Consider the following 115,343-nt stretch of genomic DNA (forward strand, 5'->3'; position numbering starts at 1 on the left):
ACGACGGAACTGAGTCCGCTGCAGCGCAGGCTCCTGAGCCTGTTGCGAATGACGGCGGCTTATAACCGCTGACGTGGCGACCGCCGGAAATTCGGAGAAATTGAATGCCGGATGTGCGGAACGTAGGGTAAAGAGAAACCCTGGGGAATCGGGCTTGATTATAGGGCTCGGGAGTGTTGCTCGGCGAGGACGACATCCCGTTACCGAAGGCGCAGGGGACGATGATGAAGTAGCGATCCGGGTCGAGGGCCATGCCCTTTCCGATCAGCCACTCGTTATCCTGAGGCCAGCCGGAGAACCACGTCGGGTAGACGATCACGTTATCCCTGGCCGCATTCAAGATTCCATACGTCTTATAAGCGAGCACGGTGTTACGGAGCGTCGCCCCCCCTTGGAGTACGACGTCGCCCAGCTCGAAGATCTCATAATCCATCGGTCATCGCTCCGCATCGAAGATAGGGCGAAGGGCATCTCGACGACTTGAGAGGAGGGGCGAGGCCCATGGGGAATGGGCGTCCCCCAGGAGCGTGCGCGAGTGTCGACTGACTCAAAGGGACGGTCATCGTCCAGATCGGCCGGGAGAGGGCGTTGCTCCACTCGACCCCGGCGAGATCCACGCACGCGACCAAGGGCCGTGCGCGAAGCCTGTTGAATCGCCCCGAGATGATATTCTCGGGGCGATCGTGGGGCGAACTTATCGCTGGACTCGGGCCGTGCCGCCCTTGGCCAATGCTTCGACCTCTTCCACGCGAGCCATCGAGACGTCGCCGGGGAAGGTCGTCAACAAGGCGCCGTGGGCCCAGCCGAGCCGGAGTGCCTCTTCCGGGGGCCGGCCGGTGATGAGGCCGTAGATCAGGCCGGCGGCGAACCCGTCGCCGCCGCCGATGCGGTCGATGACGTCGAGTTGCAGCGTCGGGCTGACATACCGCTTACCTTCGAGCCACAAGACCGTCGCCCAATCGTGGCGATTGGTCGAATGGACTTCACGCAAGGTCGTCGCGACCATCTTGATGTTCGGGAACTGCTCGACGACGCGGTCGATCAGCCCGAAGAAGGTGTCCGGGTCGAGCTTCGACTTCGTCGTGACCTCGGGGCCGGCGATGCCGAGACCCTTCTGGAGGTCTTCCTCGTTGCCGACCAGGGCGTCGAGGTTGCCGGCGATCTGTCGCATCACCTGCTGGCCCTTCTCGGCGCCACCGACCGACGCCCAGAGCTTGGCGCGATAGTTGAGGTCGAACGACGTGATGGCGCCGGACGCCTTCGCGGCCTGCATCGCCTCGATGATCAGGGGCGACGTCGTCTCGGAGAGCGAGGCGAAGATGCCGCCCGAGTGGAACCACTTGACCCCGCGCCCGAAGATCCCCTTCCAATCGAAGTCGCCGGGCTTGAGCAACGCCCCCGCCTCGTTCGCCCGGTTGTAGAAGACCACAGGCGCCCGGACGCCATGCCCCTGGTCGCTATAGACGGTGGCGATGTTCGGGCCTCGGACGCCGTCGTGGTCGAACCACTTGTAGAACGGCGTGACGCCCGTCTCCTTGACCCTCGCCTGCACCAGTTCGCCGATCGGGTAACGCACCATCGCCGTCGCGACGCCAGTCTTCAGCCCGAAGCAATCCGACAGCCCGGCGGCGACGTTGTACTCGCCCCCCGAGACGTGGATGTCAACGGACCGCGCCTTGCGGAACGGGATCACGCCGGGGTCGAGCCGATGGATCAGGGCCCCCAAGGAGAGGAAATCCAGCTCACACGCGTCGCTCCGCACATTCAAACCGCTCATGAACGTCCCCCGATCCCTCCAGAAATGCCGTCCCCCCGCGGAGGACGACGAGTCTTGGCTACTCCCCCGCCCTTCGATCAGGAACGGGCATCGATCGCGAATCTTTCGCCAGTGCGTCGGTCAAGATTACCGACGGCTGGTCGTCGAACCGAAGTCTCCCCGACCGATCGAGGCCCCTGCCCCGCTCGAGAGGATGCGCGAACAGGCCGTTGACGACGGCTGCCCTCGTTCCATTCCGGAGATCACTCGGACACGTTGACGAAGACCTTCAGGGCCTCTTTGTCTTCGAGCAAGCCCATCATCTGCTTGTATTGGTCCAGGCCGGCGACGGGATGCGTCAGGATCTTCTCCGTGACGCCCGGATAAGTGAGCTCGCCGTGCGACAACGCCTGGAGGCCGAGCTCGAAGTGCTTGCGGTTGCCGTTGACGCTCGAGACGAGCAGCTTGTTCCCGAGGACCCACTCGAGGTTGATCTTGGCCCCGTCGATCGTGACGTCGTGCTTGCCCCCGGTGATGCTCGTCCAGACCAGGGCCCCGTTGTGCGCGAGGATCTCCATCGCCTGGAAGCAAACCGCGGCGTTGCCCGTCGCCTCGAAGATCAGGTCGGGCTTGCCGACCTTTTTCACGAGGTCGGGCAGCGACGTCTCCTTCGTGCTCACATAGGTGGCACCGTATGCCTCGACGATCTCCGACTTCAGATGCGGCCCGGGGCGGGTGGCCAGCGTGAAGACCTCGATGCCGCGGAGCTTGAGCATCATCGTGGCCAGGAGGCCGATCTGCCCTGCGCCAAGGACGAAGGCCCGCTTCGGGTCCCAGACCTGGAGCCGCTGTTGGGCCAGGAACGCCTGCTCGATCGCCTTGGCGCAGACGCTCGCCGGCTCCGAGAGGACGCCCAGGTGCTTCAGGTTCTTGGGGACCTTGACCACGTACTCGGCGTCGTCGACGAAGACCTCGGTGAGGTATCCATGGCAGAGGTTGATCCCCCGCTCATAGTAAACCTCCTCGCTCGTGATGTCGTTGCGGCCGATCTTGTCAAAGATCGAGCCCCCCGGCCGCCGCACGGTACAAGAAACGTAGTCTCCCGGCTTGACCTCGGTGACCTTGTCGCCCACTTCGAGGACCTGCCCGAAGCTCTCGTGCCCGATGACGAGATGCTCACCACCCGGAGGAGCATTGCCGTAGAGCGCCTCGTTGATCTCCCGGTCGGTGGCGTCGACGCCGATCTGGAGCACCTTCACGAGGACCCCACGCCCCTCGGGGATGACGCAGACGTGAGGATGGGGCTGGTCGCCCAACTTCGGGACAGGGACGTCGCGCAGGTGAACGCTGTTCGCTTGACCAGGAAGGACGGCGACGGCTTTCATCGAGGACTCGACTCATCAAAGGGGGCCGGAGATAGGCGCAGGCTCGACACGAAGCGAATCCGCGAATCATCGGATTCTAATCGAACTCGATCCCCCGTGCCACGCACCCCCCGACGACCACGAAAGACTCCCAACCTCCGAAGCCGGCCGGCTCGAAACAACGACGACCCGGCAGGACGTGCCCTGTCTAACGGAGAGAGAATCCGTCCTCGTTCCTTAGACGTCTCTCCGTTTGATAGGGCACTCTTTCCCCACACCGTCCGACCCGAGTTGAACACCGTGAGAAGGGCAGGTGTGCCCCATTTCCCCGAGATCAGCCTACTGCGCCGAGAACTTATAGATCGTGGTTTGCTGGTAAGTCGAGCCTGGCCTCAAGATGACGGACGGGAAGTTGGGATGGTTGACCGAGTCGGGGAAGTGCTGGGCTTCGAGGCAGAAGCCTTGATGCTTGCGGTAGTTCACGCCACCCTTGCCCGTGTACTTCCCGTCGAGAAAGTTCGCGGAGTAGAACTGGACGCCCGGTTCGGTGGTGTACATCTCGAGGACTCGCCCGCTCTTCGGGTCCACCACCCGAGCGGCCAATGCCGGGCCTTCGCCCCCCCGGAGGACGAAGTTATGGTCGTAGCCTCCTGGGTTTCCGGCGATTTCGGCGATATGAGCTCCGATCGGAGTCGGAGACGTGAAGTCGAGCGGCGTCCCCTTCACGGCGCGGAGTTCGCCCGTGGGGATGAACGTCTCGTCGGAGGGGGTGTACTGGTCGGCCGCGATCAGGAGCTCGTGGTCGAGGATCGTGCCCGACTCCGGCCCGGCGAGGTTGAAGTAGCTGTGATTGGTCAGGTTGACCGGCGTGGCCCGGTCGGTGGTCGCCGAGTAGTCGATCCTCAAGGCCCCGTCGGGCGTGACGGTGTAGGTTACGGTCGTCGCGAGGTTGCCGGGATAGCCTTCCTCGCCGTCCGGACTGAGATACGAGAACCTGACGGCCTGTCCCGAGGCATCCGAGACCTCCTGGGGAGTCCAGACGACCTTGTCGAACGCTTTAAGGCCGCCGTGGAGCGAGTTGGGGCCGTTGTTGATGGCCAGGGAATATTCCCGACCGTCGAGCGTGAACCGACCCTTGGCGATCCGGTTGGCGACGCGTCCCGTCATGGCGCCGAAATGGGGATGGCCCGCGAGGTAGCTCGCCAGGTTGTCGAAGCCGAGGACGACATCCGCGAGCGTTCCGTCTCGGTCCGGGGCGTGGATCTCGGTGACGATGGCCCCGTACGACATCACCTTGACCGTGACGTCCCCTCCCGTCAGCTCGAACAACTCGATCGGAACCCCTTCCGCCGTCTCCCCGAAGTGCATCCGCGAACCTCCCGATAGGACTACGCACGTCGCCCCGCAACCCCACGCCACGATCGGGGCGAAAGCCCGGACGCCCCAGGTTATCCCAGGGAAGCGCCGGGAGACAATCCTCAAGCCTCCGAGTACGGACGATCTCAAGTCGGTCGCGACTCCTCCCTCCCAAACGTGGACGAGAACTTCTAGCTCCAAGGGACGCACCACAAAGTTTTTATATTACATTAATATGTTTAATATTGTATTTTACAATTGTTTTCACTCAACAAAACTTGAATTATGGCCTGCTCGACGGTCTCCTTGTTTATCCCGATCCTCACCCTATCGGCGAGGGCTTCATCTTCTTTTAAGGTTCGCCTCCGTAGACTTGGGAGTGCCATAGGACAACTAGAGAGCCCTTGGTACGTTGGGACCTCGATAGACCAGGGAGAGAACGCGATGGGCAAGATCACATTCGTGGTGCCGGTTCTCGGCCTCCTTTGCGGATCGGCACTCGGCGCGGCGCCGAGCGCGTCGGCCGAGGATTGGGGCCAGCAGTCGCAGCCGACGCTGACGCTCGCCATGGCTCGGGACGCGGCGATGGAGAACGCCCTGGCATTCTTCTACGACGAGAAGCCCGACCACAAGGGCCCTCGCGATATGGCTCCGGAAGACAAGAAAGAAAACGAGAAGGAGAAGTCGAAGGCGAAGTCGAAGTCTTCGGACGAGCCGAAGGACAAGCCCAAGGGGGAGGGTGAGACTCGCCGGGGTCGTGGCCCGGGCCGTCGCGGGGAGGGTCGCGAACAACACGCAAAGCAAGACGAGCGGAAGTACGAAGGCACCGCTCGCGGCGAAGGACACAAACACGCCAAGCGAGGGGAGTGGAAGCACGAAGGCCCCGCTCGTGGCGAAGGACGCGAACACGCCAAGAAGGATGAGCGCAAGCACGAAGGCCCTGCTCGTGGCGAAGGACGTGAAAAGGGTAAGACCTTCGTTCACCGAGGGGAAAAGCCGGAAGGTCGGCCTCACCGCTCCGGCTCGGATTCGGATTCCCGTAAAAAAGAAGAGCGCCCCATCCACAGGTCTGCGTTCCACCAAGGGCCGCACGAAGGGTCGAAGGGAGAGTCGCACGGAGGTCGCAAGGCCTCGAACGCGTCTCATCGTCGCCCTCATCGCAGCGAGTCGACCGGTGCTCGGGGCGGCCCGCTCCATAAAGGTAAGAAGCACCACGAGGCCCACGCCCGCAAGACCCATGGCTCCGCTCACCATCACGGCTCCGCTCACCATCACGACTCCGCTCATCATCACGGCGCCAAGGGCGGCGGACGTCATCACGAGGCTCACGCCGACCACCACCGCGGCCACGGCGAGCACCGAGGCCATGGCGATGCCCGCCCGCACAAGGAAAAGGAAGGTCGGGACGGCCACGCCCAGGGCCACCTCGTCCGCAAGGGTAAGTCCTACGAGCAGGACCGCCGCCGCGATTGAGCAGAGCTTTGAGAGGGCCGCGCAACTTGAAAATGCACGGCCCCTCCACTTGAAACATGAAACGTGACGAGGCCGGGGTCTCAAATCTTACGGGTCTCGAACTCCAAGCCACCCGCCTCCCGTCGAGGAAAGCGGGTGGCTTACGTTCGAGATCGACGCTTTACTTGAGAGAAGAGGGGTCGCGGTAAAGCTCAAGGGCCGCCCAGATGTCCCCGCGACGATTGGCGGACGAGATTCCGGCCGCACGGGGCAAGCGTGAGGCTTGCCTCCAAGCTGATACGCCGAGCTCCCTCGGGTCGAGGTTCGGAGGACGGACGAAAATGCGAGTCCTGCTCGTCGAGGATGAAGCCGACCTGGCGAAGGCCGTCTGGCAGGCTTTGGACGAGGACGGCTACTCGGTAGACCTGGCCCGGGACGGCGAAACCGCGCTCTTTCAGGCGAAGTCTGGTCACTACGACGCCGTCTTGCTCGACCTCATGCTCCCGAGACGCGACGGCTGGAGCGTTCTCCGCGAGTTGCGCGAAGCCCAGATCAAGACCCCCGTTCTCGTGTTGACCGCGCGCGATACTCTTTCGGACAAGGTCCGAGGGCTCGACGCCGGGGCCGACGACTATCTCACGAAGCCGTTCGACATCGAAGAACTCCTGGCGAGGCTCCGGGCCTTGATCCGAAGGGCGGCGGGGCAGCCCTCCCCCTCGCTCGAATTCGGCGACGTCGTCGTCGACACCGTGGCCGGCGTCGTCCGCAAAGGAGGGAAGACGATGGACCTCACCGCCAAGGAGTACGCGCTCTTCGAGCTCCTGGCCAGGAACCGAGGCAAGCTCGTCAGCCGAACCATGATCTACGACCACATCTATGCAGGGGACGACGAGACGCTTTCGAACGTCCTCGACGTCTACGTCTCGAACCTGCGGAAGAAGCTCGGGAAGGACTTCATCACCACCCGACGAGGCCAAGGATACATCCTGGATGTTTGATTACGTGCGGAGGAAACCTTAAACCTACAGCCACGGATGAAGCATGGATTGAACACGGATAAATTCTATTTTTTACTCAAATGTTCAAATCAATGAAATTGCACATATTTTATTTTTGTTTTGATTGATCCGTGTTTCATCCGTGTTCAATCCGTGGCTAAAAACCTCCCGGGTTCGATCCCCCTAGCCCGAAACCAATCCGTCGATGTTCAACTCAATTCGCTGGACCCTGCTCTTCTGGTACGGCCTGATCCTGGTCCTCGTGATCGTGGGGTTCGGGGCGACCCTGTACCTCAGTCTCGAGCATGAAACGCGCACGGAGCGAGACACCCGGCTTCGGGAATGGGCGCGAACCGTCGCCCGAGGGTTCGACGACCGCCGTTGGGATGGCGTCAAGCTCGTCCTCCCTCCGACCTATGCGCGAGCCCTCCAAACGTCGGATCCGGAAGGGCCTTACTACATCGTCTGGAACGCCGCGGGGAGGGTGGCCGCCCGCTCCCCGGCGAACCTCGAAATTGAGTTTCCCGAGGCGTTCCGCGTCCCGGCCACGCCCAAGCGGGCCCCTCGCCCGCCGGTAGGGGCTTCCGTCAAGGACGAGGAGGTTGGGCCACATCCTCAGAACGGGAGGTCGAGGCCGACTCCGCCGCGGAGGTCTTGGGGAGCCCGGGGCCACGTCCCGCCTCACGAGCAGGAGGGGCTCAGGAACCCGCTGTCCCGCGACCGAGGGCCTTGCCGAGAGATGATCGTCCGGGGTCCCCAAGGGTCCACCGTCCTGGTGGGCCAGAGCAATGAAGAAGATCGTCGCCGGCTCCGGGTCTTCCTCATCCGGATGCTGGGCGCGAGCGCGGGGGCGTTGGCGCTCGCGATGGTCGGAGGCTGGTTCCTCGCGGAGTGGGCCCTGGCGCCGATCGCCAGGATGAGCGACGCGGCCTCGAGCATCTCGGCGTCGAACCTTTCGAGGCGGATCGACATGGCCAGGACCGAGAGCGAGCTCGGCCGCCTCGCCACGATCCTGAATGAGACCTTCGACCGGCTGGAAGGGGCCTTCGTCCGGCAGGTCCAGTTCACGGCCGACGCGTCGCACGAGTTGAGGACCCCTTTGTCCGTCGTCATCTCGCATTGCGAGCTCGCCCTGAGGAAGTCGAGGACGCCGGAAGAGTACCGGGAGATGTTCGCCACCGCGCTAAAGGCCGCCAAGCGAATGCGAGGCGTGATCGAAGGATTGCTGACCCTCGCCCGCGCCGACTCGACCGCCCCCAACCTCGACCACGGGCCTGTCGACCTTGCCGAAGTCGTCGAGGAGAGCGTCGAGATGCTCCGGCCCCTGGCGTCGAGCTCGAAAGTCGAGATTGAGATCGAGACGGAGCCCGCCGAAGCTTTCGGCGATCACGACCGACTTCGTGAGCTGGTCGTCAACCTGGTCACCAACGCCATCCGGTATAACCGCGAGGACGGGCGCGTCACGGTCCGGCTTCGAAAGGAACCCGAAGGCTTGACCCTGACGGTCGCCGACTCAGGGATCGGGATCCCCGAGGAACACTGGCCCGAGCTCTTCGAACGGTTCTACCGCGTCGACCCCGTGCGTTCGCGGGAGCTGGGGGGGAGCGGACTGGGCCTGTCGATCGCTCGCTGGATCGTCGAGGCCCATGGGGGCACGATCACCTTCACAAGCGTCTTCGGCGAAGGGACGACGTTCACCGTCCACCTCCCGGCGGCGAAGCCCCGTCTCGAGCCCGACGACCAGGAGTCGGCCCCCCTGCCCCAGGCGTCGCCGTCGGCCTGATCGGGGCCGGACAGCGACGCTCGGAAACGTGTCATCAGGCACCCGGCCGGGCATAGGAGAGGGCGATGAGCCCGTACGCGGTCACGAGGTTGGGGTCGCCTTCCATGAAGCGGTCGGAGGCGTTCACCCAGCTCCCATTGGCATTCTGGCGCTTCGCCAGGGCCGCGACGAGCTCGGCACGCCAGTCGTGCGACTTCCCGGAGGCGTCGACGATGGTCGGGGATCCGAGGGCATTCAGGGTCTTTGCGAACGTCTGATAGTAATAGTAGAGCCCACGCTCGCCGAGGCCGGGGTTCTCCTCGAGCCCATAATTCTTGGTGATATATTCATAGGCCGCCTTGACGCGGGGATCGTCCTTGGTGAGGCCCGCGTAGATCATGCTCTTGAGGCCTGCGTAGGTCATCGAGGCGTACGAGCGAAGCCCGCCATTGTCGCCCTTGCCGGCGACGCTGGTGCCCCCGTTGGCCGCGGTGTAGATGAACCCGCCGTCGTTGATCTTGCCCGCCCAGGGCTGGTCGTTGAACTCGCTCTCGAGGTTCTGGCACCTCGAGACGAAGACCAGGGCCTTCTTCAACGCCGGGTCGTCGGCCGGGACGCCGGATTCATGCAGGGCATCGATCATGAACGTCGTGTTCGAGAGGTCGGGCCGGCTGTTCGACCCGCCGTAACCCGCCCCGCCGTAGAAGGCGTCGTGCGGCTCCTTGTTCTCGCCCTCGTCCCACTGCATCGTCTTGAGGAAGTCCTGGCTCCCCTTGATGATGGTGTCGTAGCGGCCCTTCACGTTGGCCTCCTTGAACGCCAACAGCGAGATCGAGGTCGCGTAGTTCGCGTGCGAGGCTTCCGAGAGCCCTCCCTTGGGGCCGATGAACTTCTCGAGGTACGACAGGGCTTTCGCGATGACCGGCTCGTCCGGGGTGACCGTCTTGGAGCGGAGGAGGGACGTCACGACGAGCGCCGTGATCCCCGGCTCCTTACGGTCCGCGGACCAGCTCCCGTCCTCCGCCTGGCGAGGCCTGAGGAACGCAACCGCCCTCGCGGTCAGGCTGGCCGTGTCGGCCCCGAGAACCGGGAGTCCACGCGTCGCCAAGCCAAGGAACCCGGCGGCCTGGAGGCTGCGACCCAGGAAGATACGTCGAGAAATCGGAAGCATCGTCGTCGCCCGTCCTGTTGTTTTCGGAGTTCGGTCGAATCCGAGAGTCGGAGTTCGTTCCACCGCTCGTGGCAAAGTTAATGCCCTGGGATCGGGCACCCCCGATTTCCGAAGGGGACAAACACTTACGGCTTTCGGGTTGATGCGTGGCACGTCGCCAGGAGGACAGAGTTTCGCCTCGCTCGGCGAAGTTTTCGCCACGACACGGTCGGAGTGCTCGAACGACGGAGTGTTCCCCTTGCACTCCGCGTCGATAACCGACTCTGATGGAGTGGTCGACCCGCTTCGGAGTCGCCAGGTCGAGATTGTCACTCGCGTCAAAGTTCGTCAATGGGTTCCATCCGAAACCAGATCCTCTGGCCGCTCGTGACGATCCAGGTCCTTGCCGTGGTGGCGATCACGCTCTCGGCCACGACGATCGCCGCCCGACGCGCCGAGCGCCAGATCATCGACCGGCTTGACGGGGTCGCCAGTGCCTTGGGACATGCGACGTTTCCGTTCAACACCACCGTGCTAACCCGGATGCGAGGGCTGTCGGGGGCCCATTTCGTGGGGTACGACGACCGAGGGAGGATCTCGGCGACGACGCTGGCCAAACCCGAGGAACTGCCGAGTTGGCTGCCGTCCGTCCCCCGGACGTCCCGAGTCCACTCCCTGGGAAGCTCGCCCACGGTCCAGGTGGAGGATGCACGCTACATCGCGGTTCCCCTCCACACCTCCGCGCGTCCGTCGACGCTCCTCGTCCTTTATCCCCAGGCGAGCTGGCACCAGGCCCTCTGGGAAGCCGCCCTTCCCCCGCTCGCGCTCGGCGTGGCGACCCTCGGGTTCATGACCTCGGTGACGGGTTGGATCGCCGAGCGGATCGGGCGTCGAATCCGCACCGTTCAGCAACAGGTCGCCAGGATCGCCGCGGGCGACTTCGACGAGGTCGACGCCCCCGGCGGCCGGGACGAGATCCAGGAGTTGGCGCTTTCGATCAATCAAATGTGCGCCCAATTGCGTGAAATGCAGGGCACCATCCGGCAGGCCGAACGGACCCAGGTGATGGCCCAGCTCGCCGCGGGCCTGGCCCACCAGCTCCGGAACTCGCTCACGGGGGCCCGCATGAGCGTGCAGTTGCACGCGAAGCGCTATCCCCCCCCGGGGAACGACCGGAGCCTCGAGGTCGCGTTGAGGCAGCTCGCGATGACCGAAGAGCAGGTCCGGGGCCTTCTCTCCCTCGGCCGGATCGAACGGAGAGAGCCGACGATCTGCGACCTCTCGGCGCTCGTCGGCGAGGTGCTCCTGCTGGTCGGCCCCACGTGCCATCACGCCAAGGTGACGCTTCGCCCCGACCTCGGCGAACGCCCCTTGCGCGGCCTCGTCGAGGCCTCCAGCCTCCGAGCGGCGGTGCTGAACCTGACGCTCAACGCGATCGAGGCCGCCGGCGTGGGAGGCGAGGTCGGCGTCTCGGCGACCTCGACGGGGGGGGAGGCCATCATCGAGGTCCGAGACAGCGGCGCAGGCCCGCCCCCCGAGTTGGCGGAACGGCTGACCGAGGCGTTCGTAACCAGCAAGCCCGAAGGGGTGGGGCTCGGACTTGCGATCGCCCAACAAGTAGCGGCCGAGCACGGAGGACGGCTATCCTGGAGCCGGGACGCGGGCTGGACCCGCTTCCTCCTGGCCATACCGCAGGGCGTCCCGACGCCGAGAGGGCCCGAATGAGCCGGATCCTGATCGTCGACGACGAAGCGAGCATCTGCTGGGCCTTCCGCGAGTTCCTCGCGGATGAGGGGCACCAGGTCGACGTGGCCGCGTCGGCCGAGGAGGGGCTTGCGGTGGCCGAGGCCGCCCCCCCCGACGCGGTCGTCCTCGACGTCCGCTTGCCCGGCATGGACGGGCTCTCGGCGATGCGGTCGTTTCGCGAACGGATCGGGACGGCCCCGATCGTGGTGATGACGGCCTTCGGCAACCTCGAGACCGCCGTTCGCGCCATGGAAGAAGGCGCGTTCGAATACCTCATCAAGCCCTTCGACCTCGACCAAGCCGCGACGGCGCTGACCCGAGCCCTCGACAAGAAGCGCCCGAAGGACCGCCATGCGTCCCAACCTTCGGGCGAAGAGGCGGGGACCCTCATCGGCCGGTCTCCGGCGATGCAGGAGCTCTTCAAGAAGATCGCGCTCGTCGCGCCCACGGACGTCCCGGTGCTGATCACCGGAGAGAGCGGGACCGGCAAGGAACTTGTCGCCCGCGCGATCCATCGCCACAGCCGGCGGAATCCGGGGCCGTTCCTGCCGATCTGCCTCGCCGCGCTCAGCCCGAATCTCGTCGAAGCGGAGTTGTTCGGTCACCTCCGAGGCTCGTTCACGGGCGCGTCGCAGGACCGCAAGGGACTCCTCGAACTGGCAAGCGGCGGGACCGTGTTGCTCGACGAGATCGGCGACGTCCCGCTCCCCCTCCAGGTGAAGTTGCTCCGCGCGATCGAACACCGCGAAGTGACGCCTGTCGGCGACGCGCGTCCCCGGGTGACCGACATCCGCATCGTCGCCGCAACGAACCGTCCGCTCTCGGAACTCATCGTCGGCGGCCAGTTCCGCGAGGACCTCTTCTTCCGCCTCAGCGTCTTCCAGATCGGGCTCCCTCCCCTCCGCGACCGTCGCGAAGACATCCCGGCGCTGGGCGAGCATTTCCTTCGGCTCTCGCGCCCGAAGGATTCCGACGAGGCCCAGCTCTCGAACGAGGTCATCGAGGCCCTCAAAGCCCGCGTGTGGGCCGGGAACGTGCGCGAACTCCGGAACGTCATCGAACACGCTTCGATCGTCGCCCGAGGGCGTTCGATCCGAGTCGAGCACCTCCCCCCCCCCTCCCCGACGAACATGCAGAACACAGGTCCCCAGGTCGTTCGGGAGATCCAGGGGCACGTCGCCCGTTGGACCGCACAGGAGCTCTCGACGGCCCCATCCGGACCGGACGATCCAACCCTCCACGACCGCTTCCTGGCGTTGACCGAGACTCCGCTGTTGCAGGCTGCACTCCAGCAGAGCCGGGGGAACCGTGCGGCGGCGGCCCAGTTGCTCGGGATCCACCGCGCGACGCTGCGGCAGAAACTTCGAAACTACGGGATCGAGTAGCCGCCGACGCCTACCGCGACCCTCGCCGGGAGACGAAGGCCTCCCCTCACGCCTCGACCGAGGTCGCGGGCCAGGCTAAACTCGTCGCCGACCGCTCGAAATCGGGGCGAGGCCCGCGTTCCGGCAACGAGGCTCGTCCTCTCCCGACCTTCCTCTACGTATCCACGAGGGAATGAACGATGAGCCGACCACCGCAAGGAACGAACCCCGACCAGCCCAACCGCCGCCAGGTCCTCGAGGGGACGGCGGGGGCGGCCGTCCTCGGCCTCTCCGCACTCGGCTCCCAGGCCCAGGCCGAGGCGGCCCCGGCCAAGCGGATCACCAAGGGCCGGATCAAGCAGTCGATCGTCCACTGGTGCTTCGAGAAGTACTGGGACGTGGATACTCTGATCAAGATCGCGAAGCAGCTCGGCTGCTCGAGCATCGAGATTATCGACCCCAAGTACTTCCCCAAGCTCAAGGAAGCCGGCCTCGTCTGCGCGATCGGCGGGATCGACATGAGCCCCGACCCGCCGTTCGTCAAGGGGTTCAACAACCCGAAGTATCGCGAACGGGTCCTCAAGGCCACCCGCGACTCGATCGACGCGTGCGCCGAATACGGATTCAAGAACGTGATCACCTTCACGGGGATGAGCGAGGACATCCCCGACGACGTCGGCGCATCGAATTGCGTCGAAGGCTTCAAGCAGATCGTCGGGCACGCCGAGGCGAAAGGCGTGACCCTCTGCCTCGAGATGCTCAACACGCGTGATCGTTCCCACCCGATGAAGGGACATCCCGGATACCAGGGCAATCACACCGAGTATTGCATCGACATCATCAAGCGCGTGGGTTCTCCGAATCTGAAGTTGCTCTTCGATATCTATCACGTGCAGATCATGGACGGCGACGTCATCCGGCGGATCCACGAGCACAAGGATTACATCGGCCACGTCCACACCGCGGGGAATCCGGGACGAGGCGAGCTCGACGACGCCCAGGAGATCGCCTACAAGCCGATCATGGAAGCCTTGCTGGAAATCGGCTATCGCGGATATGTGGGCCAGGAATTCATCCCGACGCGCGACCCCCTGGCAGGACTGGAGCAGGCGGTGACGCTCTGCGACGTCTGACCTTCGCCTCGAATCACAGCGCATACAACGGCCCGCTCCCTCCTCGGCGAGGAGCGGGCCCATTCTCCCGAGAATCCCCAAACACCGCTTTTCCAAGGATCGACCCACAGCCCGGGTCGGCCGACTCACCCCACCCATCCCGCAGATCCAACCCAACTTTCCCAACGAGATCCGATGGACGGATCCCCATCCCCATTGGACGGGACACCCCGTGAGGGGGACGCCGCCGACCGATTACAGGCCCCCGATTCTCCACCACGAAAGACTCGCCACGGAGACTCATCGAGTGATGAGAGCACGATTTAGGGGCTTGGCCTCATTGTTTCTCGGGCGATCGGCCCTCCTTCATCAGACCGACACCGAATGCCGAATTCAGACTTCTCACAAAAAGTCGGTGATGGTGGGCCGAGTGTTGACGCTGTGTATGTAAAGGTTAGGCAACGCATTCAATCGCGGATGCGAGCTCGCAACGACTTCGGCAGGTTGGGTGATCGTCGTGCCCGTTACGGGTCATTCGTTCATGTTGGGGAGAATTATTCCGAGAGAACCACGAAAGAAAGTGTAGCAGTCTGGCCGGCCCAGGGCACTACTTGCAGAAGAACCAGTAAGCGGAGATGTGAGCGAATGCCGGCGAAACTTACCAACACCACGGTTCGGGATCTCCGGACGCTCTTCCAGATCGGCCCGATCGGCTCTTGCACCGACGCACAGTTGCTGGAACAGTTCCGATCGGAGGGACCCTCCGCTGAAGCCGCGTTCACGGCGTTGGTCACGCGGCACGGACCGATGGTGCTGCGTGTGTGCCGGGGGGTGTTGAATGACGAACACGACGCCCAGGACGCTTTCCAGGCTACGTTCCTGGTGCTCGTGCGGAAGGCCGCATCGGTCCGCAATCGCTCCTCGGTGGCGAGTTGGCTGTATGGGGTCGCCCACCGCGTGTCGTCTCGGGCGAAGGTCAACGCGGCCAGGCGCCGCAGCCTCGAACGCGAGGCCGCCACGATGATCACCGAGCGTCTGAACGACTCGGGCGACGGCTTCGCGGAGGAATTGTTCGCGGAACAATCGGTCCTGGACGACGAGATCCGCCGCCTACCCGAGAAGTATCGTGCGGCGATCGTCCTTTGCTATCTCGAAGGCATGTCCCAGGAACAAGCGGCCCAACAACTCGGGTGGCCGTCGGGCACGGTCCGAGGCCGACTCACCAGGGCACGAGACCTCCTCAGGTCCCGGCTTTCGCGACGCGGGATGGTCGTTCCCGGCGGTGCGTCGGCATTGGGGATCGCCCCCCGGCAGGCGTCCGCGACCGTCGTCCCCGCGGCCCTCGTCGACTCCACGGTCCGCTCGGCGGTCCTCATGGCCGCGGGCAAGCCCACGGCTTTCGCCGCGGCCTCAGGTGGCGTCGCCGGGTTGGTCGAGGCCACGGTCAAGGCGATGTCCTACTCGCGGTTCAAATGGCCCCTCGCCCTGGTCGGCCTCGGGCTCGTGACGACTTCCGGCGCAGGTCTGTCGGCCTATTACGAACAAGGCCCCGCGACTCCTGCGACCGCGAGACGAGACGCCGTCGACTCGCCCATCGCGACGACGACGAAAGCGGCCATCGCGTCGAAGGCCGAGGAACGCCCGATCGTTGAAGGCGTGGCGAAGAATGTCCCCGAACCGGTCCAGGTCCCGTTGCGTGCCACGAACGCCACGGTCTACCCGCTCCGCGGGATCACGATCGACGGAGACCTCCGCGACTGGCCGAAGGATATCAAGCGACACCTGTTAGTGGAATCGAACGGACAAGGGGAAAAGAACCGCGCCCTCGCGGCGGTCGAGGCCGATTCCGCACCCCCGTCGTCGTTCTCGGTCGGCTACGATCCGGAGGCACAGCAGATTTACCTCGCGGTGATCACCCCGGACCGACTCCCGGTCTTCGACCACCGAGATCCCTGGCATACGGACGCGGTCGAAGTCTTCGTCGATGGACTACGCTCCGACCGCCAGATCAAGAAGATGCCCTCGGCCGATTGGAAGACGTCCCTCCACGCCGAGACGATGCCGGACCTGCAATACGCGGCGATCCCCGACCCGGGCCGGGTCTACGGATCCCCGACGACGGCCAATCCGGCCTTGCTCTACGGGGACATTCGCAAGACGACCACGACGATGGCCTGGACTCGAAAAGATGACGTGATCGTTTACGAATGGGCGATCCAGGTCTTCGACCGCTACCCGGATCGGCCCACGAAACTCCAACCCGGGAAGAGGATCGGATTCGACGTGGCGGTCCTCGACCAGAACATCCCGAACACTTCGCCCGCGAATCAATCGCCGGAACATGAGAAGCTCCCGACCTATACTTGCTGGGCCCCCTGGAAGGTCTTCAAAGGATTCGACTCGGGGACGCTCGGAGAATTGGTCCTCGCCCCATCCCCCTCCGCCGGCGCCGACGATCCCTCGTCGGACGCCGCCAAGGCCCTGAAATTGCCCCGACCGATGGGGCAAAACTCGGTCGCACGCCGAGACACGCCGACCGTGAACTGACGACCTGATCGTCCCCACCCGACATCGACCCGGACCGGCCTCGGGCGTCCCGAGGGCGACCACGCCGAGTCCCCGCTTATCGAGAAACGAGCAAAGACATGATCACTTCTTCAATCTCCGTGATGCCGAAGGCCGTCTCCCGCGTGATCAGGCTCGCGTTCGAGGGGGGCGTATGCGTCCTCGCCGGGACCATGCTCTGGTGGATCGCCGCCCAGGTCGGGCCGTCGTCGGCGACGGTGACGGTCCACGTGACCGACCCGAACGTCACCGTGGAGGTCGGCGACGTCACCTTCAAGGTCGGCAGCAACACTTACACCCCCTTCGTCTGCGAGCTCCCGAACGGCGAGCACCGGATTACGATGCGAAGGGGTAACAAGGTCCTGTATACCGACAGCTTCAAAGTCGAAGACGGCGAAGATCGGGTCCTGACCACGTGGCAAATCACGGCCCCGGTCGACATGGCCCAGGCCGAGTTGGCCAGCCATGAGGAATTTCGACCGAACCGATCCATGCCGCTACCTCGTTGAGGTGATGACCCATCGAGGCGCGGCCGATGCCGCGTGCCGTTGGTGGTGGCCTCGAAGTCGACAAGGTCAGAGTGTACGTTGTTTCACGGACCACCGACCCAGGTTGACTTGCACGATCGAATCGGATTTGATCGATCCCGACTCTCGCAGTGCGAACGAAGTCGAGGGAGACCGGCGCATTGGGGAGGGGAGCCGCGAATCATGAAGAGTCCCGAGATCGTCCCGCCGGCCGCGTACACCGCCGCTGCTGCTGCTGCCGCCACCGCAGCGACCGAGCCCAGTGTTGCCGACAGCGAGCGGACGCGTTGGGAAGCGAGGCAAGATCTGGCCTGGCACCGTGCCGAGACTGAGCGTCTCCGAGTGCTCGCCGATTTCCTGGCTCGGCCGATCCACGCCCACGGCGGTTCCGACCCCGACCCCGACATCATCACCGCATACAACCTCGCGGTCGAAGCAGCCCTCCAGGGCATCCGACGTGCCGCCGCCGGCACGGCTTGAACCTCCCCACCGCTCCTCGGGTTCAACGCATCCATCCCGGTGAAGGTGCGACTGAGAGAGGTCCCGTCCCTCGATAGACTGCTATCCCTTCAGCCGGATAGGCGAAGTCCCTAATCGAGGGGCGTCCAGGCTCGATGAGGTCCCACGAACCCATCGTCCCCACCCCGGCCTCCTCAACCAGGCCGACCATCGGAAAGCGGCCCAGTCTCGTGAATGAGACTGGGCCTTCGCTTTTCTAACTCTCTTAATCGGGGCTCAACCTGTCTCCCCCGCGTAGCCCTTCGGCTCGACATCGCCCGCACAAAATCTCCGAGACGTCGTCAAGATTTACCGAAGGAATCTCACGACGTTGCGCGTGACAACCCTGCCGACGATTCGTCTCGCGTGTCGGTGGAGGATGACGTGTCTCGGACGATCAAGAACGTCGCACAATGCGAAACGTCGGGGTCAATCCGGTCATCCGAGGGAGGACGTCATTGGTTGTTGTCGCTCGAGAACACGTCCGATCTCGGATCGATAAACCCCATGCCCGAGGAGTAGGCCACCGATGCCCGGTTTTTAGTCGACAATCCGCAGCGCGATAAGGCTCTCGAATCAAATCGTACGCGAAGGCGCCGAGTCTTGATCGCCAGAACTTGCTGCAAGAGTTTGCCAGACTGCCAGTTAGAAGAAATCCGATCGAAATGAGGCGGGAACCGACCGGCTCTGGCACTCAGTTTGCTTTTGAGTGGGGTGTCAGAAATGAGACGAAAGATGAGAGACGAGACACAACTTTAAAGCAGTCAAGTCTGCATCAACTCATAAATCAACTCGAGCCACCCTCATGGCGACGGATATCCTGGCTTCATGCCTCGATATCTTACCGCCAAGGGGCGAGTGGGTAGCCTCGCACGACCCCTCCCACTCGCCCTTCCCACACGCGGCACCTCAGAATCAAGAGTTCTGAGGTCTGGAATGACCCCGAGCCGGAGTGCGGCTCGGGGTCATTCCTTCGTGAGTGCTTGATAGAATATCAATCCGGTGGCCGCCCCGCAAGGGGGTTGTGTATTTTTAGTGAACGACGCCCTTCCGAGCGGATCATTCTTGCGGTTGCACCACGACATGGCTCCTCCGAATCGGTTCCCTTCGAGCTCGAAGTGAGAGCGTACGGGCCTCAAATCGAAAAAAAATTATACATAATTTCATTTCTGCATGATTTTGATTCGATTCGAGAACTGTTCCAGGCCGAAGTCACCAGGGAATTATGTGGCGGAAGCGCCCGGGTGGCCGAACGGCGTTTCGGTTGGGGTCGCGAGACGGTCGAGAAAGGGATGCAGGAATCCCGTCAAGGGATGCGTTGCCTGGAGAACTTCTCCGCCCGTGGCCAACGGCGGAGCGAAGACAAGGATCCGCGACTGGCGGCCGACATCCGCGCCATCGTCGAACCCCAGACCTACGCCGATCCCGAGCTCAAGTCCTCCCGACGGTACACGAACCTGTCGGCCGCCGAGGTGCGCCGATCCCTGCTCGAGCGGGGCCATGCCGAGGCGGACCTGCCCAGCGAGCGCACGTTGCGCGACATCCTCAATCGGATGAACTACCGATTGAAGCGGATCCAGAAAGGTAAGCCGTTGAAGAAGACCGAGGAGACCGACGCGATCTTCGCGAACGTGAATGCGGTCCGGGCGGGAGTGAAGGACGACCCCGAGACGCTTGAGATCTCGATGGACACGAAGGCGAAGGTGAGCTTGGGAGAATACGCCCGGGGGGGGAAAAACCCAAACCGACGCCCGAGGTGAGGTGGGGGAGGGATGGGACCACGACCCTCCGGCGAAGGAGAAGGTGGTCCCGTTCGGGATTCTGACGGTCGCGACCGGTGCATTGATGCTGGTCATGCGCTCGCGCGAGGCGAGCGACGCTCGGGTGGACGTCTTGCGGCCATGGTGGCCGCGAGTGGGGCGAGGCTACCGGGGGATCAAACGTCCGGTGATCTATCTGGACAACGGACCGAAGAACTCGGGGCGTCGGACGCCGTTCTTGAAGCGGAGGGTCGAGTTCGCGGACTGGTCGGGTTTGGAGATCCGCCTGGTGTACTATCCGCCCTACCACAGCAAGTACAACCCGATCGAGCGTTGCTGGTCATCACTGGAGAGGAAGTGGAACGGGGTGTTGCCGAGGAGCTTGGAGGTGGCCATGCAATGCGCCAGGCGGATGACCTGGAAAGGGCGGCACCCGAAGGTGGAATCTCTCGAGGGATCGTATCCCGATGGTGTTCGGGTGGGCGCGAAGGAAATGAAGGGCTATGAGGCCCGAATGCAGCGATCGGCGAGACTCCCCAAGTACGACGTCACTATTAAACCAAAAGCGAAGGATCGGCAGGTGAAATAATTCCCGACGAACGCCTAATGCCCAGGTAGCGTCCGGCGAGGCTCAGGCCATTCCCCGTCCGCTACCTCGAGTGAGGATTGGGATGGAAACGGTGAGCCCGACCCGCCTTCGTGGTCGCGAGCGTTGAATCGTTCGCGAAAATCCGCGCCGGTTGTCATCGTCCGCGGGCCGCAACAGACCCCGGGGAGCTACCGAGCAACGTAGAGGCCCGGTATCAAATCACCCCGGTGGTCACGTCGTCCAGGCTCATTTTCCCCGAAGACTTGCTATCTTTTCAATGTGTACAAATTCAGATGTTCAAGAGCATCGAGGATCCAAGGGTGGCTCCACGGATTGCGCGACGCGTAGCCGACCGTGAAGACGGACAGGAGGAATGCGGCCAGAGACAGCCGACGCACCCAATGCCGATCCTGCCCCTCCTCGATGCCTTTCGGCAAAAACATCAGCCAGAACGGGATCAGCCAGAACAGCCAGCGCAGCCCCTGGGTCGACCCCCCGTAGTTCCTCGCCTTCGGATTCCAGAGGTAGAAGGCGAACATGGCGACGGTGAGGACCAGGGTCAACGACGCGAGTGCGCGGAGTCGCCCGCGACTGAAGAGGGCCCGCAACGTCCCGTAGATCGAGAACAGATAGAGGGGCGTCAGCGAGAAGACCCCGTGGTGCCCGAACGTCATGTGGAACAGGTAGACGGGGTTGGATTCGGGGTTGCTGTTGAACCAGTCCATCTCGAGGGGCGTGTTCCAGTAACTCCCCTCATACCGGTAACTCTTGGTGCCGAACTCCTCGTAAACCGGCGTGAATTGCCCGAACGCCAGGTATTGCGTCACCAAAAACGCCGCGCACGGCACGATCGCCGCGGGGACGAACGCGACGATCGTCGGCTTCGGGAACCGGATCAGGAGCATCAGGAAGATCAGGATCCCGAAGACGGCGGCGGGGAGTTCGTTGGTGGCGCAGAACGCCGCGAAGAACCCTGCGAGCGCAAACCAATGGCGGCCGCGCTCACCTTCGTCCCAGATCCTCGTCAACGCGTAGATCGTGACGAACGCGCTCGTGGCCGCGATGGTGTGGTTGTTCAAGGTCTGGTCGAAGACGAAGAGGAGCGTCCCCCAGGAGGCCCCCGCCAGGCTCAAGAACCAGGCCCAATCGTTCGAGGCATGGCGGTCGAGGAAGCGGGCGTAGAGGATCAGGAAGATCGTCAGCGGGACGACGTTGAGCAAGACGACGATCGGCTTGAAATAGAGCACATACACCGGCCATTTCACCGGGTCCGGCGGGGTTTCCAGGACGGGCTTGGCCTGCCCTTCCTTCTCGACCCAGCGCGGGAGCCGCTCCTGGTCGATGAACCGATCGAGCGGCACACCGGTCGCAGCCCGGAACGGATAGAGAATCCCCGCGATGATCGTGGGGAGGAGCGGCGGCTTGCTCGAATAGAAATGATCGGCCGGCTCGCCCTCTTTCCAAGAACGGGGGGCAATGGCGTACTCGAACTTGCGGAGGGCGCCGTCCTTGTCCGTCGGGGCCGTCAGCTTGTTCGGCTTGTTGACCTTGTCCTGGGTCTTGCTCTCCCAGGGACATTCGTCGATGACATAGCTCCCACGCTCGAGGAGGCTCCAGATGGTGCACCAGCGCGAGATGTCGTTGGCCGCGACCTGGGTCGGCATCTTCAACGTCAACCCGAGCCCCTGCGCCGTGGCGGCCCCGATGACGATCAGGGCGAAGAACTGTCGCATCTGGGAACGAGCCGGGGTTTCCTCGAAATCGACGCTGGCGTTGCTCATCCTGGGGTCTCCACCTCGTCCGGACGGCCCGTCGTGGTCGTCCCGACTCTTTCGGAGATGCTGAAGGTGTCTTCCGCTCGGATGTTATACGACGTGACAAGCTCGGCGAGGATGCCGAGGCTCAGGAGTTGGGTCCCCACCCCCAGGAGGGTCGCCGAATAGAAGAGGAACGGACGATTGCCGATCGGACGATCCCCCAGCACCCAACCGACGGCGAGGATAAACATCCCCAGCCCTCCCATGACGAAGAGGCCAAGCCCCAAGGCCCCGAGGACGTGGAGGGGACGCTGGCTGAACCGAGTCAAGAACCGGACGGTCAACAGGTCCAGCAATCCTTTGATGAAGCGTGCCACGCCGTACTTGGACGAGCCGAACCGCCTTGCTCGGTGTCGCACCTCGATCTCGCCGACGCGAAACCCTCGGGCGTGGGCGAGCACGGGCACGAAACGATGGAGCTCGCCGTAGATCCCGACCTCGCCCAGGACTTCTCGTCGGTAGGCCTTGAAGCCGCAGTTGTGGTCGTGGAGCCAGCAGCCCGTCATGCTGCTCACCAACCGGTTGAAGATTCGGCTGGGAAAAACCTTGTGCCAGGGGTCGTGCCGGGTCTTCTTCCAACCGCTCACGACGTCGAACCCTTGCTCGAGGCGTTCGAGGAAACGGGGGATCTCGGCCGGGTCGTCCTGGAGGTCGCCGTCGAGCGTCAGGATGACTTCGCCCCGTGCCCGTTCGAAGCCGGCGGTCAGGGCGGCGGCCTTGCCGAAGTTGCGCCGGAAGCGGATCCCTTGCACCCGGGGGTCGATCCCCGCGAGCGTCGTGATGACTTTCCAGGAGCCGTCTCGGCTCCCGTCGTCGATGAGGATGAACTCCGCGGCCCCGATTCCTCTCGAGGCGACGACGGCGTCGAGCTCGGCGTGGAGGGCGGCCAGGCTCTCTTCTTCGTTGTTGACCGGGATCACGACGCTGATCATGAGGCCTCGGCCTTCACGGGATATCGGGGACGAAAGGCGGTAAGGCCCGCGGCGGCGAGCAGCTCACCGAGGACCCAGAGGAGCCTCAACGCGAGCGCGGCGAGGACCGATAGCTCGTCGCCGACGACGGGCTTGAGTGTGGCCATGATGATTCCCTCACGGACTCCGAGGCCCCCGGGGAGCACGGCGACCACGAAACCACCGACGGTCGCGAACGCCACGCTGGCGATGACCATCGGCCAAATTTGAAGGGGGACCGCCCCGGCCGAGAAGGCCCGCAGGACGGCGACCAGGCTCAATCCCAGGAAGAACCATCCGACGACCGACCAGAGCAGTCCTTCGAACAGGAGTTTCCGGGAGAACCGAGGGAGGGCGTCGGGGCCGACCCCCTTCAAGGGGCGGCTCAGAAGCCTGGAGATTCGCGGGAAGACGAGGGGGTCGACCACGGTCAGCATCATCGCCGAGAGGGCCAGACCCGCCACGACCGGCCAGCGTTCGAAGCGGTCGGCGGGCGCGAGGAGAAATCCCACGAACGTGAACATGCTCCCGGCGGCCATCATCACGAGAGTCTCATATAACGTCGCGAACGTGGCCGTCGCCGCCCTCGCCCCGTGCGGGACTACGAGGCCGACCCTCATCACCACGACCATCGCCTTGCCCGGAACATATTTGCCAAGGTGGCTGATCAGGTAGGACCGGAGCGCGGCGAAGACCCCGACAGGCGTCGGGCTCTCGGCCAGGACTCGATGGAAATAGAAGCCGTAGGCACTGAGCCCGACCAGGTAGGAGATCAGCCCAAGCCCGAGCCAAATGGGCTCGACTCGGATTGCTCCGCCGTGCTCATGGAGCTTGGTCCAGGTCTGGACGACGTGGCGCCCGACCGCGAAGAGGACGACCAAGCCTACCAGGGTCTTGAGGGCGAACTTGGTCCGCTTGTTCGCGCGCTGCTTGATCCCTTGAAGGACCTTGCCCGGGAAGGTCATCGTGTCGGCCGAGGACCAACCGGTTCGGATCATCGTGGTGGGGAGGGGGTCGGGGTGACGAAAGGGTCGCCTGGTGGGTGGAAGCTGGAACGCCGCACCCAAAATATCGGCCCGACCGCCATTTCGCAAGGGGGCGCGGACCGCCCATTGCACGAGGCACCGTTACAATCGCGCGTCGACGTGAACCCGATCGCCAAGCGTCCGGGAAGCAGGGCGATCACCCGTTGACGCGAGGTCGAAAACCCCATGCCTCGGCCAAGCCCAAGATTCAATGACTAATATTAAATATAGAGACTGAACATAAAATCAAAATTTAAAACCTAGAGACTTGTTGCGGAGGAAGCCCTTCACTACGGACCCAACTTCGGGGGGGATCAAGCGGCGGGAAGCGAGGTCTCGAGCGGGGGAGACTTCGGCTACCGATCAGGAGTCCGGCCACGAAGAGGGTGCCGTTTCGGGAGACGGACGGGTGATCGAGGGCGTCCCGGCAACGCCCACGGGGGGCGTTGTCGGGCCACGCGCGGAGACTCGACCGATCAGCGGGAGGTTCCCAGGTTCTCGAACAGGTAGAGGCCGCTCTTGCCTGGGCAGAGGAGGTCGACGTCGCCGTCCTTGTCGATGTCGATGGCGGTCAACTGGAGGCCGGTACCCGCGGTTCCCGCGGGGAAGTCCTTCTGGGCGTTTCGCTTGGGCCCTTCGGCGGGGGCATTGGCCGCGGCGACGCCCTGGAAGATGACGTGCTTCGTCCAGGCCTTGGCGTCGGGGTCGAAGCGGTACCAGGCCACGAGCGAGCCGTCAGTCGCGCCCGGCTCGATCTCGTGGGCATAGACGCGCTTGCCGCTGACGAGCTCGTTGGCCTTCCCGTCACCGTCGATGTCGGCCCAGATCAGGGTATGCACCGAGGCGACCGTCTTGTCGATGATCTCCTTGGTCCAGGTCCGCTCGCCGTTCGGCCCCTTGCCCTGCTTCTCCCAGCAAAGGTTGTAGTCGTGACCCATCCCGTAGACGAGGTCCGACAGGCCGTCTCCGTCGATGTCACGCGCGAAGATCTGGATCCCGGTCGCGCCGAGATTCCAGTCGGCATGCCAGGCCCAGGTGTCCGACTTGGGGTCGGAGGGGGCCTCGAACCAGCCCTTGGGGGTCAGGAGATCGACCCGGCCATCGCCGTTGAGGTCGCCGGAGCCGACTCCGTGGCCGGCCGCGTCCTTGCCGAAGTCGTGCTTCTTCCAGGCGGGCGAGGCACCGGCCTTCTCGAGCTCATACCAGACGAGCTGGGTGACCGAGTTCGGGAGCACTTCGGGCTTGCCGTCTCCCGTCAGGTCGACGAGCACGCCGCACTCGCTCGGGCCGGGGACGTCGATCTCGTGATAGGCCCACTCGGCCCCCTTGGTCCCGGGGTTTTCCAGCCAGCCGACGGCCTTGGTGAAGTAGGTGCACGTGACCACGTCGGTCCGCCCGTCGCCGTTGACGTCGAGCGGGAGGGTGGCGAAATCATTCAAGTAGGAGCCGACCCGTTCCACGGTGCGGACCTTCACGGGCGTCCAGTCGGGCGCCTGGTACCACGTATCCCCGGAGAAGAGGTCGAGCTTGCCATCGCCGTCGACGTCGAAGGCGCTCGCGGCCTCGAATTCGCTCTTCCCATTGATCGCGTGCTGCTTCCAGGCAGGGTCCGCCGCGAGGGCCTGCGTTCCCGACGCGAGCAGGAGGCCTGCGGCCAACATCCGAGAGAGTTTCAAGGCTCAATCTCCTAGGCGAGGTCGGGGTATGGGAATGCGCGGAGAGGCCTCGCCTCGCCGCGGGTCATTCGTCATCGGGATCTTCGGGGTCGTCGGCTAAGTCGGGCTCGTCGGGATGGACTTCCCAGCCGAGATCCTTCGAGACCGCCTCGATGACGCGCAACGCGGGGTCGGGGTCGAGGGCGGTCAACTCGAAGTTGATCGCCTCGAGTCGCGGTCCTTCGATCACGGCGTAGCCGCGTAGCCGGAGCGAGGCGATCTCGATCCACGAGGCGCCTACCGACTCTCGGGTCACGACCACGGGGCCGCCGACCTCCGAGAGCCGGGACACCCAGTCCTCGAGCGTCCGTTCCGGGGTATTCCAGTCGGGGATGACCAACAATTCGATCATGAGACTTCCGAGGGCTCGTCGACTCAAACTTTCGGCAGGGTCCAGGGGGCTCGATATTCTTCACGGGCGAGGTAGCGATTCGCCTCGGGATGGTTCGTCACTCGTTCGGCCTTGGCGTCCCAACGGATCTTCTCGCCGGTCCAGAGCGCGATGTTCCCCAGGCTTCCGACCGAGGTCAGGCGATGGCCGTATTCGAACCGACAGGAGCACGGGGTCCGGGTCTTGATCCCCTGGATCCATTCGTTGTGATGACCGATCGAGCGTGGGAGGGTGGGGAGTGGCTCTTTGATCACATTCCCCTTCTCGGGGATGATCTTGTAGGCGTTGTAACCGGCGACGAGCGTCGCTTCGGTCCCCTGGAACATGATCCCCTGAGTCTGGCCCTCAAGCCCGTGCGCATTGGCGTCGGTCTGGCTCCAGACCATGTCGAAGCCCTTCGGCCCTTTGGCGTAGTGGTAGAGGACTTCCAACGTGTCGGGGACCTCGGCGTTGTCGTCGAGGGCATACCGGCCGCCCGTCGCCGTGATCGTCTCGGGTGCCTCGACATCCATCGCCCAGTGGACGAGGTCGACGATGTGGCAGCAGAAGTCGGTGAGGATCCCCCCGCCGTAGTCCCAGAAGTAGCGCCAGTTGAAGGTGAATCGGTTGGGGTTGAACGGACGCTTGGGGGCCGGCCCGAGCCAGAAGTCGTAGTCGCATCCGGGGGGCGGTGCGCAGTCGGCCGGGCTTCCCAGACCTCGACGGTCGGCGGCCATCCAGACCCTGGTCTTGCTGATCGTGCCGAGGGCGCCGGACTGGACGATCTCGACCACCCTGCGGTAGTTCTCGCCCGCATGGATCAGGTTGCCCATCTGGGTGATCCGGCGATGCTTGCTCGCCGCATCAACCATCGCACGCCCCTCGGCGATCCGGAACGCGAGCGGCTTCTCGCAGTAGACGTCCTTCTCGGCCTGACAGGCGAGGATGGTCGGGATGGCGTGCCAGTGGTCGGGGGTCGCCACGACGACGGCGTCGATATCCTTCCGATCGAGGATCTCGCGGAAGTCCTTGTGTGTGGACGGCTTACCATCGGCCAGCGATTTGGCCCGGAGCAGGTGCGTTTCGTAGACGTCGCAGACCGAGGCGATCTGGACGTCGGGCAGACCCTTGAAGATGTTGAGCAGGCCGGTCCCCATGCCGCCCACGCCGATGATCCCGAGGGTCACCTTCTCGTTCGCCGAGACCGGCTTCGACCTCGGTGCCGTCTCATCGGCATCCGCCCGAGTTCGACTCAACGCCCCGGCGGCGATCGCCGAGGCTGCCAGGAAATCACGACGGGTCACGGAGTTCATCGAGAACACTCCTGGGCGAGAAGGTTGCGGAGGGCGTCGATCGGCGAGGCCTCATACCCCGTTGCGTTCGTAACAGACCCGCGAGGGAATCTCAAGCCGCGCGCGACGAAGCCGATCACCGGAGGATGTACGCAACGAGAAGATTCAATCCACCAACAACAGAATGAACATAAATTCGAAAAAATCAAAATCTGCGTTCATCCGCGTCTTTTGTGGATTGATCGGTGTCTTCGACCTTGTCTTCAATATCGAGGGACGCTCGGGTCGACCAGTTGCGACCAGGCGTCGATGCCCCCTTCGAGGTTGGCGATCGACGTCAGGCCGTTTCGGACCAGCCACTCGGCGACCGCCATCGAACGGACGCCATGGTGGCAGTAGACCACGAGCATGGCCCTTTGGCCTTCCTCGTCCAGTTCATCGAACCGGGAGGGGACTTGGCCGATGGGAATGTGGAGGTTGGGGATCGACTCGGGGAGGGAGATCGCGCAATAGGCACGTTCCCTATCCTCGCGGACGTCGAGGACGGCGATCGATTCGCCGCCCTCGAGCCGCTTCTGGAAATCGGCGGGACTGATCCGGACCACCTGAGAGTTAGACACGAGTCGGAGGACTTTCCATGAGGCTCACTTCGCAGCGAGCGGGACGCCGAAATCGCCGAGCAAGTTCCGCCAGGCGCTGTGGATGTGGTTGCCGTTCGTCTGGGTGTTGTTGAACTCGATCAGGAACGTCGGCCCCTGGACCTTGTACGCGTGGGGCTGATTGCGTTCCGCCGGGCCGGTCCAGGAGAACTTGACGTTCTCTTCGCCCGCCTCCTTGATCTCCTTCACCCACTCCTTGTAAACGTCCTCGGGCATGTCTTCCGCGTAGGCGGTGACCAGCGAGCGGAGCATACCGCGTTGTTCGTCGGTCAACCGGGAGTATGCAATCCCCTCGGCGGCCTCCGTGGGGGGCTGCGCGATGTTGGCCGCCCGGATGTCGTTCGGGGCCTTTTCGGCGGTGATGGCGACCTTACGCTGCGCTTCGTCGAGGGCCTGCACCAACCTCAGGGCGCGATCCTCGACGTCGGCCAGGGTCCTGAGCCCTTGGCGCGGCCCCTGGCGGACTTCGGCGGGATTCGCCCCGAAGAAGGCGGGGGTGGCGGAAACGATCTTCCCGCCATCCAGGGTGAAGTTCAGCGAGAGGTGGTGCCCCTCGATACGCCAGCCCCAGCGCCCGGTCTCGCCCGGGGTGCCGAAGATCGTGAAGAAATAGAGCTCGGGGTCACGAACCGGCCCCGATCCCTTCTCGAGGTCGAGGAGGATCTGCTCGAGGCTCATGATGGTGGTCGCCTTGAGATATCCCGAAGCGCCGAGGCCCGTGTGGAGCAGGCCGAAGGCGAGGGATTGCTGGGCGGGGGTCATTTCCTTGATAGGCAGGCCCTTGCGAGGGCGAGGGATGAAGTGCCAGTTCAGGCGTTCGGGCGAACCGAACTCGAAGCTGAGTTTCGCCGTCTGGGACTTGTCGAGGGCGGCCAGCAGACGATTCGCGGCCGTCGACATCCGGTTGGCCGTCTGGTCGACGTAGGCGTTCGCCCATAGGGCCAGGCCGACGACGCCGATCGCCGCCAGCAGCAGACTCGGCTTCATTCCACGCATTTGCGAAGGCTCCCACCACGAATGGTGCACGCGGCGTGCGGGGAGCACGCCCGCGACCGACCCCGGGCCGAAGGCTCGGCCCCCTTTCGTCTTGAATCCGACACATCCTAGACGCTCGAATTCACCCCTGCCAGGAAAATCTTGCTCCGACAAACGTCGGTGTTGTCACGGAACGTGTGGCCCCCGGTATTGCGCATTAACGAATTGATTCCAACGCAGGAATCTTCGACGGATCGCCGACGAACTCTCCAGATCGGGACCCTTCCGCTCCTCGCTGGCCGAGCTCGAGGTGCCGGGCATCGTTTTTGCCGCATTTCGAGGGACGCTATCATCGAACTTATTCGTTTAATATAATTTAGGCGAGGTTTGGGTCCGCACGTACGTTCGAGTCACCGTGAATCAGTGGGGTTGTGGATGGCACTCGAGTTCGCGCCTGGCAAGACGCGCATTGGTTGGATCGGGACCGGGGTCATGGGGACCTCGATGTGCGGCCATCTCATCGACGCCGGATACCAGGCCACGGTCTATAACCGGACCGCGTCCAAGACGAAGGTGCTGACCGACCGAGGGGCCAATCTCGCCAAGACCCCGCGCGAGTTGGCCGAGACCTCGGACGTGATCTTCACGATCGTGGGCTTCCCGCGCGACGTTCGAGAAGTGATCCTTGGGGAGGATGGTACATTGGCCGGGTCGAAGCCCGGTCAAGTGCTCGTCGACATGACGACGAGCGAGCCGGCCCTGGCCCGAGAAATCTTCGAGTCGGCGAAATCGAAAGGGGTCCACGCGGTCGACGCCCCCGTCTCCGGGGGAGATATCGGGGCGCGTGAGGCCCGGCTCTCGATCATGGTCGGCGGCGAACCCGAGACGTACGAGGCCCTCCTCCCCGTCTTCCAGGTGATGGGGAAGACGATCGTCCACCAAGGGGCCGCCGGGGCCGGCCAGCATACGAAGATGGTCAATCAGATCCTGATCGCCACCAACATGATCGGGGTGTGTGAAGCCCTGCTCTACGGCCACAAGGCCGGACTGGACCTGGACGAGGTCCTCAAGAGCGTGGGAAGCGGGGCGGCCGGTTCCTGGAGCCTGAACAACCTCGGGCCGCGGGTGATCGCCGGCAACTTCGAGCCGGGGTTCTTCGTCGAGCACTTCTTGAAGGATATGGGAATCGCCCTATCCGAGTCGAAGCGGATGAATCTGGCGCTGCCCGGCCTGGCCTTGGCCGAGCAGCTTTATCGAGCCGTCGAGGCACAGGGACTCGGGCGGAAGGGCACTCATGCCTTGATGCTCGCCCTGGCCCGACTTTCTCAGGTCGAGTGGAAGCATGCGTCAGCCTGATGCCCTTCACGTCTTACCCTCGACGCCGTTGAGGAGGGGCGTATCCATGAACACGCCCGATCCCGGCGAATCCCTGACTGCGAATCGGCCTCGGATCCTGCTCGTCGAGGACAACGACGCGGCGAGCAAGGGGCTCTCGAGGATTCTCGCCGTCATGGGGTATGACGTCACCGTCGTGACCGATGGCACTTCCGCGCTCGAATCGTTGCGGTCCGCGCCTCCTCCCGACTTCCTCCTGACCGACCTCAGACTCCCCGACCTGGATGGACGCGAAGTGGCCCGTTTCGCCTCGCAACTGGTCCCGAGGCCCCGCGTTGCGCTCATCACCGGGTGGGACATGGACACCACCGTGCAGGACCGGAAGTCGTGGGGGATCAACTGGGTCCTCCTCAAGCCGCTGGATATCTCGGAACTGATGGCGAAGCTGCGGAACCCCGACGGCGACGAGCCGGAGACCCCGGGGCCGACTAATTCGAACTGAGCCAGTGACCGCCGACAGTCATCGACGCGAAGTGTATCCGGGACCGCCTTGAGTGAGTCGGGCACCTCGGTTATCATTTGAAGCTTTCACGACTCACCGTGGTCATCGTTCGGTGGCACGGTCCCGGCAGGTTCGTTGAGGAGAACGCATGGCCAGTCGTCGTCGAGGAAAGGGCCGCCGCAAGGTCGGCCGGAAGAAGCGTCGGATGCGTAGCAGGATCCGGCACCGCAAGAAATAAGGTCGGTGACAGGCCCGCTCCCTCGAGAGTAAAGGCGGGCGGCCGCTTCGCGTCCGAGAAGATCTTCTCGGACTCGACTGGTCCCGCCGGTGCCTCCCCTCTCCGTTCGTCCCGAGCGAGAGGCGACCCACGAAACAAGATCCCCAACGCCGCCCCGGTGGGCTCGACCCCAACGGGGTGTTTTCGTCGGTCACGCCAATACCTTACGGATCGCCAAGCCTTCCACCATTGGCCTAGGACGGCGGTTTGCGTATCATTGTCCGGGGGGATATCTTCAGACTCATCCCGGGGCCTGGGAGCCGGCCATGGATCACCGACCTTCCCTCGATCTTCTCGAGTCGACGCATTTTTTCCCGGGCGTATACCAGATCAAGGCCATCGGAATCGCCGAGAACGGTTTCGCCGACCGCGTGGTCGAAGCCGCCGCGGCCGAGGTTTCGGGGACTTCGGAGTTGGATTACTCCCTCCGGACGACTCCCGGTGGCCGCCACGTGGCAATCACGCTGGATATCACGGTCCAGAATGCCGAACAGGTCCGTGGGATCTATGCCAGGATTCGGGCACTCGAGGGTTTGACGCTCCTCTTCTGATGTCGGCCCGTATGTCGCCGGACCTGCGGATCGGATTGACCACGCCGAGACGCAAGGCATAGAGTATCCCTCCTTGGCCCCGCCGTCGGGGCTCGCCCTCAAACTCGAGGCATTCTCCCAGCGATGATCGAGCCTCCCTCGCCGCCGGAACGGATCGACCTTGCGCGTTGCGACGACAGCCGAGATGCCGTGCATCGGGCCGTAGCCTGCCTGGCACAAGGTGGGATCGTCGCCTTTGCGACCGAGGAGATCCACAGTTTGGCCGCGAGCGCGCTCCAACCCGAGTCGGTCGCGAAGATTCGTGCGACGATCCCCGAAGGAGGACCTTCGGGCCTGACGCTCCTGATCAAAGGGGCGGTGGAAGCCGAGGACTGGTTCCCCAACCTCTCGGGCATCGGTGCCAAGTTGGCCCGCCGGGGCTGGCCGGGGCCCCTGACGCTCCAGTTCCCCGACGCCTCCGAGCAAGGCCTGTCGCACCGGCTTCCTCCGCAGGTTCGGTCGAGCCTTTTCCCCCAAGGTTCGGTGGCGTTGCGATCCCCCTCCCATCCCTTCCTCCGCGAGGTGCTCCGGCTCCACCCTGCCCCGCTCGTCCTGGCGGAAGTCGATCGGCCCGAACCTGGAGTTGAGACGACATCCGGCGCGTTCGCAACGTTGCCGGGCCTGGCCTTGGTCGTCGACGACGGTCCCACGCTCCTCGAGTCGGTTTCGACGGTGGTCCAGGTCGAGGGCGATCGGTGGGAAATCACCCGCGCCGGTGGCTTCGATGAGACCTCGATCCGGCGGATGGCCGGGACGATCCTCCTTTTCGTCTGCACGGGGAATACCTGTCGAAGCCCCATGGCCGAGGCCCTTTTCAAGGTCTTACTCGCCAATCGGCTTGGATGTGACATCGACGAGATCGAGGAGCGAGGATTCGTCGTCTCCTCCGCTGGCATCGCCACTTCGAACGGGATGCCCGCCGCCGGTCACGCGATCGACGTCGTCCGTTCCCGAGGCGGCACGCTCCAGAATCACAGCAGTCGGCAACTCACCCCCGACATGATCCTGCACGCCGACCACATCCTGACGATGACCAACGATCATCTCGACACACTGCTCGACCACATCCCCGAGTGCGCCCCTCGCGCCCGACTCCTCCATCCGGGCGGGGACGACGTCGCCGACCCCGTCGGCTCGGATCGAGAGACCTACCTCCGCACCGCCCGCGCGATCGAGGACTATCTCCAAAGGTTCCTCGACGATCTGAACCTCTAGCGCAATTCCTGGATGTACCGCCCACAAACGCGGGGCAGGAATGCCCCGCCAACCGGCGGTTTGCGGAGTTCGCAGGGTGGGTAGGGCACTCCTTCCCCGCCAAGGTAAGAAGGCAACGGCGCGTCCCCCCTTCGCCAAGCCCGATCGCGACCCAACCGATTGCCGCTCTTCGACCTCCGATCAACGTCTCTCTCCAGCCCTCTCGCGAAGGCGAAGGCCTCGGCTTGGCCCATCAGCAGTTGCTGAGCGGGCGCCGAGACCCCTCGATCCGGATCATCGACTACTTGGGCCCTGGCTCGTTGTGCCCATGCCCTGCGGTGTGGCCATGCGGCTCGCTCAAGGGGGACTTCGTCGCGCGTTTGAGAAGCTTCCGGCCACCGTCGAGCCGTCCGAACAGGTAGTAGAGGCCGGGGATGACCAGGACGCCGATGATCGTGCCGAACAGCATGCCTCCGGCGCCCGTGGTGCCGATCGTCCGGTTCCCGATCGCCCCCGCGCCGGTCGCCACGACCAACGGAAAGAGGCCGGCGATGAAGGCGAAGGAGGTCATCAAGATCGGCCGGAATCGAAGCTGGGCGCCTTCGACGGCCGCCTCGTGGAGTGACACGCCCTGGAGCCGTCGTTGGACCGCGAATTCCACGATCAAGATCGCGTTCTTGCCGAGCAGACCGACCAGCATGACCAGGCCGATCTGGGCGTAGACGTCGTTCGCCAGGCCGAGGGCCCGGAGGCAGAGGAACGAGCCGAAGACCCCGACCGGCAGCGACATGACCACGGCCAGCGGCAGGATGAAGCTCTCGTACTGCCCGACCAGCACCAGATAGACGAAGGTCACGACAATAATAAAGATATAGACCGCCTCATTCCCCTTCCTCGCCTCGTCGTAAGCGAGCCCTGACCAGCCCACGTCGTATCCGCGGGGCAGCGTCTTGGCGCCGACCTCCTTGATCGCCTGGATGGCCTGGCCGGTGCTGTATCCCGGTGCCGGCGCGAGTTGGATGGCGGCAGAGGTATAGAGGTTGTAGCGAGTGATCTCATTCAAGCCTTGCTTCTTGACCAACGTCGTGAACGCCGAGTAGGGGACCATCTCCCCCTTGTCGTTCTTGACGAAGAGGTTGTCCAGGTCCTCCGGATAGCGCCGGAACTCGGATCGGGCCTGGACGAACACCTTGTAGAAGAAGTTGAAACGAATGAAACCTTGTTCCCAGGTGCTTCCGATCAGGATGTTGAGGTTGTCCATCGCGGCCTTGATCGAGACGCCCTTCTGCATCGCGACGTCGTTATTGATGACCACCTCGTACTGCGGATAGTTGGCGGCGTAGAAGGTGAACAGGTTCGCCACTTCCTTCCGCTTTTTCAGGGCGGCCATGAACTTTTCCGTCACCTGCCCGAGCCGCTGGTAATCCGCGGAGAACGTCATATCGAGGACGAGCATCGAGATGCCGCCGGCGGTGCCGAAGCCGGGGACTGCGGGCGGCTCGAAGAACTCGAGCTTGACGTTGCTGATCTTGGTGCTTTTCTGTTCCAGAGTTCGAATAAGTTCTCGCGCGGTCCTTTTCCGGTCGGACCAGTTTTTCAGGTTGATGATGCAGGTGCCCGAGTTCGAACCGCGGCCTTCGGTCAGGACTTCGTAGCCGGCCAACGAGGTCACGGAGGTGACCTCCTTGATCTCTCGGGCGATCTGCTCGAGTTCCTGGGATTTGGCGTTCGTATACTCGAGGGTGGAGCCCGGTGGCGTCTGGAGGACCGCGTAGATAATGCCCTGGTCCTCGCCCGGGATGAAACCCGTCGGGAGATGCGTGTTGACCGAAACGATGCCCGCAGCGAATGCACCGACGATCGCCATGGTCAGGACTCGTCGCGTGGCGATGCGTCGCACGATCGCGGCGTAACCGACCGTGATCTTCTCGATAAGACGGTCGAAAGGCTTCCTCACGAGCGGGATCAGGATGAGCCCGAAGCCCACCGGCCCCCACAACTCGTAAGCCAGATACGTCACCACTCCCAGGGTCAGCAGTCCTCCGAGTGCAATTAGGATCCTGACGCCCAGCCCGCGCGTCCTCCTCGCGGCGGGCGTGGGAGACGCAGTGCCGCCGTCGCTCGGATGAGCCTCATGTCCGGGGTGGGCGTGGGGCTTGAGGATCATCGCACAGAGCACGGGCGTCAGAGTCAGGGCCACCAGTCCCGACAGGATGATGGAGGTGGCCATGGTGATCCCGAACTCGCGATAGAACGTGCCGACCGCGCCGGGGATGAACGTCACGGGGACGAAGACCGACGTCATCACGAGGGTAATTGCGATGATCGCGCCCGAAATCTCTTGCAAGACCTCGAAAGTCGCCGTGTAGGGCGACAAGTGCTTCTGGGCCATCTTGGCATGGACGGCCTCGACCACCACGATCGCGTCGTCGACCACGACCCCGATGGCGAGGACCATCGCGAAGAGTGTGATCAGGTTGATCGAAAGGCCCATCAACCTCAGGACGAAAAACGAGCCGATCAGCGACACCGGGACCGCCAGCGTCGGGATCAGCGTCGACCGCAGGTCACCGAGGAACATGAAGACGACGAGCGACACCAGGATGAACGCCTCGAGGAGCGTGTGCAGCACCTTGTCGATCGACGCGTCCAGGAACTTGGACACGTCATAGGCGAACTCGTAGTCCATCCCCGGAGGGAAGGACTCTTTCTTGATCTGCTCGAGCTCCCCCTTGATCTTCTCGATCACCTCGGAGGCGTTGGACCCAGGCGCCTGTTTCAGGACGAGCGACGCCGCGGGGTGGCCGTTGATGTCGGAGTAGATGTCGAAGAACTGGGGCCCCAGCTCGACCTGGCCGACGTCCTTCAGCCGGAGTATCTCGCCGTCGGGATTCGCCTTCAGGATGATCTGCTCGTATTGACTCGGCTTATTGAATCTACCTATATAAGTTAATACATATTCTTTCGACTGCGACGTCCGGCCCGTCGCCTGGCCGAGTCGCCCGGGTGAGCCGATCATGCTCTGTTCCGACAGCGCCTTCATGACGTCCTCGGACGAGACGTTGTAGGCACGCATGCGGTCGGGGTCGAGCCAGACCCGCATCGCGAAGATGCGGTTGCCCAAGTTCCTCGGGATGCCCATGCCCTTGATGCGCTTGAGCCGGGGCATGACGTAGATGTTGGCGAAGTTGAAGAGATCTTTCTGATCGGCGTTGGGATCCGTGCTGTAAATATTCACATACATCAGCATGCTTGGCACGACCTGGCTGACGAGGATCCCCTCGCGAACGACCAGGGGCGGGAGCTGGAAGAGGACGATATTGACCCGGTTCTGCACGTTCACCACGTTGATATCGGGATTCGTTCCCGGTTCGAAGTAGATGATGATCGCGGCCTCCCCGGCGCTGGTGGCGGAGGAGGTGATGAAGCGCATGTTCTGGACGCCGTTGATGGATTGCTCCAGCGGGATCAAGACCGACTCGACGAGGACGTTGGCGCTGGCGCCGGGGTAGGAGATGGAAACCATCACGGTCGGCGGTGCAATATCCGGGAATTGTGCGATCGGGAGGGTCAAGATGCCCACCGCACCCAGGAAGAGGAGGATGATCGAGATGACGATCGCGAGCGCCGGCCGATCGAGGAATTTCGTGAACATGGCGTGAAACAACCCGTGGTGTTCGTTGTCATAAGGCCCGGGAACGACGGCTACTCCGCGCGGTATTTCTGGTTCGAGATGGCATCCTCGGGCTTGCGGAATTCGTATTCCACCTTCCCACCCTCCTGGACCTCTCGCACCCCTTCCAGGACAATCTTATCCTCCGCCTTGAGGCCCTTGTCGATGACGAAGATATCCTCCAGCTCGTGCGTGATGGTGATCAGTGTCTGGTGGGCGATACCCTTCGCGTCGATCACCCAGACGTAACGCTTGTCGAGAATCTCGAAGGTTGCGCGTTGGGGGATGAGGAGGGCGTTCCTGAACGGCCGGTTGATTTTGATGGTACCGGTCTGCCCGTTGCGCAAGAGGGCCTCCGGGTTCGGGAAATCGGCCCGGAATTTGATGTTCCCGTTCTCGTTGTTGAATTCGGCTTCGATCGCGCCGATGACGCCTTTTTGCGGGAACGTGTCGCCGTTCGCTAACACGAGCTCGATCTTGTCTTCGAGTTGATGCTGCTTACGTCTCGCCATGTATTCGAGGTAATATTTCTCGGGCACGTTGAAATAGACCCACATCACGCTGTTATCGGCCAAAGTCGTGAGGATGTCCCCTTCCCGGATGAGGCTCCCTTCTCGCTGGAGCAGGCGGTCGACGATGCCGCTGAAGGAGGCCTTGACGTCGGTGAAGCTCAGCTCGGCCTTCGCCAACTGCCGCTTGGCGTCGGCCTTCGCCAGCTCCGCCTCGTGAAGCTTCACGTCTTGATCGGAAACGAATTTTTGGCCGAGCAGGCTCTTCGCCTGCTCCCACTTCAACCGCGCGAGCTCGACCTCGGCGACCTCGGCGTCGAGCCTGGCCTTGTAGAGCACGGGGAGGACCTGGAACATGTAATCGCCCTCCTTGACCGCCTGTCCCTCCTGGATCCAGATCTTGTTGAGATACCCCCCTTCCAGGGCGCGCACTTCGATGTGACGCTTCGAGCGGATCTGGCAGACGAACGACTCGGTGATGGTGATGTCCTGGACCTTGGGGCTGGTCACGACGATCACAGCGTGTTCTTCAGTCGTTTCCTCACCCGAGGTGGAGAACGACTCGAACTTGTCGACCACGAAGGTCCTTGCCTCCTTGGATTTCGCGACGACTTTGTCGACCGCGACGTTCAACTTTCGCATGGATTCCGGCGGGAGGAGGTTGACCCCCATCTTCGACAATCCGATGATGCCGCCGACCGCCACTACGGCGACGACTCCGAGGCTAATTGCGGATCGCCGCATGACCACGACCATCGGCTTCATGGGCCCTTCCTCCTCCGGCCGGTTCGCGGCCGGTTGACTACCACGTCTGTCCGGGGCATTTCGGCTTCACCGCTCAACAACTTCAGGACTGCGTCGCTCTTCGGCCGTAACGACCCCGCAATGTGAGGATCTCACGCCCGGATAGGCCATGCAAGGATAGCTTGTGGAGGTCGCGTGGTGAGAGAACGAGACGGCAGGAAACGCTTGCCGAAGCGACCAAGTATTCGGCGAGACTTCAAGTATTCCTCCGTGAATCCCACCGGATGAGCCGACCGATCTCATGCCACCCGTGGGTTGCCAATCCAAGGACGCATTTGCCTGGCCGCCGAAGGATGCCAGGCCTGGAACCCTGCTCTCGACTCGGAACGTGCGACCCTGGAAAGGCTACCCTCTGTTTCGTCGCGACATCGTTCGTCTTCGGACCGGGACAACCGACCGACGACACGAGAACGCGGGATGACGGAAAAGACCCTCGAGAGTCGGCGACTCCCGAGGGTCTTCGTACCTGAAACGATCCCACCATCAAGGTCGACCTTGAAATGTAGGAGAAATGTGCTGGCAACAATGATATTGGCGACCCCCATCGCCGAATCATAATTGATCCTATCAGGAACGCGTTGCAACGCAAGTCGAGGGTTCAAATCGCCCTGAAGGGCCAAGAGTGCCAGCAGCTCGCGTAATCCGTAATCATCATTAATTGGCATTATTGGGTGCCACGTCTGTGTCGAGCGGCCTCGCGCCACTCATTGATGATGAGTTTGCAACCCTCATGCCGGTCACCGTCGGGTCCTCGGATTCTCCAGAAGGCTGGTACGGAAGGATCACGCCGATCTGGCGGGGTCTCGGGGCAGTCACGGCGAAGACGCCTCTACCGTTGAGGTCGATGTCCGAGATCTTCCATCGGAGTTCGCTGACACGATGGGATGGACGAAGCCTTCGGGCAGGCCATGGACCGAGGCAGGGATGACGGCGACGGTCAGGTCGAGATCTCGGAGGAGCTCCGCGACTCTCGGATCGCTCGCGACGGCGGCGCTGAGGACGAGACCTCCCGGCGAGCAGGCTGGAAGCCGAGACGCCACGTTGACGGTGGTCCCGAAGTAGTCGAGGTGGTCGTTGAGGGTCACGACCATCGCCGGGCCTCGATGGACACCGAGTCGAAACACGAGTCCCGCCGTTTTCCGGATCGGAGCGACGGCCGACACCATGTCGAGGGCGGCCTTGACCGCATCCACCGACTCCGAGAAGACCGCGACCATCCCCTCGTAAATCGTTTTGATGAGGGCGCCTCGATGGCTCCGGACGCAATCGTCGAGGATCCGAAAGTGCTCGTGGAGAATCGCGAACGCCTCCGCATCCCCCTTCTCGCCATAGAGCCGCCCGGCCTGGTGGAGTTCGGTCACCACGAGCGTCACCGTCTCCAGATTGATCAGCTGACCCGGCGAGAGTATCTCGCCGGGAAAGAGCGAGCGGAACAATGCGAAGGATGAGGCCCGAGCCGCGGTGAAGGCGTCGTCGCGGGGAGCAAGTCGCTCGATGCGCACGAGGATCTCCCTCCTGCCGTGGTTCTCGAGGGCGATCGTCTGCTGCGCGGGCTTGAGGGACCTGGGGAGTTCCTCCGCGGGAGTCTCGGTGAGTGAGAGGTCGAGGCGATTTACCTTGGCCTCCGCGCCCACCCGAAAGTCGAACGCGAATGCGAGTTGGGGTCCTCGGATCCGGTAGGATCCTTCGCCCAGATTCAGGTCGAGTGCCAGACGCTCCCCGGGCCCGATCCTCGCCTGCGCCACGACGTGCGGCGAGTGGGCCGGCCCTCCGATGCAGAAGGTACCGAGCTCCGCCGCGCGGATCTCGGGATGGGCCCGAAAGATGAGCTCGACCGAGTTGGCGAAGTCGAGCTCGAAATCGAGCTGGCAGGCCGCGCAATTCCCGTGTTCGCGGAGCGCCTGGAGGGTCCCGATGACCTGCGAAGGGATCCGGCAGATCGGGCAGAGGATGTCCCAGAGGAGGATCAACGCCCCTTCGCTCGCACCCCTGAGGCAGGCCGCAACGACCTGGTCAGGGTCGAGGCCGAGCCGACGAGCCAGGGCGAGCGGGCGTATCCTCGCAACGTCCTGCGCCGAGGCCCTCGCGAGGAAATCGCCGAGCCGCTCGGCGACAAGTGGGGCGACACCGTGTCCGACGAGCGACTCGAGGCAACGGGCAAGCCGCTTTCGCCGGTCGTTCGATAGCTCTGGGACGGCTTCGAACGGGTCGACAACCGGGTCGGCCCCCATCTTGCCGGTCAAGGCCGCGTCGATCCGCTGGTACGCCTGCGCGATCGAGCGACGGCCCCGGACTCCGATCTCCACGGCGGCCACCGCCCGGCCGAAAGCCCCATGCGAGGCGATCCGCACGGCATGGGCCAGGGTCGTCCCGCCACCAGCCCTCGGCGTAAGCTCGACGATGCTGATGAACCACTGGAACGGCCCTTCGGTGAACTCGCGGAAGACGCCGAGCCGACGCCCCTCGATCCACTCGAACGGGTATTCCTGCCAGGTTGAGGAGACGCCCGACTTGCGAATGTGGCCGAATCGTCGTGTGGCCCCTCCCTCATCGACATCCAGGGAGAACTCGATCGCCGGTAGGCCGATGGCACGGTTGAAACGCTCCGTGTTCGAGACATGCGGCCAGAGCTGTCGAGGGGTCGCCTCGAGCTCGAACCGGAAGTCGAATCGGCTGAGTTTCCCGGGGTCGACCTCGGGGATCAGGGGATGGATGACCATGCCCGTCGGCTCGCCCCGAAGCAACCGGTCGAGGTCATCGAGCATCTCGAAGGCGTCGGCGTAGCGCTCCTCGGGAACCTTGGCGAGCGCCTTGGCGATGACCTGGCCGACCCCGTCGCTCGCCGAAGTGTTCCACTCCCTCAGCGCCGGGGGACGCGCGTTCTGATGCATCGAGATCAAGCTCAGGGCCGACGCCGCCTCGAACGGAGGTCGACCCGTTAGCAGATGGAAGAGGGTCGCCCCCATTGCGTAGACGTCCGCAGATGGACCGAGCTCCCCCTCGCCCGAGCATTGCTCCGGGGCCATATAAAGAGGCGTCCCGAGGATCGCGCCCGCGTGCGTGACGTTGAGCGAGTCGGTCTCGACGACGTGGCGAGCAAGCCCGAAGTCCGAGAGCTTGACCCGAGGCGCACCCGACCCTTCGTCGTCGCGTCGCGCCTCGGGGTCGATCACCAGGATGTTCTCGGGCTTGACGTCGCGGTGGACGATCCCGCGCAGGTGGGCCGCCCCGAGCCCCCTGGCCACGTCGGCCATGATCGCCAGGGCGACCCGCTCTTCGAGCTTACCGTGCCTAGACAGATAAGAGCCGAGGGTAGTCCCATCAACAAACTCGAGTGCGATGTAATGAATACCCCGGTCTTCGTTCAGCTCGATCAGGTTCGTGACGAACGGATTGTTGACCTCCGCGAGGAGTCGAGCTTCCTTGTAGAAACGCCGCAACGAGTCGGGCCGTTTCGCCCAACGGGAATTCAGGATCTTGATGGCGACGATCGACCGGTCGGCGAGGTCTTCTCCCCGATAGACCGCCCCCATCCCCCCCTCGCCAAGCTTCTCGCGGAGCTGGAACCGACCGACACGCTCGGGGACGGTCGGCCTACTCTCCTCGTCAGGAAACGTCGACCGAGAACCGAAGCTCGCCACGGAGGCCGCCCCTGAGTCCCCGGTCATCCCCAGGGAGTCGGAGGTGATCCCGAACGGATCGACGAGGGCCGCGAGCCGGTCGCAAAACGATCGGGCCGACGGCCGTTCGTCGGGATTCGTGGATCGTGCCTCGGCGATCAAGCGAGATTCGGGCGACGACTCGACGGCCCGACCATCCCATCCCCTGCCGTCTCCGGGACCCGACCGGGAGAGACACCACTCCAGGAGCATCCCGAGGGCGAGGAGGTCGGCGTCCGGCGACCGGGTGGTCGACTCTCCGTTTCCACCAAGCCCCGACCAGTCGATCTTGAGGGCACCTCCACCCGCGACGACGATCGAACCGGGCCCTAGGCGGCCATGCGCCAGGCCGAGCCGGTGGGCCTCGGCGACGCCTCGGGCCACCGACAGGACCGTCGAGAGCGCAGTCGATCGCGAAAGCATGCCGGTCGCGAACGCGGAGGATTCGGCCATCGGCGTCCCCTCGACGTCCTCGAAGACGGCGAAGGCCGGGGTCCGATCGAGCTCGAGCTGAACGACCCGCCGGGCCGTTGGATCGGCGAGCATCGCCGCCCCTCGGAGTCGTTTCGAACGGGTCGCGGCCCGAGGCGAGTCGGCGTCGACGGGGCTGAGAACCCAGATCTCGACGACGGCGCCGGCCGTTGTGTCGACCGCCCGATAACGGACCCCCTCCGGCCCTGCTTCAACCTGTTGTTCAAGCTTATACGTGCCGAACATCGGTTTTCGTTCAATTCATGGGAATCAACCGACAACCTCCGGTCGCCGCCCGAGCATCACGGGCGGTCGCGTCCCACGCTCCTCGCGCGGCCGGGTCGGTTGGCCGTCGCCGACGGGGCAATCAAAACAGAAAGGACATGAGAGACGGGGAACGGGAGCGAATCAAGAGGGGCGGCCGACGGAATCCTTGTCTTCCGTCGACGGGAGGACCTCGACGAGGATGCGGCGGATCCGGGTCGGGTCGGCCCGTTGGACGGTGAGCCGATGATTCCCGACCACGATGCTATCCCCCACCTGGGCAATCCGGCCCAGCACGTCGAGGATCAGGCCCCCCGCAGTCTCCGCATCGGTCTCCGGGATCTCGACCCCGCAGGACTCGGCCAGGACGTCGAGCGGGCAGGCCGCGTCGACCTCGAAGATCCCGTTGCTGAGCGGGACAACCTGCGGCACTTCCCGGTCGAACTCGTCCTGGATCGGACCGACCAACTCCTCGAGGACATTCTCGAGGCTCACCATGCCGACCATGCTCCCGTATTCGTCGAGGAGCATCGCGAGGTGGACGCGATTGCGCTGAAACTCCACGAGCAGGAGGTCGAGCCGCATCGTCTCGGGGAGGAACGGGATCTCTCGGGCCCATTTCCGGAGGTCGGGCCGGCCATTGCTCGCCGCCCCGGCACGGAAGAGATCCTTGACGTGGATCATCCCGATGACGGTCGTGAGGTCGTCGACGCAAAGAGGGTAGCGTGTATGGCCGGCCTGTCGAGCGAGCCGGAGATTGTCCTCGAGGGGGCGCGACAGGCTGAGATAGACGATGTCCGGCCTCGGGACCATGATCCGCCTCGCGGTCTTCTCCTCGAGGTTCAAGACGTTCTCGATGAGGATGCGCTCGTTGCGCGAGAGGTGCCCCCCGGCGACGCTCTCGGCGACGATGTGCCGCAGCTCCTCTTCGGTGTGGGCGACCTCGTCATGATCGGTCTGGCCCAGGCCGAGCATCCAGAGGGTCATGTTGCTGGCGTTGTTCAGCAACCAGATGACCGGGAAGAACGTGAAGTAGAAGGCCATGAGCACCGGCGCGGTCACCAGCGAGGCCGTCTTGGCCGAGCGGATGGCCAGGGTCTTCGGCGCCTGCTCGCCAAGCGCCATGTGCAGGAAGGTGACCACGGTTAGGGCGATGAAAGGGGCGAGGATCGAGAGCGGCCCAGAAACATGCTCGCCGTCGGGGAAGCCGAGATAGGCCAACCCGCGGACGACCCCCGGCTCGACCCACTCGGAGCTCGCCTTCCCAAGCGCGAGACTTGCCACGGTGATCCCGAGCTGCGACGCCGAGAGGTAGGCGTCGAGGCGATCGAGGGCGCGGCTGGTGAGCTTGGCCGCCCAGTTCCCCTCTTCCACCAACTGGTCGATCTGGCTTGTCCGGACCTTGACCAGCGCGAATTCCGCGGCAACGAAGAACCCGTTGACAAACACCAGGCCCGCGATGATCAAGAACTCGGCGAGTCCCATCGAGCATGTTATCCGGTCGGACACGGGCGGCGATGATCTACGAACGAGTCGGATCACCTCGGCGTCGCGAGAGTCGTGAAGCGTCGAAGATTCTAACCGAAAGCGACGAAGGGAATCACGATCGAATTCCCTCCTCCTCGAACGAGTTCCGACGGCGAGGGTGCGACACCCCGTTAAGGATCGGCGAGTGGGACGGTTCTCTTCCCCGAAACCCGAAATGTCCGAGAGGGAGCGGGGTGGCCCGTTGAAATCTGAGCGGGCCTGGTAAAATATTCCGGCACCCTTGACTGGGGCCCAGAACGGCTTTACGATGCAAAGCAAAGAACGAGTGGCCGAACTCGCGTCGGAACGCCCACGACCTGTTCACGAGAGGCGGCGTGGAATGGAGCTTCGGGAGGCGTTGACCCAGATTTCGGAGATCCGGCTCCAACTGGCGCGGACCGAAGTCTTCCGCGGTTACCGGGCGATGCCGGTGGCTTTCTCTGGGGTCCTGGCGATTGCCGGGGCGGGCTTCCAGGCGGCCTGGCTCCGTTCACCGACGGAGGAACTGCCGGCGTACTTGACCCTCTGGGTCGGCGTCGCAGTCCTGAGCGCGTTGGCGGCGGGGGCCGAGATGGTCGTGCGGGCCAGGAATTCGCTCTCGCCGTGGACCCGGGAGATCACCTGGCTGGCGGTCGAACAGTTCGTCCCCTCGTTGATCGCCGGCGGGTTGTTGACGGGGGTGCTCTTCCGTTGTGCACCCGAGACTCTCTGGATGCTACCCGGCCTCTGGCAGGTCCTGTTCAGCCTGGGAGTCTTCGCCTCGAGCCGCCTGCTCCCGAGGGCGACGTTCGTGGTCGCTGTGTTCTACCTCGCTTCCGGACTCGGGACCTTGGTCCTCGCGCGGGGAGATGCGGCCCTGTCCCCCTGGGCGATGGGCTTGCCCTTCGGGGTCGGCCAGTTGCTCGCGGCGGCCGTGCTCTATCGCACGCTGGAGTGTCACGATGACTAAGCCCAACACCGACGAGTCGACCGGACGCTTCGCGTACGAAGGGCTCGAGCGCGTCTTCCACGAGAAGGCGAGGCTCGGGATCATGACCTCCCTCGTCACGAATCCCAAGGGGCTCGTCTTCGCCGACCTCAAAGAGCTCTGCGCCCTGACCGACGGCAACCTCAGCCGACACCTCCAGGTGCTCCACGAGTCGGGCTTCGTCGAAGTCTGGAAGGGCTTCCAAAGGAACCGACCCCAGACCCTCTGCCGGCTCACCGACGAGGGCCGACGCCGATTCCTCGAATACATCACCGTGCTCGAAAACGTCGTGGCCGACGCCCTCTCTGCCGCGAAGGCCCCGCCCGTCCCGGCCAAATCCCTCTCCGAAGGCTGGTCGACCGCGTGACCCAAGGCGGAACACCGCCCACCCACCGCATAGCGTCGGCCCACTTTACTTTGCAATACAAAGCCAAGGATTCTCTCGAGGTAGACCCATGAAAGTCGTCCGTGCCGAAGTGATGGGGATGTGCTTCGGGGTTCGCGACGCCTTGAAGATCATCGACCGCGTCGAGCAGCCAGGCGCCGTGACGATTCACGGGCAGCTCGTCCACAACGATGCGGTCCTCACTCGGCTCCACCAGGACGGATTCGGCATGACCGACGAGTCGAACCGGGGAGGAGTCCCCGAGACCCCGGTCGTGCTCATCACGGCACACGGGGTCAGCGACCGCGAGCGTCGCCGACTCTCCGAGGCGGGCAAGCAGCTCATCGACACGACCTGCCCGCTCGTGACGCGTGCCCACCATGCGGCCGTCAAGCTCCAGGCGGAGGGCTATCACGTCCTGGTCATCGGGCGTCGCGGCCACGTCGAGGTGCAGGGGATCGTCGAGGATCTCGAGAGCTTCGACGTCGTGCAGTCCGAGGCCGAAGTCGTCCGCTACCCGTTCGATCGACTGGGGATCATCTGCCAGACGACCGCCACGTCCAGGGCCGTCGAGCAGGTCCGCGCTGCCGTCGCCTTGAAGAACCCCGACGCGGAGATCCGGTTCGTCGACACGGTCTGCCTCCCGACCAAGGAGCATCAGCGCTCCCTGGAACGGCTCCTCGACCAGGTCGACGCGATGGTGGTCGTCGGCGGGTACAACTCGAATAACACGCGAGAGCTCGTCGCCCTTTGCCACTCGCGAGGAGTACCTGCGCTCCACGTCCAGGGGCCCGATGGCCTCGACGCCGAATGGTTCTCCGGCTACGAGACCGTGGGGCTGACGGCCGGGACCTCCACGCTCGAGGCGACGATCGAAGAGGTGCATCAGGCGATCTTGCGGATGACCGTCGAGGTCGAGGCCTGAGCCTTCAAGAACGCGTCCGCTCCGGAGAATGTCCCTCGACGGTCAGGGGGCGCCGGGAATCGACCTCGCCTTGGGGTCGTCGGGCGGGCGGTCCAGCTTGAGGAACGCGAAGAGGTCGATGAGCTCCCGGGGAGAGAGCTGTTTCTCGAGGTCCTCGGGCATTAGGGAGAGCGGGCTGATCTTCAACTCCTCCAGTTCGGCCCTAGAAATCGTCTCGAGCTTGCCCCCTTGAGTCTTGAGCACGATCCTCGAGGGGTTGTCCTCGACCAGCAGTCCGGTCAGGACTCGGCCGTCGGCCGACGCCACCGTCGTCGCCTGGTACGCGGCGCCGATCACGAGGCTCGGGTCGAAGACGTTCGAGAGCAACTGGTCGTAGGAACCTCGCCCGTTGAGGGTGATCTCCGGGCCGACGTCCTGGCCTTCGCCGTAGATCTTATGGCACTGGGCGCAGACCTTCCGAAAGACCTCGCGGCCGGCGAACTTGTCCCCCTTCTCGGTGCCGATCAGGCGGCGGACCTGGGCGATCACCTCGTCCCGCTTCGGGTCACGCCCCTCCCGGATCGTGCCCCAGCGGGCCTTGGCCTGCGCGGCGAGTTCGGGGTCCTTATTGGTTAACAGCTTCCGGACCTGATTCAGGTTGAGGGCATCCTTGTGGAGCTTCCCCTCATCGATCGCCTTCAGGAGAGCCCGACTCCACGACGTGCGCTGGGTGAGAAGTTCGACGGCCCTCGGCTGGAGTTGCGGGTCGAGCCTCGGGTAGGCCTCGAGGACGACTTCGCCGACCTTCGGATCATCCAGGCGACCGAGCGTCCCGAGTAACTGGCCCCGGAATTCGGCCGAGTTCTCCCGAGGGTTGGTCACGACGTCGGCGACCGGTCCGAGCACGGTCAGGTCCTTGACCGAGACGAGGGCCCCGAGGGCCTCGACCCGTTCGCCTGGCGTTTGCTTCGACGACCCGAAGACGCGCTTGGCCGCCGCGAACCCGCGAGGATCCTCCCAAGATGTCGCGAGTAAAGCCGCCTCGACATAGAGCGGACCGTCTTCGGGTCCTTCGAGAATCCTCCCGACCAGCGGCGAGAGCCCTCGCTTCAACGAATCGAGGCGAGGCCCGGCAATCTGGTCGGTCTGGATTTCCGACGCGAGCGACCGCATCACGTCGTCGGCCACGTCCGGGTCGGCTGCGGCCCCTTCGGCGATATGGCTCAGGAGTGCCACGACTGCGGAGGAGTCGGCTCGGCTCGCGAGGATCCGTTCGACGGCCCTCGGGATGATGGCATTCACCCCGGCGGCACGCTTGCCCGTCGCCCGAGTCGCGAACGCGACGAAGGCCGCCGATCCCTCTTCGAGCAAGGGGTGCAGGTTCTGCCAGACGACGTTCGGGATCAGGGGATCCCCGGCGCTCTCCGAGAGGACCTCCATCAAAATCGGGAGCGGTTCAAGGCCTTCGACTTTCCTCGACGCGATGGCGACCTGCAGCCGGACGTCGGGCGAGGGGTCGGCGGCCATCGCGGCCAACGCCGCTCGAAGGCCGTCGGCCACCCGGTGCTGATTCCCCGACGCCCTAACGCCCCAGGCCCGGAACGTCGGATCGTCGTGGGACAGGAGCGTCTTGAGAAAGCCCTCGTCGAGGGGCCCGCACGAGATGCGGGTCCAGAGAGCGTTCAGCCTCCCCTTCCTCGGTTGAGTGGCGTCGAGAGCCCGCGCCTCGAGCTTCTTGAGGATGCCGAACGAGTGGCGTTCGGCGAGCAGACGCGGGGCGATCTCGCGATCGTAGCCGTTGGGGCTCCCGAGGAGATCGATCAGGCGATCGTCCCCCTCCTTCGACAGGTCGAAGCCGGCGCGGCGGGGAGTCTCCTTGTAGCGGATCCGATAGAGTCTCCCCTTGAGGCGGTCGATCCCGGCGGGGTCTCGGTTGGCGTCCTGGTAGCAGTGGTAACGGTCGTACCAGTCGAGGATGTAGAGGCACCCGTCCGGCCCGGTCTTCTGCACGATGGGCATGAACCAGGCGTCGTTTGCAGAGAGGAAGTCGGGGGTGCCGGCCGCTGCATAAGTCGAGCCCTTCCGAATGAGCGTATCGGCGTTGATGCAGTTGCCGTGGATGTTCCCCATGTAGAGACGGTTACGGTACTCGACGGGGTAGGCGTCGCTATCGTAGTAGTGGATCCCCGCGTAAGCGGCACGTTGGTGCTCGTGCTCGACGATCGAGTCGATCTTCCAGGTAAACGGCGGATAAGGGCCGCCTTGTCGGTGGTAGTACCCGGTCTCGGTCAGGTGCCAAAGGTGATCGATGACGCAGGCGCTGGCGAAGGCATTCCCCTCGGGATCCCAGGCAATGCCCCAAGGGTTGCTTGTCCCCTCGCAGAAGAGCTCGAAGTCCCTCGTCACCGGATGGATCCGGAAGATGGCGCAGGTGAAGTCGAACATCCTGCCACGGTGCGCGATCCGGCTGCGATTGAAGACCCCGTTCCAGCCATAGAGCCAGCCGTCGGGTCCCCAGGTGAGGGAGTTGGGGAGCTCGTGCGTATCGAAACGGCCGAAGCCGGTGACGACCACCTCGCGCGTGTCTGCCTTGCCGTCCCCGTCCGTGTCCTTCAAAAATAGGAGATCGGGCGAGTTGGCGACCCAGACCCCGCCATGCCCGACCGCAATTCCCGAAGGGATGTTCAAACCTTCGGCGAAGGTTGTGAACCGGTCAGCCTTGCCGTCCCCATTTGTATCTTCGAGTACCTTGATGCGATCTCGCCCGACGCCGGGGGCCTTTCTGGGATACTCCAGGCTCTCGGTGATCCAGACGCGTCCCCGCTCGTCGAATGTCATCGCGACAGGGTTAACGATGTCCGGCTCGCTCGCGACGACTTCCACTGCGAAACCTTCGGGGACTTTCATCCTCCGGACCGCTTCCGTCGGTGACAGCGGATCATTGGGAGGCCGGTCCTGCCCGTGCGGAACGAGCTTAGGCCCCTGCCCCATCGCCGAATGCGAGAACAACGCCACCACGATCAGCGCCAACGACCGGAATCGCCGAAACTCGAAACCCGGTCTTTGCTTAAAAACCGGTTTTCTGACGGACCGGGTGCCGACACCCCGCGAGGGGTCTACAAGTTCGAGGGCATCAGCGTCTTGTAGGGTGGGCATCGCCCACCGCACCCCCGAACCACTGCTGGACGATGCCCACCCCTCGAAGGTCGGATTGAGGGAATCCACGACCACCTCTCGGGAGGGAGAGTCGACGTCTAGGGCGTCAGAAACCCGTTCTTTAAGAAGAAAGCGGGTTTCGGGACAGACATTTGCACGTGAAACGCCGATCATCATCGCCCCTCCTGCTCCCGGTGCCGTAACCCTCCCCCAGCATCGAGCCGGGGACGACCGCCGATCGCAGATTTACCAACACCAATAAATCGAGATATCTACAACTAAAAAAGAAGCGACACCTGCCCTTTGAACGCCGCCCATCCCTATCGATGCGAGACGGAGGCTACCGAGAGCCGGATTGAGGACGGGAGCCCCTCGAACGGGGATCGAAAGGCCCCGAGACCTGAGGCGTCACTTCTCCTCGGCCTTCTTCTCGCCTTCGGGAGCCTTTGGCGAATTCGGTACCTTGGCGAGTTCGCCCTGGAAGGCCTCGACCCCGGCCCTGGCGACGAGGGCGTCTTGTTCGCCGGTCCCGCCCCCGACGCCGACCGCGCCGATGACCTGGCCGTCGACGACAAGCGGGATGCCGCCAAAGAGTGTCGTGATCTTCCCGCCGCTGGCTGAGGCCGCATTTTGGAGGCTGAGGTTCAGGTGGGGATCGGGCGAAGCCGTCCCTTTCGGGATCGGGCCGGTCTCCTGGCGGTACGTGGCCGCGCTCGTCGCCTTGGTGATCGCGGTGGCAACGCTCGCCGGACGGGCGCCGTCCATCCTTTCGAATGCAATGAGGTGGCCACCATCATCCACCAGGGCGATATTGACCTTCAGCCCCATCTCGACCGCCTTCTTCTCGGCGGCCACGATGACCGTCCGTGCACCGGCGAGCGTCAGTCGGACCTGATTGCGAACCACAAACGGTGAGCCGTCCGAGGGGTGCGAAAAGCCCCAGTCCTTTTCGGTGACCGCCGGGGTGGCCTGGACCTTCGCGAGGATCCCGACGATGGCCTCGACACCGATTCGAAGACCATTGTCCGCGTCCCCCGTCCGCAGGCCACGAATGAATGCGTCACGAATCTCTCGCTGCGGAACTTCACCCACGGCCGAGCGGGCTTCCTCGGAAACCCGGACCTCGATCTTGTGCTCATCCTTTGCGAGGAGGACATAGACCGCCTTGCCCTTGAATCGCTCGGAGTTTTTCAGGGAGACTTCCTCGATCGATCGGACGCCGAGCGACTCGATCGTCTCGATGTATGTAGGGACACGGCTTTGCTGCTTCGCGTTGAGGAGTTGAGTTTCCGCTTTCTCGACCGCCTGGGCCGAGAACATTCGAGCCCTGTCATGGATGCTCGAGGCCTTGCCGAGACCTTCCTGGGCGCGGGCGTCGGAGTCGACGATCCCGCAAACCGTCGTAATCGCGAGGAGACAAGCGAGGAAACCTGGACTTTCAGATCGTCGGGTGAACATCAAGGAGATTCTCCGATCACGACGAGGGAGAGGGGAAGATGCCGCCCCCCGGGCCTCGCGCCTCGGGGGAGGTCCGGGGCCGTTCAGCGCTTCGGCTGGGCGAACATCCAGTCGATCACGGCCCGCTCGTTGTAGGCGCGATCCCAACTGTTGTGGCCGACGTCGCGATACTCCAGCTCCTTCGGGAACGAGCCGACGATGCGGAGCGTGTCGGCCATCTCCCGGGTGTTCTCGACCGTAGCGAGGCCGTCGGCGTCGCCGACGATCGTCCAGCTCGGCAATGTCTTGAAACCGGCGGCGGTCTCGGGCTTCCCTCGGCCGCAGATCGGCACGACGGCCGCGAAGCGGTCGGGCAAGGCTGCGGCGAGCGACCAGCTCCCGGAACCTCCCATCGAGAGTCCGGTCAGGATCACGCGGTCACGCTCGGCCTTGAAGTTCGAGATGACGTCTTCCAGCGCCGCGAGCGCCGCCTTGGAGTCGTCGGAACCGGCCGACCACGTTTGGCGGGCCTGCGGGAAAACCGCGATCGCCGGGAACAGGCCCGGATTCGCGAGGATCGCCGGTCCGAGCCCCACCTGAGCATTCACCACGCCGTCCTCACCCCGTTCCCCGGAGCCGTGGAGGAAGAGGATCACGGGAAACGACTTCGACCCGTCGTAGCCGGTCGGGAGATAGACCGAGTATTTCCGCTTGGCCCCGCCGAACTCGACCGTACGGAGGTGAAAGCCCGGCGCGTTCGGGTTGTCGACGGAGGGCCTCGGCAATTCCTGGATCCACAGATCCTTGAACTCGACGGTCATCGGCCCGCCGGCGTGGATCTGGAGGGCGATCCGGCCGTCCCGGGCGATCTTGTCGTCGTCTTCCTTGTACTCGACGGACTTCAACCCGTTCAGGAACAGCTCGATCTTCCCGCCCATCGCCCGCACGACGTACTCGTTCCAACGGCCTCGGTTCAGCTTCGCGATCGCCTTGGGGTCGCCCGCGACGAGCACCTTGTTCCGGCGCGACTCGTCGTAGAGGCCGCCCCACCAGCCTTCGCCGATGTCGGCCTGATAGCCTGACATCTCGTGTCCGGGGACCCGGACGCTCCGGAACTGGACGCCGCTATTGCAGCCGTCGCTGCCGTTGATTCGAAACGTGAGCTTCAGGACGAAGTCGCCATAACTCTTCTCGGTGGCGAGGAAGTCGTTGTGGTTGAGCCCGGGCGAGTTCCCGACGATCATCCCGTCCTTCGCCGACCAGAGCGACTTGTCCCCCTCCCAGCCCGTGAGATCCTTGCCATTGAAGATCGGGGCGAAGCCCACGGTCTCGACGAAGGCGGGTTCACCGTTCAGGAGCCTCGCCCAGCGGATGACGGTGGTCGCGTAATAGCTTCCGCCGATGTCGGTCCCGCCCGCTTTGACGCTATAGCTTCCGTCGGAGTGCCGACAGCTCGCGACGAAGCCGAGGAGCTTCGCGAGGTCGGGGGTTTCCTTCATCATGTAGAAGGCTCGCATGACCCGATACGTGGCCTCCAGGTCCGAGTCCCCTTCCCCCTTCGACCAGCCGCCGTCGGCGTGCTGCCCGGCGCGGAGGGTATTCAGCACGGCGTCCTTCTTGTCGAGCTTGACGCCCATCCGGAGCAGGGCCGCCGCGACGCCACCGGTCTCGAACGCCTGGGACGCCCCCTGGCCGCAAAGGCCTTCGGGGCTCCGCATCGCCTCGATCTGCTTGGTCCAGGCCTCGAAGTCCGGCGAAGGCTTGCCGGCCGCCTCCATGCCCGCGATCGCCAGGCGGACCTGTTCGTAGGCTTTTGCGTTCTTGGAGAAGTATTCGATGGCACCTCGGGTATAGGTGTCGGAAGTGATCTTGAGCTCCGCCGCGGCCATCAGGCCCGTCGCCGTCGTCGGCACGTCCGTCGGCCCGCCGGGCTCCTGGGCGAACCCGCCGTCGGAGGCGTCGTAGCACATCTTCACGAACTTGATGCAGGCCAGGACGTCGGGAATCGATCCATGAGTGTTCTTCAAGACGCGGATCGCCGAGGACGTCGCCCCCAAGGTCGACGAGGCCCCCGGCTTGGCGGAAAACCCACCGTCCGAGTTCTGCAATGTCGCCACGAACGCCGCGGTCTTGGCCAGTTCCTCGGTCGACTGCGCCCGGACGCTCGACGCCAACGCGAACACGACCGCCCAGGTGGTCAGGCTCAATACGACCCGCCTCATGGTCACACTCCACGATCCCGAAGGAATTCCACGACGCATCCCAAGCGAGACAGTCTGCCAGGCCGCCGCGCTCTCGGCAACCATCTCGTGCGTCGGGGCGAACTCCATGACCTGCCGGAAGCGCAGGTTCGTCGTCGGGACCGAGGGCCCACGTTCGGGCCCTCGACCTTGTGGTGGATTGAGGTGTCGAGAGGACCTGGAAGTGTCACCCGCCCGCAATTGCCCCCACGATCAGGAACGGTTCGGAACCGTTGGCCACGTCGTCAGGAAGCAAGTCGCCGGGCTCTTCGTGCGAGAGGTCTCGCTGGCAGGCGAAGAATCGCAGGAATGCCCGTCGCTTTCGCGTGGAATGGTCGCGGATCGTCCCGCGCAGCATGGGATAGCGGACTTCGAGGGCGTCGAGGACCGAGTCCTGCGTCACGAGGCCCTGGACGTCGAGCACGACCTCGCCTCTAACGCCGGCCAGGGTCCGCAGGTGGGTCGGCAGCACGACACGGATCATGCGAGGGTTTGGACCTCGACGGAGAGGACGGCCGGGAGGTCGCGGATGATCGCCGACCAGGAGTCGCCGGCGTCCGACGAGGCGTAGACCTGGCCGCCGGTCGTCCCGAAGTAGACGCCGCAATCGTCGAGCGTGTCGACGGCCATGGCGTTGCGGAGAACGTTGACATAGCAGTGACTTTGGGGCAATCCTTCGGACAACGCCTCCCAGTCGTTCCCACCGGAGCGGCTTCGGAAGACGCGGAGCTTACCTTCGGGCGGAAAGTGTTCGGCGTCGCTCTTGATCGGGACGACGTAGATGGTCTCGGGTTCGTGGGCGTGGACATCGATGGCAAATCCGAAGTCGGTGGGGAGGTTCCCGCTGACTTCTTGCCAGGAGTCGCCCGCGTCGTCGCTCCGCATGACGTCCCAGTGCTTCTGCATGAAGAGGACGTTCGGCCTCGACCGATGCATGGCGATCCGGTGGACGCAGTGTCCGACCTCAGCGTCCGGGTCGGGGATGTATTCCGATTTCAAGCCTCGGTTGATCGGTCTCCAGGTCTCCCCGGCGTCGTCGGTGCGGAATGCCCCCGCCGCCGAGATCGCGATGTACATCCGAGAGGGCTGGTCCGGGTCCTGGATGATCGTGTGCAGGCACATCCCGCCCGCCCCCGGTTGCCAGCGAGGGCCGGAGCCGTGTCGTCGCAGGCCCGAAACTTCCTCCCACGATCCGCCGCCATCGGCGGAACGGAACAGTGCCGCGTCCTCAACACCGGCGTAGACCATTTCCGGGTCGACCGGCGATGGCTCGAGATGCCAGACCCGCTTGAACTCCCAGGGGTGGGGCGTCCCGTCGTACCACTGGTGCGTCCCAGGCACCCCGTCGTACGCAAACGCGTTGTTCATCGGCCGCCAGGTCACGCCACCGTCGTCGGAGCGTTGGATGACCTGGCCGAACCATCCGCTCGACTGGGAGGCGTAGAGCCGATCCGGATCGATCGGAGAGCCCTTGACGTGGTAAATCTCCCAACCCGCGAAGAATGGTCCCTGGATATCCCAATCCTCGCGCTTCCCGTCCGCGCTGAGTATGAACGCCCCTTTTCGCGTGCCCACGAGGACCCGGACCCGGCTCATTGGAACCTCCACCGTGATTCGGCAAGGACGCGGCCCATCCCGCAAAGGCCATCGAACCGATACGACTCGTCTCTCTTTCTCGACAAATCGAGCCCGACAACCGCAATCAAACTCGGGGCGAACACCGAGGAGAGTTCCCCCTCCGATTGGGCTCGTCGTTGCTCACCCAATCCTCGGATTCTGGGTTGGCGAGCTTTCGACGCAAGGCTTGTGAGCATTGGCTGATCGGAACGTTCGAGGGACTCACGAACTCGGGAGTGATTGGAGGAGAGGACGGAGGGCCGACCAAAGCTGTTGCTTGATCTGAACGGCGACCGGATTCGACAGGCGTTCGGGGCGACGGTCTCGGGGCTCGCCCGAGGCGAGGGCGCCGATCGTCAGTTCACCGTCGGTGTAGTAGCGGTCCCCACCTCCGTTCCGCCCCAGGACAGTCGAGCCGACGCCGGTGACCTGGAAGACTTGGGTGAGCCATCCTTTATTGCGGAGGTCGGCGAATAGGCCGTCACGCTCCGCGTCGACGTCGGGGCCGATGTGGTGAGTGATCTGGGCCGTCCGATGGCTGATGCCGACGCTCCGGTCGAAGGTCACGGCCCCGATCCAGAGGGGGACGCCGTCGCGACCGAGTTCCTTGGAGTTCCAGAACCGGACGTGATGGCGACGCCGGGCACTGTCTCCGACGGGCTTCTCGAAGGCCAGGTCTTGCCTGCGACCGAAGAGAAAAAGGTCGCTCACCGGGGCGTCGAGGTAGGGGCGATCGAGGAGCACGCTCCTCGCGATGCGAAGGCTCGAGCGGACCGTCACCGGGTCGGCCGGCTCCCAACCCGACCCCAGCATCGCGTTCACGACTTCCGCCTCCGTGCCGATCAGTCCGACGTTGAGCGGGTCGCCAGGGATCCCCTGCTTCGTGGTGGTCGTCTTGGGCGCCGACTCGAGCGCGGGGTGGTGTTCGTAGTGCCGCCAGAGCACGGGAAGAATTACGTAGGCCGCCAGGAGCCAGGCGGCCACCGTGACGGCCAGGACCTTCAGGCTCAGGATCGTGAGTCGTCGTTTTCGAGAAACACCCGGGGATTCCATGGCGAGAGCGAGTCCCTTGATCGTGGTCTTGGGCAACGCATTGGGCCGAAGCCTTCACACCGAGGTAAGACGCCGGCCGCGGGAGACTACGACTTGGCCTTTGCGATCGGGACGATCTTGGCGGCGACGGCCCGCAAGTAATCTCCCGGAGCCAGGATGATTTGCAGACCCCGCATCCCCGCAGAGATCGAGATCACCTCGAACAATTCGATCGTCTCGTCGGCATAAACCGGGTAGACCTTCTTGCAGGCCAGGGCGGTCACCCCTCCTCGAATATAACCGGTGAGGGGCTCGACCTCCTTAAGTGAGACGGGCTCCACCTTCTTGTCCCCGGTCGACTTCGCAATCGCCTTGAGATCGAGTTGGGCATCCCCCGGCACCACCGCCAGGCAGACCCCATGCTTGTCACCGCGAACGACCAAGGTCTTGAACACCTGTTCGGCGGGGAGGCCGACCTTCCTCGCGACGCTCTCCGCGGCGAGATCCTCAGGGTCGACCTCGTACTCCCGCAACTGGTAGAGGATTCCGAGGGTGTCGAGTCGCCGAACGGCGTTGGTCTTCATGAGTGTGGTTCGGGGTCGAGGGTCGTCCAATCCTGAGTTTGTTGCCGATCGGCCCTCGACCGAAGTGATCGGGAGTTGGGCCCGGATCAACGTTCGTACAACTCCAGCGGGAGGCCGTCGGGGTCCGCGAAGAACGTGAAGCGCTTCCCCGTCAACTCGTCGATGCGGACAGGCTCGACGGAAACCCCTCGGCGTTGCAGCTCGTCGACGGCCTCGGCGACATTCGCGACCTCGAACGCAAGGTGACGCAGACCTCGGGCTTCGGGATAGCTCAGTCGCTGGGGCGGATTCTTGAACGAGAAGAGCTCGATCTGGGTCTGGTCGGGGAGCCTCAGGTCAAGTTTATAGGAGTCTCGTTCGCTCCGATAAAGCTCGGAGACGACCTCGAGGCCCAAGGTCTCCGTGTAGAAGGCCTTCGAAGCCCCATAATCCGAACAGATGATCGCAACGTGGTGGGTCCGCAATAGTTTCATGTCGCATCTCCGAAAGCTCACAGAGTCCCCCGGAAGGCGGGATCTCGATTCGACTCGAACTTCGTCGATCCGAACGACCCTCGAGGGATCGACCGCTCGGGATATTGTGGAAGGATCACGAAGGCAGATCCGTACGGAGACGGTTAGACCGGACGCTCCGTTTCGGTCGTCGGTTCGGCCGAGATCTCGGGGACGAAGAGAGGGCGGAGCGTAGCCGGGACGCGGCGAGGGCGATGCGTCTTGGGGTCGAGGGCGACCCAGACGGTGCGAACTCGGGCGATCGAGGCGCCGTCTCCGGGGCGGGCGATCTCCACGAATCGTTCGAACGTGGCGCCGTCGACAGCCCCGACCCAGGTCCTCGCGACGAGTTCGTCGCCGGAGAACGCGGGTTTGAGATAGTCAACCTCGTGGCGACGGACCACCCAGACCAGGGCTTCCACCAACTCGGGGGTTGCGGCGGCATACCAATGGGCCACGGCGGCATCCTGTGCGTATCGAAGATACACGACATTATTGACGTGCCCCATCTGATCGATGTCCTGGGGCGCGACGCGCAAGGTGTGTTCGAAGACGTTCGGCATGCCCGGGACCGGCTCCACCATTTTTGAACTTCGGAAGCATCTCGCGAAACACGGTTCGGGATCGACATGACCGAGGGACGTCGCGAACAACACCGACACCGACTCCGACCAGTCGAGGACGCACTCCACCGACCCTCCCTCGCATCGGACGGCGGACCGATTGTGGTCGAGGTTGGCGGGTTGGGCAAGATCTCATCGCCGCCTTTCTCGGCCCCCCTCGACGCCACGCCCTCGGGTTATACCTGACCTTGAGGATTACTGGACCTCGAACGTGAGGGCAACAAGTCCCCAATTGATCAGTCGCCAAGACCTTCCGGATTTCGACGTCTTTCCTAAGGCGAACGTGGGCGCGTCCCGCAAGAGGTGCACACACGTCCAAACGACGTCGGAACTTCCCCCCCGCGGTTCGGATCAAGTCGTGCTCCATAAACCGAGGGGCGAATCGGACGCGCTCCTCCCCATTCGATTTTGTTTACATAGTTTTACAGATACGTTCAGGACGCGCATCACGCTCGGCCATGCTCCGATCCTGGCAGAATGCGTCGCAGCCCGAGACCCTAAGTCCTGCGGAAAGTAGCGGTCCGTTCGACCTCATCCATGGAGTCATTCAATCCGCTCGATGGTCAATGTGTCCCACGGCTCATTTTATGGAGAGGCGATTCACCGCGTTTCATCAGCATACGCAAGAACGACATTGACAATCGGTTGCTTTATGCTAACAATAGACTAGATGAGGCTGCTTTAGGTCACAGCGCCGTGGCCGCTCCTGCGTCGAAGGGGATGCAACGAGCCGAACCGGGCACGGCGCGGGAAGCCTTAGCGAATCCACGATTAGTCAATCCAACCCAAGAGTCACATGGCAGTCGGGTCGCGTGTCGCGTTCCCTGCTGGCCGGGTGACGGCAACCGGAGGGTGTTCTCGATGGCGACGGCAACCACCAGCGCGAAGTCGACGGCGACGAAGGTGACCAAAGCCCAGAAGGAAGCCGCGGGGAGGCTGAAGTTGGCCCAGCGTGCGGCCACGCTGCTGAAGCAGGTCAGCGACGCCACGCGCCTGCAGGTGATCCTGATGCTGGCCGAAGGCGAGAAGCACGTTGGTGCGCTCAGCGAGAACCTGAATCAGAGCCAACCGGCCGTCAGCCATCACCTCGCCCTGCTCCGCCACGGCGGCATCATCGCCCCCCGCCGCCAGGGCAAGAATAACTTCTACGCCCTGACCGAAGTCGGCGAAGAGCTCGCGAAAGTCGTCAAGACCGTCATCTCCTGACAGTTCCTACCTCCGCGCCATCGGATCGAACAGGCCATCGGGCGAGACGCAAGTCTCGCCCGATGGCCCTTGTTTTTAGCCGACTGCGTCTGCGTCCACCCCGGATTGAGTCCTTCCGACGTGGATTGTCGGTCGAGTTCGCCCTCCGATGAGATCGAGTCACACTTCTGCGATATCTCTAAATTAGAGAGCAAACCGGGTGCGGCGAGGTTGAGTTCGGACGATCCGAAGCGAGGACCACGCCGGAGCAACGAGCCGACACATTATCAGGCACGCGAAGGTCATTCCTTGGATATGTCGAGGGGCGGGGTGAAGTCTTTGACTTTCCGCTCGCACGCCCTCATAACCTACATGGATTGACCGGGACGTTCACCCATCCGGAGGACCTGATGAGATTCCTCGTTGTTGTCGTGCTGGCGGCCTTCTTGTCGATCAATGCCCCCGGTTCCGCCGAGGCGGGCCGGCTCAGCCTCGTGGCAGGCGGTGGCACGGGGGGAGACGGTTCCTCGGCCACGCAGGCCAGGATCACCAGCCCGTTCGGTGTGGAATTCACCGCGGACGGGACGCTGTACTTCGTGGAGATGACCGGCCATCGGCTCCGGAAGATCGACCGCAACGGCAAGGTGACCACCATCGCCGGGTCGGGAGAAGCCGGGGACGGCGGCGACGGAGGCCTCGCGGCCGGGGCCAAAGTTAATGGGATGCACAGCCTCGCGATTACGAGGAATGATGACATCTTCATAGCCGACACCTGGAACAACCGCGTCCGTAAGATCGACGCGCGCACCGGACACATCACGACGGTGGTAGGGACCGGCCGTAAAGGGTTCTCGGGGGACGGCGGGCCGGCGACGAAGGCCGACTTCGGGGGCATCTATTGCCTGGCCCTCGACGAAGACAAGGGGGCGCTCTACCTCGCCGACCTCGACAACCGGCGCATCCGCGTCCTCGACCTCAAGACCGGCATCGTTTCCACCGTGGCGGGGAACGGCAAGAAAGGGATCCCCGAGGACGGCGCCGACGCCCGCTCCGCCCCTCTCGTCGACCCGAGGGCCGTGGCCGTCGATCGCCAGGGACATGTCTATATTCTGGAACGCTCGGGGAATGCCTTGCGTGTCGTCGACCCTTCCGGAAAGATCCGGACGGTCGCCGGGACCGGGAAGCGCGGGAATTCGGGCGACGGCGAGGATGCTCGCAAGGCGACCATGGACGGCCCGAAGCATCTTTGCATCGACCCGCAAGGGAATGTCCTGATCGCCGATACCGAGAATCACCGCATCCGCCTCTATCGCCCATCCGACGGGACCATCCAGGCCATTGCCGGCAACGGGAAGAAGGGGACCGGCGGCCTCGGCGGCCCTCCCACCGAGGCCGAGCTCGCCCAGCCTCACGGGGTGACCATCGGGCCCGGACAGGTCCTTTACATCTCCGACAGCACCAATGACCGGATCCTCAAGATCGTGCCTTGAGGCGCTCTATAGCGGATCACGCACGCGTTGCGCACGTCGGAGGAAAACGGGGACTGGCTCCCGGCAGGATCGGGCTGGGGTTTTCGCGAATGAACATGGAGGCCGGGTGCCTGTCCCGATTTCCCGGGCCGTCGCCGTCCGCTGCCGGCGAAAACGGCGACAGGCACCTGCGCTTCGCTGCGGAGCCAGTCCCCGTTTTCGCCTCCGCTCTCGGGTCACAGACACGCCGTACCGTGTGCAACCCAACCGTTTGCCGCCCTAGTCCCCGGCCTTGAAAGAAGTGGACACCCGGCCGAACGGGCGTGGGGCATGAGTGCCCTGCTCCACGGAGGGATTGCGAACGCAACTCGTTAGCCCGCCGCCGAGATCCTCGATTGACCCTGAGACGACTCCGATCTATGATCCCGCCCGCGCGGGGATTCGTACATCACGGGTCGAAATCCCGTCTCGGGTGGAGGGCGTGCATGGGTCTCGCTGTTGGCCTTCTCTTGGCCGTCCTGGTCGGTGATGCCGCGGTTGCGGGTTCACCCTCGCAGGATGGCACCTCGAACACGTCGAGCCAGGGTAAGGCGCCGTCTGGGCCGCTCGTCTCGTTCGAAGTTCGTTACATGTCGGTATCGAACTCGGAGTGGCGGGGCAAATTCGACACGAGGCTCCGGCCGATCGCTCGAGGGGGCGGTACATCGATCTGGGCGGTCGACCGGGCAACCTTCCAGGATCTATTGGGAACGCTCAAGCAGGAACCCCACTCCAACATTCTCGAGGCGCCGAAGTTCAAGAGCCCGGCGAGCGGGCCCGTGAATATCGCCAACGAGACCCCGATTCGTTACGTGGCCCACCTGAAACGCACCGCGAACGGGCCGATCAATCGCGCGACCTCGCTCAAGTTCGAACCCGAGACGGACGAGGTCCGCGACGGCATCCAGATTCGCATCTCCTCGGGCCGAGTCACCGAGGACGGGCTTCTCGCCCACCTGAATGTCGACGACACTCGATTCGTCACCTTCCACACGACGACCATCTCCGAGTCGTTGCTGTCCCATTCCAAGGATGACTCGAGCTCGGCAAGCCTCCCGATCCTGGAAAAACTTCATATCAACAAGGGTAACAGTCGCCAGACCTTGGGCGGACAGATCAAGATCCCCGAAGTCGTCTCGTGTAAGATCGACCTGGAGCTGTTGATCCCTCGGGACGGATTCCTGCTCATGAGCCCCGGCCCCTGGACCAGCCCGAGCAAGGGTATCGTGCAAGAACGCATGGTCGCACTCAGCTACACGATCGATCCGACGCAGTCGTCGCCGACTGCGCCGACTGCCTCGCAGACGTCTCCTTCGCTCCCACCGCTGCCTTGAGCACATTGGATTCGTCGAATGTCGAGCTCGCGACGTTCTCGACGGACGCGATCAAATTCCTACCTCGGTCCCCGCGACGAGCATTCTCGCCACCGGTGGATCGCGGCATTTCCCCGCCGTCGATAAGTACGGTTCGGAACAAAATTCAAAAAGTTTCCGATTGGATGTGGCCCGTCGGCGTTTCTCCCCCGTAGGAAGGTTGTCCGGGAAACACAAGGCAACACGTGCGAGTCTCGGACATACTCTAGCGGGGAGCACTTCGATGATTCGGTTCCGTGGCTTTTCCTCGAACGCGGCGCGAGTGACGGCCCTGGCGACGGTGATCGGCCTCGCGTCGATCTCCTCGGCTTACGCACGAGGCGGCGGTGGTCATGGCGGTGGCGGCCATGGTGGTGGCCATGTCGGCGGTGGTCATGTCGGAGGCCACTACGGCGGCGGTTATCATCACGGCGGCGCGTACCATCACACCGGCGGCTATTACCATGGTGGCGGTGGCTACTACAACCGCGGCTACGGCGGGTACTACGGAGGCCTCGGGTACGGCCTGGGCTATGGCGGGTACGGATACGGATACGGCGGATCTGGATACAACTCGGGCTACTATGGCTCGTCTTACCCGAGCTATTACTCGAGCGGCTACTCGTCGTATGTCCCGACGACCACGACCCAACCCGCCGCCCCTTACCTGACGGGGCAGTATTACGAACCTGGCGACGGATACCGGTATCCGGTTTACTTCAATCCCGCGACCGGGACGACGATCTACTACCCCGTGAGCCAGTGACGCGACGACCACCCTTCCCGCCGGGTTCCCCCGCACCCGTCGGTGTTGCCCACGCGTCGACCCGCTCGTCTGCCGCCTCTCGAGGCGCGGGCGAGCGGGTCGAGTTCGTTTCCACCCGTCAACCGATTCGGCGGGGAGTTGCGGAGACCCGTCGATCGCTGTCCGTTCGAGACTTCGGGACGAACTCCGAGTGGCATGCGCACCGCCAGTCTTGCTATCATGGTCTCAGGACTAACCCAGGGGAATCCCCGAAGACCGGCAATCGGGCCGGTAGAGAGTGAACATGGCAGCCTATTATTGTTCCGATCCGCATGCATTCCATGCCAACATCCTGAAGTACAGCCGTCGGCTCGAATTCATGACCGACGACGACCGCGAGGCTTTCCTCGCGCACGAGGCCGCAGGGCGCGACATGCGCCAGTTCTCGATCAGTAGCGAGTCGGTCGACCGCATGAATCGAGGCCTGGTGTTCAATATCAACGGCAGGGTGCAGCCCGAGGATACCTTATGGTGTCTCGGCGACTGGGCATTCGGCCGAGGCTCCGACTATCTCCGCAACGCGCGTTGGTTCCGTGACCAGATCCGGTGCCGGAACGTCTATCTCGTCTGGGGGAACCACGACGAGCGTCGGATTCGCGACCTCTTCTCGGCGACCTACGACCAGGTCGAGATCCGCGACGGCGACGTCCGGATGACGCTCAACCATTATCCGATGCTGACCTGGAATGGCCAGCACCATGCATCGGTCGCGGCACCCAATATCCACCTCTACGGACACGTCCACGCCATCTATCAGAAAGAACCGGCGACAAGCCCGGTCAAGGACGACGCCGCCTGGCCTGCGCTCGACGTCGGGTTCGACGGCCACGCTTATCAGGTTTGGTCGTTGGACGAGATTCTGGAACAGCTCCGACCCAAGCTCGAGGCCTTCGAGGCCCTCAAGCGCGAGCGTGCCCAGTTCGACCCGTTCCGGGCTCGGGGCCACCGTGTCATGGCCGGTTAAGTCGCCGAAGCGGGATCCGTGAAATTTATGTCCCGGGCCCGGGTTGAACTCTCGGACTTCCGACAATCCTTGCTAGTATCCCGCCTTCTCCTTGAGGACGGCGTGGGCAACGTCCGTGGTGAGGTCGTCGTCGTTTTTCTCGAGCTCGCGCATGGCCTGGTCGAAACGCCGATTGGCCATGCGTAGATAGAGCTGTCCCGAAACCCGCCCCGAAGGGGTCGCGGTGTTCGAGGAGAGCTCATGGTCAAGGCGGGCCAGAGTACACGACGCCGTCACGAGAGCGATCGCGGCGTCGGCAATCCGTTCTTGGATGTACTGACGCTCCAGGACGGCTTCGCGGTGTTTGATCAGGGTCCATTCGATCGTCCACGAAAATCGAGAGACCCGGTGCGCCAGAGACGCGGCGGCTGGTTTGAGAAGACTTGACGTGACCGGGATCGAAACCGACCGGGCCCGTTTCACCAGGTGGTCGCGGCTGAACTTCCAAAGGGTCGGGAGGAAGCGCGTTGGGCTCTTGAGTCCGCCCAAGGTCGCCTTGAAGCCCTCGGCGATGTCGCGCATCCCGACCAGGGCGATGAACGCCTTGAGGACCTCGTTCGCCCCCTCGCCGATCGTGTTGATTCGCGCGTCGCGCATCATCCGCTCGTAGGGCTCGTTGGAGAAATAGCCCTGGCCGCCGTGGACCTGGAGCGTCTCGTACGACCCTTGCCAGAGCATCTCGGTCGAGAAGACCTTGAGGATGGCGGTCTCGAGCATGTAATCCTCGGCGCCCCGGTCGATCAGCGCGGCGGTCTGCTCCGTGGTCGCCTGCATGGCGTAGGCGGTCGCGGCCAGGAACGCGAGCTTCTTCTTGATCAACTCGAGGTCCGCGAGCGGACGGCCGAACTGGCGACGCCGGGCCGCGTGCCGGGCGGCCGCCACCACATAGGTCTTCGCCGCACCGGTGCAGCTCGCCCCGAAGGTGGTCCGACCGAAGTCGAGGACCGTCAGCGCGACTTTGAGCCCCTTGCCCAGAGGCCCGAGGATGTTCGAGGCGGGGACCGGCATGTCGTGGAACGCCAGTCGCGCGGTCGCCGTCCCGCGGATACCACACTTGGGCATCCGGGCCTCGACGACCTCGAAGCCCGGGAGGTCGGGGGTGACGAGGAAGGCCGTGACCTTCGACTCACCTCCCTTGGGGTCGGGGGTCCGGGCCATGACCGTCAGGACGTCGGCGATGGCGCCGTTGGTGATATAGCGCTTGGTGCCCGTCAGCCGATAGGTTTGCCCGTCCTCGCTCGGGACGGCCGTCGTCTGGACGTTGCTCGCGTCGGAGCCGGCTTCCGTCTCGGTCAACGCGAAGGCCGCGAGCTTCTCACCCCTCGTGAGCGGGGGGAGCCAACGGGCCTTCTGCTCGGGGGTGCCGAAGAGGAGAAGGGCCCGGATCCCGATCGAGTGGTGCGCGTTGACGAAGACGGCCGTCGACGAGCAATGGCCGCCGATCACCTCCATGATCCGGCAGTACCCGAGTTGCGAGAACGCTCGGCCGCCGAATTCCTCGGGCGCGGTCATGCCCAGGACGCCGAGGTTCGCCAGGCCGTCGATCACACTCTGCGGGATGTCGGCGTCGCGGTCGATCGCCGCCGCGTCGATGTTCGAGTCGGCGAACCGCCTGAGGGCCTCGACGGCCGCCTCAACTTTCGGCTTCTCGGAAGCCGAGAGCTGCGGGTACGGAAAAACGACATCTTTCCGAAACTCGCCCCGGAAGAGCGCCTTGGCGAACCCTTCCTGAGAAGGCCCTGAAAAGAGGAGTTCCTCCGCCTGGCGAACCTGCCTGGCGCGTTCGGGGTCGTCGAGCGGCGACGCGGGGGCCCGGCCGGGCGTGGATACGGACATGACGACCTCCTCGAACGGTCGGCCGATCGTCGCACCGATCGACCTTTGGGAGCGGCAAGGAGCGAGACTATCGAAATTCTAACGCGTCCCCACCCTGAAGAAAGCCCGTGTCTCCGAAGACGCGTCCCCAGCTCCCACTCATTCGAAGCGGGTTTTCGAGTGGCTCTTCCGAGACCAGGCCCCCATCGGATCAAACCAACCGGCGCCGTCTTTCCCCAGCCAGAACGCGAAGCCAGTGCCGGCGGCGATCATGACCAGGGTGACCGGCGAGAGATTGTACGCATGGGACACGAGATATCCGAATGTGTCATCGATTTTGAAAGGCGCGACGACCCACTCGCAGTAAAAGCTCAGGACCGCGGCGGCGATGCCGCAGGCAATCCCTCGTGCCCTCGACGCATGCAACGATAAGACATTGCAGCCGAGGCCCAGGAGAGCCCCCGGGATCATGAGACCGTAATACTGATGATCGGCCAACCAGACGAAGATCTTATAACCGAGGACTCCACCCACGACGGCACCGACTAGACCGCGTCCATGACTGACGAGGAGCCTTTTCATACTCGGTCTCTCTCCAGAGTCGGCGACGATTTAAGACCAACTACAAAATCACATCCACGTTTTTCAAGAACCATCAGGGTTTGGGAACCGGCTCGGTGGGCACGGCCTCTCCCAACGCGGACTTCAACGCGTTGCGGAGTTGATCTTCCAGGTGAGGACCTCCGCCGACGAAGAGATGCGTGACCTTCCCCTGGGCGTCGATGATGACGGTCTGGGGGATGGCGTAGGCGCCGTAGAGGTGAGCGACGCCCCCTTCCAGGTCGAGCGCCACGGTGACCTTCAGTTTCTGGCGTTCGAGGAGGGCGGTGACTTGTTTCGCAGACTCCTGGAGGTTCACGGCGATGAGCTCGACGCCTTTTTCGCGGAATTCGTCGGTGACGCGTTCGACGACTGGCATCGCCTGGAGGCACGGGCCGCACCACGTCGCCCAGAAATCCAGGACGTAGACCTTGCCGTGCCCCTGGGACAAGGTGAACGGTCGGCCGTCCAGCAGCTTCAGGGTAAAGTCGGGGGCGAGCTTTCCCACGAGGGGCGATTCCGTCCCCGCCGGTCGGCCGGAGGCATCCCCGCCGGTGGGGTCATCCTTCGGTTCCGGCGCATGCTGGAGCTTCCATTGCTGGTAGGCGAGTTGCGAGGCCTCCTTCTCGATCGCGTTCCCGATCAGGAGTTGGTCGACCTCCTTGAGTTGCACCCGGCAAGTTCCGACGACGTCGCTCGTCCCCAGGAGAGTCTCCTTCGAAAGCTGCTCGGCGAGAAACGTCAGGCGAATCCCGTCGCTACGCAGGACCTGGACGCGGGTCCCCTCCTGGGGCGTCTCCTCCTTCGCTTGACCCTTCGTCGACTCGAGTTCGTCCGGATGGAGCCAGATGATCCGAGAGACACGGTCGCGAGGGACTTCTTTCGTCTCCAGGCGTACCTCGACCTGGATCGTTTTCTCATTCATGGCGACGACCCGACCGCGGAGGTAGTCTCCCTCTTTCGAGCGGATCAGGTGCAACGGCGGGCTATCCTTTTGCATCCGAGGCAGGGTGAGGAGCCGTTCGCGTTTCACCTTGCTCAGTCGGATGCTCGGCGCGGACTCCTTGGCCAGTTCCACGGCTTTGATCTTCGCGTGGGGGACGAAGGTATTCTCCGTCAAGGCGCTCTTGAATGTGACCCCCTGCTCGTCGATCTTCACGATCTCGGAAGGGATCACGTCGCCGGTGCGGAGGTGGAGCGAACGCCCGCCTCCCGACTGGGAATTTGTAGGGGCCGGCTCCGTGACATTTTCCTCCGCACGAACTTGGCCGACGACCATGCGGACGACGTTGCGCGGGACCGCGACGACGGGAGTCGGGGCCGGGTCTTTGTAGAGGATCCGCCCCGAGGTGTTTCGCCGAAGGGGGCTGGCCGAACTGCTGCCGAGAGGCCGCCAGACCAGGCAACTGCCATTACCGGAGTTACGGCCGTCGACCAGCCGACCTTGCATCCGGACGTCATCGACCTCGAGCCGGCCCAGACGCTCGTCGCCGGCTTGAGCCGGCTTCGCATTTCGACTGACAACGACGAACGAGCGAAGCCCGGCCTGGGGAAGACTGAGCGGTTCCTTCACGCCGGTACGCTTGAGGCACCACTCGCCCTTTTCCACTCGAGACAGGTCGCCGCCGATACGGCTTCCGTCCTGGAAAACGGCGCGGCAGACCCGCGCGGGTTCTTCGGCCGGGGGTGACAGGAACAGAGCCGTGATCTTGTCCTCGGCGACTCGGGTTTCGCCCGAATCGGTGCGGACCACGAACTCCTTCTTGGGGCCGTCGTACTTCGCGACCTGGCCGTACAGGATCGAGCCGTCTCCGTTGTGGATCCGAGCCTTCTCCGGGCTCGCGGCGCGGGGAGACTCGCCATTCCAGGGTCCGATCCGCAGCCGTTCCAGACGTACGTCGCCACGCTTATTGGTGATCTGGACGCCAGGGAGCATCTGCGACTTAAGGTCGGCGACCGTGATATCGGCCAGGGGCTTCCCGTCAGGCGCGAAGACGAGGATCCGCCCCTTCTCCTGATCGAGGAAGAGTTGGAGGCGGACCCGGCCAGGCCCCGGGGCGACCTGCTGCACGGAGGCCATGTCGGCTTCCTTCTCCGTTTCGCGGACGACGACCAGATCCCCTTCCCAGACCTCGAATCGGAACGCGCGGAGGAGTGACTTCGGGTCGCCGTTCACCCCGAAAGCGAGCACGAAGTCGGGCTTGGATTTCCAGGAGAGCTCCAACTCGACGGCCGCCTTGCCGGGAAGTCCCAGGTCTCCTCGGATCGTGGCCCCTTCATTCTCCGACAAGAGGTGCCCCGCGTCTTCCCGCCAACTCCCGGCGGGGAGGATCTCACTCCAACCCGAAGTCCCGTTCGGTCCCGAGTAGATGAGCCCGTTCCGGTCGCGCCAGCGGTCGATCCGTTGGATCACCCGGCGCTCGACGTGGAGCAGGCCGGCGCGGGGCGACTCGAGCACGACCTGCTGCTCGTCAAGGTCGACGAGATTGCCGAAGAGGACGTCGCCACCTCCCATCTCGAAGCAGTAGTCGCCGACCGGCTTCGGCGGCTCTCCCTCGAGGGTGTACTGGACCGATTGGACTTCGTCGATGGGAAAGTCGAAGGGCGCGACGAAGGGCGCCGCCTGCCAGCGCAGGGTTGCCCCATCGGGCGAGTCGGTCAATGCGCCAGGGAGAACTCCGCCGTTCTGGAGCCGAAGCACGGAAGGGGTCGGCGAGCGGGTCGCTGCCTCGTCACCGAGAGCGGGCCCCGAGGTTATCCCTAGCAAGGCGAAAAAGAGGCGCCCGATCCCCTTGGAGAGGAACGGCCCCGGCGAGACTTGCCGACGAAGGTTGTGCATCGGTGGCCTGTCCTATCGTTCGTAGATCGGCAAGAACCGGAAATTGAGCGCCAGGGCGAGAAGCGACATCGAGGTGCTGAGCGGGGCGCCAAACTGCCCGTCGAAGCTGCCGTCGGGGCGTTGCGCCTGCTTGAGTTGGCGGACCAGGAGCTTGTTCCATTTCTCCCAGGCGCCGAGGTCCCCTTGGAAAAGGGCCTGGGCCTGGTAATAGCGGGCGTATTCGGGATAGCCCTGAGCGGGTTGTTCGAGCGTCTCCACGAGATACCCGAGGACGGCCTTGTACTCCGGCAAGTCCTTCCGACGCCCGACCGCGTACACCAACCCCCCGATCGACGACCTCGCGAGCGACTCGCCGAATCCGCCCAGCCCGCCCGAGTAGGCGACCTGTCCCGACGTCGAGGTCATCTGCTTGTAATAGGTGAGGGCCCGGTCGATCGACGCGTCGGGGACTTCGATCCCCGCGTTCCTCGCGGCGAGGAGCCCGACGAGCACCGCGCCGCTGACCGAGGTGTCGGCATCGGTCGCGTTCGGCGAATAACGCCAGGCCCCGAGGGGATTCTTCTTCTGTGAGGTAATCGCCGCCCGGACCGCCAGTTCCAGGGCCTGGCCGACGGAGAGCTGCCCTTTTCGATCTCCCCAGAGGACCCGGTCGTCGACCGTCCCATAAGCTTCCGCCAGGGCGAGCATCCCGAAGCCATGGTGATACATGCTGTTCCCCATGATCCCGGTCGTCGAATCCTGACCCGAGATCAGGTGGCGGAGCCCCCTCCGGACGTGGTTGCTGTAGAGCCCGAAGTTGGGGTCTTCCCCAGATGCCAGGAACGCCAGGAGCGCGAGACCGGTGCAGGCCGGCCCTTGCTCCATCGCCCCGTTCCACCCCCCCTCCTCCGTCTGTGTGGCGGCGAGATATTGGAGGCCACGGTCGTACATCTCCCGGACGTCCCGGGGGACGACCTCGCCGACCCGCTCGACCAGGGGCTGCGCCCTCGCCGAGGCCCCCGGCAGCCCCAGGAGCACCACCGATACGAGACCAATCGCCAGCACGGCCTTTCGCGCGATCGGAAACGCATCGCGGATTTTTGGAATCGAAACATGAATGGAAGACATATCATCCTCGTCCTTCGTCAGACGACCGAGCCGGCACGCTTCGCCCTCGGGGCTCGAGCTTCGCGGGCTCGGCAATCTCAGGAAGAAGACCCGCCCTGCGGAACTCCGGCTCACGGCGTTTTGCCCGCTCAAGTCGTTCTCGAAGGATCTTCCATTGGGCGTCGTTGAAGATCGGCTTCAGCTTCGACTCGTGCAAATCGGCCACGAGGCAAAGCACGACCGAAACGTCATCAGGGCCGAATACAACGGGGGGTTCCGTCTCCTTCAGCAACAGCTGAAGGAACTGCCCACGCTGCGAGTCTGTCAGGCTGAGAACTTCGGCCATCGACCAGACCACTTCCTCGGCCCTGGATTTGAAGTGGAAGTAGCGCTTTTGACGCAGGTCCTTGGCATACGCCTCGGTCTGCTCGTCTTGGAGGAGACCGCCATTCAGAGTCTTGGCAAAAACCGAGCCCTCTTCAAAGAGTCCGGTGCGACTCCGGGAGCGGAGCACCTGAAACCGCTCGATGTTGCGGAACTGCTGCGTCTGATCACCCATATCCGACCGAATCCGCTGCCTGACCGTTTCGAGTTCATCGAGGAATCGAGTGATGTCGCCCCGTCCTGCCAATGCGAGCTTCTCCCTTTGTTTCTCCGACAATCGACAACTACGGTCGATCTCCGCAATTTTCACGTTGAGAAGTAAATGAAGCGTCTCCCGATTCTCGGGCGTGTTCGTCACGATCACCCCCCCGACGGGGCGACGGCCGGCCGGATCGCCCCTCAGGACCCGCCTGACGGGACGCGCCTCGACGGGGTTCGGCTCCAGCTTAAGCTCTTGGCCGTCCGCCGTGACGGCGATCATCCCAAGCACGAAGACCCATCGAAGATGGATTCGATAATCCGAGAGATTCATCGAATGCCTCCTCAGTACGAGAGCTCAGCCGTGCCAGACTCCTGCAGTCACGCCGGGGAGGATGGACACTGCTCACCGGACGTTACCGATGACCGTGGACCTTGATGTCCACCTTACGAAGCCGAGGTAATCATCACCGACAAACCCATCCAAAAAGTCGTCGCCTGTCGCCTGTCGCCTCAGAAACCTGGTGCCTCATGGGACGAGATCGGTGCGGAAGTCATCTCGTAGGGTGGGCATTGCCCACCCTACAAGAAGCTCGGGCCCCGATTTCGTTACGTGAGCCAACCCGGTTTTCGAGAAAAACCGGGTTGCGAGGGGTGGCCAGCCATGTTTATTGACCGCCGCTGCGTCCTTCCAGTCGGTTGAAATACTCGTCCAGCCCGGTGCGGAATTCCTCGGGCAGGGACTGGCCGGGGTCGCCGGTCGACTGCGAGACGCCGTGGTCTTCGCGCACTTCTTTCTGGTTGACGCCCCCGCCCATCAGGGCGAGCGCCGAGTCCTGGGTGGTGCCGGTGCCGCCGCCACCGGGAGACGAGCCGCCGACGCCGCCACCCTTCGGGTTCACCTTTTTGGATTTCAGGAGGAGCTCGATCGCCTCGGTCTCGGCGGCGATCGCGGGATTCCCCGTCTCGGGTCGGTCGAGGATACCCGTGGCGTCGACCATGACCTTCGAGACCTGGCCCAGCAAGGCGATCTCTTTGCCGAACTCAGTCTCGCTGTCGGGGAGATCCTTGATGCGTTGGACGACCGCATCGACTCGGCCGCGGAGCCCGCCCTGGGTGCCGGAGAGGGTGTGCGCCTTCCGCTGGAATTCCTCGGCCGCGAGCGCGGGGCGGGCCTGCTGCTCGACCCGGGTCTCTTCGCGGAGGTTGACTTCGCCCTCAAGGATTTGGAGCACCTCGAGCACGACCGACGGGGGGAGGCTGGCCTTCGACTTGGAGCCGGGGCACGTGCCGTTGCAGGCCGGGTCCACGAGGTCGTCAGCCCAGCGGTCGAGGGTGTCGGACCAGAACTCGCACTGGGCGATCGAGACGCCGTTCTCCGCCTTCAGGTCGTCGCCGAGCTGCCTGAGGCTGCCGACAACGTCCATCTTCTTCATCTCGTCGAGCACCGACTTGAACTGCATGAACCGTCGACGTTCAAAGTAGGCCTGGATGTCATCCATGATCAAGGAAACATCCTGACTCCCCTTCGCCTCCTGTGCGGCCATCTCGACGAAGACTTTCTGGGCCGCGCCGGTGACGACGACGGGCTTCAGCCCGAACGAGTCGCCGACTTGGTCGTTCATCCGGCCCGCGACCTTGTACTGGGACCGGGACGCCGACTTCAGTCGTTTGACGAGCGTGCTCCCCTCGAGGTTGCCGAGGACTCGATTGAGCTCGTCGGCGATCTTGTCGAATTCCGCCAGGAGGTCCCGTTGCTCGACGACGGCCTCGTCGAGCGCCTCGTCGGCCGAGGGAGGAGGCGGCGGGGTTCCGGGTTTCGACTTGCCGGACAGGGTGGTCATCGCCAGGCCAAGTTTCGGCGACGACCCTTTACTCTTCGACGGCGGCTTGTTGCTCGGCTTCTCCGCGCCGCTCTGACTCGACTCGCGGTCCACGACCTGGGGCACCGCGGTGGTTTTCTTCTTGTCGTCGGGCTTGGACTCGGAGGGCTTGCTCGAGGTCGACCCGCGGATTTGGCCGGCCATCGGGGCATTATTGCCTTTCGGAGCCGAGGCGAGCGATGGGGCCTGCGACGCCTGCTTCAACAGGTCGGAGACCGAGGGCATGCGATTCGACGAGATGTCCTTGAGGATCCCGAGCATCTGGGCCCACGTCTCGAGGTGGCCGACGCCGATCTGCGGATTCCGCATCGCCTGGCGGACGAGGTCCTCGCCCGACATGACCAGACCCGACAGTTTCCGCCCGTTGGCCTGCTCGGCCGCCGACTGCCCTTCGACCTTTCGACGGGTCTCGGGCCGGTCGAGTTCTTCTTTCGTGAGAGCCCGAATTTCTTTATTGGTCTCGTGCAACTGCAGCTCGCGGTCGCGCACCTCGAGCGACTGGCGATGCCACTTGTTCATCTGCTCGGTGAGCCAGATCGCGTGCTGCTCGGCGTTCAAGACGTCAAGGTTGTAGGTCGCCGAGTAGACTCGCCCTCGGCCGGGGAGGTAGTCCTCGGCGAAGACGCGGAGCTTGATCGGCTGTGGCTCGATGCCCAGGGACTTGGCCGAGAACGCACCCAGGGCCTCCAGGTCCTCTTTCGTCACATCCCCGGCCGCGAGGACTCGTTCGCCCTTCGCGGGGTGGTTGTTTAAGGCGGTCTCGGCCCCTTGCCACTCGATGCCGATCCGTTTGACGCCGAAGTCGTCCTGCGCCTTGACTTTGAAATGGAGCGACTCGGTGTCGAGGACGACGCGATGGCGGGGGAGGTCCTCGCAGACCAGCGAGGGGGCCTCGTCGTCTCGGCCGTTGATGGCCAGGTTGAAGGGCTCCCTACCGGCGAGGCCGAAGCCGTCCCGCCAGCGGAACTCCATCGTCCGTGAGCCATCGACCTTGGTCGGCGGGCTCGCGACTTTCGGGCCTTCCGGGGTCCTCGGCTGGCCGTCTACGCGTGCCTCGGCAATCTCCCGACTTGCGGTGGCGGCGAAGCGGGCCTGGCTCCCCTTGACCAGGGTGACGGTCCCCCCCCGAACGTCCTTATGTTGGGGCTGTGGCCGGCCGAGATAGTCGGGGAGCGACACGTCCGCGACGACCGAGGTCAGCTCGGGTCGAAGCTTGGGCTCGATCCGCACGTGTTGGCGAGAATCGCCGACTCGGATGTGCAACCAGGCGGGTTCGATCTGCGCGGGGAAGCTGAATTCGTAACGGCCGTCGCGGAGTCGAGCGGCGACCGGCCTCTGTTCGCCGAGCTGGGCGAGCCCATCGACCGGCCGCCAGGCGGCGTGCCCGTCGAGCCGGACGGCGACGACGAACGGCTCGCCGTGGGCGACGACCGTCCGTTCCGGTGTCGGTTCGAGGGCCGCGAACGTGTACCGCGGGGTGTTTTTCCAGGGGACGAGGAGCCGTGTCCAGGCGTTCGTGGCGGCTGCGGGTGCGATCGCGAAGAGCGCCAACGCGACCGACGCCGGGACGGCGAGGAGCCAGGCCCAGAGCCGGTGCCGGGGGTTCGGCACCGCGTCGCTGAAGTCGCGACGTTCGGCGTCCGCCGCCACCTGCCGGATCGCCGCCTCGCAGAGGGTCCGCGACCGCGCCTGCTCGGAGTCGCTCCGGACGAGCTCGATGATTCCCAGCAACTGGTCGCCCACATGAGGGTGCTTGCGGGTCAAGAGGCGGGCGAGCTGCTCGAGGCGGCGGTTCCGCCAGACCCAACGATGGATCGCGAAGGGCAAGGCCGCACAGCCCACCACGGCCGCGATGAAGAGTCCGATCCTCAGGCTGTCGGGCGTCTCCCACACGCGGTCGACGGCGAACATCGCGACGAAGGCGACGACGAGGCCGAAACCCGCCGCGCAGGCGGCCTCGATGAGCTTGATCGTCCAGACACGGCGGCGAAACGCGAGGAGCTGCGCCTGGAGTGTCTCGGGAAGTTGCAATCGGTCGTCCACCTGCGCGAGGCTCATGTCGACCTCACAATCGCGAAAGGATACGAAAGTCGTCCGTGGGCTCTATCATATAAGACCGATGATTTTTCGTCCCACCCAAAAACCGGCCAGGAGCAGGACGAAGAGGGCGGCAACGACGGGGTGGCTCCAGAGCTGGACCCGACGGACCGCAGGGGGCGGATCGGGAAGCTCGGCCAGGGATCGGACGATCTCGTCGAGCTTGCTGGGCTCGACGACCTTACCGCGCGAGACCCGCGCGATCTCATCGAGGACTTCCGGGCGCGCGGGGCGTCCCACGCGCTCCGCCGCGGCCCCTTGCACGTTGAACCCGGTCTCCAGCGTCGCGCCCGTCTCCTTGCAGGAGAGGATCACGCGGTGCTTGCCCGGCTCGGACGCCTGATAGCGACCGCTGAACATCCCCCACTCGTCGCCGGCAGACGTGAACCGGACGACCTCGGCCTTGCCCGAAGGGGCCGTAATCCTCGCGGAGACGTCCCCCTTGGGGAGCGGCTCGCCGCTCCGGTCCATCACGTTCGCGTGCAACGCGAGAGTCTGGTTCATCTTCGGCTGGTCGGGCGCGTAATACAGCCGCATCGTTTCGCCCTTGGCCATGTTCCGCTGATAGGCCATCCAGCGAACGACCTGGCCCCAGAAGCGATAGTGGTACTTGTCCTCGACCCCCTTGCGCCAGCGCCAGGCGCCGTCGGTCCCCATGAAGAGGACCTTGCCGGCCCCGAAGGTCCGGGTGACGAGGAGCGGCAAGCGTCCCGACGCATTCGTCGCGTCCTTGTGGACGCAGAGGACGTCGCTCCCGGCCTTGGCCCGGAGCACTGGCGCGTACCACTGGAAGCCGGGGAGCCCTTCCCAGACCTCGATGTTGTCCTCTTCGGTGTCGGCGAGCTTGGTGAGCAGACTCCGACGGCCGAGTTCGGTGAGCTCGAAATGGTCGGGCGTCCGCGAGCCCCAGCCGCCGGGCTGGGCGGTGTCGAGCACGACCGGGCTGAGGTCGCCGAGCGGCGACTCGAGGAGCGAGAACTGCCGGCCTTGCCAGCCGGGCATGAACACCAGGCCGCTCGCCTGGTGTTCGACCAGCCCCTTCAACAGCCGGCATTGCTCGGACGACAACTGGCCCTCCTCCATCCCGACATCGCCGAGGAAGACGACGTCATATCGGGAGAGCTCGTCCAGCCCGCCGGGGAACTCCTTGATGTAATCCTTGTTACCGCCCCCCCCTTTGGTCAGACCCGGGTGGAACAGGAGGCACGAGACCTCGACGCCCGGGTCGCGGGAGAGCGCGTTGCGGAGGTAGCGATATTCCCAACGGGGGTACGACTCGATGACCAGAACCCGGAGTCGTTCTTCCCGGATCGAGATCGGCGCGGTCATCCGATTGTTATCGGCGAGGGCCTCTTCCGAGTGCTGGGGTACGGTCAGGTTGAGGGTGTAGTCGGCGACCCCTCTCGGCTTCCAGACGATCCAGTCGCTCGTGCGTCCCATCGGCGCGATCTTGATCTCTTTCCGGACTTCATCTCCATCCGAGGTTCGCAGCGTTACGCTCGTCGCATATTCGCGGGGGAGTGAGCTCTCGATGGTGAACGGGATCCGCACCGATTTGCCGGCCACGCCGAAGGTCGGTGCGTCGAGGCTCAAGAGCTCGACGTCGGGGAGCCTCGTCGGGCTGCCGACCGGGACCGTGAACACCGGCACGTCTTTCAGCCGAAGCTTGGCCGCCGCCTGGACCGGGGGCGGTCCTTCATTCCAATCCCCGTCGGACGCCAGAACAACTCCGCGCAGGTTCGGTATCGTTTCCGAGGCATGCGCGAGCGGTTCGTTGAGGTCGCTCCCGTGCCCCGCCTTCGCCGAGGCGAACGGCTGGATGACGACGTTCCAGCGCCCCTGGAGTCTGCTCCAGGACGAGGCCTTCGCCAGGGCTCCGATCGCCTCGCGACGCGTCGAGGGGGGAGTGCCCGGACGGTTCGCCGTCAAGGCGTCGCGGGTCTCCATGCTCGTGGAGTCGTCCCAGAGCACGGCGATCGTCGGCTTCTCCTCGGGGCGGAACTCCTCGATCCACTCGGGCTGGTTGAGCATCAACGCGGCCAGGATGACGAGCGAGAGGCGGAGGAGTTCGAGGAGGCCCATCGAACGAGAGTAGCCGCTCCGCCGCCAGGCGACGAAACCGATGCCCGCGGTCGCCGCCACCAGCACGAGCGAGGCGACGATCGCCCACGGGGTCCAGAGAAACGTGAGCGACCGAGAGACGCTCATAAGGAACGGCCCCCCGAAGGTTGCGAAGTCCGGGGCAGGCACAGGCCGGCCTCGACCACCATCGCCAGCATCATGGCGAGGAGGAAAAGCCGCCAGACCTCTCGGATCAACGATCCAACATTCCCCGCTCGGTCGTCGACCCGGGCGAAGTCGAGCCCCTGGAACAGTCCCGCCACGCGAGGCCGACCGAGTACGGCCGCCGAGTCCTCGGCGACGGGTCGGTTCACGGCGAAGAGTCGGTCACCCGAGGCGTAGACGCCGCCGTGGAAGGGGTATTCGGTCGAGATCGCCTGGTCGGCCCCCGAGAGGCGTTTCCATTGCGCCCAGTCCTCACCAACGGGCTCGCCGGCGACGAGCTCTCGGGTCTTCCCGAGGGACGTCGCCCCGGCCGCCGACGCGCGTTGGACGAGCACGTAGAGCACGACGCCGCCGGTCGCCATCGACGAGTCGCCGACGGCCGGGGTCGTGCCGCAAAAGTAGACCCCGCCGGCATTGGTCGCGACCCTGGCGAGCAGCGGGACGCCTCCTCGAAGGGTGGCAAGCGTCGTGAACTCGCCGGTCAGGCCGCAATACTTCTTGACCTGGAGCGTCCCGACCGGGAGCGCCGAGCCGCTCAGGGTGTGGGCCAGGAGGTCCTGGTCCCCGAGCCAGTTTTCGACGACGAGGGCTCGGTCGGGCTCCACCCAGGAGCCCCAGCGAACTCCATAGAGCTCCGAAGCTCCAGGCGAGCGGGGTGGGAAGAAGATGACTCGGCCCCCGCGCTCGACGAACGAGCGGACGAGCTTGGCCGCCTCTCCCTCCGGGAGCGGAGCCTGCCAGAGGAGCAACGCAACGGTGTCCCACTCGACCGCGGACAACTGTTCCACGGTGACCGTCTCGGCGGAGCACGTCACGTCCGCCGCCGGGGCGACCCCCGCGGCGAGTTGCAACGGCCTCGCAACCTGCGGGTCGTCGGCCACGACGATCGCCTTGCGAGGAACAGGCCGGTCGAAGACGAACCATTCGTCGTTGTCGGCGTGATTCGCATCCGCCGGGATCGAGACACGGCCCCAGCCGCGCACGTGTCCCTTCTCGAGCGGGATTCGGTGATCCTTCAGGTCGAACCGGGCGCCCGCCATCTCGACCGTAACCTCGGAGCGGGCCCCGCCGATGTCGAAGTGGACCGGGACGACGGCCTTCTCGTCCCCTCCCCCTTCACGCACCAGCCGCAACGAGACGAGCAGCTCCGCCGCGTCTCCGGACTCCTGGCGACGGACGTCGGTAACTCGTACGGAGAGGTTCGTCGTCGCGATCTGGGGGTACGCGAGCAGGTGGAAGCGGACCCCTTGTGAGAACTCGAGGAAGGCATCACGGAGCGTCTTCCAGCGCCCGTCCTCGGCGTTCCAGTCGTTCTCGCGGAGGTCGGAGCAGATCCAGACTTCGGCCTGCCCGGACTTGTTCACCTTGAGATAGTCGCGGGCGACGAGCAACATTCCGGGCAAGTCCGATGACGCGGATGTCCCCTCGAGGCTCGTCGCGTTCAGGAGCGCATCGGGCGACTCGACCTCTCGGGCCTTGCTCGACGACCCGTCGACCAGCACCCAACGTCCCGAGCCCAACGTCTTGAGGGTCTCCACCAACTGCCGACGCCCGGTCTCGAGCTTGGTCCCCCCCGCCCCGGCTCCCGCCTGCTGCATGCTAGGCGAGCGGTCGAGGATGACGAGCGTCGTCTCGGCTCGCCCCCCCGCCGAGACCCCGAGCCAACCCCCGGCCAAAGGTCGGCTGACGGCGAACGTCAGCCCGGCGATGGCCAGCATTCGAAACGCCATGATCAACCACTGGCGGATCCTGGCATACCCGCGCGACATCCGGTTCGCGGCAAGCAGGAACATCATCGCCGCCCATCGGACCGTCTGGTACCGGCGTTGGTTGATCAGGTGGATGACGATCGGCAGGGCGACGAGCGGTAGCGCGGCCAGGAGCATCGGCTGGAGGAAGCTCATCGCATGCCTCGCGCCCGGGCCCGACCGACGAGAAATCGCATCAAGACCTGCTCATAATTTTCGTCGATCGACACGCGATGGTAGTCGACCGCGGACTCTCGGACGATCCCCAGGAGCGACTCGAGATAACCTGCGAGCGCCTTGTGGTAACGCTCGGCGATCTCGTTCGGCTCGGCGAAGATCGCCGGCCCCCCCTCCATGTCGAGGAAGCGAGTCGGCCGCCGGAACTGGAAGCCGAGCTCCTGCGGGTCGAGGAGATGGAAAACGGCCACGTCGTGCTTGCGGAACCTGAGGTGTTCGAACGCCCCGCGCAAGAGCTCGGGCTCGACGAACAGGTCCGAGAGGATCACGATCAGGGCACGCTGCCGGATCGTCTCGGACAGCTCGTGGAGCACCGGGACGATCCGCGTCTCCCCCTTCGGCCGAGCCTGTTCGAGGATGTCGAAGACGGTTGCCAGGTGAGACGGATTGCGCCTTGGGGGGATATTCCGGACGATCCCGTCGGCGACGCAGGTCAGGCCGACGGCGTCCCCCTGCTGGAGCGCCATGTGGCCGAGGGCGCCCGCGATCCTCCGCGCGTACTCGATCTTCGAGACGTCCCCGGAGGCGAAATCCATCGACCCGCTCGTGTCGAGGACGACGCAGCATCGGAGGTTGGTGTCGGCCTCGAACTCCTTGACGAAGAAGCGGTCCGACCGCCCGTAGGCCCTCCAGTCGAGCCGTCGAAGATCATCGCCGGGGACGTACTTCCGATACTCGGCGAACTCGACGCTCGAGCCACGGTGGGGGCTCGGATGCCGCCCCGAGACGTTCCCCTGCATCGGCCGGCGCGCGAAGAGGGGAAAGCTCGCCAGCCTCGAGAGGGCAAGCGGGTCGAGGAAACTTCGAGCTTGGCGGTCGGGGAACATCGGAACCAACGCCCTCGGTGGACTACCTCGACAGGGGCACGAAACCGCACGAACGTTCCCCCTGTGGGTGGGGCACTCTTGCCCCGCTCTTCTTTTGCGGTTTCCCGAGTAGAAGCCGCGGGGCAAGAATGTCCCGCCTACCGGGGGGAGGTCCTCATCCGAACAAATCTGGCGATATCAACTCAACCTATTCCATCGCCAAGGCCCTAGACCTCGGAGTCCGTCTCCTCGACCAGCCGGCGGACGATCTGCTTGGCTCCGATCCCTTCGGCCTGTGCCGCGAAGGTCGTGATTACCCGGTGGGTCAACACCGGCACGGCGACCTCCTGGACGTCCTCCAGCCGCACCATATAACTGCCGAGCAAGGCCGCCCGAGCCTTGGCCCCGAGGACCAGGTACTGCACGGCGCGAGGGCCGGCCCCCCAGGAGACCAGGGGCTTGAGCCAAGCCGGGGCCGTGTCGCCGTCGGGCCTCGTCTTGCGGACAAGCCGTGCCGCATAGGAATAGATGTGGTCCGGAACCGGGACACGCCTGACCAGGTCCTGATGCTGGATGACCTCTTGGGGGGTCAGCAAGTGGTCGAGCGTCGGCAGGGCACCGCCGGTCGTCGTCCGGGCGATCTGGATCTCCTCGGCCTCCGAGGGATACCCCAGCTCGATCAGGAACATGAACCGATCCAACTGCGCTTCGGGCAGCGGATACGTCCCCTCCTGCTCCACCGGGTTCTGGGTCGCGAGGACGAGGAACGGCGCGTCGAGCCGGAAGGACTTGCCGACGACCGTCACGTTCTGCTCCTGCATCGCCTCGAGCATCGCCGCCTGCGTCTTCGGTGGGGCACGGTTGATCTCGTCGGCTAGCACCATGTTCGCGAAGACCGGCCCGTGGACGAACTGGAATTCGCGGCGACCGTCGTGCCCGTCCTGGAGGATGTCCGTCCCGGTGATGTCCATCGGCATCAGGTCGGGCGTGAACTGGATCCGGCTGAACTTCAGCGACATCGTCTCCGCGAGCTTGCTGACCAGCAAGGTCTTGGCCAGCCCCGGGACGCCCATCAACAGGGCATGCCCCCGCGCGAAGATGCAAATCGAGAGCCTCTCGATCACATCACCCTGCCCGACGATGACCTTGGCGAGCTCCGACTTCAGGCGGGCATAAACGTCCCGTAAACGATCGATCGCCTGAACATCATCCTCGCTGAACGACGCCAGCGTCGACGAGGCCGCGCCCTGCGACATACGATCTCTCCCGAGGGGCCGACCAATCCGGTGGCTTGCATCGCCAAACGTCCCTATCGTCACTCATGTAATGCGCGACGACGGATCGCGAGGCGAAAACACTCCCGAAACAGGCCCGATGGAACCGCGAGACTCCCAACACGCAGCCCCCGGGTCACCCCTCGGGCCTACCAAAACGAATTTACTCGACAGGCGTCCGAGGATCAAGTGACTCACGCCCTTCAACCGGATCTAGCTCGAGCGACGAGGTAACCGACGCCCAAGCAAGAGCGGCTCAATTCGTGGGCGATACAAATTCAGAGAGGTCATATTTCCTGTTCAACAAGCCATCCGATTTTTGTGCTTGCACGGAATGTTCATTTCGAGAACACAAACGACCCGAGAGTGGGCCGAACAAGAGTGCTTTCAGCTTATTTAACAACAATCAAAACAAGTTCTCGCATTACCATTTTTAGTTTTTATCCATCCGCGTGATCTGCGGGCCGGTTTGCCTGCTCCTTCTCACGTCGAGGCTCCGTTGCATGACGAATTTTGGCCCGATGTCGGGTCGGGGACAAAAAAGCCCCGGCCGGGCCATCTTGGCCCGGCCGGGGTTGCGAGTGCAGCCCTTGAGATCGTGCGACGTGGGTTAGACCGTAACCTTATCTTCCATGGTCCGATAGGAGACGGACGGTACCAGGCGGTCCTGGGCCGGGAGGTCGCCGAGGAGTTCTCCGGCCCCCATGATGTAGCCGCGTTCGCCGTGCTGGGTGAGGTCGAGGCCGACTTCCTCTTCCTCGGTGGTGACGCGGAGCCCGATGGTCAGGTCGATGACCTTGAGGAGCACGAAGGTAACGATGAAGCTATAGGCGACGGCCGCGAGAACCGAGATGGCCTGGAACTTCAGGAGGCCGGCGTCACCGTAGAACAGTCCCTTGGCCGGCTTGCTGACGCCGGCGGCGAGTAGGCCGACCGCGAGGGCACCGAACATCCCGCCGACGCCGTGGACGCCGAAGACGTCGAGCGAGTCGTCGTAGCCGAGCTTCGACTTCATCAGGATCGCGCCGTAGCAAGCACCGCTGACCAGGAGGCCGATGGCCATGGCTCCCATCGGGGTGACGTAGCCGGCGGCGGGCGTGATCGCGACGAGCCCGGCGACGGCCCCGGAGCAGGCGCCCAGGACGGTCGCTTTGCCCTTGTGGAGGAACTCGACCAGCGACCAGCTCACGACGGCGGCGGCGGCGGCGGTGTTGGTGTTGACGAAGGCGGCGACCGCCGACTCATTCGCGGCCAGGGCGCTACCGGCGTTGAATCCGAACCAGCCGAACCAGAGCAGGCCCGTGCCGAGGGCGGTCATCATCAGGTTGTGCGGGTGCATTTCCTCGGTGTCGAGGCCCTTCCGCTTGCCCATCACGAGGACGCAGCAGAGGGCGGCGACGCCGGAGATGATGTGGACGACCAGGCCTCCCGCGAAGTCGAGTGCGCCCATCGCACCGATCCAGCCGCCAGGCCCCCAGACCCAGTGGGCCACGGGGTCGTAGACGAAGGTCGCCCAAAGGAAGGTGAACGCCAGGTAGGCCGAGAACTTCATCCGCTCGGCGAACGCCCCCGAGATCAGGGCCGGGGTGATCACGGCGAACATGAGCTGGAAGACCATGAACAACTGGTGCGGGATGGTCGCAGCGTAGTCGCCGTTCGGGGCCAGGCCGACGTTGTTCAGGCCGACGAACTCGAGACTGCCGATGAGGCCGTGGAACGAATCCTTGCCGAAGGCCAGGCTATAGCCGAAGAGTATCCACTGGATCGCGACCACGCCGAGCATGATGAAGCTCTGCTGGAAGGTCGCCAGGACGTTCTTCCTCCGGACCATCCCGCCGTAAAACAGCCCCAGGCCGGGGGTCATCAGCATGACCAAAGCCGCAGAGACCAGGACGAATGCCGTATCCGCACCGTTGATCGCAAGCGGAGCCGGCGTCGCCGCCGCCTCCTCGGCGCCGGCGAGCGCCGGCCAAGAGAGCATCCCCGCCCCGACCCATCCTGCCACCAACAATGCCCGCTTGACCTTCGTCATGGTCGAAATCTCCGCGCCGGCTTCGGTGCCCTTCCGGTTCCGCCATCCCGTTAGTCGCCCGGCTCCACCATCGCAGATGGCAATGCCGAGTTCCGAGGGTGATGCGCCTCGAGCCCTCACTCTGAGGACGGGCGTGGCGAGAACTTCGTGGATAAAAGGTGTGATGAGTTAGGCACGACCCCACTCGATCAACGTCATCCCCCAAGAGCATCTTCAATGCCAAGTGGGTCGAAATCGACCAAAGTCCCCAGCACTTAATCTGTTTAATTCCAGAGAGTTGCAGAAATTTATGAAACCTCGTTTCGTGAGACCTCCTCCAAGGTCATGCCCAACAACAAGGCTGCCCTGCACACAAACCGCACAAGATCTTCGCCCGTCAGTTTAGGTCGATGACCCAAGCTGCGGGGACGCGAGAAGTGATGACGAAGTGGGCCATGTTGAACCAGGAGGTACAGCGGTCGAGGATCAGACTATCGGCGGAGATGACCTCCGATGCCCCTTGGAGGAGCGTGTCGGGATTCGTCACGAGATCAACCTGCCAGTTCGCCCCACGGCTCTCTGCGGCCCTGAGGAGGAAGCCGCGGAGCCGGCCGCTGTTCGAGACGGGGCTATCCAGGAGCCAGGTCACATGCTCGACCTGGAGGCTGGCGAGACCGTCGCCGAGAAGGTCGATGGCCGGGAACGTTTCGCCAACGCTTCGATACGTCCCATGAACTCCGGCGAGATCACGTAGGCAACCGTCTCGACCTCGCAGGATGACCGCTCCACCGAGCGCGGACTCGACCGTGGTGAGGATGTTGAACCCGTCGATGAAGACCTTCCGCCCAGCCAGGTCCGTTGGGGCGAGTTCGCGAGACTGCCGGCTGGCCCTGGCCGAGTCGGAACAGGCACTCCGGCGAATACCCATCCGTTGGCGTTCGGTCAAGGACCAGCGATCACCGACCAGTTTGAGCGCCGAGGTCATCGCATAGTCTCGCTCGAGGAGCCAAGAGAGGTCCTCGACCGCCCCGCGGAGCGAGGGGAGCGCGGGGATACCAAAAGCTTCGGCATCGCGAGGATCGGGGCCTCGATGGCGACGAGTGTCCGGCACAATCAGCCTACCTTTGACGAGTCTCGACCAGAACTAAAGCTGGGCCCTACCGTTGAGCGTCGGCTCGAGACGGAGACTGGGCTTGGGGTGTCAGGTCATCTCTTCACAAACAGGCGCAGGGTTGAGTTTCCCTTAGGACTTCGGACGAACCACTCGCCGTGAGCCAAGAAAGCCTCGCCCACTTGAAAATCGAGGTCCCCCACGATTTACAGAGCTTGTGGCGTGGTTGCGGTGACGTTAGAGTTGGACGTTGTGGAACGGCGAACATGTTCCACATTCTCCCTTTCAATATCCACCGATTCCGTCGCAAGGTCATCGCAGGGGCCACGAAGGCGATGTGGTTTCGACCTTCCAAGCGCGGTTTTCGCACGGTCGCGGGCCCAATGATGGCCCTGGCGGTGCTTTGCGCATGGTCCTCGAACGCCTACGCCGGTTGCTCGCATCCTGGGGTCGCGAAGAGCTCCGATTCGGGGCCGCAGTCGCAACGGCTCGATGTCCTCGTGCTCGGAGATTCCGCCGACGTCTCGGGAGCCCCCCCCGCCCGGCCGAGACCTTGTACCGGAGTTCTTTGCTCCGGAAAGCCGGCCGTGCCCGTCCCGGTCCCTCTGCCGATGCCGGTCAGCCGCCACGTGGAGGCCGTCGTCCTTCGACCACATTCGTCTGCTACCCCATCAGTGACTCGTCGTTTCCTCGCCTACGCGGAGCGGATCACCCGCACCGTGATCGAAAGACCTTCAATCGAACGCCCTCCTCGCTGATTGTACCCACCACGTTTCCGGCCTCGACTCTCGCGATCCCCATCGCTCCCGCGCGCAGCCGGATCGGCCGTGCCCTGACGTCCTTGCGCGAGTTCGTCCGTCTCCCTCGGTCGACGTTGCGACGCCTGCGGACTTGTCTCCGCCGCTCGCGTTTCGCATCGTGACATGGCGACGTATCACACGTCGGTCGTGCGTTGTGTCCCGGTCATCCTCATTTCATCTCGTTTGAGGGCATCGCTTATGAAAGCGCGACGTTCCGGATTCACCCTGATCGAATTGCTCGTGGTGATCGCCATCATCGCGGTCCTGATCGCCCTGCTACTCCCCGCCGTGCAGGCGGCGCGCGAGGCGGCCCGACGGGCCCAGTGCGTCAACAACATGAAGCAAATCGGCCTGGCGTGCCACAACTACCTCAGCAGCTACCTCGTCCTTCCCCCGGGCAAGGTGCCCGCCTACTTCAAAGTGGCCGGAGCGGCGACTTACGCCCGATGGTCGCCCCAGGCCTCGCTCCTCCAGTTCCTCGAGCAAGGCAACGTCTTCAACACCCTCAACTTCGCCTTGCCGCCGGTAACTCCGGCCATGAACGGGGTCGTCTCGACCTTCATGCCGGCCTATCCCGACCCGAACGGTGAGAACCTGACGGGGTGCAGCACGCAAATCAACGTGTTCCTTTGCCCGTCCGACTCCCCGCCGGTGACCGGTTGGAACGGTGCGATCAATTACCTCGGCAATATCGGGACGTACGTGTGCGACCTCGGCGATTCGAACCCGTGCACGGTCTGCACCGACGGCCCCGTCCCCCAGGGAATTTTCTACTACGGCAGCAAGGTGAGCATCGCCGACGTCGTCGACGGCACGAGCAATACGGCCTTCTTCGCGGAGAAGCTTCGCGGCCAGGGAAAGCCGGACTTCCGGACGGACTTGCTCATCATGCCGAACCAGCCGACCTTGCCGTTGACCTACCAGACCTGCACGGCCCTGCCGAAGGGCTCGCCTCCGCTCACCAGCGTCCAAGGGATCTCCTGGTCGCTGGCGGACATGTGCTGCACCACGTACAATCACGTCTCGACTCCGAACCAGAACTCGTGCGCGGGATTTCCCAATACGGGCATGGTGAACATGTCCATGCAGGTGTCGTCGACGAGCCGACATCCCAGCGGCGTGAACATTCTCTTCGGTGACGGCTCGGTCAAGTTCGTCAAGGACTCGGTCAGCCTGGCCACCTGGCGTGCCCTTGGGACGCGGAATGGCGCCGAAGTCATTTCCGCCGATGCATTCTAATCGACGAGGGAGCGGCCGAATGTTCCGACGCAATCTCGGGGCGGCCCTGGCGGCCACCCTGGCGCTCGCGCTGTCGCCTGGCTGCGGCAGCGCGACGAGTGCTTATATCCCCAACCCGGTGACCGCACGCGAGGACCTCAACACGGCCCTCGCCGCCTGGCAGAAGGGAGGGAAGCCCGCGCAGCTCATGAAGGGCGAGCACCCCATCTACTTCGTCGACTCCGAGTGGGAGCGCGGCCAGGCGCTCGAGAGCTTTCAGATTCTGGAGGAAAAACCGACTCAGACGGAAACCGAAAAGCGCTATGGGGCCGTCCTCAAGATGAAAAAGCCGCCGGCGGAAAACCGCGTCGACTACATCGCGGTGGGCCGCTCGCCCATGTGGATCTTCCGCGAGGAAGATTACAAGAAACAGGGGGGGATGGGCGAAGAGCCGCCAACCAAAACCAACGCAAGACGCCCCCCGACGCGCGGGCGTTGAGGCTGAGCCTTCGCTCACATTCGAGTCCGCCTTGGGGAGAGCCTGACCGTGAACCGGTTTCCGTGTCGTCCTGTTCTCTCCGTCATGCTCGGAGGTGCCTTGGTGGCCTTGCTCGCCGGATGCCGCCAGGAGCCGGAAATCGGCTACGAGAGCTACGTCCCCAAGGCCGAATCCGCGCGGGCGGGTCTCGCTCGCGCGATGGAAGGATGGCTCAAGGGTCTCCCGCCGGGCGAGTCTGGCAGTGATACGCGGCCAGAGGTCCACATCGTCGACCAGACGCGCCGGGCCGACCAGAAACTCGCCCGTTATGAAATCCTCGGCGAAGTGCCTGCGGAGAACGCCCGCGCGTTCGCCGTGCGCGTGACATACAGCGGCAAGGACGAGCCGGAAATCCTGCGATTCTTCGCGATCGGAGTCGACCCGATGTGGATTTTCCGCCGGGAAGATTACGAGAGTATCTGGCAGCACGACATGGAGCCACCAGTCGACCGCGCGGGAGAACCCGCCAAGAAGCCATGACGCACGAACCCGCGCCGACCACGAAAATGCCCCCGGAACCTCTCTCGCGGCTGAAGCGATTCGCGAGTGCGGCTCGCCTCGCGCTCCGTGCGCTTCAGATACGGCTTCGCTTTATCGTGGTCCTGGCTTGCGCGGCCCTCGTGGCGGGGCAGTGGGACACTTTACGCAACTACTGGGACCACTGGACGCGAGGGCTTATCCAAGGCGGAACCTCGAGCCGGGCGGCGCCACCGAACATCGAATACTTCTGCCCGATGGACCCGGTCGTCGTCTCGACGCGGCCAGGCAAGTGCGACATCTGCAACATGGCCCTGGTGCGTCGCAAGATCGGCGAGATGGCCCCCCTCCCCTCCGGCGTGTTGGCTCGGATGCAGATCTCTCCCTACCGCGTGCTGCTCGCCGGGATCCGTTCGGCACCCGTCGACTACCAACCGATTGCACAGGAAATCACGCTGACCGGCGTCGTGCGCGACGATGGCCAAGCCACCTGCCACATCCCCGAAATCGACCGCTCATTCGTCGTCGAAGGGCAAGCCGTGGACCTCACCCTCGGGGATGTCGCGAAACTGCCGAGCGTTCGCGGCAAAGTGAGCACGCTCGAGGTGGACCCGCGAACCTCCCGATCAAGCGTCGTCATCCGCCTCGAGGAACCCGGTCGGGCGTTCCCCCCCGGGACGCGAATCTTTGCGACCGCACGCAAACCCGTGGCCGAGCTCGAGCCATTCCGCTCGCTCCCGTCCGATCCGCCGGCGCTCGCCAAGGGGGACCTGCTGGCGGTCTACACTTGCCCCCAGCACCCTGAGGTGCTCGCCACCGATCGAGGGCGTTGCCCCGTCGACCGCAACGAGGAGTTGCAACGCCAGGCCTTGCTCGACAACCAGCGAGTCGGCTGGTGGTGCCCGATGCACCCGAACGTCATGACCTATCACCCAGGAGCATCATGCGAGCCCTGCGGCGGCATGAAACTGGTGCCTCGGGTCGTCACGTATCGGCCGCCGGGGAAAGTGCTCACGGTGCCGGAGTCGGCCGTGGTCGATACGGGCACGACGACGGTCGTGTTCGTCGAGCAAATGCCCGGGACCTTCGACAGCGTCGAGATCGCCGTCGGCCCGCGCTGTGGCGATTTCTACCCGGTGGCGAGCGGGCTCGACCCCGGCCAGCGCGTCGCGATCCGTGGCGCCTTCCTGCTGGATGCGGAGACGCGATTGAATCCGAGCCTCGCCGCGAACTACTTCGGCGCGGGTCGGACGGGGCGAGGCGACTCCGCCACTCCCTCAGTCGACAAGGTGATGGCTCCCAATCCCAAGGGCGTCTGTCCGGTCACGGGCAAACCACTCGGCTCGATGGGTCCACCCGTCTCGGTCACGATCAACGGCCAGACGGTCCGACTCTGTTGCGAGGGTTGCGAGAGTCGCCTGAGAGAAGCGCCTGACAAGTTCCTTCCCAAGCCGAAATCCCGCTGAAACGGGCGGCCGGCCCTTCGACGAAATGCGGGCGCATGATCGAACGTCTGATCGCACTCTCGATTCGCCACCGACTCGTGGTCGTCGCGGCCGGATTCGTGCTGGCCGCCTGGGGCGTGTACGCCGCCTATCAGACGCCCGTGGACGCCATCCCCGACCTGTCGGAAAACCAGGTCGTCGTCTTCACGGAGTGGCCGGGCCACAGCCCGCGCGAGGTGGAGGATCTGATCGGCTATCCGCTCTCCATCCACCTCCAGGGGATCCGCGGCGTGCGGACGGTTCGCTCATCGAGCGATTTTCATTTCTCGATGATCCACGTTGTTTTCGACGACGGCCTCGACTTCCCCACCGCCCGCCGTCGCGTGCTCGAGCGACTGGCGCAGGCCGGGAAGATCCTCCCCGAGGGCGTGGCCCCGCATCCGCCGCCCGAGGCCCTCGCCACCGGACAGATCTACTGGTACACGGTCGAGGGAGGTGGGCTCGACCTCGGTCGGCTGCGCGCGTTGCAGGACTGGTACGTCAAACCCCAACTCAGCGCCGTCCCGGGCGTGGCCGAGGTCGCGAGCGTCGGCGGCTATCCCATCGAGTACCAGGTGAACGTCGACCCTCGCAAGCTCCGCACGCGAGGCGTGACGTTGGCCGAGGTCGTTCGCGCGGTCGGCGAGTCGAACTCGACGGTCGGCGGGCCGATCGTCCAGAAAGGGAACGCGGAGTATATCGTCAGGAGCCTCGGTTGGCTCGGTAGCCGCGCCAAGGGTGACGACGATGCGTTCGACCCGAACCTCGCCGTCCGCGACCTGGAACGCGCCGTCCTGGCCGGAGACGCCGATGGAACGGTCCTGCGGGTGGGCGACGTCGCCTCCGTAAGCATCGGTCCCGGCCCCAGGCGTGGGATCCTCGAGAAGGACGGCAGCGAGGTCGTCGGCGGGGTGGTCCTGATGGCGTACGGCGAGAATCCCCTCACCGTCACACGACGACTCAAGGCGAAGATCCGGGACCTTCAGCCTGGCCTGCCGTCGGGAGTGCGGATCGTCGCGTTCTATGACCGCACCCCGTTGATTCAAGGGGCGATCGGCACCGTGACCGGAACGATTGCCGAAGCCATCGTGACGGCGACGATCTGTGTCGTCTTGATCCTGCTGCACGTCCGCGCCTCCTTCGTCATCGCGATCACGCTGCCCCTGGCCGCGCTCGGATCGTTCGCGATGATGGCGTTGCTGAGGACTCTCGGGGTCGCCGAAATCGAGACGAACATCATGTCGCTGGCCGGGATCGCCATCTCGGTCGGCGTGCTCGTCGACTCGTCGATCGTCATGGTCGAAAACGCCATGCATCGCCTGCGTGACGAATTCGGCGACGAACCCGTCCGCGGCGACATCCGGTCGGTGATCCTGCCGGCCTGTCAGACCGTCGGACGGCCAATTTTCTTCTCGGTGGCGATCATGGTCCTCTCGTTCCTGCCCGTGTTCGCACTCGGCGGCATGGAAGGGAAGATGTTCCGCCCGCTCGCCTTCACGAAGTCGTTCGCACTCGTCACGGTCGCGTTACTGGCGGTCACGCTCGTCCCCGCGCTCTGCACGTACCTGCTGAAGGGACGGATGCGCGGCGAGCGTGAGAGCTGGATCGTGAGGAGCGTGATCGACGTCTACCGCCCGATCCTCTCCTCCTTACTCGACCGCCCCGCGCCTCTGGTCTGGCTCCTGGGTGTCACATTCGTCGTCGGACTGGCACCTCTCGGCAGTCGTGCCCTCTTTCTGGGAGCCCTCTTGGCCGCCCTCGTCGCGTCGGCCTTGGCCTCGCGGACGAGAGTGGGTCGGACGTTGTCATGGGTCACCCTGATCGTCATCGCGCTCGTCGCCGACCACGCGATGACGCCGCTCGGACGCGAGTTCATCACCCCCGTGGATGAGGGGATGGTGATGAACATGCCGGTCACCGTGCCTCGCGCCTCGGTGACGGAGGTGAGCGACGACCTCAAGGCGAGCGACATGATCCTCTGCCGGTTCCCCGAGGTCGACATGGTCGTTGGCAAGGCCGGTCGGGCCGACTCCCCGATCGACCCCGCGCCGATCGAGATGCTCGAGACCATGGTGAACTTCCGCCCCCGTGCCTTATGGCCCAGGCGCAAGCTCCTCCCCGTCGACGCCACGCGCCAGACCCGCGCCGTGCTCGCTGCCTTGGTCGCCCGCGGCCTGGTCAAACCTCCGGCCGACACCGAGGCCCTCGTCGAGCAGGCAACCGCCGCCGCGCTCGCGCTCCTCGACACCATCCTGCGTGAGTACGCCTATCAGCGCAACCGGGACTTCGAGCGCTCGTTGCTCGCCCCGATCACCGACCCCGACGACCCCGGCTACGCCCCCCAGCAAGCCGCGTGGGCCGCCTACACGCAGCAGCTCGACCGAGACCTCGTCCCCCGCGCGGCGGAGACGTACACGCGAATCGTCTTGGAAGATCTGGTCGATCGGGCCGACGTGACCGACCCCGCGATTGGTGCCCGCGTCCGAGCGATCCGGCAACTGCGGGAGCGTCCTACGACGCGACCAGTCAGTTCCGCTGGGCAGCAACACGCGCCCGCAACACGCCGAGTGCCCCGCTCCATCGAGCCAATCCCGGCGCTCGACGCGATCCAGACGGAGTTATCGAAGCCTTTCGCCGCAAGCCTACTCCTCTGGCGGAAGGATCGCTCCGACCTCGTCGGGTTCGGCTCCGACCTCGACCTGGCCGTGCAAATGCCGGGGTGGGCCAACGTCTGGACCATGCCGATCCAGAACCGGGTCGACATGCTCGCAACCGGCGTGAACACCGCCATCGGCGTCCGCGTCCTGGGCCGAAGGCTGGAGGACATCGTCCGAGTGTCGGACTCGGTTGCCGAGGTGCTCAAGCGCGTGCCCGGCTCCTCGGACGTAATCGCCGACCCCGTCCGCGGCAAGGGTTATGTCGAGGTCCGCATCGACCGAGAGCGGGCGGCGACGTCCGGGGTGCCGATCGCCGTGCTCAACGAGGCCGTCGAATCCGCGCTCGGCGGAAAGGTTGCCACCACCACGGTGGAAGGACGAGAACGCCACCCCGTCCGTGTCCGCTACGGCCGCGCCTGGCGAAGCGATGAGGGTGCGGTGCGTGGCCTGCTCGTCCCCTCGTTGCGAAAGGAATCGAACGGAAAGCCCGTGCTCGTCCCCCTCGCGGAGGTGGCCGACGTCCGAGTCGTCGAAGGACCGGCGACGATCAAGAGCGAGAACGGCCTCCTGCGCAATTACGTCCGGCTCAACGTCCGCGACGCGAATGCCGCCGATTTCGTCGCGCGTGCCCGGGAGATCGTCGCGCGTGACGTCAAACTCCCGGAGGGAACGATCCTCGAATGGACCGGCCAGTTCGAGCACGAAGCTCGGGCCCGCGTGACCTTGAGGGTGATCGTGCCGTTCGTACTCGTCTCGATCTTCCTGATCCTCTATTGGACCTACCATGACCTGGCCGACGCCGCGCTGATGATGCTGGCCATCCCGGGCGCCATCGCCGGCGGGGTGTTCTTCCAGTGGCTCTTCGGGTTCAAGTTTTCGGTGACCGTGTGGGTCGGCTACATCGCCTGTTTCGGCATGGCGACCTCGACCGGCATCATCATGCTCGTCTACCTCCGCGAGGCGGTGGCGAAAGCGGGCGGCATCGCCGCCCTGGACGTCGAGGGGCTCCGACGCGCAGTGCTCGAGGGGGCTGTGAGCCGGCTCCGGCCCAAGCTCTTGACCGAGGGGACCATCATCCTCGGCCTCGCGCCCATGTTGTGGGCCGATGGCGTCGGGGCCGAGGTCATCAAGCCCATGGCCGCGCCTGTACTCGGCGGTGTCCTGATCGCCGACGAAGTGATCGATCTCTTGCTACCCGTCGCCTTCTACCGAGTCCGTCTCGCCCGCCTCAGACGTCTGCGAACGACGAGTGCAGACGAGCCACTCGCTTCAACTTCGGCGGCGTTGTCGGTCTCTCCGGTCGACCGCGATTAGGCACAGATCGCGATCCGGGCTCGGTCTCCCAATCTCTCGCAAAATGCAGAGTCGTCCGGGTATGCTTGGTACTTTCGGGAACGATCAACGAGAGCGAGGGAGTCGAAACGATGCCGGATCGGGGCGAAGCGGGCAACCGTGGGCCGCGTCGACCAACCGACCCAGGGAAACGCGGGGGGCCAACTCCGTCGGGCAAACCGCAGGGGCCCAAGGGGGGTGGGGCGCCTAAGCGTCGAACCGGAGGTCTTAACCTGTCGCGCCTGGGCGGATCCGACTTCGAGCTCGTCCACCCGCGCTGCGTCCGGGAGATGGAGCTCGATTACGAGGAAGGGATCGAGCTCCGCAAGGCCGGTGATCCGGAAGCGGCCCGAGACGCCCTGAGGTATGCCCTGCAAGGGTGCGGCGACAACATCTGGGTCCACGTCGCGCTCGGCTGGCTCGCGCTCGAGGATTTCCAGGACCCGACGCTGGCCCGAGGTCATTTCGGCTACGCCTTCGAGCTCGCCCAACGCGCGATCCCGACGGATTTCCGAGGACGACTCCCGCGGCACCGACCTTCGAACCGTCCGTACTTCGACGCAATCGACGGTCTGATTCTCTGCTACGAAGCCCTCGACAAGCCCGACGAGGTGGCCGAACTCCGCCGACTCGGAGCAAGACTGCTCGGCGAGCGTCCTGCCCCCGATGGGCCTCGCGCCGGGCCCGGAGCGGATCGTGGTGGCCCCGGGCCGAAGCAAGGATGAACCGGATCGTCAGCCCTTGAATCGAAGTCTTTCCCACCCTCTTTCCACCGGCATTCCATTCGCTCGTTAGGGCCCGGTCGGCCGGCGATGTGTTCGAGCCGTTCGACGGAGCCCCCCTCGTTTTCCCACCCGACCTGGGAATCCAATCCTAAGCTCACTTCGTCGGCTCGAGTCCGCGGTGAAAACGTCTTTCCTCCCGGGAGCGTACGAGAACTCGTACCGTTCGTCATGACCACGCAGGTACGGGCCGGGGAGCGCGAGGCGTCGCCCTCATTCTGGGAAGCGCGAGGCCGGCTCCTCTCCATCGACGTGATGCGGGGCCTGGCGGCACTCGGTGTCTTGCTCGTCCACATCCCGCACCAGGGTGAGCCCGGCGTGGCGAACCTTCGGTTTTGGCTCCTACTCCCCTTGGAATACGGCCGGCTGGGCGTCCCGATTTTCGTCGTGCTCTCGGGATTCTGCATCCACCTCGGGGTCGCGAAGAAGATCGCCCGAGGCGACCGGGGCGGGGCGAATTGGCGATCGTTCTGGTGGCGTCGGTTCCACCGACTCTATCCCCCCTACCTCGCGGCCATCATCGTCGGGATGCTGGCGTACCGATGGTCAAGCACGTCGGTGATCGGCTCGTTCCAGAGGATCTCGTCGCTCCCCGAGGATCTCGCCGTCCACCTCGCGATGGTCGCCAATCTGTTCACGAACTTCTGGTCGGGGGTCGGGAACTTCCCGCTCTGGACCCTCTCGATGGAAGAACAGCTTTATGCGCTCTATGCCCTCTATCTCGTGATCCGGATGAGGACGACCGCGGGGTTGGCGCTCTCGGTCGCGTTCGTGGTCTCGGTCGTCTGGACGATCGCGGCCGTCGACTGGCTCCCCGAATCGTTGGGGAGCGGGACCTGGAGCGTCGGCGAGTGGCCCAAGTGGCCGTTCGCGTTCTGGTTCAACTGGGTGCTCGGCGCCGTGGCCGCTGAAGCCTTCGCGGGTGCCTGGCGATTGCCGCGTTGGGGGGCGAGCGGACGGGTCGCCATCACCTTGTTCGCGATCGGACTGGCAACCAGCGGCGAGATCCTCGGGAGGCTCTCCGGGAGCCACTGGCTGGCGACGAAAACCCCTTGGGCCCCTTTCCCCATGGTCCTGGAATGGACCACGCTGCTGATCTCACCCGTCGCGATCGCCCTGGCCGTCTTCGTGGCGCTGAACTATGGGATCCGGGTCGAATCGTCGGGCTCGCTGCGAGGCAAGCCGATCCTCCACGCCCTGGGCACGGTCGGGTTGTTCTCTTACTCGCTCTACCTGACGCATCTCCCGATTTTGAATCTGCTGTCGACCGCCCTTCCCCTCGACGACAATTCGGCCTCCGTCGCCTTGCGATACCTCATCTTCACGCCGGTCTGCCTCGGATTTGCCTACCTCTTCTACCGAGCGATCGAGGTTCGCTGCTTGAACGCCTCGGCAGTCCGAGGTGCTGCGCCCAAGTCGTCGCTCAACTCGTGACCGAGCGTGACGACCGTGGCGCAGAGAGGACGGACAAGCCGAAATACCGAGACCGCCCAAACCCCCGAGGCTCCGGCTCGAGGCACCATGATTTTGAGCTTCTTACAAACGGCGCCGATTCCAGGTAATCGCCCGGCCCGGCCCGCCGTCTTTAATGATTTTTCGGCTTGCGATGATTCTGGGAACGGGATAGAAGAACCGCAGATCGGGACTGATGCGGGATGAGACGACCCGGGGCTTCCGAAAAGCTCGGCGGCTCGGACGAAAATCGGGGCTGAGAAATGGGTTACTGGCGAGTCACAATCCCCGTCGAATCCCGAGAATTAGGCCTTGCCGCGACGGCCGAGCGCTGGGCGCCGTTCCAATGATCGTCCGTCCCCATGCCGGGGGCGTGGAAGTCCTCGCCCCGGCGAAGTTGAACCTGTTCCTCGAGATCCTGGGCCGCAGGCCCGACGGCTACCATGAGGTTGAGACGCTTATGGTGGCGGTTGACCTGCACGACACGTTGACCTTCGCCGACGATCCTTCGGGGACGATCACGCTTCAATGCGACGATCCGACCATGCCGACCGGCCGAGACAACCTGGTTGTCAAGGCGGCCGAGCGGTTGAAGGAGAGTTCGGGCTGCGATCGTGGCGCGACCATCGAACTGCGGAAAGCCATCCCGGCGCAAGCGGGGCTGGCGGGCGGCTCGAGCGACGCGGCGGCGACACTGTTAGCCCTGGATCGACTCTGGAACTTGCGGACCCCGCCCGAGCGGTTGGACACCTTGGCCGGGGAGATCGGCAGCGACGTGGCCTTCTTTCGACAGGCCCCGGCCGCTGTCTGCCGAGGCCGAGGTGAACGCGTGGAGCCCGTGCCCCTGGCGGGTCCCTTAAACTTCGTCCTGGTCTGTCCGCCCGTCGGACTGAGCACGGCGGAAGTGTATCGACACCTGACCCCTCCCGAACGGCCTCGGCCGATCGGGCCGGTCGTGGAGGCGCTGGTCCATGGAAGACCGGATGCCCTGGGGCGGGGCCTGTTCAACCGGCTCCAGCCCACCGCCGAGACGCTCGCCCCCGCGTTGTCGCGGGTCCGCGACGCCCTGGCAGACCTCGGCCCGTCGCTTGACGGGCACCTGATGAGCGGCAGCGGTTCGGCCTACTTCGGGCTTGGCCGCGACCTGGGCGCGGCGCAGGCCGCCGCCCGCCACCTCGAAACGCTCGGACTAGGACGAGTCCGGGTCGTGTCCTGCGGCACCTGAGCAGCAGAGAACGCCTCGTAAAGGAGTACCGGCTGTGGAGATCACCGAAGTCCGCATCAAGCTCATGGAAGACAACTCGGGCAGCAACGAACGGTTGCAAGCCTTTTGTTCCATCACCTTCGATGACATGTTCGTCATCCGCGACTTGAAGATCATCGAGGGTGCCAAGGGCTTCTTCGTCGCCATGCCTTCACGCAAGCTCACCGACCGCTGCCACCATTGCGGCACCAAGAACCACCTTCGGAGCCGGTTCTGCAACCAGTGCGGCAGCCGCCTGGACGAGAACCGCGCGATCCGCGACGCCGACGGCCGCGCCAAGCTGCACGCCGACATCGCGCATCCGATCAACTCGATGTGCCGCGAGAAGATCCAAGGCGCCGTCCTCGCCTCGTACGCCGACGAGTTGGAACGCTCCAAACTGCCCGGCTACGTCTCCCGCTACGACGATCTCGACGCCGAATACGACGTTCCGGTCGAGGCCGGTGCCACCAACGCCATGCCCACGCAAGCGGGAGAACCGCCCCTGCGACGAGGGCCGCTCCGCGGGCACACGCAGCACACTCGGGGCAATCAGTCGGTGCTCCGCGGGCCCCACATCCCGCCCCGCAAGGAAGTCCCCTCCGAAGGCATGGTCACCGACCGCGAATCGTCCCAGGGGTTCGGCAGCGGGCTCTAAGCCCATCCGCCCCCTCGGCACCAAGCCCCGCGTCCGAGGGCTCTCGTCGACGCCCCGAATTCGACCGGCCACGGCGCCCCTCGGCGCCGTGGCTTTTCTTTCGTGATGGCGGGAGGCCCCCGATGGCGGTAGGATCATGCGTCATGGAAAAGCCGGCCCGGCGCGAACGCGACGTCCCCGTCCCGGACCTCCGCCAGGGGCGTCCTCGGGGGAAACTCGGCCGGCGCATCTGGCGTTGGATTCGCATCCCTGTCTTCGTTTATCTCGGCCTGCTTGCCATGCTCTTCTCCCTCCAGACCGACCTGATCTTCCCGGGCGCCAAGCGACAAGGGCAGCCCGATACGGTCGTGCGTCCCCGAGCCGACGAACAACTCGTCACCATTTCCACCCCACGGGGCGAGAAGGTCGTCGCCCTCTTCGGACCGGCTCTCACGCCCCAAGGTGCTCCCCTGCCGGAGGCGAAGTCCCGCCCGACCTTGCTCTACTTCTACGGAAACGCGATGTGCGTCGCCGATGCCGTCGACCAGCTCGAGCACTTCCGAAGGCTCGGCGTCAACGTCATGATCCCCGACTACCTCGGTTTCGGCATGAGCGGCGGGAAGGCGTCAGAGTCGAGTTGCCAGACGACGGCCGACGTGGCCCTGGATCACCTCCGGACCCGCAAGGACGTCGACCCGAAGCAGATCGTCGCCGCCGGCTGGTCGCTCGGCGGGGCAGTGGCAATCGACCTGGCCTCGCGCGAGAAGATCGCGGGGCTGATCGCGTTCAGCACGTTCACCAGCATGGGCGACATGGCGAGGGCCAACTTTCCCTTCCTGCCCGCCTCGCTCTTGCTCCGCCACCGCTTCGATAACCTGTCGAAGATCCCGAACATCCACTGCCCGATGTTGATCGGGCACGGCCGTCGCGACGAACTGATCCCTTACGCCATGTTCGAGCGACTCACGTCCGCCGCCAAGGCCCCGACGATGAGATTCACCGTCGAGGGCGCCGGGCACAACGACTTTTTCGCGGTCGGCGGCGAGAAAGTCCTCCGCGCCATCCGGTCTTTCCTCGACCAGATCGACCCGGATGTGTAAGGCTCAAGCTTGCGTCGGCCTGGACGTTTCGACCTGCGCCGTCACCCACCATGATCGTCGTCCGACAGGGGTGCTCGGAGCGGCCGAGCATACATCGAGGGCAACGATCGCGCATAGCGGGCCCTCTCGAACGTCCTCGAAAAGACGTCCCCGAGATCGAATGAGATCTCGGGATCGGGAGGCTTCAATGGGATCGGGAAGGTCGGGAGCGACTGCCGGATTGTCCACGCATAGCCATCGGCATACGAGCTCTCTCCGGCCCTGGAGATGAAGGCTTAAAAAAACGCCCCGGCGGACTGGCCACGGTCCTCATCCTCCTGGGAAACCGTGTCGAGTGTCCTCACATTTCCAGCAAAACCGAACAATCGTCACGCTCGCAAAGCATCGACCGCACTCTGGAAGAACCCGAAACCGTCGCACCGTGCGTCCGAAGGGCGACGCGTCCAGCGCGGGTGGTGTTGCGGGATGACGAACCGTTCGGGGTGGGGCATGAGGCCGAAGATCCGGCCGGTGGGATCGCAGAGCCCCGCGACCGCGGAGGGAGATCCGTTGGGGTTCGCGGGATACTCTTGGGTGGGCCGGCCCTGGTCGTCGGCGTAACGGAGCACGACCTGCCCCGCGGCGGAGAGGACTTCGAGCGCCGAGGTGTCAGCGAGGAGGAACTTCCCTTCGCCGTGGGCCACAGGGAGCTCGATCGGCTCGGAGCCCGTGACGAACGGGGAGAGCCCGGGCGTGGGGAGCAGTCGGACCCAGCGCGACTCGAAGTGGCCGGAGTCGTTATGGGTCAGAGTTGCGGTCGTCGGAGACCTCCCTCCCGGAAGCAGTCCGGCTTTGACGAGGACCTGGAATCCGTTGCAGATGCCCAGGATCAGCCCACCTCGCTCGTGGAAACGGCGCAGGGCCTCGTCGAGCACGGTCCCCAACCGAGTGGCGAGGATTCGGCCCGCGCCGAGGTCGTCGCCGTAGGAGAAGCCGCCGGGCAGGGTCAGGATCTGGAACCGGTCGAGTGCCGCCGGCTCCTCGAGGAGTCGGGAGACGTGCAAGGACTCGACGTCGGCCCCGGCGGCCTGCCAGGCGGCCGAGGTCTCCTCGTCGCAATTCGTTCCGGGAGCACGCAGGACGATCGCGCGGGGACGTACCATGGTCAATAATTGCCCTCGTTCGGCACATAGGAGGCGGCGGGGTAATCCACCTCGGCGCGGTAGGCGAGATTGCGACGGATCAGGTCGGCCTCATACACCTGGACGACGAAGTCGGCGGCGATCTTGAGCCGGGACGACGCCCCCTTCGCGGGGAAATCGGCCGGGGCTCCGCGACGGAACTCGGTCACGCCCACGTGCTTCGAGCGCCCCTTGACGTAGTTGATACCCGGGATCCCGTCGGCGTCGCCCGAGATCAAGAGAGCGATGTCGTAGGTATCCTGGAGCGCCACCATGTCGACCGCGAGGCTCGTGTCGAGCCCCTTCTCGTTCAAGGTATGGTGGAGCAGGTCGACCTTCCAGTGCCCTTCCTGGCGGATCTCGACGAAGTCGGTCGCCGCCTGGACGCCGTGGTAGAATCGCTTCTTGCGCTCGAGGGCCCGCCGCTTCCCCTCGTACCAGTCGCGAGTCTCGTTGAAGCAGAGGTTCCACGCCTCTTCGATCTTACGATCCATCGGCAGGTCCGACATCCGCCGGCTGACGTCCTCGAGGTAGCTGTCCCGGAGCCGAGGGTTGAGCTCGAACCGGCTACGAAGGCGGGACTCGGCCTTCGGGTCGTTCAGGTCCCATTCATCCATCTTCCCGACGACATACCAATAAATTCGCGAATGCTGCGCGGTCGGCCAGGACGACCCTTCGGCGAATGTACGGCCCCAATACTGGACGCTCTGTTCGAAGACGTGGCGATAGAACGAGCCGTAGTCGTCGACGCGGAGGTTGAGGTGCTTGAGGACCCCGTCGAGGTTCGAACCATCGACAAATGTAATAAATCTTAGCATGACGAATCCTTTTTTGTCGAAAACTCCCATTGCGGGCATCTCCGCGGGATCGACCCCTCTCACCAGCGGAGCGGGCTTTGCCAGGCGTCTTTCAGGTCGGCGATGGAGGCCTCGATGACGGGCGAGCCGTCGAGGCCGAGGACGGTAAGCCGAGGGGCTACGTCCCGACCGGGGGGTCCGACGACCTCCCCAACTCGTGCACAGGGAACACCTCGGCCGACGGCTTCTTCGACGAGGGCGTCGGCCATCTCGGGCCGGACTTCGAGCAGGAACCGCGTCGGCGATTCGGAGAACAACAGGGCGGCGACGTTCGAGGCGTCATCGTCGCGAGGCATGCCGCCGAGCGAAGCGAGGACTCCAAGGCCGCCGGCAAGGGCCATCTCCGCGAGGGCGGCCGCCAGGCCCCCTTCGCTCAGGTCGTGGCAGCCCCGGATCAGTTCCCGATTGATCAGCTCGTGAATCCAGCGAAACACGAGGATCGCCGAGGACGGCTCGACCGTCGGGACCCGCCCTCCGTCCTGCCCTCGGGCGAGGAGCCAGTGCGACCCGCCAAGCTCGAGCCGGGTCCGGCCGACGATGAGTAGGATGTTGCCGGGTTCTTTCAAGTCCATCGTCACGCAGCGCCGGACGTCCGGGACCTGGCCGATGGCGCTGATGAGCAGCGTGGGAGGGATGGCTCGGCTCTGGCCCTCGTGGGTGTATTCGTTATAGAGGCTGTCTTTCCCGGAGATGAAGGGCATCCGGTAGGCGAGGGCGATGTCGTGGCACCCCTGCGCGGCCCGGACGAGAGAGCCGAGGGTCTCGGGGCGTTCGGTGTTACCCCAGCAGAAGTTGTCCAGCAACGCGATACGGTCGGGGTCCGCCCCCACGGCCACGCAGTTGCGCACCGCCTCGTCGATGACGCAACCGGCCATCGCGTACGGGTCGAGGCGCCCGTATCTCGGGTTGATCCCGCAGGCGACCGCGAGCCCTCGCGTCGAGCCGCGCACCGGGAGCACGACCGAGGCGTCGCCGGGCCCGTCGTCTTTCTCGCCTACTAGCGGCTTGACGACCGTGCGGGCCTGGACCTCGTGGTCGTACTGGCGGACGATCCATTCCTTGCTGCAAACGTCCCACGTCCCGAGGACCGCGAGCAGGTCCTTCGTGAGATCACCGTGGGGAGGCAAGACGACGTCGCGGGTCGGGGGAGGAGTGAAGGTTGCCTCGCGGACGACGGCGGGTCGGCCGTCGTGGAGGAACTCCATCGAGAGGTCGGCGACCGTCTCCCCCTGATAGCGGAGCGTGAGCCGACCGGTGTCGACGAACTCGCCGAGGTCGGTCGCCTCGACGGACTCTCGGCCGCAGAGCTCCTGGAGTTCCGCAAGGTTCTCGGGAGGCACGGCGAGGACCATGCGCTCCTGGGCTTCGGAGATCCAGATCTCGGTATACGACAGCCCTTCATACTTGAGCGGGGCGCGGTCGAGGTCGACGAGGGCTCCGAGGTGTTCGCCCATCTCGCCGACGGCCGAGCTGAAGCCCCCGGCGCCGCAGTCGGTGATCGAGCGGAAGAGGCGACGGTCCCTCGCCTGGAGTACGACGTCGAGCACCATCTTCTCGGTGATCGCGTTGCCGATCTGCACCGCACCGCCGGAGAGGCTCTCGCTCTCGCCCGTGAGCTCGGCCGAGCTGAAAGTGGCCCCGTGGATCCCGTCGCGACCGGTCCGGCCGCCGATGGCGACGATCCGGTCGCCGGCCTCGACGGTCTTCGTCGAGAGCCCTCGAGGGATTACCCCGACGGTGCCGCAGAACACCAGCGGGTTCGCGAGGTAATCCGGGTCGACGACCAGGGCCCCGTTCACGGTCGGGATGCCCATCCGGTTGCCGTAGTCGCGGACCCCGGCGACGACCCCCTTGAGCACGCGTTTCGGGTGCAAGACACCCGTCGGGAGCGTGTCGGGATCGACGTCGGGCGGGGCGACGCAGAAGACGTCGGTGTTGCAAATCGGCTTGGCGCCGAGGCCCGTCCCCATCGGGTCGCGGATCACGCCGCCGAGCCCCGTGTTGGCCCCGCCGTAAGGGTCGATGGCCGACGGGTGGTTGTGCGTCTCGACCTTGAAGCAGACGTCGAAATCGTCGTCGAACCGGACCACCCCCGCGTTGTCGGCGAAGACGCTGACCAGCCAGTCGAGGTCGAGCTTGCGGGTCGCGCCGAAGATCGTTTCTTTCAAGAGATTCGAGATCACCGCACCTTCGAATTTGATCAACCCTCGCAGGGTCTTGTGCGAGCAGTGCTCGCTCCAGGTCTGCGCCAGGGTCTCGAGCTCGCAATCGCTCGGGTCTCGGCCGAGGTCGGCGAAGTGGCCGCGAATCTGCTGCATCTCGGCGAGGCTCAGGTAGAGTTGCCCCGCCTTGCTGAGCTGGACGAGTTCTGCGTCGTCCATCCCTCGGATCGGCACATCGACGCGGCGGAAGTGATAGGCCTGGCCTTGGCCGAGCTTTTCGAACGGGAGGTTGCCGACGATGGCCTGCTCGACCGCGTCGTTGGCGAGGACGCGGCTGATGAGCCGGGAGAGGCCGTCGTTGGGGCCGTCGAGCCGATACGTGCGGATCGTCCGGACGTTCTCGACGCCGAAGCCGAGGTCGACGAGGAGGGCCAGGGCACTCTCGGCCTCGGGGTCGGTGACGCCGGGCTTGGGCAGGACGTGGACGACGGTCCCCCCAACGCCCGACGGCTCCTGACACGGACGGATCGTATAGGTCTCGACGACCGGATCGACGAGGATCGCCTCGGCCGCGCGTCCGAGGTCATCGCGTCCGAGGGTGCCCTCGACGAGGAACCCCCGGCTCGAGGCGATCTCCCAGGGGCCGTGCAGGCCGAGTTCGGCCGCCTCGTTCGCGATTCGACGTCCTTCGTTGTCGGCCCGGCCGGCGGCAGGGTCGATCTGCAAATGCCATAACATAGTGTGCAAACACTCGCCTTACAGAGGATGTCGATATCAATCCAAGTCAATGCGTATTCGGGATGGTCCCACGCACGACGACGGGCCCACGGCGGGGCGACCCGGTCGGGCGGGGCCCACGTTGCAGCTCGTCGACTCGGGGACGATCGAAGATTGCGGGCGGGAGACGGTCCTCACTCGAGCTCTCGCGTTCGATTTTGTCGCCAATCACTACATTTGAATAAGTAAATCCAATGGCGCCCGGCCAATCATGCGTCGGCGTTCCCGGCCCGATTCGCCGCGTCGAACCGGGATCGACGGGCCTTGCCGGCGTCCCACCACTCGCGGATCGCCCGGTCATCGTCGGCCGAGAGGGCGACTTTCAGCTCGGAGAGTCGTTCCTGGAAACGATCGATGGCCTCGAGCACGGAAGTGCGGTTCGCTCGAAAAATCCCCGACCAGAGCCCGGCGTCGGACCCGGCGACCCGGGTCCCGTCGCGGTAGGCTCCGGCCGCCATGGGGAGCGCCTCGACGGGGACCGTCCCGGCCAGCGCCGCGGCGACCGCATGGGGCAAGTGGCTCGTGAGCGCGAGGGCGTGGTCGTGGGCGACCGGGTCCGTCTCGATGATCCGACTCCCCAGGCTCCCCCAGAACTCCCGGGCCCGTTCCAAACGGTCGGCGGGTGTGCGAGGCGTGGGCGTCAGGACGCAGGCCCGACCTTCGAACAGGCGAGGGTCACCATGCTCGACCCCTTTTCGCTCGGAACCGGCGATCGGGTGGCCACCGACGAACTTCATGCGCGCCCGTTCATGACGCTCGATGTCTTCGACGATCGCTCGTTTCGTGCTCCCGGCGTCGGTGATCAAAGCATCCGGTCGACCGGAGTCCGCAGCCAGGCAAACGTCGTCCACCACCCGCGTGACGGGCGTACAGACGACGACCACATCCGCCTCGGCGACCCCTCGCCCGAGGTCGGTCGTGCTCGAATCGATCGCGCCTCGACGCACGGCCTCGGCGAGCCTCGCCTGATCGCGACCGATCCCGACGACTCGACCCGCGAGCCCTCGAGTCCGGAGCGCCAGCCCGATCGAACCACCGATCAAGCCCACTCCGACGATCGCGACGGTGTCGAAACGCTCCAAAGTTGTTGACCCCTTTCTCTGCGGTAGGACCGGACCAATAATCTTAATAAGAATTTTAACAGAGTCCAATGGTCTCGCCGAGAAAGCATCGAAGTTCACGTTCGAGACGCCAGGCGAAAGGCCTTGTAGCCTTCACGCCGCAGCCGAAAGGGATGGCTCATCCCCAGAACTCGCGAGAGGACGACCCCAACGGATTGATCGATCCGCGAGATCGCTGGCTCATGGCAAGAGGGTCACGACTCTGCCTCTACCAGTTCGCGAAGCCGGGCGATCCGATTCGTAAGCTCGACACCGATCGAAGGGTAGAGCCCCGAGCCCTCGGCCCGCCCCAGATCGGCGGCGGCCTCGCGATTTCGTCCCTTCAAGAGCCGGACCTCGGCGCGATTGGCGAGCGCGTAGACGTTCTCAGGCTCCGACTCCAGGGCCTTATCGAACCGCTCCTCGGCCACCTCGAGGGCCCCTCGGAGTTGCGAACAGACCCCCTGGATCAACGCCGCCTCGACATCGGCATCGGGCCAGAGGGTCGCGAGCAGCTCCGCGAGTCGGTTCGCATCGGCATATCTCCCCGAAGCGATGAAACTCCTGGCCTCCCAGACAAGATCCTCTCGGTCCGACGATCCGAGGCCAAGAAGTTCTGCAACGGCACCTCGGCGTTCCAACCAACGGACCAGTCGGCGCGGGCGCAATCGTCGGCGGCCGAACATTCAATTACTCCCGTCGAGGAAGGGGCGGAGGGCCTCCGACATCGCCGCGGCCGATTTCCAGCGGTCCCGAGAATTTTTCTCGAGGGCCTTTCGAATCACGCGGTCGAGCCCCTCGGGGGCGTCCGGGCGATGAGCACGGAGCGGGACCGCCGGGTTCTCGAGGATGATCCGGTAGGCATCGCTCCGCCTCGGGTCGAAGTCGAAGTAGGGGTATCGCAAGGTCAGGAGATAATACAGGGTCGCCCCGGCGCTGTAGATGTCCGCCGCTTCCTTGATGTCGCGGAAGTCGCGGATGTGGTCGGGAGAGAGGAAGCCGACCGAGCCCCCGATGTCCCCCTGGTGGGTCAGGCCGACGAACCCTTCGTTCTCGCGAAAGCTCTTGGCCAGGCCGAAGTCCGAAAGCTTGACCTGGGGGCGTTGGGGAGGCCCCATCACGAGGATATTCGAGGGTTTGATGTCACGGTGGACGTAACCCCGGGAGTGTGCGTAATCGAGCGCGGAGAGGAGCAGCCGGCCGATCCTCGCCGCCGAGGTGACCGTGAGTGGCCCGGGGAGGCCGCCAATCCACTGCAAGGCGTTCCGTCCCGCGACGTACTCCATGATGAGCTGGAACTGGCCGTCGATCTCGAAGATGTCGTAAAAGGCGACGACGTTGGGATGGCACTGGCCGGTCGGCATGAGGAGGTCCTTGAGGACCAGCATCTCGCGCCGAAAGTAATCCTTCGCCCGCTCGGCCGCGGCCCCGGTCGGGGTCATCATCTTGATCGCGACCGGCCTGTTGACGGACAGTTGTCGGGCGAGGAAAACCTCACCCATCCCCCCCGCCCCGATCCGCCGTTCGATCAAATAGTCGGGATGCGTCGGGGGGAATCGGCGGCGGATCTCGGCGCAATCGTCGCAGAGCCAACCCGCCGCGATCTCCTCCCTGGAGGTGCCGCCGGCCTGTTTCCTCGCCGTCCGACCGCACCCGAGGCAGACGAGAGGCTTGATCCCGTCGATGTCGGTCCGTTCGACGTCCACGACGAACGAACTCTCGCCCGCGAAAATGACGTCGCCGTCGCGAAGCGGGGCCGACTCGACGCGGAGGCCGTTCACCTTGGTCCCGTTCGTGCTGCCCAGGTCTTGCAGGATGCAGTGGGGTGGGCTCAGATCGATCCGGAAATGCTCGCGGGAAAGGAGCCGATCCTCTTGCATCGCAAAACCGGCGTTCGACGATCGGCCGACCACGCCCGTACCCCGGCCGTTGAGGGCAAACTCCCGGCCCAAGCACGGACCCGATGTGATCCGCAGGACGACCTCCATCCGGCGCTCCGAATGCGTGGCGAACGACTGACCTCTGATTTATTCTACACGCGGCGGAACCCGTTCGGAACTACTGGTCTCTTAAGGAATCCAAGATTCGACGCCGGGCCCCGCACGACCCGCAACACAAGGAACGAGGACCGATGACCGGCCGAGCATGGTCTCATTTGAGGAGCTTCGGGAGGTGGACCTTCGCCGTCCTGTTCATCCTCGGTGGCGTCGCGCATTTCGTGTCACCCCATCTCTACATGCGCATCATGCCATCATATTTACCTTGGCATCGTGAGCTTGTGTTGTTGAGCGGCGTCTTCGAAATCCTGCTCGGGATCCTCCTCCTCGTGCCGCAGACCTCACGCCCGGCCGCCTGGGGCCTCGTCGCGCTCTTGATCGCCGTCTTCCCGGCCAATCTTTTCATGTATCAACATGCGGAGCAATTCTCTGTCCCGAAGTCTCTCCTGCTCGCACGACTACCATTGCAGGCCGTGCTCATCGCCTGGGCATGGGCCTACACGAGACCTCGGAGTCAGGGCCGACCTGCCGACACCCCCGGAATCGGCCGCGAACGAAACACCGACGAGCAAGTCTAGCTCCGCTCGAGTGGAGTCGCTTGCATCCCGGCTCCCGTAAGCGGTAGACGTCCTCGACACCTTCCGGTTTTACTGTACAAGCGTCGAGAAAATGCCGATCCTTACCGTGCTGAGGGTTGGAAACGAGATCTGTCCGTGTGGACAGGTTCACCATCCCGAAAGAGTTACAGGGAGGACGTCATGTCGAACGCGATTCCGGAAGGGTTCCACTCGGTCACGCCCCACCTGATCGTCAAGGGGGCCGCGGAAGCGATCGAGTTCTACAAGCGAGCCTTTGGGGCCGAGGAGATCTGCCGAATCCCGGGGCCCGACGGCTCGAAGCTCATCCACGCCGCGATCCAGGTCGGCACCTCGAGGGTCTTCCTCGTGGACGACTTCCCCGAATTCGGCTCGAATGCCCCGCAGAACGGAACGCCGGTGACCTTGCACCTCTATGTTGAAGACGCCGACGCCGCGTTCGAGCGGGCCATCGAGGCGGGCGCGACGGCCACGGCGCCGCCGGCCGACATGTTCTGGGGCGACCGTTACGGAAGGCTCGTGGATCCGTTCGGGCACCACTGGTCGATCGCCTCGCACCTCGAGGACGTCGCGCCCGAACAGTTGCAGGAACGGATGGCGGCCGCCTTCGCCGGGGCGCCCTGCGGCAGTTGAGCCCTGGCCCCAGACCTCTCGGTCGCTCAAAAGCCAGAAGAATCGATCCGAGACGGACGATGGAGATGAGATGACCTCCCACCATCGTCCGTCTCGTCGTTTCTGATGGGCCTGCATCAGGGATGACGGCCCCGATCGCTTACTTCACCAGTCTTTCCAGGGCATAGGCCTTGAGTCGGCGAAGGTCCATCTTGCCGGTGCCGAGAATCGGGATCGCCTCGACTTCGACGAAGTCCTCGGCCGAGGGGATCCAGAGTCGGGGCATCGAGCCTGAATTGAGACGTTTCACGACCTCATCCGGTGCGATCCCGAGGACCGGGGTGTGGATGACGCAGAGTCGCTCCCCGCGTTTGGGGTCGGGGATGGACGTGATCGCGATGACCTGATCGTCGGTCCCAGTCGCCTCCTGAATCGCCGACTCGACCGCCAGGTGGGGCACCATCTCCCCCGCGATCTTCGAGAACCGACTGAGCCGGTCGGTGACCTTGAGGAACCCGTCGGGATCGACATAGCCGAGGTCGCCGGTGTTGTACCAACCGTCCTTCAGGACCTTGGCGGTCGCCTCGGGACGGTTGAGGTAACCGACCATGACCTGCGGCCCGGAGATCAGGATTGTCCCCTCGACCCCACCGGGCAATTCCGCCCCGGTCTCGGGGTCCACGATCCTGATCGCCGTCCCCGGCACCGGGAGCCCGACGGTACCGATCCGGTTGCCCTTCACGGTCCGACCATCGGGGAGCACCTTGTCATACGGGAGGTTGACCGAGACGACGGGCGAGAGCTCGGTGCAACCGTAGCCTTCCTGCGGGTCGAAACCGAGCTTCTCGCGAATCTCGCCGGCCAGTTCGGGCTTGAGCTTCTCCGCCCCGAGGACCACGTGGACGAGCGAAGCGTACTGCTTCGGCTCGAACCGGTGGAGGTAGGCACGCATAAACGTCGGCGAAGCCGCGAGCAGGGTAACCTTATGCTTCTCGCAGAGGTTGCAAATGATCTTCGCATCGAGCGGATTGATGTGATACACCACCCGCTTCCCGAGGCAGAGCGGCGTCCAGATCGTGACCGTGAACCCGAAGGAGTGGAAAAACGGCAGGACTCCCAGGACCGACTCATCCGGGAGGAGTACCAGATGATGATTCAACTGGTGGACGTTGCTCAGGATATTGCGCTGAGAGAGGACTACCCCTTTGGGGTCGCCGGTCGAGCCCGAGGTGAAGATGATCGTGGCGGTGTCGTCGAGGTTCTCGTCCCGAAGGCCGGGGAGGAACGCCGCCATGGTCCCGATCGGGGCGAACTTCGCGACCGCCGCCGCCCATAGCTTGTCTGCCAGGCGGATCTGCCTGGCGATGTCTTCCAGGAAGACGAGCGTCCCCTTCGGCCTCACCTTGAACTTATCGAGCACCTTCGCCGAGGTCAGGACGTGGGTGATCTCGCATTGCGCGATCGACGAGTCGATCAGGTCTTGACCCGCCGTATAGTTGAGATTGACGGGGATCTTGCCCCAGAGCGTCAGTGCGAGATTCGCGACCGCGGCGGGGGCTGTCGGCGGGATCAACAACCCGACGTACTTCGCGGGGCCGAGCGTCCTCGAGAGGTAACGTCCCAGGACCAGGGCCCGGAGCAGAGTCTCGGAAAAGGATAAGCTCGCCCCTGTGCTATCGCTGACCGCGGGACGTGCCCCGTTCTCCCGGGCCGAGTGGACGAAGGCCCTCGCGAGCGATCGCCAATGTTCGGGCAAGGGGGGGAACGGATACAAGGGTTTTGCCTGCGCAGCCTTGGCAGGCCCGACGGCAGTTTCGGGGCTCATGCACGGTCTCTCGAATCGCGGCCTCGCGCCGGTGGGCCGTCTCGGCCGCCCTGAATCATCCATACGTGAGGAGGGAGCGAGTCGACACTGTACGCCACCCGCCCACGCCACACAAAGGATTCCTGCGCGAATTTTTCTTGGGTGTGCCACCAAAGGCAATCCGGCCCTCGCATCGAGCGGCGACCGCCCCGCTCACCTCGCCGCATCACCGAATCGGACGCCCCTCCAACGGCCATGCCATCGACCTGGTCGACATCATCTCGCCGGTTCCGAAGCACTGGCCACAACGCACGTCGCAGGCCTCGAAACGGGACCAAACGTGGCGATCAAACGGAAGATCACACCCTGATACCGCCAAGTGTTGGCTAGACTCTCGCTACCGCGGATCGGCATGCTAAAATAAGAGTGCCTTTTCGAGAAATCGTCAGCCGAGCTCCGTCCCCCAAATTCCTGGGGGAATTGGCCTTCTTGGCATGCCCCTTGCTTTACATCTACCCTTGGCGAGTGCCATCGAACCGGGCTCCGAGTCGCCTGGAGCCTTGAGACTTGACGCGACAGGTTGGTCGCATCAGGATTCACAGTTGTTTCGGAAGTGGGGTTGAGAATGAAAATCAAGGTGTTGATCAAGCGGTAGGGGTTCATCTCAACGGCGTCCGCCTGATCTCGGACCCCGGAGGCTCATCCGGTGCGGTACACAGGCCCGAGACTCATCGATCGGAGTGGGTGCGTCGGCCCTAGGCCTCGTCCTTCTCCGAAGGGGACCACGAGAAGCCCCATGCCCTCGCCAGACCGAATCGGATGCCGGACATGAGGATCCTGATCGCCGAGGACGACCCCACGGCCGCCAGGTTCCTGCGTCGGGCCCTCGAGAAGATTGGCCACGAAGTCACCGTGACTCTCGACGGGGCCGAGGCCTGGGATGCTTGGCTCGTCGCACGTCCCCAGGTCCTGATCTCCGACTGGATCATGCCTCGCCTCGACGGCCTGGAACTCTGCCGAACGATTCGCGAGGAATCCGACAACGCCTACACCTACATCCTCCTGCTTTCCTCGAAGGACAGCCGGGAGGATCGCCTCGAGGGGCTACGCGCCGGCGCCGACGACTTCCTGATCAAGCCCTTCGATCCCGATGAGCTCGCCGTCCGTCTGGGAATCGCCGCACGGATCCTGGCGGTCCATGAAGCCCTGGCGCGGCAGAACGAAAAGCTCATCGAGCTCGCGAGCCTCGATGATCTCACCGGCTTGAAGAATCGCCGCCGGTTCCGAGAAGACCTCGAACTGCACTTCGCCCTCGCGAGCCGACGGGGCCATCCCCTGTCCTTGATCCTGCTCGATGTCGACCACTTCAAGGGCTACAACGATACCTTCGGCCACCAGGCTGGGGACGTGGTCCTCCGCACCGTGGCCGACTTGCTCGCCGAATCCACGCGCAGGCCCGATGTGGTTGCCCGCTACGGCGGTGAGGAATTCGCCATCCTGCTGCCCTCCACCCTCGGTCCCGACGCCATGGGAGTCGCCGAGCGGGTCCGCGGACGTATCGAGCGACACCCCTGGCCACATCGGGCCGTCACCGTAAGCCTCGGCATCGCGACCGCCGACGCCGACCTGCCCACCAGCTCCGCGCTCGTCGAGTTGGCCGACCAGGCCCTCTACCAATCGAAGAGGTCCGGTCGAAACCGCGTGTCGCGCTCCGCATCTCTCGCCACTCCCCCGGCGGGTGATCTCCATCCCAACGAAGCCTGACGCATCGGGCTCGAGTTCGATAGGCATCCCGCTCGACGGATAGCCTCTCGTCGAGCGCGTCGCCGATCGATTGCGACCTGCTTTCCCCAACCGCAAAGATCAAGTTCCGCGCCACCGCGGTACGATGCACGGCGAAGCCGGGCGAAACCAATAAAATCAATACAATTTCACTAGTTAAACCTCAAAATACTAACACATTTAATTTAATTTGTGACAATTTCCGTTGCAGGCCGTTGGCGATCCGCCTCTCGAAGTGGACCGGCTACGCCGGCCCGGGCGAGACCGATGCTCGGAAGGTCGTCCGCGCCATCTTCCGCCGTCGCGACGAGCTCGGGACGATCCTTCGTCGCTTCCTCGACCATAGCGACCAGCACCCTGGCAACCTCGTGGATGACTTCGAGTCGTGGGCCGACGGCGTACCCACCGCCTGGGGCGGCATCTCATCGATCGACCCGCGGATCGTCGCAGCCCTGAATTCGATCTGACCGACGGGCCGTGCTCGTGTGGCCCACCGACGGCCCGCTCCTCTCCCGGCAGCGGGCCGTCGGCGTTCCCGTCCTACGCCGACTCGGCCTCTCCCCCTCGGCCGCTCCCTGGCACGTGGAGGCTTCGCCGCAGGGCTCGTCGTCCTCGTCCTGGTGGTCGCCGACCAGTCGGCCCGGCGGTGACCCCTTGTCAAAGTTAGTGTCCCGGTGTGACCGGGGCTCGTAGAACGCCTCCAGGCCCGGATCAGGCTTCTCGGTCCGTTCCTCTCCCCGATTCTCGGGGCGCATCCTCTGAATCCCGCCGCCCTCGGCCGGCCCGAAGGAAACAGAAGCCAGGCCCTCCTTGGGACAGTACGTTTGGTGATCGCGTCCGCCCCCGAAGGAGCTCGGAGGCGGGCCTCCATGGAGAACCCGGCCACTCCGACGTCCCGTCACGGACCATCCCGCCCCCGACTCGGCTCAAGCCTTGATCTCGAAGATCGCTTCGACCTCAACGGCCGAGCCGGTCGGGATCTGGGCGAAGCCGAGGGCGCTGCGAGCGTGATGGCCGTCGCCGTCCTTGCCGAAGATCTCGTGCAACAGGTCGCTGCACCCGTTCACCACGAGGTGCTGCTCATCGAACTCCAGGGTTGAGTTCACGCAGCCCAACAGCTTCAGCACCCTCAGGCCCTCCAGCGTCCCGTGAATATTCCATACCGAGTTCAGGATCTTGGCGGCACAATCGCGGGCGGCCGCCTTCCCCTCGTCGACCGTCAGCCCGGCGCCGAGCTTGCCCTTGATGTCGCTCACGTGCCCCGAGGTGATCAGCAGATTCCCGGTCCGAACGACCATCGCCAGGTATCCCGGCTCCTGCTTGGTAAAGGCGACCCCGAGCGATTTGGCCTTTTCCTGCCGCGTCATGTCGACTCTCCGTTGAAGGATCCATTTGACGTCATCAGATGCTGGTCCGGCATGAGCTTGCCGTTCACCTGGCCTGCAAGCATTACCCGGCCGGCCGGCCCGCCGGTCGGTCGCGTGCGCAGTTCGGGATCGGCTGGCGACGAACCGAGGCAAAGCGGAGCTCGCACCCCGCGGCGAACGCGACGAGGGGCCGAATGCGTCCGATTCGTGCGGGTGCATCGCCAGGTGGTTCCGACCCCGAGAAGGCGCGGAGTACAGCGGCGTGACAAGTGTATCGCCAACCGTGTAGATTCGGAACGGCTGGTCCCTACGCCGCTGGGGAGGACTTGACCAATCGGGGAACCGCATCGATGGACGATGATTTGGCGTCCGGCTTTCAAGACGTGGACCGTGCCGCGGACTTTGCGGTGTTCTCGAGGTGCCTAACCCTCGTGGATTCGATACCGTTCTTCGCCGAGTGCAAGCGCGAGACCTATGAAGGGCTCGGCGCCGCGCCGGGCCATCGGATCCTGGACGTCGGCTGTGGACTTGGCGACGACGCCGCGGCGCTGGCGAATCTCGTGAGGCCGGGGGGGACGATCGTCGGCATCGACAGCAGTCGGGCGATGATCGAGGCGGCCCGTGCACGACACGGCGGGGTTGAGGGGCTGAGATTCGAGGTCGCCGATGCCGCCGCCATGCCGTTCGACGAGGGGAGCTTCGATGCCTGCCGGATCGACCGCGTCCTGCAGCACGTCGCCGATCCCGCATCGGTGATCCGCGAGATGGTCCGCGTGTTGCGCCCCGGCGGCATGCTGGTGGCATACGACAACGATTGGGAGACGCTCACGGTCGACTCGTCGGAACGCGCGCTGACGCGAGGCTTCCTGAATACCTGGTGCGACCGTTTCCCCTCGGGCTGGATCGGCCGGCGGCTGGTCCCCCTCTTCCTGCAGGCTGGCCTCCGGGACGTCGTCGCGGCGCCGAAGACCCTGGTGCTCCGCGAGCTGGACGTAGCGGACCGGCTTTATTGCTTCTTCGCAACCGTCGAGCGGCTCGCGGAAGCCGGGGATGTCGGCCGGGAGGACGCCGATCGTTGGGCGGAGGGACTGCGTGCCGCCGATCGCGATGGCTGTTTCTTTAGCAGCTATACCGGGTTCCTGGTGCGCGGGATCCGCTATTCGGGCACGTGAAGCTTGGTGAGCCCGTATCTCTTGGCATCCAAGGCTGTCGATTGGCACCTCTGATCCCGGGGCCAGACCCCGTCCTCATAGAGTCCAGCGACATGCAGAGAGAAGAACTCATCATCGACACTGGGAAACGGGCCGGCAGCGACCCCCACCCCGTGGACTCGCGTCGGCGTTCTTCCCTTCAAGGGGGCTTCGGCGTCCGTTACTTGGTGTCGAGTACTCGTCCCAGGACGAAGTCGAACGCCTCGGTCGCGTCGGCGTAGCTCGTCGTGTGGCCCCCCTCCGGCCTGTGGATCAATCGCACGGGGCTTTTCCTCTCCTCCAATCGCCGAGCGAGCCGCAGGGTGCTGTCGGGAGGCACGATCGTGTCGCGGGCTCCGGTCGTCAGCGCGATCGGCATCGTCAGCGTCTCGGCGGCCAGTTCGGCGGAGCGTTTACGGTACTCGTCGGGCCGGTTCTGCTTCGACCCGCCGTACGACGCCATGATCGCATCCTGGAACTGGGTGTACTCCACCAGGTTCGCGGTGCCGTTCATCGACACAACGCCGTCAATCAGGTCCGGATGTAGAGCAACGAACGTCAGGGCCGCCGTGCCTCCCATCGATGCGCCGGAGATCACGAGCTTACCGACCCGGAACCGGCGCCTCAGCTCCCCGATGATCTGGACCATATCGGCCTCGGCCGCCGGCCCCATCCAGGACGTCGTTGCGCGATAGTCCGGCGAGATGTAGATCATTCGCCGTTTCGCGGCGGCGTCGCGCGCGGCCTTGCACTCGTCACGCTCGCTCCTCACGAACTGCCAGCGGTCCGATCCGTGGCCATGCAGCGCGATGAGCACCGAGACCGGTTCCGCCGGTCGAGCACCATCGGGCATCACCATCACATAACGCTGCTCGCTGCCGTCGAGCTTAGCCGTAAACGCCACATCCACGGGTTCGCCCGCAACGGCCGCGGACGACAACACCGCCCCGGAGACCGCGAGGATCCATAGGAAACCAGAGCTACGGAAGGTCATTCGAGAGAGTCCTGCTGTCTTTGGAAAGTCAACGGACAGGTCAAGCCCCGAACAATGCGACCTGGAGATTAAAACTCCGTCACCGTCTGGATCAAGGAACCGGGTGCGTCGGTCCGGCATACCGATGTTCGCCCAGGAGTCGCCTCCGACCTTCTTACATAGGGTTAAGCGGTCATGAATAATTTGCATAGAGAATTGCTGATATACGCCCACACCGCTCCACGGATGATCCTGGCCTTGGCCTCGTACCAACAGACTCGGGTGGCGTAGAAATGCCGCTCCGAACTCCTACAACAATACCCTCCTGTGATAGCCGACAGATCACCACCCTCCCGCTCGTCGACGGGTCGGCCAATGGCGACGGACCAATCGAGGCAATGACACCCGGGTCGTTCCGACGTAATGCCAGAGATGAGTATTGGCCAACAAAAAACCCCGCGACGAGAACGTCGCGGGGTCGTGAGACTTGGGAAATCCCGGAAACCAGGATTCAATCAAATGGGCAGAGCCGGGATCGAACCGGCGACACCAGGATTTTCAGTCCTGTGCTCTACCAGCTGAGCTATCTGCCCGCAACACCAGAACGTTTGAGAGGATAACGATTTCCGGCAGGTGGGTCAAGGGGGACGATCGAGAATCGCCAGGAATCCTTCGAGGTGTCGACAACCCTGTTTCCGTCCCCATCCTTCGGCCGTCGGGATGATGGGCCGTGCGTTCAAAATGAAAAGCCAGCCATGCGGAAGGCACGGCATTCAGACGATCCCCGCATGTCGCTCTCGAAGTTTCGGTCATCGGCACAACGACAAGAGGCATTCCCCTCGAACTTTCGAAGTCGGGACGGCAGCATGTTGACTCCGTGTACGGAGTCATTACAATAGGCCTCGTCCGGTGGAGGTTTGGATTGGGCGCATAGCTCAGTTGGCTAGAGCGCACCCCTGATAAGGGTGAGGTCCCATGTTCGAGTCATGGTGCGCCCACTAAGATAGAATCAGGTACTGAGTTCTGAAGATCGTGACTAGATCGCGAGTTTCAGAGTGCAATACCGGATTCGCCACCTCAACCAAAAAGCCGCCGGGATCGGGAACCTTTCCCCGATCCCGGCGGTTTTTTTTGCTTCGATCGAACGCGATCCCGAGCAGCAAGGTTCGAGGACGTCGACAATCCGCGTCGGGTCGGCGGCGAGGGAAAGCCCAAGGTTGGCATCAAACCTTGGATGCGAAATCACGGCTCGGCTTTGCCATCCCACAGGTTTGGATGAGCGCAGCCCGCTTTGATCAACGCTCTGATCGAAGGTTCAAAGCCTGAAGGGCTCAAGACACAGGGAACAGAGAGAGGAAGGGGCCCGGACTTTGAGCCGTTCTCCCCCGTTAATACCGAGGAGTTCGGCCCAAAGGGGCCCGACATTCTGGGAACCGCAAAGCCTGACGCCGAGGAGGGCGAAGCTTTAGGGAGGGTCGTGGCGAGTCGACGACTTACTCTTCGTCCTCGATCTCGTCATCGGGTTCGAGTTCGTTCTCGTCCTCGTCGTCAATTTCCTCTTCGTCCTCGACCGCCGTGATGGTTTCTTTGACGGCGGCGGAGACGGGAGCCGGGGCGGGACGGGGGATCGAGGCGCCGAGGCCCGGAGCGTTGTCGGGCATGGGCTCCTTGACCTTCTGGAGGAAGTGGGTGCCCTTGCCCTTCGCGGTCAGTTCGGCGGCGCGGGCTTCCGCGGCCTCTTTCTGCGAGTACTCGAACGTCCCCACAGGCTTGAAGGCGTCGTTGGTCACGACCCAGACGATCCGCATCCGAGCGGCGGGCTTCGCCGGCTTTGCTGCCTTCGCCTTCTTGGGAGCCGCCTTGGGGCGCCGTTTCGTTTTCCGTTCTTGGCCATCCTCATCATCGGAGTCTTCGACGATCTCATCCGACTCGTCTTCCATCGGGTCGGGCGGTTCCGCGGCGTCGTTCTGGCGAC

General features: G+C 64.4%; 86 protein-coding genes, 2 tRNA genes and 1 pseudogene (1 of these 89 running past the window's edge). 39 read left to right on the forward strand and 50 right to left on the reverse strand.

Annotated elements, in window-relative coordinates; translation table 11 throughout:
* The 4 genes and pseudogenes from ACYOEI_RS25685 to ACYOEI_RS25700 all read right to left on the reverse strand — a co-directional run.
* Positions 1 to 433, reverse strand: a pseudogene (locus ACYOEI_RS25685) (hypothetical protein); the annotation flags it as partial.
* A 261-nt stretch (positions 434 to 694) separates the two neighbouring features.
* Entirely contained in the window at positions 695 to 1,777 is a 1,083-nt protein-coding gene (locus tag ACYOEI_RS25690) for a PfkB family carbohydrate kinase (RefSeq protein WP_462852490.1), read from the reverse strand.
* A gap of 242 nt (positions 1,778 to 2,019) precedes the next feature.
* The gene (locus ACYOEI_RS25695) at positions 2,020 to 3,141 is read right to left on the reverse strand and encodes a glucose 1-dehydrogenase (protein ID WP_462852491.1); all 1,122 of its coding nucleotides are present in this window, start codon (positions 3,139 to 3,141) and stop codon (positions 2,020 to 2,022) included.
* Positions 3,142 to 3,459: 318 nt separating this feature from the next.
* Positions 3,460 to 4,488, reverse strand: coding sequence for an aldose epimerase family protein (locus ACYOEI_RS25700; RefSeq protein WP_462852492.1), 1,029 nt, complete (start codon positions 4,486 to 4,488; stop codon positions 3,460 to 3,462).
* Positions 4,489 to 4,920: 432 nt separating this feature from the next.
* On the opposite strand from ACYOEI_RS25700, the gene ACYOEI_RS25705 reads away from it, so the two are divergent.
* The 3 genes from ACYOEI_RS25705 to ACYOEI_RS25715 all read left to right on the forward strand — a co-directional run bounded on the left by ACYOEI_RS25705 (position 4,921) and on the right by ACYOEI_RS25715 (position 8,709).
* Positions 4,921 to 5,949, forward strand: coding sequence for a hypothetical protein (locus tag ACYOEI_RS25705; RefSeq protein ID WP_462852493.1), 1,029 nt, complete (start codon positions 4,921 to 4,923; stop codon positions 5,947 to 5,949).
* Positions 5,950 to 6,269: 320 nt separating this feature from the next.
* Positions 6,270 to 6,926 carry a response regulator transcription factor gene (locus ACYOEI_RS25710; RefSeq protein ID WP_462852494.1) on the forward strand — a complete coding sequence of 219 codons (657 nt, stop codon included), beginning with the start codon at positions 6,270 to 6,272 and terminating at the stop codon, positions 6,924 to 6,926.
* 205 nt (positions 6,927 to 7,131) lie between these two features.
* Complete coding sequence (locus ACYOEI_RS25715; protein ID WP_462852495.1) at positions 7,132 to 8,709, forward strand: sensor histidine kinase; 1,578 nt, start codon at positions 7,132 to 7,134, stop codon at positions 8,707 to 8,709.
* A gap of 34 nt (positions 8,710 to 8,743) precedes the next feature.
* On the opposite strand, the gene ACYOEI_RS25720 is transcribed toward ACYOEI_RS25715, so the two are convergent.
* Positions 8,744 to 9,859 carry a prenyltransferase/squalene oxidase repeat-containing protein gene (locus ACYOEI_RS25720; protein ID WP_462852496.1) on the reverse strand — a complete coding sequence of 372 codons (1,116 nt, stop codon included), beginning with the start codon at positions 9,857 to 9,859 and terminating at the stop codon, positions 8,744 to 8,746.
* Between the two features lie 330 nt (positions 9,860 to 10,189).
* Between ACYOEI_RS25720 and ACYOEI_RS25725 the strand changes: the two genes are divergently transcribed.
* The 8 genes from ACYOEI_RS25725 to ACYOEI_RS25760 all read left to right on the forward strand — a co-directional run bounded on the left by ACYOEI_RS25725 (position 10,190) and on the right by ACYOEI_RS25760 (position 19,999).
* Positions 10,190 to 11,563 carry a sensor histidine kinase gene (locus ACYOEI_RS25725; RefSeq protein ID WP_462852497.1) on the forward strand — a complete coding sequence of 458 codons (1,374 nt, stop codon included), beginning with the start codon at positions 10,190 to 10,192 and terminating at the stop codon, positions 11,561 to 11,563.
* Complete coding sequence (locus ACYOEI_RS25730) at positions 11,560 to 12,969, forward strand: sigma-54-dependent transcriptional regulator (protein ID WP_462852498.1); 1,410 nt, start codon at positions 11,560 to 11,562, stop codon at positions 12,967 to 12,969. Before ACYOEI_RS25725 ends, ACYOEI_RS25730 begins: the two co-directional genes overlap by 4 nt.
* 179 nt (positions 12,970 to 13,148) lie before the next feature.
* On the forward strand, positions 13,149 to 14,081 hold the full coding sequence (locus tag ACYOEI_RS25735) for a hydroxypyruvate isomerase family protein (RefSeq protein WP_462852499.1): 933 nt from the start codon (positions 13,149 to 13,151) through the stop codon (positions 14,079 to 14,081).
* Positions 14,082 to 14,705: 624 nt separating this feature from the next.
* Complete coding sequence (locus ACYOEI_RS25740; RefSeq protein ID WP_462852500.1) at positions 14,706 to 16,607, forward strand: sigma-70 family RNA polymerase sigma factor; 1,902 nt, start codon at positions 14,706 to 14,708, stop codon at positions 16,605 to 16,607.
* Positions 16,608 to 16,705: 98 nt separating this feature from the next.
* Positions 16,706 to 17,134 carry a hypothetical protein gene (locus ACYOEI_RS25745; protein WP_462852501.1) on the forward strand — a complete coding sequence of 143 codons (429 nt, stop codon included), beginning with the start codon at positions 16,706 to 16,708 and terminating at the stop codon, positions 17,132 to 17,134.
* 201 nt (positions 17,135 to 17,335) lie between these two features.
* Positions 17,336 to 17,632 (forward strand): hypothetical protein, encoded by a 297-nt coding sequence (locus tag ACYOEI_RS25750; protein ID WP_462852502.1) that lies wholly within the window; start codon positions 17,336 to 17,338, stop codon positions 17,630 to 17,632.
* 1,262 nt (positions 17,633 to 18,894) lie between these two features.
* Positions 18,895 to 19,410 (forward strand): ISAzo13-like element transposase-related protein, encoded by a 516-nt coding sequence (locus ACYOEI_RS25755; RefSeq protein ID WP_462852503.1) that lies wholly within the window; start codon positions 18,895 to 18,897, stop codon positions 19,408 to 19,410.
* A 1-nt stretch (position 19,411) separates the two neighbouring features.
* On the forward strand, positions 19,412 to 19,999 hold the full coding sequence (locus ACYOEI_RS25760; protein WP_462852504.1) for an ISAzo13-like element transposase-related protein: 588 nt from the start codon (positions 19,412 to 19,414) through the stop codon (positions 19,997 to 19,999).
* Between the two features lie 266 nt (positions 20,000 to 20,265).
* Here ACYOEI_RS25760 and ACYOEI_RS25765 read toward each other — a convergent pair whose 3' ends face one another.
* The 8 genes from ACYOEI_RS25765 to ACYOEI_RS25800 all read right to left on the reverse strand — a co-directional run bounded on the left by ACYOEI_RS25765 (position 20,266) and on the right by ACYOEI_RS25800 (position 28,823).
* Positions 20,266 to 21,780 (reverse strand): hypothetical protein, encoded by a 1,515-nt coding sequence (locus ACYOEI_RS25765; RefSeq protein ID WP_462852505.1) that lies wholly within the window; start codon positions 21,778 to 21,780, stop codon positions 20,266 to 20,268.
* Positions 21,777 to 22,748, reverse strand: coding sequence for a glycosyltransferase family 2 protein (locus ACYOEI_RS25770; protein ID WP_462852506.1), 972 nt, complete (start codon positions 22,746 to 22,748; stop codon positions 21,777 to 21,779). Before ACYOEI_RS25770 ends, ACYOEI_RS25765 begins: the two co-directional genes overlap by 4 nt.
* Positions 22,745 to 23,884 (reverse strand): lysylphosphatidylglycerol synthase domain-containing protein, encoded by a 1,140-nt coding sequence (locus ACYOEI_RS25775; RefSeq protein WP_462852507.1) that lies wholly within the window; start codon positions 23,882 to 23,884, stop codon positions 22,745 to 22,747. The genes ACYOEI_RS25770 and ACYOEI_RS25775 overlap by 4 nt, the downstream gene beginning before the upstream one ends.
* Positions 23,885 to 24,267: 383 nt before the next feature.
* Positions 24,268 to 25,467 carry an FG-GAP repeat domain-containing protein gene (locus ACYOEI_RS25780; RefSeq protein WP_462852508.1) on the reverse strand — a complete coding sequence of 400 codons (1,200 nt, stop codon included), beginning with the start codon at positions 25,465 to 25,467 and terminating at the stop codon, positions 24,268 to 24,270.
* A 64-nt stretch (positions 25,468 to 25,531) separates the two neighbouring features.
* A complete protein-coding gene (locus ACYOEI_RS25785) occupies positions 25,532 to 25,858 on the reverse strand; it encodes a hypothetical protein (protein WP_462852509.1) in 327 nt (108 codons plus the stop codon).
* Between the two features lie 23 nt (positions 25,859 to 25,881).
* On the reverse strand, positions 25,882 to 27,189 hold the full coding sequence (locus ACYOEI_RS25790; RefSeq protein WP_462852510.1) for a Gfo/Idh/MocA family protein: 1,308 nt from the start codon (positions 27,187 to 27,189) through the stop codon (positions 25,882 to 25,884).
* A 242-nt stretch (positions 27,190 to 27,431) separates the two neighbouring features.
* Complete coding sequence (locus tag ACYOEI_RS25795; RefSeq protein WP_462852511.1) at positions 27,432 to 27,788, reverse strand: rhodanese-like domain-containing protein; 357 nt, start codon at positions 27,786 to 27,788, stop codon at positions 27,432 to 27,434.
* 24 nt (positions 27,789 to 27,812) lie between these two features.
* Positions 27,813 to 28,823, reverse strand: a complete 1,011-nt coding sequence (locus tag ACYOEI_RS25800) for a DUF3500 domain-containing protein (RefSeq protein ID WP_462852512.1) — start codon at positions 28,821 to 28,823, stop codon at positions 27,813 to 27,815.
* Positions 28,824 to 29,237: 414 nt separating this feature from the next.
* On the opposite strand from ACYOEI_RS25800, the gene ACYOEI_RS25805 reads away from it, so the two are divergent.
* From ACYOEI_RS25805 to ACYOEI_RS25820, 4 genes are all read left to right on the forward strand, one after another.
* A complete protein-coding gene (locus tag ACYOEI_RS25805; protein ID WP_462852513.1) occupies positions 29,238 to 30,158 on the forward strand; it encodes an NAD(P)-dependent oxidoreductase in 921 nt (306 codons plus the stop codon).
* A gap of 46 nt (positions 30,159 to 30,204) precedes the next feature.
* Complete coding sequence (locus ACYOEI_RS25810; protein ID WP_462852514.1) at positions 30,205 to 30,639, forward strand: response regulator; 435 nt, start codon at positions 30,205 to 30,207, stop codon at positions 30,637 to 30,639.
* 543 nt (positions 30,640 to 31,182) lie between these two features.
* On the forward strand, positions 31,183 to 31,467 hold the full coding sequence (locus ACYOEI_RS25815; RefSeq protein WP_462852515.1) for a YbeD family protein: 285 nt from the start codon (positions 31,183 to 31,185) through the stop codon (positions 31,465 to 31,467).
* A gap of 123 nt (positions 31,468 to 31,590) precedes the next feature.
* Positions 31,591 to 32,721, forward strand: a complete 1,131-nt coding sequence (locus ACYOEI_RS25820) for an arsenate reductase/protein-tyrosine-phosphatase family protein (RefSeq protein WP_462852516.1) — start codon at positions 31,591 to 31,593, stop codon at positions 32,719 to 32,721.
* Positions 32,722 to 33,001: 280 nt separating this feature from the next.
* Here the strand turns inward: ACYOEI_RS25820 and ACYOEI_RS25825 are convergent, their stop codons facing one another.
* From ACYOEI_RS25825 to ACYOEI_RS25840, 4 genes are all read right to left on the reverse strand, one after another.
* On the reverse strand, positions 33,002 to 36,355 hold the full coding sequence (locus ACYOEI_RS25825) for an efflux RND transporter permease subunit (protein WP_462852517.1): 3,354 nt from the start codon (positions 36,353 to 36,355) through the stop codon (positions 33,002 to 33,004).
* Positions 36,356 to 36,405: 50 nt separating this feature from the next.
* A complete protein-coding gene (locus ACYOEI_RS25830; protein WP_462852518.1) occupies positions 36,406 to 37,647 on the reverse strand; it encodes an efflux RND transporter periplasmic adaptor subunit in 1,242 nt (413 codons plus the stop codon).
* 851 nt (positions 37,648 to 38,498) lie between these two features.
* Positions 38,499 to 42,062, reverse strand: a complete 3,564-nt coding sequence (locus ACYOEI_RS25835; protein WP_462852519.1) for a protein kinase domain-containing protein — start codon at positions 42,060 to 42,062, stop codon at positions 38,499 to 38,501.
* A gap of 162 nt (positions 42,063 to 42,224) precedes the next feature.
* Positions 42,225 to 43,565, reverse strand: a complete 1,341-nt coding sequence (locus ACYOEI_RS25840; protein ID WP_462852520.1) for a hemolysin family protein — start codon at positions 43,563 to 43,565, stop codon at positions 42,225 to 42,227.
* A gap of 382 nt (positions 43,566 to 43,947) precedes the next feature.
* Between ACYOEI_RS25840 and ACYOEI_RS25845 the strand changes: the two genes are divergently transcribed.
* The 3 genes from ACYOEI_RS25845 to ispH all read left to right on the forward strand — a co-directional run bounded on the left by ACYOEI_RS25845 (position 43,948) and on the right by ispH (position 45,884).
* Positions 43,948 to 44,556 (forward strand): hypothetical protein, encoded by a 609-nt coding sequence (locus tag ACYOEI_RS25845; protein ID WP_462852521.1) that lies wholly within the window; start codon positions 43,948 to 43,950, stop codon positions 44,554 to 44,556.
* Positions 44,549 to 44,941, forward strand: a complete 393-nt coding sequence (locus ACYOEI_RS25850; RefSeq protein ID WP_462852522.1) for a transcriptional regulator — start codon at positions 44,549 to 44,551, stop codon at positions 44,939 to 44,941. The genes ACYOEI_RS25845 and ACYOEI_RS25850 overlap by 8 nt, the downstream gene beginning before the upstream one ends.
* An 88-nt stretch (positions 44,942 to 45,029) precedes the next feature.
* The gene (gene ispH, locus ACYOEI_RS25855) at positions 45,030 to 45,884 is read left to right on the forward strand and encodes a 4-hydroxy-3-methylbut-2-enyl diphosphate reductase (protein WP_462852523.1); all 855 of its coding nucleotides are present in this window, start codon (positions 45,030 to 45,032) and stop codon (positions 45,882 to 45,884) included.
* A 42-nt stretch (positions 45,885 to 45,926) separates the two neighbouring features.
* On the opposite strand, the gene ACYOEI_RS25860 is transcribed toward ispH, so the two are convergent.
* The 9 genes from ACYOEI_RS25860 to ACYOEI_RS25900 all read right to left on the reverse strand — a co-directional run bounded on the left by ACYOEI_RS25860 (position 45,927) and on the right by ACYOEI_RS25900 (position 57,004).
* Positions 45,927 to 48,893, reverse strand: coding sequence for a PVC-type heme-binding CxxCH protein (locus ACYOEI_RS25860; RefSeq protein ID WP_462852524.1), 2,967 nt, complete (start codon positions 48,891 to 48,893; stop codon positions 45,927 to 45,929).
* 534 nt (positions 48,894 to 49,427) lie between these two features.
* A complete protein-coding gene (locus tag ACYOEI_RS25865; protein ID WP_462852525.1) occupies positions 49,428 to 50,477 on the reverse strand; it encodes a heme-binding protein in 1,050 nt (349 codons plus the stop codon).
* Positions 50,478 to 50,560: 83 nt separating this feature from the next.
* Entirely contained in the window at positions 50,561 to 52,678 is a 2,118-nt protein-coding gene (locus tag ACYOEI_RS25870) for a 3-keto-alpha-glucoside-1,2-lyase-like domain-containing protein (protein ID WP_462852526.1), read from the reverse strand.
* Between the two features lie 205 nt (positions 52,679 to 52,883).
* The gene (locus ACYOEI_RS25875; protein WP_462852527.1) at positions 52,884 to 53,180 is read right to left on the reverse strand and encodes a MoaD/ThiS family protein; all 297 of its coding nucleotides are present in this window, start codon (positions 53,178 to 53,180) and stop codon (positions 52,884 to 52,886) included.
* Positions 53,177 to 54,292 (reverse strand): WD40/YVTN/BNR-like repeat-containing protein, encoded by a 1,116-nt coding sequence (locus ACYOEI_RS25880; protein WP_462852528.1) that lies wholly within the window; start codon positions 54,290 to 54,292, stop codon positions 53,177 to 53,179. The genes ACYOEI_RS25875 and ACYOEI_RS25880 overlap by 4 nt, the downstream gene beginning before the upstream one ends.
* 243 nt (positions 54,293 to 54,535) lie before the next feature.
* Positions 54,536 to 55,366: an LssY C-terminal domain-containing protein gene (locus ACYOEI_RS25885; protein ID WP_462852529.1), complete on the reverse strand. Its 831-nt coding sequence runs from the start codon at positions 55,364 to 55,366 to the stop codon at positions 54,536 to 54,538.
* Positions 55,367 to 55,452: 86 nt separating this feature from the next.
* Positions 55,453 to 55,929, reverse strand: a complete 477-nt coding sequence (gene ybaK / locus ACYOEI_RS25890; protein WP_462852530.1) for a Cys-tRNA(Pro) deacylase — start codon at positions 55,927 to 55,929, stop codon at positions 55,453 to 55,455.
* Positions 55,930 to 56,015: 86 nt separating this feature from the next.
* Positions 56,016 to 56,402, reverse strand: a complete 387-nt coding sequence (gloA2, locus tag ACYOEI_RS25895; RefSeq protein ID WP_462852531.1) for an SMU1112c/YaeR family gloxylase I-like metalloprotein — start codon at positions 56,400 to 56,402, stop codon at positions 56,016 to 56,018.
* A gap of 143 nt (positions 56,403 to 56,545) precedes the next feature.
* Positions 56,546 to 57,004, reverse strand: a complete 459-nt coding sequence (locus ACYOEI_RS25900; RefSeq protein ID WP_462852532.1) for an acyl-CoA thioesterase — start codon at positions 57,002 to 57,004, stop codon at positions 56,546 to 56,548.
* A gap of 900 nt (positions 57,005 to 57,904) precedes the next feature.
* Between ACYOEI_RS25900 and ACYOEI_RS25905 the strand changes: the two genes are divergently transcribed.
* The 5 genes from ACYOEI_RS25905 to ACYOEI_RS25925 all read left to right on the forward strand — a co-directional run bounded on the left by ACYOEI_RS25905 (position 57,905) and on the right by ACYOEI_RS25925 (position 62,857).
* On the forward strand, positions 57,905 to 58,249 hold the full coding sequence (locus tag ACYOEI_RS25905; protein WP_462852533.1) for an ArsR/SmtB family transcription factor: 345 nt from the start codon (positions 57,905 to 57,907) through the stop codon (positions 58,247 to 58,249).
* A gap of 389 nt (positions 58,250 to 58,638) precedes the next feature.
* Positions 58,639 to 59,718: an NHL domain-containing protein gene (locus tag ACYOEI_RS25910; RefSeq protein WP_462852534.1), complete on the forward strand. Its 1,080-nt coding sequence runs from the start codon at positions 58,639 to 58,641 to the stop codon at positions 59,716 to 59,718.
* Between the two features lie 464 nt (positions 59,719 to 60,182).
* A complete protein-coding gene (locus ACYOEI_RS25915) occupies positions 60,183 to 61,070 on the forward strand; it encodes a hypothetical protein (protein ID WP_462852535.1) in 888 nt (295 codons plus the stop codon).
* A 262-nt stretch (positions 61,071 to 61,332) separates the two neighbouring features.
* Positions 61,333 to 61,854, forward strand: a complete 522-nt coding sequence (locus tag ACYOEI_RS25920; RefSeq protein WP_462852536.1) for a hypothetical protein — start codon at positions 61,333 to 61,335, stop codon at positions 61,852 to 61,854.
* Between the two features lie 283 nt (positions 61,855 to 62,137).
* Positions 62,138 to 62,857: a phosphoesterase gene (locus ACYOEI_RS25925; protein ID WP_462852537.1), complete on the forward strand. Its 720-nt coding sequence runs from the start codon at positions 62,138 to 62,140 to the stop codon at positions 62,855 to 62,857.
* 72 nt (positions 62,858 to 62,929) lie between these two features.
* On the opposite strand, the gene ACYOEI_RS25930 is transcribed toward ACYOEI_RS25925, so the two are convergent.
* The 12 genes from ACYOEI_RS25930 to ACYOEI_RS25985 form a co-directional block, all read right to left on the reverse strand.
* Positions 62,930 to 64,732: an acyl-CoA dehydrogenase family protein gene (locus ACYOEI_RS25930; protein WP_462852538.1), complete on the reverse strand. Its 1,803-nt coding sequence runs from the start codon at positions 64,730 to 64,732 to the stop codon at positions 62,930 to 62,932.
* Positions 64,733 to 64,870: 138 nt separating this feature from the next.
* On the reverse strand, positions 64,871 to 65,293 hold the full coding sequence (locus ACYOEI_RS25935; RefSeq protein ID WP_462852539.1) for a hypothetical protein: 423 nt from the start codon (positions 65,291 to 65,293) through the stop codon (positions 64,871 to 64,873).
* 73 nt (positions 65,294 to 65,366) lie between these two features.
* Positions 65,367 to 68,150 (reverse strand): TlpA family protein disulfide reductase, encoded by a 2,784-nt coding sequence (locus ACYOEI_RS25940; RefSeq protein ID WP_462852540.1) that lies wholly within the window; start codon positions 68,148 to 68,150, stop codon positions 65,367 to 65,369.
* 12 nt (positions 68,151 to 68,162) lie between these two features.
* Positions 68,163 to 69,257 (reverse strand): prenyltransferase/squalene oxidase repeat-containing protein, encoded by a 1,095-nt coding sequence (locus tag ACYOEI_RS25945; protein ID WP_462852541.1) that lies wholly within the window; start codon positions 69,255 to 69,257, stop codon positions 68,163 to 68,165.
* 1 nt (position 69,258) lies between these two features.
* On the reverse strand, positions 69,259 to 70,152 hold the full coding sequence (locus ACYOEI_RS25950; RefSeq protein WP_462852542.1) for a hypothetical protein: 894 nt from the start codon (positions 70,150 to 70,152) through the stop codon (positions 69,259 to 69,261).
* Positions 70,153 to 70,486: 334 nt separating this feature from the next.
* Complete coding sequence (locus ACYOEI_RS25955) at positions 70,487 to 73,759, reverse strand: hypothetical protein (RefSeq protein ID WP_462852543.1); 3,273 nt, start codon at positions 73,757 to 73,759, stop codon at positions 70,487 to 70,489.
* A 48-nt stretch (positions 73,760 to 73,807) separates the two neighbouring features.
* On the reverse strand, positions 73,808 to 76,006 hold the full coding sequence (locus ACYOEI_RS25960) for a hypothetical protein (RefSeq protein WP_462852544.1): 2,199 nt from the start codon (positions 76,004 to 76,006) through the stop codon (positions 73,808 to 73,810).
* Positions 76,003 to 77,988: a BatA domain-containing protein gene (locus ACYOEI_RS25965; protein WP_462852545.1), complete on the reverse strand. Its 1,986-nt coding sequence runs from the start codon at positions 77,986 to 77,988 to the stop codon at positions 76,003 to 76,005. The genes ACYOEI_RS25960 and ACYOEI_RS25965 overlap by 4 nt, the downstream gene beginning before the upstream one ends.
* On the reverse strand, positions 77,985 to 78,896 hold the full coding sequence (locus tag ACYOEI_RS25970; RefSeq protein ID WP_462852546.1) for a DUF58 domain-containing protein: 912 nt from the start codon (positions 78,894 to 78,896) through the stop codon (positions 77,985 to 77,987). Before ACYOEI_RS25970 ends, ACYOEI_RS25965 begins: the two co-directional genes overlap by 4 nt.
* Positions 78,897 to 79,102: 206 nt before the next feature.
* On the reverse strand, positions 79,103 to 80,131 hold the full coding sequence (locus ACYOEI_RS25975; RefSeq protein ID WP_462852547.1) for an AAA family ATPase: 1,029 nt from the start codon (positions 80,129 to 80,131) through the stop codon (positions 79,103 to 79,105).
* A 628-nt stretch (positions 80,132 to 80,759) separates the two neighbouring features.
* Positions 80,760 to 82,181 carry an ammonium transporter gene (locus ACYOEI_RS25980; protein ID WP_462852548.1) on the reverse strand — a complete coding sequence of 474 codons (1,422 nt, stop codon included), beginning with the start codon at positions 82,179 to 82,181 and terminating at the stop codon, positions 80,760 to 80,762.
* A 376-nt stretch (positions 82,182 to 82,557) separates the two neighbouring features.
* The gene (locus ACYOEI_RS25985; RefSeq protein WP_462852549.1) at positions 82,558 to 83,271 is read right to left on the reverse strand and encodes a DUF434 domain-containing protein; all 714 of its coding nucleotides are present in this window, start codon (positions 83,269 to 83,271) and stop codon (positions 82,558 to 82,560) included.
* A 998-nt stretch (positions 83,272 to 84,269) separates the two neighbouring features.
* Here ACYOEI_RS25985 and ACYOEI_RS25990 point away from each other — a divergent pair.
* The 10 genes from ACYOEI_RS25990 (at position 84,270) to ACYOEI_RS26035 (ending at position 96,991) form a co-directional block, all read left to right on the forward strand.
* Positions 84,270 to 85,310, forward strand: a complete 1,041-nt coding sequence (locus ACYOEI_RS25990) for a DUF1559 domain-containing protein (protein WP_462852550.1) — start codon at positions 84,270 to 84,272, stop codon at positions 85,308 to 85,310.
* Between the two features lie 19 nt (positions 85,311 to 85,329).
* Positions 85,330 to 85,788: a hypothetical protein gene (locus ACYOEI_RS25995; protein WP_462852551.1), complete on the forward strand. Its 459-nt coding sequence runs from the start codon at positions 85,330 to 85,332 to the stop codon at positions 85,786 to 85,788.
* A gap of 48 nt (positions 85,789 to 85,836) precedes the next feature.
* The gene (locus tag ACYOEI_RS26000; RefSeq protein WP_462852552.1) at positions 85,837 to 86,307 is read left to right on the forward strand and encodes a hypothetical protein; all 471 of its coding nucleotides are present in this window, start codon (positions 85,837 to 85,839) and stop codon (positions 86,305 to 86,307) included.
* 26 nt (positions 86,308 to 86,333) lie between these two features.
* Entirely contained in the window at positions 86,334 to 87,770 is a 1,437-nt protein-coding gene (locus tag ACYOEI_RS26005) for a heavy metal-binding domain-containing protein (protein WP_462852553.1), read from the forward strand.
* Positions 87,771 to 87,805: 35 nt separating this feature from the next.
* Complete coding sequence (locus ACYOEI_RS26010) at positions 87,806 to 91,759, forward strand: efflux RND transporter permease subunit (RefSeq protein WP_462852554.1); 3,954 nt, start codon at positions 87,806 to 87,808, stop codon at positions 91,757 to 91,759.
* Positions 91,760 to 91,869: 110 nt separating this feature from the next.
* Positions 91,870 to 92,502 carry a tetratricopeptide repeat protein gene (locus ACYOEI_RS26015; protein ID WP_462852555.1) on the forward strand — a complete coding sequence of 211 codons (633 nt, stop codon included), beginning with the start codon at positions 91,870 to 91,872 and terminating at the stop codon, positions 92,500 to 92,502.
* A gap of 228 nt (positions 92,503 to 92,730) precedes the next feature.
* Positions 92,731 to 93,993, forward strand: coding sequence for an acyltransferase family protein (locus tag ACYOEI_RS26020; RefSeq protein ID WP_462852556.1), 1,263 nt, complete (start codon positions 92,731 to 92,733; stop codon positions 93,991 to 93,993).
* Positions 93,994 to 94,357: 364 nt separating this feature from the next.
* Positions 94,358 to 95,236: a 4-(cytidine 5'-diphospho)-2-C-methyl-D-erythritol kinase gene (gene ispE, locus ACYOEI_RS26025; protein WP_462852557.1), complete on the forward strand. Its 879-nt coding sequence runs from the start codon at positions 94,358 to 94,360 to the stop codon at positions 95,234 to 95,236.
* Positions 95,237 to 95,270: 34 nt separating this feature from the next.
* Positions 95,271 to 95,912, forward strand: a complete 642-nt coding sequence (locus tag ACYOEI_RS26030) for a septation protein SpoVG family protein (protein WP_462852558.1) — start codon at positions 95,271 to 95,273, stop codon at positions 95,910 to 95,912.
* 122 nt (positions 95,913 to 96,034) lie between these two features.
* Entirely contained in the window at positions 96,035 to 96,991 is a 957-nt protein-coding gene (locus tag ACYOEI_RS26035) for an alpha/beta hydrolase (protein WP_462852559.1), read from the forward strand.
* 41 nt (positions 96,992 to 97,032) lie between these two features.
* On the opposite strand, the gene ACYOEI_RS26040 is transcribed toward ACYOEI_RS26035, so the two are convergent.
* From ACYOEI_RS26040 to ACYOEI_RS26070, 7 genes are all read right to left on the reverse strand, one after another.
* Positions 97,033 to 97,260, reverse strand: a complete 228-nt coding sequence (locus ACYOEI_RS26040) for a DUF4058 family protein (protein WP_462852647.1) — start codon at positions 97,258 to 97,260, stop codon at positions 97,033 to 97,035.
* 99 nt (positions 97,261 to 97,359) lie between these two features.
* Positions 97,360 to 98,133, reverse strand: a complete 774-nt coding sequence (gene purQ, locus ACYOEI_RS26045) for a phosphoribosylformylglycinamidine synthase I (protein WP_462852648.1) — start codon at positions 98,131 to 98,133, stop codon at positions 97,360 to 97,362.
* A 2-nt stretch (positions 98,134 to 98,135) separates the two neighbouring features.
* On the reverse strand, positions 98,136 to 98,969 hold the full coding sequence (locus ACYOEI_RS26050; RefSeq protein ID WP_462852560.1) for an NYN domain-containing protein: 834 nt from the start codon (positions 98,967 to 98,969) through the stop codon (positions 98,136 to 98,138).
* Between the two features lie 59 nt (positions 98,970 to 99,028).
* Positions 99,029 to 101,908 (reverse strand): phosphoribosylformylglycinamidine synthase subunit PurL, encoded by a 2,880-nt coding sequence (gene purL / locus ACYOEI_RS26055; protein ID WP_462852561.1) that lies wholly within the window; start codon positions 101,906 to 101,908, stop codon positions 99,029 to 99,031.
* A gap of 248 nt (positions 101,909 to 102,156) precedes the next feature.
* Positions 102,157 to 103,029 carry a prephenate dehydrogenase gene (locus ACYOEI_RS26060; protein ID WP_462852562.1) on the reverse strand — a complete coding sequence of 291 codons (873 nt, stop codon included), beginning with the start codon at positions 103,027 to 103,029 and terminating at the stop codon, positions 102,157 to 102,159.
* Between the two features lie 233 nt (positions 103,030 to 103,262).
* A complete protein-coding gene (locus ACYOEI_RS26065) occupies positions 103,263 to 103,733 on the reverse strand; it encodes a hypothetical protein (protein WP_462852563.1) in 471 nt (156 codons plus the stop codon).
* A complete protein-coding gene (locus ACYOEI_RS26070) occupies positions 103,734 to 105,035 on the reverse strand; it encodes a protein kinase domain-containing protein (protein ID WP_462852564.1) in 1,302 nt (433 codons plus the stop codon).
* Positions 105,036 to 105,178: 143 nt separating this feature from the next.
* Here ACYOEI_RS26070 and ACYOEI_RS26075 point away from each other — a divergent pair, with 143 nt between their 5' ends.
* Both ACYOEI_RS26075 and ACYOEI_RS26080 read left to right on the forward strand, forming a co-directional pair.
* Positions 105,179 to 105,622: a DoxX family protein gene (locus ACYOEI_RS26075; protein ID WP_462852565.1), complete on the forward strand. Its 444-nt coding sequence runs from the start codon at positions 105,179 to 105,181 to the stop codon at positions 105,620 to 105,622.
* 180 nt (positions 105,623 to 105,802) lie between these two features.
* Entirely contained in the window at positions 105,803 to 106,273 is a 471-nt protein-coding gene (locus ACYOEI_RS26080) for a VOC family protein (RefSeq protein WP_462852566.1), read from the forward strand.
* A 139-nt stretch (positions 106,274 to 106,412) separates the two neighbouring features.
* Here ACYOEI_RS26080 and ACYOEI_RS26085 read toward each other — a convergent pair whose 3' ends face one another.
* Entirely contained in the window at positions 106,413 to 108,077 is a 1,665-nt protein-coding gene (locus ACYOEI_RS26085) for an AMP-binding protein (RefSeq protein ID WP_462852567.1), read from the reverse strand.
* An 807-nt stretch (positions 108,078 to 108,884) separates the two neighbouring features.
* On the opposite strand from ACYOEI_RS26085, the gene ACYOEI_RS26090 reads away from it, so the two are divergent.
* On the forward strand, positions 108,885 to 109,820 hold the full coding sequence (locus ACYOEI_RS26090; RefSeq protein WP_462852568.1) for a diguanylate cyclase: 936 nt from the start codon (positions 108,885 to 108,887) through the stop codon (positions 109,818 to 109,820).
* 233 nt (positions 109,821 to 110,053) lie between these two features.
* Positions 110,054 to 110,305, forward strand: a complete 252-nt coding sequence (locus tag ACYOEI_RS26095; protein ID WP_462852569.1) for a hypothetical protein — start codon at positions 110,054 to 110,056, stop codon at positions 110,303 to 110,305.
* A gap of 459 nt (positions 110,306 to 110,764) precedes the next feature.
* Here the strand turns inward: ACYOEI_RS26095 and ACYOEI_RS26100 are convergent, their stop codons facing one another.
* The gene (locus ACYOEI_RS26100; RefSeq protein WP_462852570.1) at positions 110,765 to 111,205 is read right to left on the reverse strand and encodes a RidA family protein; all 441 of its coding nucleotides are present in this window, start codon (positions 111,203 to 111,205) and stop codon (positions 110,765 to 110,767) included.
* A gap of 350 nt (positions 111,206 to 111,555) precedes the next feature.
* On the opposite strand from ACYOEI_RS26100, the gene ACYOEI_RS26105 reads away from it, so the two are divergent.
* Complete coding sequence (locus tag ACYOEI_RS26105; RefSeq protein WP_462852571.1) at positions 111,556 to 112,377, forward strand: methyltransferase domain-containing protein; 822 nt, start codon at positions 111,556 to 111,558, stop codon at positions 112,375 to 112,377.
* A 199-nt stretch (positions 112,378 to 112,576) separates the two neighbouring features.
* On the opposite strand, the gene ACYOEI_RS26110 is transcribed toward ACYOEI_RS26105, so the two are convergent.
* Positions 112,577 to 113,389, reverse strand: coding sequence for an alpha/beta hydrolase family protein (locus ACYOEI_RS26110; protein WP_462852572.1), 813 nt, complete (start codon positions 113,387 to 113,389; stop codon positions 112,577 to 112,579).
* Between the two features lie 499 nt (positions 113,390 to 113,888).
* Positions 113,889 to 113,961: transfer RNA gene (locus ACYOEI_RS26115), tRNA-Phe, on the reverse strand.
* A 331-nt stretch (positions 113,962 to 114,292) separates the two neighbouring features.
* Between ACYOEI_RS26115 and ACYOEI_RS26120 the strand changes: the two genes are divergently transcribed.
* Positions 114,293 to 114,366 (forward strand) — tRNA-Ile (locus ACYOEI_RS26120).
* Positions 114,367 to 114,861: 495 nt separating this feature from the next.
* Here the strand turns inward: ACYOEI_RS26120 and ACYOEI_RS26125 are convergent.
* On the reverse strand, positions 114,862 to 115,343 hold the 3' portion of the coding sequence (locus ACYOEI_RS26125; RefSeq protein WP_462852573.1) for a hypothetical protein. 34 nt of this gene lie beyond the right edge of the window; the window shows 482 of its 516 coding nt (coding positions 35-516); the start codon falls outside the window, past its right edge — the gene reads right to left on this strand; it ends in the stop codon at positions 114,862 to 114,864.

It is taken from the genome of Singulisphaera rosea (assembly GCF_054877945.1).

Coding starts and splice junctions, on each gene's coding strand:
- ACYOEI_RS25690 (WP_462852490.1), bottom strand. CDS start 1,777: ATGAGCGGTTTGAATGTGCGGAGCGACGCGTGTGAGCTGGATTTCCTC.
- ACYOEI_RS25695 (WP_462852491.1), bottom strand. CDS start 3,141: ATGAAAGCCGTCGCCGTCCTTCCTGGTCAAGCGAACAGCGTTCACCTG.
- ACYOEI_RS25700 (WP_462852492.1), bottom strand. CDS start 4,488: ATGCACTTCGGGGAGACGGCGGAAGGGGTTCCGATCGAGTTGTTCGAG.
- ACYOEI_RS25705 (WP_462852493.1), top strand. CDS start 4,921: ATGGGCAAGATCACATTCGTGGTGCCGGTTCTCGGCCTCCTTTGCGGA.
- ACYOEI_RS25710 (WP_462852494.1), top strand. CDS start 6,270: ATGCGAGTCCTGCTCGTCGAGGATGAAGCCGACCTGGCGAAGGCCGTC.
- ACYOEI_RS25715 (WP_462852495.1), top strand. CDS start 7,132: ATGTTCAACTCAATTCGCTGGACCCTGCTCTTCTGGTACGGCCTGATC.
- ACYOEI_RS25720 (WP_462852496.1), bottom strand. CDS start 9,859: ATGCTTCCGATTTCTCGACGTATCTTCCTGGGTCGCAGCCTCCAGGCC.
- ACYOEI_RS25725 (WP_462852497.1), top strand. CDS start 10,190: ATGGGTTCCATCCGAAACCAGATCCTCTGGCCGCTCGTGACGATCCAG.
- ACYOEI_RS25730 (WP_462852498.1), top strand. CDS start 11,560: ATGAGCCGGATCCTGATCGTCGACGACGAAGCGAGCATCTGCTGGGCC.
- ACYOEI_RS25735 (WP_462852499.1), top strand. CDS start 13,149: ATGAGCCGACCACCGCAAGGAACGAACCCCGACCAGCCCAACCGCCGC.
- ACYOEI_RS25740 (WP_462852500.1), top strand. CDS start 14,706: ATGCCGGCGAAACTTACCAACACCACGGTTCGGGATCTCCGGACGCTC.
- ACYOEI_RS25745 (WP_462852501.1), top strand. CDS start 16,706: ATGATCACTTCTTCAATCTCCGTGATGCCGAAGGCCGTCTCCCGCGTG.
- ACYOEI_RS25750 (WP_462852502.1), top strand. CDS start 17,336: ATGAAGAGTCCCGAGATCGTCCCGCCGGCCGCGTACACCGCCGCTGCT.
- ACYOEI_RS25765 (WP_462852505.1), bottom strand. CDS start 21,780: ATGAGCAACGCCAGCGTCGATTTCGAGGAAACCCCGGCTCGTTCCCAG.
- ACYOEI_RS25770 (WP_462852506.1), bottom strand. CDS start 22,748: ATGATCAGCGTCGTGATCCCGGTCAACAACGAAGAAGAGAGCCTGGCC.
- ACYOEI_RS25785 (WP_462852509.1), bottom strand. CDS start 25,858: ATGATCGAATTGTTGGTCATCCCCGACTGGAATACCCCGGAACGGACG.
- ACYOEI_RS25790 (WP_462852510.1), bottom strand. CDS start 27,189: ATGAACTCCGTGACCCGTCGTGATTTCCTGGCAGCCTCGGCGATCGCC.
- ACYOEI_RS25800 (WP_462852512.1), bottom strand. CDS start 28,823: ATGCGTGGAATGAAGCCGAGTCTGCTGCTGGCGGCGATCGGCGTCGTC.
- ACYOEI_RS25805 (WP_462852513.1), top strand. CDS start 29,238: ATGGCACTCGAGTTCGCGCCTGGCAAGACGCGCATTGGTTGGATCGGG.
- ACYOEI_RS25810 (WP_462852514.1), top strand. CDS start 30,205: ATGAACACGCCCGATCCCGGCGAATCCCTGACTGCGAATCGGCCTCGG.
- ACYOEI_RS25815 (WP_462852515.1), top strand. CDS start 31,183: ATGGATCACCGACCTTCCCTCGATCTTCTCGAGTCGACGCATTTTTTC.
- ACYOEI_RS25820 (WP_462852516.1), top strand. CDS start 31,591: ATGATCGAGCCTCCCTCGCCGCCGGAACGGATCGACCTTGCGCGTTGC.
- ACYOEI_RS25825 (WP_462852517.1), bottom strand. CDS start 36,355: ATGTTCACGAAATTCCTCGATCGGCCGGCGCTCGCGATCGTCATCTCG.
- ACYOEI_RS25830 (WP_462852518.1), bottom strand. CDS start 37,647: ATGAAGCCGATGGTCGTGGTCATGCGGCGATCCGCAATTAGCCTCGGA.
- ACYOEI_RS25835 (WP_462852519.1), bottom strand. CDS start 42,062: ATGTTCGGCACGTATAAGCTTGAACAACAGGTTGAAGCAGGGCCGGAG.
- ACYOEI_RS25840 (WP_462852520.1), bottom strand. CDS start 43,565: ATGGGACTCGCCGAGTTCTTGATCATCGCGGGCCTGGTGTTTGTCAAC.
- ACYOEI_RS25845 (WP_462852521.1), top strand. CDS start 43,948: ATGGAGCTTCGGGAGGCGTTGACCCAGATTTCGGAGATCCGGCTCCAA.
- ACYOEI_RS25850 (WP_462852522.1), top strand. CDS start 44,549: ATGACTAAGCCCAACACCGACGAGTCGACCGGACGCTTCGCGTACGAA.
- ispH (WP_462852523.1), top strand. CDS start 45,030: ATGAAAGTCGTCCGTGCCGAAGTGATGGGGATGTGCTTCGGGGTTCGC.
- ACYOEI_RS25865 (WP_462852525.1), bottom strand. CDS start 50,477: ATGTTCACCCGACGATCTGAAAGTCCAGGTTTCCTCGCTTGTCTCCTC.
- ACYOEI_RS25870 (WP_462852526.1), bottom strand. CDS start 52,678: ATGAGGCGGGTCGTATTGAGCCTGACCACCTGGGCGGTCGTGTTCGCG.
- ACYOEI_RS25875 (WP_462852527.1), bottom strand. CDS start 53,180: ATGATCCGTGTCGTGCTGCCGACCCACCTGCGGACCCTGGCCGGCGTT.
- ACYOEI_RS25880 (WP_462852528.1), bottom strand. CDS start 54,292: ATGAGCCGGGTCCGGGTCCTCGTGGGCACGCGAAAAGGGGCGTTCATA.
- ACYOEI_RS25885 (WP_462852529.1), bottom strand. CDS start 55,366: ATGGAATCCCCGGGTGTTTCTCGAAAACGACGACTCACGATCCTGAGC.
- ybaK (WP_462852530.1), bottom strand. CDS start 55,929: ATGAAGACCAACGCCGTTCGGCGACTCGACACCCTCGGAATCCTCTAC.
- gloA2 (WP_462852531.1), bottom strand. CDS start 56,402: ATGAAACTATTGCGGACCCACCACGTTGCGATCATCTGTTCGGATTAT.
- ACYOEI_RS25900 (WP_462852532.1), bottom strand. CDS start 57,004: ATGGTGGAGCCGGTCCCGGGCATGCCGAACGTCTTCGAACACACCTTG.
- ACYOEI_RS25905 (WP_462852533.1), top strand. CDS start 57,905: ATGGCGACGGCAACCACCAGCGCGAAGTCGACGGCGACGAAGGTGACC.
- ACYOEI_RS25910 (WP_462852534.1), top strand. CDS start 58,639: ATGAGATTCCTCGTTGTTGTCGTGCTGGCGGCCTTCTTGTCGATCAAT.
- ACYOEI_RS25915 (WP_462852535.1), top strand. CDS start 60,183: ATGGGTCTCGCTGTTGGCCTTCTCTTGGCCGTCCTGGTCGGTGATGCC.
- ACYOEI_RS25920 (WP_462852536.1), top strand. CDS start 61,333: ATGATTCGGTTCCGTGGCTTTTCCTCGAACGCGGCGCGAGTGACGGCC.
- ACYOEI_RS25925 (WP_462852537.1), top strand. CDS start 62,138: ATGGCAGCCTATTATTGTTCCGATCCGCATGCATTCCATGCCAACATC.
- ACYOEI_RS25930 (WP_462852538.1), bottom strand. CDS start 64,732: ATGTCCGTATCCACGCCCGGCCGGGCCCCCGCGTCGCCGCTCGACGAC.
- ACYOEI_RS25935 (WP_462852539.1), bottom strand. CDS start 65,293: ATGAAAAGGCTCCTCGTCAGTCATGGACGCGGTCTAGTCGGTGCCGTC.
- ACYOEI_RS25940 (WP_462852540.1), bottom strand. CDS start 68,150: ATGCACAACCTTCGTCGGCAAGTCTCGCCGGGGCCGTTCCTCTCCAAG.
- ACYOEI_RS25945 (WP_462852541.1), bottom strand. CDS start 69,257: ATGTCTTCCATTCATGTTTCGATTCCAAAAATCCGCGATGCGTTTCCG.
- ACYOEI_RS25950 (WP_462852542.1), bottom strand. CDS start 70,152: ATGAATCTCTCGGATTATCGAATCCATCTTCGATGGGTCTTCGTGCTT.
- ACYOEI_RS25955 (WP_462852543.1), bottom strand. CDS start 73,759: ATGAGCCTCGCGCAGGTGGACGACCGATTGCAACTTCCCGAGACACTC.
- ACYOEI_RS25960 (WP_462852544.1), bottom strand. CDS start 76,006: ATGAGCGTCTCTCGGTCGCTCACGTTTCTCTGGACCCCGTGGGCGATC.
- ACYOEI_RS25965 (WP_462852545.1), bottom strand. CDS start 77,988: ATGAGCTTCCTCCAGCCGATGCTCCTGGCCGCGCTACCGCTCGTCGCC.
- ACYOEI_RS25970 (WP_462852546.1), bottom strand. CDS start 78,896: ATGTTCCCCGACCGCCAAGCTCGAAGTTTCCTCGACCCGCTTGCCCTC.
- ACYOEI_RS25975 (WP_462852547.1), bottom strand. CDS start 80,131: ATGTCGCAGGGCGCGGCCTCGTCGACGCTGGCGTCGTTCAGCGAGGAT.
- ACYOEI_RS25980 (WP_462852548.1), bottom strand. CDS start 82,181: ATGACGAAGGTCAAGCGGGCATTGTTGGTGGCAGGATGGGTCGGGGCG.
- ACYOEI_RS25990 (WP_462852550.1), top strand. CDS start 84,270: ATGAAAGCGCGACGTTCCGGATTCACCCTGATCGAATTGCTCGTGGTG.
- ACYOEI_RS25995 (WP_462852551.1), top strand. CDS start 85,330: ATGTTCCGACGCAATCTCGGGGCGGCCCTGGCGGCCACCCTGGCGCTC.
- ACYOEI_RS26005 (WP_462852553.1), top strand. CDS start 86,334: ATGCCCCCGGAACCTCTCTCGCGGCTGAAGCGATTCGCGAGTGCGGCT.
- ACYOEI_RS26010 (WP_462852554.1), top strand. CDS start 87,806: ATGATCGAACGTCTGATCGCACTCTCGATTCGCCACCGACTCGTGGTC.
- ACYOEI_RS26015 (WP_462852555.1), top strand. CDS start 91,870: ATGCCGGATCGGGGCGAAGCGGGCAACCGTGGGCCGCGTCGACCAACC.
- ACYOEI_RS26020 (WP_462852556.1), top strand. CDS start 92,731: ATGACCACGCAGGTACGGGCCGGGGAGCGCGAGGCGTCGCCCTCATTC.
- ispE (WP_462852557.1), top strand. CDS start 94,358: ATGATCGTCCGTCCCCATGCCGGGGGCGTGGAAGTCCTCGCCCCGGCG.
- ACYOEI_RS26035 (WP_462852559.1), top strand. CDS start 96,035: ATGGCGGTAGGATCATGCGTCATGGAAAAGCCGGCCCGGCGCGAACGC.
- purQ (WP_462852648.1), bottom strand. CDS start 98,133: ATGGTACGTCCCCGCGCGATCGTCCTGCGTGCTCCCGGAACGAATTGC.
- ACYOEI_RS26050 (WP_462852560.1), bottom strand. CDS start 98,969: ATGCTAAGATTTATTACATTTGTCGATGGTTCGAACCTCGACGGGGTC.
- purL (WP_462852561.1), bottom strand. CDS start 101,908: ATGTTATGGCATTTGCAGATCGACCCTGCCGCCGGCCGGGCCGACAAC.
- ACYOEI_RS26065 (WP_462852563.1), bottom strand. CDS start 103,733: ATGTTCGGCCGCCGACGATTGCGCCCGCGCCGACTGGTCCGTTGGTTG.
- ACYOEI_RS26070 (WP_462852564.1), bottom strand. CDS start 105,035: ATGGAGGTCGTCCTGCGGATCACATCGGGTCCGTGCTTGGGCCGGGAG.
- ACYOEI_RS26075 (WP_462852565.1), top strand. CDS start 105,179: ATGACCGGCCGAGCATGGTCTCATTTGAGGAGCTTCGGGAGGTGGACC.
- ACYOEI_RS26080 (WP_462852566.1), top strand. CDS start 105,803: ATGTCGAACGCGATTCCGGAAGGGTTCCACTCGGTCACGCCCCACCTG.
- ACYOEI_RS26085 (WP_462852567.1), bottom strand. CDS start 108,077: ATGAGCCCCGAAACTGCCGTCGGGCCTGCCAAGGCTGCGCAGGCAAAA.
- ACYOEI_RS26090 (WP_462852568.1), top strand. CDS start 108,885: ATGAGGATCCTGATCGCCGAGGACGACCCCACGGCCGCCAGGTTCCTG.
- ACYOEI_RS26100 (WP_462852570.1), bottom strand. CDS start 111,205: ATGACGCGGCAGGAAAAGGCCAAATCGCTCGGGGTCGCCTTTACCAAG.
- ACYOEI_RS26105 (WP_462852571.1), top strand. CDS start 111,556: ATGGACGATGATTTGGCGTCCGGCTTTCAAGACGTGGACCGTGCCGCG.
- ACYOEI_RS26110 (WP_462852572.1), bottom strand. CDS start 113,389: ATGACCTTCCGTAGCTCTGGTTTCCTATGGATCCTCGCGGTCTCCGGG.